This is a genomic window from Arthrobacter sp. JSM 101049, assembly GCF_041679245.1.
Classification (GTDB): domain Bacteria; phylum Actinomycetota; class Actinomycetes; order Actinomycetales; family Micrococcaceae; genus Arthrobacter_H.
In genome coordinates this window covers 1-106,021 of sequence record NZ_JBGFFC010000007.1, presented here as the reverse complement: position 1 = coordinate 106,021, position 106,021 = coordinate 1, and the positions used below count along the sequence as shown (strand labels likewise).

The window sequence follows — 106,021 nt, the reverse complement described above, 5'->3', positions numbered from 1 at the left end:
CTCCGGAACTTCTTCCATGACCCCACTCTTCCACCTGCCACCGACACTTTGGCCGTCCCGGGTTGGCCGGTGGACAGGACCGATGGGAATCGAACCTGTGAGGGGAAAGAAGCCGCGCGCGTCCGGGCCAGGGCAGTGACCCTGGTGCGGCTACTACCCTGTCACGGGATACCTGTCCGGGGAATGGAACCGCGGGTATGGGAGCAATAGTGCCTGCGGAAAGTGAACCTTGGGGCGGGCACAATAACCGGGCCCAGGGGGTCTCCCGCCGGAGGCTGTTTGCCCGGATATGGATAGGCGATCTGCGCTGTCCTCGGCAGGGGCGGTGACACCCGCGGGGCCTTCCAAGGATCCACATGGCCGGGATGGACGCCGGTACACGTTAGGGGTCTTGGTCGGCGTATTCCTGATTTTCATGGGCCTTGCTTTCCGTGGCTGGATGCCGTGAGCCGGCCTTTCGTGGTTCTGGTCGTCGGTGGGCTCGAAACCGCCGTCCCGGACGCTCCGGGCCGGTAAGGCATCGATGGCTTGGACCGCGGAGGCGACAGCGGAATCCACCATCGTTACCGCCGTCGGAAATTGACTGGAAATTGACTCGCCATCAGCTATGATGATCTGGATCACACCTACCGTCCGTTCGGTCGGTAATGCACCACGCGCGAAGGCGCCCAACACGGGAGTACACATGTCCCCATCCGCAGCAGCAATTCCCGCCGAAACGCGGCGTGAAGAGCGGAAGGTCCTCGCTGGGACCCTCGTCGGAACCACCATCGAGTGGTACGACTTCTTCATCTACGCCCAAGCCGCCGGTCTGGTCCTCGGCCCGCTGTTCTTTGCCCCGCTGGGTGAAACCGGCGCCCAGCTCGCGTCCTGGGCCTCGATCGGTATCTCCTTCCTGTTCCGCCCGCTCGGCGCCATCGTCGCCGGACACCTGGGCGACAAGCTGGGGCGCAAGAAAATGCTGGTCTTCACCCTCATCATGATGGGCCTGTCCACCTCGCTCATCGGCATCCTGCCTACCCACTCCCAGATCGGGGCGACCGCCGCGATCCTGCTGATCTTCCTGCGGGTGCTCCAGGGCTTCTCCGCCGGCGGCGAATGGGGCGGGGCGGCCCTGATGTCGGTCGAGCACGCGCCGGACAACCGCCGCGGCTTCTTCGGCGCCTACCCGCAGATCGGCGTGCCCTGTGGCATGATCCTGGCGACCTTCACCATCTGGATCCTCACCACGGTAATCGGCAACGAGGCGTTCCTGAACTGGGGCTGGCGGGTTCCGTTCCTGTTCTCCATCGTGCTGATCATCGTCGGCTACATGATCCGCCGCTCGGTCGAGGAGTCCCCGGTCTTCGCTGCCCTGCAGGAGCGCAAGAAGGAATCCTCCGCACCGCTGGGCCAGCTGTTCAAGCACAACACCCGCGAGGTCGTCCTCACCGCGCTGATCTTCATCGCCAACAATGCCGCCGGCTACCTGCTCATCGCCTTCTTCGCCACCTACGCCTCCAAGACGCTGGGCATGGAACGCGGCCCGGTCCTGCTGGCCACCACGCTGGCCTCCTTCGGCTGGCTGATCTTCACGATGTATGGCGGCGTCCTCTCCGACAAGATCGGCCGGGTGCGCACTTTCCAGATCGGCTATGCCCTGGTGGCCATCTGGTCGATTCCGATGTGGTTCCTCATCGACACGGCCAACATCTTCTGGTACTTCGTCGCCCTGTTCGGCCTGACCGTCGGCCTGGGTCTGTCCTACGGCCCGCAGTCGGCACTCTACGCCGAGATGTTCCCGGCCCGGGTGCGCTATTCCGGCGTCTCGATCGGCTACGCGCTCGGCGCGATCCTTGGTGGCGCCTTCGCCCCGCTGATCGCCGCGGTCCTGCTCTCGAACACCGGGCACTCCTGGAGCATCGGCATCTACGTCGTGGTCATCTCGATCATCTCGCTGGTCGCCGTGTCCTTGGTGAAGGAAACCCGCGGGGTCGACCTGCACGTCGAGCACCACGCCAACCACGTGGAGCCGTAACCCCGGCAGGAGCACTACAAAGAAGTACGACGGCGGCCGCCTCACCCTGGTTTCTGGGTGTGGCGGCCGCCGTGTGCCAAGCGCAGGAATCGGATGGCCACGCGCGGCTATCCGCCGAGGACCCGCAGGACGTCCTCGTCGGTGAGCTGTTCGTACCCCGCGTAGAAGGCGCCAACAGCACCGAACTGCTCCGGTTGCCGGGGGCAGACCACCTCGTCGGCGAGGCTGGCCAGTTCGGCGCAAACCTCCGGGGGGCCCACGGGGGCGGCGACGATGACGCGATCCGGGTAGTGCCCGCGCATCACCTGGACTGCGGCCTGCATGGAGGCGCCGGTCGCGAGGCCGTCGTCGCAGAGGATGACGGTCCGGTCGGCGACGTTGATGCCCCGACCCCGCAGGTAGGACTGTTGGCGGCGTCGGAGCTCCGCGGATTCGCGGTCGCGCACTTCGTTGAGGGCTTCTGGGTTTCGCTTCTCGGGCGGAAGGGAGGCGATGATCCCGTCCATGCGGACTTCGGTCTGCTGCGGTCCGTGGGCGGCCAACGCCCCGAAGGCCACTTCCTCGTGGCCGGGGACGCCGAGTTTGCGGACGATGAGCGCATCGAAGGGTGCCCCGATCGAGCGCGCCACGGCCGCGGCAATCGGGACGCCTCCCCGGGCGAGCCCGAGGACCACGACGTCGGAGCGGCCATGGTAGGCGGTGAAGTGCGTTGCCAGCTCGCGTCCTGCGTAATCCCTGTCGGTGAAGGGCCGTGGTGCCCCGGATACAGGTCCCATGCCTCCAGTGTGGACGGGATCCCCTGGGGAGACCACCCCCAAGCCACCGTGCCGGCTCGTGGAGATTCGGTGGGAAGGGCTGCGGCTGGGATGCTGTGGTGGTGACCGTCTACCTCGAATGCACCACGCGAACCGCGATGCCGCAAGCCCAGCTCTTTGACCTGGCCCGCAACATCGACGCGCATCGGGCCTCGATGGCGCGGTCCCGCGAGGAGGCAATCGCCGGGGTCACCTCGGGCCTTATCTCGCTGGGAGAGGAGGTGACGTGGCGGGCACGGCATTTCGGTGTCCCGTTGACGATGACGAGCCGGATCACCCAGATGGAGTGGCCTGACCGCTTCGTCGATGAACAGTCCAAGGGGCCCTTTCGGCGCTTCCGCCATGTCCATGAATTCAGCCACGACGCAGCAGGTACGGTCATGATCGATCGCATCGAGTTCGACGCGCCCTTCGGTCCTCTGGGGGTCCTCGTCGAGAAGCTGGTCCTGGCCCGCTACCTCCGGCAGCTCATCGAGTCCCGGAACCGCCACCTCGTCGGGCATCCCGTAGACGGGTGATCCGGCAGGGTGCTGGTTGCCCGGCCGGGTCACTGGACAGCGGTGCCAGCAGGGCTGGAAGATATCGAATGTAGCGGACGTCGGCGCACCGGTGACATAACCCGAGGAGACACATGCCAGCGTCCCCGCAATCCCCGTCCATCGAACCGCTCGCCCGCGCACTCGAGTGCGTAGGAGAGGTGATCTCCGGTATCGGCTCCGGGCAGTGGACCGCGCCGACCCCCTGCACCGAGTGGAGTGTCCGCGACGTGGTGGCGCACCTGGTCGGCATGAACCTGGTCTTTGCCGCGATGCTGGGTAATGAAGCGCCGCCTGATCGTGCGGTCGATCCCCTGGGGACCGATCCCGCCGCCGCCTACGCGTCGTCCGCGGCGAAGCTGCAGGGGACCTTCGGCGAACCAGGCGTCCTCGACCGTGTCTACAGCAGCCCGCTCGGCGATGCCACCGGTGCCGAGCGGATGCAGATCCGCCTCTACGACCTCATGGCCCATGGCTGGGATCTGGCCCAGGCAACCGGCCAGCCGTTCAACGTACCGGACGACCTGGCCGGCCCGTCGCTGGAGTTCGCCCGGAGCCAGCTGGCCTCCCAGCAACGGTCCGGCCGGTTCGCGCCCGTCCAGCCCGTTCCGGACGACGCCCCGGCCATCCTTCGCCTCGTTGCCTTCCTCGGGCGACCGGTTCGGGAACACGGGCCGGCATAGGGCACGTCCGCAGGGCGCTGCGGACCGGCAGCGCCGTCACGCGCCGCCTCCAGAAGGACGTTCGCCGAGGCAACAAACCACTGGGTCCAATGTTTGAATAGGCGGGTGACACCACATTCTTCCGCCCCCGATGCTGCCACCGAACCGGATCCCGGACGGTGGCGCATCCTGGCCGTCCTGCTGACGACCATGTTCATGTCCCTGGTGGGCGTGAGCATCGTGAACGTCGTGCTGCCCTCGATCCAAACCGGGCTGCACGCCGACGACACCGACATCCAATGGGTGCTCTCCGGATACGCGCTGACGTTCGGCGTCGTCCTGGTGGCGGCGGGCCGGGCCGGGGACATCGTCGGACGGGCGCCGATCTTCCTGGCCGGCGTCGTCATCTTCACCCTGTCCTCCGTCGGCGCCGGGCTGGCGCCTGATCCCCTGACGCTGAACATCGCCCGCTTCATCCAGGGGCTGGGCTCGGGATTGCTCAACCCGCAGGTGGTCGGGATGATCCAGCACCACTTCCGGGGACGTGAACGCGGGCGGGCCTACGGTGCATTGGGCAGTGTCGTGGGCGTGTCGGTGGCGATCGGACCACTCCTCGGCGGGGTGATCATCCAGCTCTTCGGAGCCGAGACCGGGTGGCGCTGGACGTTCCTTGTCAACGTCCCGGTCGGCGTCGTTGTCGTCGTCCTGGCCTTGCTGTGGTTCCCCCGGCCGTTGCTGACGCGGAGGACTGCGGCTGCGCCGTCCGGTGGGGTGGAGCCGATCGTGGATGCGACCGAGCCGGAGGTGGCCGCCCGGGGCCGGGCGCGGCGGGGCGGGCCGCGGGAGCGGGACCTGGATCCGATCGGCGCCCTGCTGCTGGGCTTGGCCGTGCTGGCGCTGCTGCTGCCGTTCGTGCAGGGCAAGTCGACGGTATGGACGTGGATGCTGCTGCCGATCGGACTGCTGCTCGTTGCCGGCTGGCTGGCCTGGGAGCGCCGCTACCGCGATCGCGGCCGCAGCCCGATGGTCGACCTGCACCTCTTCCGCACCGGCAGCTTCACCTTCGGCACGCTGATTGCCGGGCTGTACTTCCTCGGGGTGACCAGTGTGTGGGTGCTGGTGGCCCTCTACCTGCAGAACGGTCTGGACATGACTGCCCTGCAGACCGGCCTGATGGGGCTGCCGGCGGCGTTGACCTCCGCGGTGGTCTCCAACTGGGCGGGCAAGCGCGTGATGGACTACGGGCGGCGGATCGTCATCGCGGGGATCCTGTCCTCGCTGGCCGGTCTGGGCCTGAGCATCCTGGTGATCCAGCTGAACGCGCACGTCGGTTCCGGCATCTGGTGGCTGGCCGCGGCGCTGGTGTTCATCGGCATCGCCCAGGGGGCGGTCATCTCCCCGAACCAGACGCTGACCCTGGCCGAGGTGCCGTTGCGCTATTCGGGCAGTGCCGGGGGTGTGCTGCAGACGGGCCAGCGCATTGGCACCGCCGTTGGCCTGGCGCTGGTGACCGCCATTTTCTTCGCCGTGCTCGAATCCAGCGACTGGCAGGCGGCCTTCACCACCGGGTTCTCGGTGATTGCCGGCGTCGTGCTGGTGACCCTGGTGGTGGCCCTGGCAGACGAACGGCGGCGCAGCAGGCAGTGACCCTGTGGGCCATGACCTGCAACGCCGCCGTCGTCCCGAGTGGACCATCGTTGCCGGTGGGCCGGTTCCCGGGGGAGCCGGCGTCGTACCGGATTGCCGCTAGAGCTGGTGGCCCATCTTGAAGCCGACCTCTTCGGCCGGCTCGTTCTTCAGCGCATCGCCCGGGGCACGGGTGTAGGAGAAGCCGTCGGCGCCGACCGTGACGGCCATCTCCGACTTGTCCTCGCGGACCGTGACCTCCTGCGGGTTGCCGTCCAGGTCCAGGACCAGGGAGGCCTCGGTGTACCAGGAGGGCACGACCGGGTTGCCCCACCAGTCGCGGCGCTGGTTGTCGTGGACGTCCCAGGTGATCGTGGGGTTGTCCGGGTCGCCGGTGTAGTAGTCCTGCGTGTAGATCTCGATGCGGTGGTCGTCCGGGTCGAGGATGTAGAGGTAGAACGCGTTGGAGACGCCGTGGCGGCCGGGGCCGCGTTCGATCCGGTCGGAGATGCGCAGGGCGCCCATCTTGTCGCAGATCTGGATGATGTTGTGCTTCTCGTGCGTGGCGAACGCGACGTGGTGCATGCGCGGGCCGTCGCCACCGGTCAGGGCGGTGTCGTGCACGGTCTGCTTGCGGTGCATCCAGGCGGCGTAGGTGACGCCGTCGGAGTCCTGGATGTCCTCGGAGACGCGGAAGCCCAGTCCCTCGAGGTACTCGCGGCCGCGCGGCACGTCGGGGGTGACCTGGTTGAAGTGGTCCAGGCGGACCAGTTCGCCGGCCGAGTAGAGGTCGTAGCGCTGGTGCAGGCGCTCGACGTGCTCGACGTCGTAGAAGAACTCGTACGGGAAGCCCAGCGGGTCCTCCACGCGGACCGAGTCGCCGATGCCGCGCACGAACCCTTCCGTGCGGCGTTCGGTGCGGCAGCCTAGCTCCTTGAAGTACGCCTCGGCGGCGTCGACCTCGGCGGGGGACTTCACCCGGTAGGAGAACGCGGCGACGGCGGCGACCGGGCCCTTGCGCAGCACCAGGTTGTGGTGGATGAACTCCTCGAAGGAGCGCAGGTAGATGGCCGTCTCGTCCTCGTAGGTCACGTGCAGGCCGAGCAGGCCGACGTAGAACTCGCGGGACTTCGCCAGGTCGGTGACGACGATCTCCATGTAGGCGCAGCGGACGATGTCCGGCGCGGGGACCGAGGTGGTGGTGGTCTTGGTGGTCATGATGGTTCCTTAGCGTGCGGAGGGGAGGGGGAGGGGCTAGCCGTCGATGGTGGCGGCGTCGGCCTTGCCGAAGACGGGGTTGTGGACCTCGCCGAGGTTGATGTGCACGGCCTGCTGGTCCGTGTAGAAGTCGATGGAGCGGTAGCCGCCCTCGTGGCCCAGCCCGGAGGCCTTCACGCCGCCGAACGGGGTGCGCAGGTCGCGCACGTTGTTGGAGTTCAGCCACACCATGCCGGCCTCGACGTCCTGCGAGAAGTTGTGCGCCCGCTTCAGGTCGTTGGTCCAGATGTAGGCGGCCAGCCCGTACTTGGTGTTGTTCGCCAGCGCCAGGGCCTCCTCGTCGGAGTCGAACGGGGTGATCGCCACGACCGGACCGAAGATCTCCTCCTGGAAGATCCGCGCATCCGGGGACACGTCGGCGAAGACGGTCGGCTGGATGAAGTTGCCCTCGGGGAACTCCTCCGGGCGGCTGCCGCCGGCGACCAGGCGGGCCTCGGACTTGCCGATCTCCACGTAGGAGGCGACCTTCTCGTAGTGCTCCGGGTGGACCAGGGCGCCGACCTCGGTGGCCTTGTCGTGCGGCAGGCCGACCTTGACGCGCTGGGCCTGGGCGGCGTAGCGCTCGACGAACTCGTCGTAGATGGCCCGCTCGACCAGGATGCGCGAGCCGGCGGTGCAGCGTTCGCCGTTCAGCGAGAACACGCCGAAGATGGTGGCGTCGATCGCGGCGTCCAGGTCGGCGTCGGCGAAGACGACGGCGGGGGACTTGCCTCCCAGCTCCATGGACAGGCCCTTGAGGTACGGGGCGGCGTTGGCGAAGATGAGCTGGCCGGTGCGCGATTCACCGGTGAAGGAGATCAGCGGCACGTCGGGGTGCTTGACCAGCGAGTCGCCGGCGAAGCCCTCCTCGCCGAAGCCGTGGACGATGTTGAACACGCCCGCCGGCAGGCCGGCCTCCTCGAAGATGCCCGGCCACAGCGATGCCGACAGCGGGGTGAACTCGGCCGGCTTCAGGACCACGGTGTTGCCGGTGGCCAGCGCCGGGCCGAGCTTCCAGGACTCGAGCATGAACGGGGTGTTCCAGGGGGTGATGAGCCCGGCGACGCCGATCGGCTTGCGGTTGACGTAGTTGGCCTGGCGGCCCGGGACCTTGAAGGCGTCGTCGTGCTGGGCGACGATCAGGTCGGCGAAGAAGCGGAAGTTCTCCGCGGCGCGGCGGGCCTGGCCGAGCGCCTGCGTGATCGGCAGGCCGGTGTCGTAGCACTCCATTTCCGCGAGCTCCTGGCCGCGGGATTCGACGATGTCGGCGATCTTGTGCAGCACGCGGGAGCGTTCGCGTGGCAGCATGGACGGCCACGGGCCGTTCTCGAACGCGTCCTTGGCGGCGGCGACGGCGGCATCGACGTCGGCGACCTTTCCGGAGGCGGCCTTGATGTAGGACTCGTTGGTGACCGGGTCGAGGACGTCGAAGGTGTCGCCGTCGATGGAGTCGACGAGCTGGCCCCCGATGTAGTGCTGCAGGTGGGTGGGCAGGTTCTCCGGCACGAAGTGCTTGCTCATGGTGTGTCCTTTCGTGGTGGTCGAAACCGAGGATGAATGGTCCGGGTGGGTCAGATGGCCGAGGGCGGTTGGCCCGCGGCGGCGAGGTAGGCGTTCAGCGTGTTGGTGCGGTGCCGGCGGGCGGCCTGCTCGATCGCTGCGGCCGGTGCACCGGCGGCGATGAGGTCCAGCAGGCCGTCGTGCTCGGCGACCGAGTGGTGCGCCCGGCCCGGGACGTGGTCGAACGAGGAGGTGCGCATGGCGTTCAGCCGCGCCCAGCCGCGGTGGACCAGGTCCAGGATGTGCGGGTTCGGGCAGTTCTCGTACAGGGCGGCGTGGAACTGGTTGTTCAGCTCCGTGAACCGGCGCGGGTCGAAGTCGGTCAGCGTCTGGCGCAGCGACTCGTTCACCGCCCGGGCCCGGGCCAGGTCGGCCCCGCCCAGCAGGGGCGCCGCCAGGGCCGTGGCCGCCCCCTCGATCACCGCGAGCGTCTGCATGGTGTGCAGGTACAGCTCGGTGTCGATGGAGGCGACGGTGGCCCCGACGTTGCGTTCGAACAGGACCAGGCCCTCGGCTTCGAGCTTGCGGATCGCCTCGCGCACCGGGACCACGCTGCAGCCCAGTTCGGCCGCGATCGTCCCGAGCACCAGGCGGTACCCCGGGACCAGGGCCCCGGAGGAGATCCGTTCGCTGAGCAGGGTGTAGGCCTGCTCGGATTTGCTGATGGCCATGGTCGAGGGTCCTAGTCCTGCACGACGGCGGGGCTCTGGCCGACGGTCGAGTTCCCGGCGGCGAGCCACTCGGCGTACTTGGCCTTCCACGCGTCGTTCATCGGGAACAGGCCCTCGACCTGGTGGCCCTGGCGGACCTGCTCGAAGACGTACTCGTCCTTGCGCTCCTGCTCCAGGGCCTCCTCGGCGACCTGCTCGGCCATCGCCGGCGGGATCACCAGGATGCCGTCGTCGTCGGCGACGATGATGTCGCCGGGCTGGACGGTGGTCCCGCCGCAGGCGATCGTGATGTCGGTGTCCCACGGCACGTGCTTGCGTCCGAGCACCGCAGGGTGCGATCCGCTGTAGTAGGCCGGGATCTCCAGTTCGGTGACCGCGGTGAGGTCGCGCACGCCGCCGTCGGTGATGATCGCCGCGGCGCCGCGGACCTGGGCGCGCAGGCCCAGGATGTCGCCCAGGGTGCCGGAGCCCTTCTCGCCGCGGGCCTCCATGACCAGGATCTCGCCCTCGTTGATCGAGTCGATCGCCTGCTTCTGGGCGTTGAACCCGCCGCCGTGGGACTTGAAGAGGTCCTCGCGGTTGGGCACGAAGCGCAGCGTGCGGGCGGTGCCGATGACCTTGCGGCCGGTCTTGGTCGGCTGCAGCCCGTCGATGGAGACGTTGTTCAGCCCGTGCTTGCGCAGCGTCGCGGAGATGGTCGCGGTGGCCACCGCGTTCAGCTTCGCCTTGAGCTCGTCGGTGAGTACGACGGCGGAACCGGGCCGGGTGCCCCCGGCACCGGCCGTCCCGGTGCCGGCTCCGGGGGAGAGGGCACCGGCGGCGGCGGCCGCCTCCTCGGAACCGTAGGCGTCGATGAGGTCCGCGTCGGTGAGGCGGGGCTGGTTCCCGAAGGCTGCCATCGCCGTCGTGCCCTGGGTGACCGGGGTGGACAGGCGGCCGGTGGTCAGGCCGGAGGCGGTGTCGTCGACCTCGACCTCGACGGTGTCGCCGGGGACGATGACCGAGGAGCCGGCGGGGGTGCCGGTGAGGATGACGTCGCCGGGCTGCAGCGTCATCAGCTGGGAGAGGTCCGCGACGATGCGGGAGAAGTCGAAGATCAGCCCCGCGGTGGTGTCGTCCTGGACCAGCTCGCCGTTGACCCAGGTCCGCAGGCGCAGCCCTGCAGGGTCCACGGAGGCCGCAGGCAGCAGGGCAGGGCCCATCGGGGTGAAGCCGTCGCCTGACTTGGAGCGGATGTTCGAGCCCTTGTCGGCGTACTTCATGTCGTAGACGCCCAGGTCGTTGGAGGCGGTGACCCAGCCGACGTGGGACCAGGCGTCCTCGGGGGCGACGCGGCGGGCCGTGGTGCCGATGACCAGGGCGACCTCGCCCTCGAAGGCCAGGGCGCGGGTCTCGGCGGGGCGTTCGACGGCCGTGCCGGAGACCGAGAGCGAGGAGGCGGCCTTCATGAAGTAGGACGGGTGCTCCGGGGTGCGGCCGCGCTGGGCCGCCCGGGAGGCGTAGCTGAGGTGGACGGCCAGGACCTTTCCTGCGGCGTCCAGCACCGACTGGTCCACCGGTGTCGTGCTGGTTGCGTTGTTCGGCTCCATCGCCACGGTTCCTCCTGTGATGTACGAAATCGTATACGATTCATCATGCCGTGTGGAGCCGGTCACGTCAAGGGGGGCGAGGGGGAGGTGTTGCGGATGCCACCCCAGGGACCGGATCGGCCGGCCGCGGGCTCCCGGCCCGCAACGGCGTCCCGGGCTTTTCCGCGCGCTTGCACGCCTCGCTGGCAGTGCCGTGCCGGCCTTCGCCGGTTGACCCGCTTCGACTTTGCCCGTAAATTGCCTACGAGAGGCAACAATAAACTCTGCGGGTTTCGTAGATGGTTGAGCGCTCGAGTTGCCAACCGGGGGATGAGTCTGCCTATTCTTAGGGGTGGTTCAGCAGCGGGCCGATTGGTTCTCCAAAGGAGCAGCTTGAGCCCCCAGAATGCCGCACCCAGTTCGTCGAACTGCCACTTGCCCCACCCGGCGGGTCGCCTTTCATCCACTTCGACGTCTGCAGAGGTGGCCTGATCATGCCCATCGTCGTCGAAAACAACAGCAGGCTGTTCCAGTACCAGATCTTCAAGGCCGGGGAACTGGCCGGTTTCGTGCAGTATGACATGGACGGGGCCGACATGCGGATCCTGCATACGTCCATGAAGCGCTCCTTCAAATCGGCCTTGCTGACGGACATCCTCATCCACCACGTCCTGACGGAGGCGCACGCCAGCCGGCTGGCGGTCCTTCCCTATTGCCCGGCCGTGCGGACCTTCATCACCGAGCATCCGGAGTTCACCGACCTGGTCCCCTCTTCCTGGCAGGACCGCATCCCCTTGCCGGGCCACGAGATGTCCGGCGACGGCTCCAAGATCCCCCTCGACTTCGTCCGGTTGACGGGGTCGCGACGGGCCCGGCACCTGGCGACCACGCCGCAGTCGCGGGACGTCGCGCAGTACCTGCGCACCGAAACGGCGGCGATCCCGGTGGTCATGGAGCACCTGCAACCGCTGGCCGGTGAACCGGGAGACCCGGCGGAGGCGGGCGGCCAGGGAGACGTCGCCGCCCAGGAGGACGCCGGCGACCGGGCGGACGCCGGGGCCGATGTCCCGGAGCCCGCCCAGAGCTGAGCCCCGCCAGTGCTGATCCCCCAGGGATGAGCGCCGCCCACGGACGAGGGCCGGTGGTTGACCCGGGCCGTCCCGCAGTACGGGGCGGCCCGGGCAGCCATCGGCCGCATCGTCGGCCGCTGTCGCCTCCGGCTCAGCTGATGCCGAGCCGGAACCAGCCGGCCCACCCCCCAGCGCCGTTCCACCAGGTGCTGTAGACCTTGCCGTCGAACCCGACGGCAAACACGTCGAGCTGCTCCATGACCCGCGAGAGCGCGGTCACCGTGCTTCCCGGCGCTGCCACGCCGCCGGAGACGTTGAACCAGCCGGCCCAACCCGTGGTGTCGTGCCACCACGTGCTGTAGATCCGGTTGTCGGTGCCGACGGTGAACAGGTCGAGGTGGTTGCTGTAGCGGGCCACCGCCGTCACCTGCGATCCCGGCGAGGCCACCCCGCCGGAGACCTGGAACCAGCCGCCCCAGCCGCCGGTGGCGTTCCACCAGGTGCTGACGATCTTGCCGTCCTCCGCGGTGGTGAACAGGTCCAGCTGGTCACGATGCCGGGCGACGACATTGACGGTGGAATCACTGCGCGCCTTCTGCCCGCCGACCTGGAACCAGGAGGACCAGCCGCTGCGGTCATCCCACCAGCAGCTCCAGACCCGGTTGTCGGCGCCGACCACGAAGACGTCCAGGTGGAAGGGGTAGCGGGCGATGGCGGTGACCTGGGCCCCGTTGGCCGCGACGCCGCCGGAGACGTTGAACCAGCCGGACCAGCCGCCGTTGGCATCCCACCAGCAGGACATCACCTTGCCGTCGGAGCCGATGGTGAACACGTCCAGGTGGTCATTGGTGCGCGAGACGACGTTGACCGTCGAGCCCGCCCGGGCCACCAGGGTGCCCAGGGCGAACCATCCGGACCAGCCGCCGTTGCGGTCCCACCAGGCGCTGTAGACGCGGTGGTCCGTGCCCACCGTGAAGACATCGAGGTGGCCGGAATAGCGCGAGACGCTCGTGACCGGCGATCCGGCGGCGCCGCGGCCCCCGGCGGAGGCGATCCCGCCAGAGAGGTGGAACCAGCCGGCCCACCCGCTTGAGGCATCCCACCAGTCGGACATCGTGCGCCCGGAGGCATCCACGGCGAAGACGTCCAGGTGCTCCGGGTAGCGCGCCAGCACGCTGATCGGGGTCCGGGCACGAGCCTGGAGGTCGCCCAACGGTCCGATGCGGTTCCAGATCACCTGGCGGCAGACGCGGCAGAACGGCACCCCCAGGTTGCGCATCTTGCAGTCGTACTCGGGTCGGAAGGCCCCGCAATGGTAGTAGTGCGCCCCCTCGAACGCGCCGACCGTCCCGGCCGGGACGGTGCTGGCCCGCCCGTCGATCGCCGAGCAGTTCGGGTTGCTCATGGTCGGCAGGGCAGTGGCCGCGTGCACGGCCCACCCCCACTTCAGCGTGGCCCGGTTGGAGTTGACCGTGACGTTCGGTTCACCCGGTTCCCCGGCGGGATGGTGGTCGTGCCCGGTCTCGGCGCCGCCGGCGTAGTACGGGTACTCGTCGGCGAGGCCGAACGCGGTATGCCCGGATTCGTGGATGGCGATCTCCGAGGCCCCGGCGGCCAAGGAGAAGGTCCCGACCGAGCCGCCGGACCCGCCGTAGATCGTCGAGTTGACCACCACCAGGGCCAGCGTGAACTCCGGGACCTGGGCTGCCGCCGTCGTGAGGACGGTGGAGTTGTTGCAGACGAGCAGCCGGCGGATGCCGTTGCCGCCGAAACTGGAATCGAAGTAGGTGCGTGCCGTGGCTCCGGTGCCGCCGCCCGCGACGGGGTCGTCGGCTCCGGCGTCGGTGGAGGTGACGTTGGTCCGGAAGATGTTGATCGCCGGGGCCAGTTCATCGAACGGGGGCGTGGCGAGCAGGGCGGTGGCGAAGGCGGTGCAGGCGGAGTTGAAGGCCGCCTGCTGGCCGGCCTGGAAGCCGTCGCCGAGCAGGACGATGTTGAAGGCGCGGTTCCGCGGCGCCGAACCGGTGATCTGGGTGGTTCCCGTGACGGAGCCGTCGGCGGTGGTCATTGCCCTGCCTCCCCGGCTTCGAGGGGGAAGATACCCAGGACGTTTTCCCGCGGTTCCGGCGGGGGCGGGGGAGTGCCGCGTTCCCCGGAGGGAGGGGGCGGGGCGGCCACGTCCACGTCGAGTAGGGCGATGCGCCGGGCGGCCTCGGAGGCAGGCACGACGACGGTGAAGGCCCCCGTGGGGTGCTCGACATCGACGCGGGTGATGGGCTCCCCGGGCCGGTCCGGGAAGACCTCGCGGCTGGATGTGTCGTGGCGGACGGCCACCCGGGCCAGCGCCCGGTCGTCCGCGTCGCGGACCTCGGCGAAGCGTCCTGCCCGGATATCCGGGGCGGCGTCGAACCCGGGGACCAGGACGTCGACGGGCTGCTGGTGGATCAGGCGCACGTCGTCGCCGTCGTATTCGAAGATGAGCCGGACCGCTCTGGAGGGTTCGGCGGGCTGGTCGTTGTCGGGCATGTCAATCACGATCCTCGGGCGAGTAGAGGACCATCAGCGGCGGATTGCCGTCGGTGGGCACCAGTAGACGAGCCGCCGCCGGGCAAGTCAATGTCGGAACGGCAACAGGGGCCAGCGGGTGGTCAAGATTCGGCGATGCGCTTGAGGGCAGCGAGCGTCGTCGGGATGCCGTTGAGCGCCTCGTGGGTGCGGTGGGCGATCTGAAGGGGCGCCTGGTCACCGTATTTCTCAGTGAACATGGCGATCCCCTCCGGCAGGAAATCCCACGACTCCTCCAGCCGGGTGCCCTGGTCCGCGGGGGTCAGGCTGAATCCCCAGCGGACGTAGCGCCCGCCCACGACCCAGGCGAATTCGCGCCCGCGCTCGGCCACCACCACCTGCGACCTGGTCTCCAAGGTCCGCTGCTGGACCTCGTTCCGCCCGGTGAACCAGGCTCCGGGCTGGCCGGCGGCGGCAGCGTCATCCCACCAGCACGCCGTGCAGACGGGACTCCATTCGCCGGTCCGGGTGACGTCGGAGACCAGGTCGTAGAGCTCCTCGGCCGGGACCCGGACCACGATGGACTCCCGGTATCGGCGGATGCTGCCCCGGTTCAGGCGTTCCCCGTCACGCATCGCTCACTTCTTCTGCCGTCGGCTACCGCCGTGCCAGTCCTCCTGCGCACCGACCGTCTCCGCGTCGCCCCCGAGGGCCGCCAGCTGCGGCTGTTCGCGCAGGCTCCGCTTGAGCTCGGCGAACCCCGGGAAGCGCGCCAGCCCGACCACGTGGTCCCACAGCTCCCCGGCCGACTCCTCGCTGGGCAGCCGGCTGATCACCGGCCCGAAGAACGCCACCCCAGCCGGCGGTTCGAAGTGGATGATGGGAGTGCCCACGTCCTTGCCCGTCAGCGCCAGGGCCTCGTCGGTTTCCCGGCGGATTTCCGGGTCCCACGATTCATCCTCCAGGGCCTCGGCCAGCTCCACGGGCAGGCCGGCGTCGGCGAGGATCGGTTCCGCGAACGCCCGGGTTCCCCGCCGCTCGCGCACTTCACCCTCGGTGTCCTGGCCGGCGGGGTCGGGGGCGGTGTCGAAGATGTGCGCGCCGAAAGCCGCATACAGCCCCGCCATCGCCGCCCGGCCGTGTTCGGCGCGGGCCCGGGCCGCGACCCGCAGCAGCCGGAGTCCGGCCGTGTGTCCGGCCTCGTACTCCGGCGCGAACTGCGCGTCGTAGTCGACCCCGGAGTTCACCAGGCGCAGCGAGATGAACCGCCAGTCCACCGTGTAGTCGCGCTGTGCCTGCACCTGCCGGACCCATTTGCTCGTCATCCAGGCAAACGGGCAGACCGGGTCGAAATAGAAGTTGATGTCGGCATCCATGCCTCCACCTTTACACCGCCGGATGACCCACGACCAGCGAATGGCGCCGGGGCCTGCCGATGCCTTCGCCATCCCACCGGGCGCCGCCCTGCCGGTGCCATACTGAAGCCACGCCCGTCCACGCCGCCCACCCGTCCGCCCGACCACCCCGCCCACCCGTCCGCCCGACCACCCCGCCCGACAGGAGCCCCCGCATGAACGACATCCACCCCATCGAGCAGCCGGAACCCGGCGTCTGGACCCAGGTCGCCGACGCCGCCGAGGTCAGCGGGCAGCCACGGGCCGGCGAGCCGTTCGCACTCGCCGTCAAGGCCAACATCGCGGTGCGCGGCTTCCGCCGCTCGGCCGGATGCCGCGGCCTGGACTTCGGGCCGCAGGAGGCCGACGCCCCGGTGGTGGCCGCGCTGCGGGACGCCGGGGCCGTCGTCGTGGGCATCACGAACATGCACGAGCTCGCCTTTGGCATCACGTCCAACAATGCGGCCTTCGGCCCGGTCCGCCATCCCGCCGATCCCACCCGGGCGGCGGGTGGCTCCTCGGGCGGCAGCGCGGCGGCGGTCGCCCGCGGCGACGTGCCGGTGGCCGTGGGCACCGACACCGGGGGATCGGTGACGATCCCGGCCAGCCTGTGCGGGGTCGTCGGGTTCCGCCCGACGACCGGCCGCTGGCCCGGTGCCGGCCTGGTCGGCCTGTCCTGGACGCGGGACACCCCGGGCCTGTTCGCCCGCACCGTGGAGGAGATCCAACGCCTCGACGACGCCATCGCCCCCGGAATCGCTGGCGGGAACGATGCCAGTATCGATGCCGGGAACGACGGCGGTATCCCCGCCTCCGGTGCCCGGCTCGCGATCCCCGCCGAACTCGTCGAGGAGCTGGACCGGGCCACCGCCACGGCGTTCACCGCTGCCCTGGACATGTGGGGCAATGCCGTCGAGACCGTGGACCTGGAGCTGGGCCGCGTATTGGACCTGACGCGCACCGCCGAGATGCCGATCGTGCTCTGGGAGTCGCACCGGCTCCTGGCAGACGTCGCCGCCAGCGCACTGGGCCTCGCGCCCGAGGAGGCCTTCGCCCGCCTGGTCGAGTCCGTGGCCAGCCCCGATGTGCGCGCCGTGCTCGAGGCCGAACTGTCGCACCCCGTCACCGCCGAGGAATACGCCCGTGCCCAGGCGGAGGTGGCCCGGGCCCGCACGCTGTACACGGAATTGCTGGCCGAGGAGGGTGTGGACGGGCTGGTCTTCCCCGGCACGCCGGCCCCGGCACCGTTGCTCGGCCAGGACGAGCTGGTCGAGCACCTCGGCGAACAGGTCCCGACCTTTGGCCTCTACACGCGCAACACCGGGCAGGGCACTATGCTCGGGGCGCCCATGCTCACCCTGCCGGCGCCGGTTCCGGAGGGCGGACTCCCCGTCGGGATCACGCTGCAGGGAGCGCGCTTCGACGACCGCACCCTGCTGGCCCGGGGCCGCCGCCTCGAGGAGGCCTTGGCGCGATGACGCCGAAACCCTCGCAAGTGATGCGGCGTGATGCGCTGCACTCCGGCGTATCATGAGGGATATGGAAGCCAGGGGCAGAGACACCAGCATGGACGTCGTGCGGGAGCGCGTGTCGCGGGCGTTGGCGCATCGCCACTCCTCGATCTCGGCGGACGTCGTTCTCGACGTCCTGGACGAAGCAGTCGGGACCTCGGAGACGCTGACCGCTGGGGAACAGGAGTTCCTCCGGGAACACGCCGGGGCCACGGACGGTGACTTCACACCGGAGGCAGTGAACCTCACCAGGCTGGAGACCACCCAGCGTCAGGCAGAGGCGGCCCGGCAGATGCGGAGCAGGTCGCTGACGACCTCCGAGGTAGCCCATCTGCTCGGCCGAGCGCCATCGAATGTGCGCCGTTCCCTGTCGACGGGGAATCTCCAGAGCGTGGGATCCACGACGACGGGCCGGGAGCGGTTGTTCCCGGAATGGCAGTTCACGCAGGACGGACGCATCTTGCCGGGACTTCGGCAGGTCGTGGAGGCCCTCCCTGATGATTACCACCCACTCGACGTCGAGGAGTTCATGGTGACTCCCCACGAGGGCCTCCGGGGGCGTTCCCCGGTCGTGTGGTTGTCGGGAAATGGGGACGTGGAAACGGTAGCCAGGATCGCCGACGAGCTGGGCTGGGCGTGACGGCCAAGAACCCCCATCGACCGGACCGGCCCTTGACGTTGGAAGCGGCGGATATCCACCAGCACGCAGGACCACTCTGGCGCATCCACCGCTCGGCCGGAACCCACAAGATGACGTGGAACGGACTGCGCGACTTTGGCCCGCTCCCAAGGTTTCGTTGGGAACCACACCCCTTGCCAGTGCAAAACCACCCCGGAGTGGGCGTGTCCTACACGGCCGCCGGCGTCGTCACGGCTTTCGCCGAGGTGTTTCAAGAACGCCGCGCCATCACCCTGACCGGACAGCAGCTCTTGACTGCCTGGATGCCGTCGCGGACCTTGGAATTGCTCGATCTGAGCCGAAATCATTGGGCGCTGCATCACGGCGCCTCCGCTTCCTTGCCGGCGGCGCCGAAAAGCACCTGCCGAAACTGGGCGGCATCCATCTACGCCGAGTTGGGAACCCAGATCGACGGTCTGTATGTTCCGTCGACCGTGACCGGCGATCCAGTGGCCGTGTTGTTCTCACGGGCGGCCACCGCCTTTCCCATGGCTCCAGACTTCTCTCGGCCATTGACGCATGTCTCCGTGGAAAAATTGGCGCTCCAGGCTGCGGACACCTTGAGGTGGCCAATTCACTGAGCTGGTGGCCTGGACCAGGGGTTGCTTTGACTTAACGACAAAGGCCGTCCGGAATACCGGACGGCCTCTCGACGGCAGACAGCGGCCTCAGCCGTTGATGAACTCCACGGCGGCCTGCTTGAAGGCGCGCGAGGTCACCGCGTTGGCGTGTGTGCGGGCCGGAAGGATCAGCTCGCGCACGTGAGCGTCCGATCCCTGGTGCCCGCTGGCCAGCTCCATCAGCGTCGGCAGCGTCTCCGCCAGCTCGTCGCGCTCACCGGCGACCAGCAGCATGGGCATCGACGGGACCGCCTCCTCCGGGGCAAACGGCTCGGTCTTGATCGCCTCGACCAGCGACAGCAGCGAGAACATGTTGTTCGTCGGGACCAGCTGCGCCATGCGCACCAGTTCCGCGGTTGTCGGATCCCCGATGGCAGGACCACCGGAGAGCTGCGCCTGCGCTGCTTCCAGGTCGAAGGTGGCCAGCGGGTCGATGCTCGCTGGACCACCCATCACGACGCGGTGGACCAGCTGCGGCTGCGTGCCGGCGAACTCCCACGCCAGCCGCGCACCCAGCGAGTAGCCGAGCACGTCCACGCCGGAGGACGGATCGCCCTCGGCGAGCGGGTGCACGTGGTGGTCCTGCAGGATCTGCAGCAGTTCGGCGCGGATCCTGCTCGGCGTGTAGGCGTCCAGGTCCTCCGGCGCCGGGCTCAGCCCGTGGCCGGGGAGGTCGACGGCGATGACCGTGCGGCCGGCGTCGTTCAGCGCGGTAATCCACCCGGTGGACACCCAGTTCAGCTCCGTGGAGGAGGCGAACCCGTGGATGAGCAGCACCGGGCGGGCATCGCCATCGCTCCCGGTGGACCCGGTGGATCCGGTGGAAAACACCCGGACGGCCAGCGAGTTCGCGGTGCCCTCGACGCGGTGCTCGGCCGCGTGGTGCGCCGTCTCCACGGTCCCCTGGACCCCGCCCTCGAACCCGGCCACGGTTAGTCGTCGTCCAGGTTGGCGGAGAGGCGCACGCGGCGCTTCGGGGCGGTCTCCTGCGGCACGGTGCCGACGATCCCGGCGCTGTCATCGGCGACCTCGAAGACGATCAGCTCATCTCCCACGTTGATGGTCTCGCCCGGTTCGCCGTTGACGCGCAGGACCTTGCCGGCCTGCGGGGAGGGCAGGTCGAGCGAGCTCTTGGTGGTCTCGACCTCGACGAGCGGCTGGTTGCGCTCGACCTGGTCACCGGGGGCGACGAGCCATTCGAGCACGGTGGCGTCGATCAGGCCCTCACCGAGGTCCGGAAGGGGAAAGGACAGTTCAGCCACGGCGGTACTCCAATACTCGTTGAATCCCGAAGAGAATGCGGTCGATGTTCGGCAGGTACTCTGCCTCGAGGCTACCGGAGGGGAACGGCACATCGAAGCCCGTCACCCGCTCGACCGGTGCCTTCAGCGTACCGAAGCAGGCCTCGGTGATGGTCTGGGCGACCTCGGCGCCGAGGCCCGCGGACTTCGGGGCCTCATGCACGACGACGGCACGGCGCGTCTTGGACACGGACGCCGCCAAGCCTGCGGCATCGATGGGCTTGAGCCAGCGCAGGTCCAGCACCTCGACGTCGATGCCGTCCTCGGCGGCCAGCTCGGCCACCTGCAGGCAGCGGGCGACCATGCCGCCCCACGCCACCAGGGTCAGGTGCTTGCCGGGGCGCACGACGACGGAGCCCTCCAGGGTGCCCGGCTCATCGAAGTCGACGGTGTCCTTCTGCCAGTAGCGGGACTTCGGCTCCATGAAGACCACCGGGTCCGGCCGAGTCGCCGCGTGGCGCATCAGGTGGTACGCCTGGTGCGGGCTGGACGGGGAGACGACCTTGAGGCCCGCGACGTGGGCGAAGATGTACTCCAGCGACTCGGAGTGCAGCTCGGGGGATTGGATGCCGCCAAAGCTGGGGATGCGCAGGGTGATCGGCATCGGCAGGGCCCCGCGGGTGCGGAAGTTCATCCGGGCGATCTGGGTGACGATCTGGTTGATGGCCGGATAGGTGAACCCGTCGAACTGCACCTCGGGGATCGGGTGGTAGCCGGCCATGGCCAGGCCTGCAGACATGCCGAGGATGCCCGATTCGGCCAGCGGGGTGTCGAAGACGCGCTCGGCGCCGAATCGCTTCTGCAGGCCGTCGGTGATGCGGAAGACGCCGCCGAGCTGGCCGACGTCCTCGCCAAGCACCAGGGCGCGGGGGTTCTCGGCCAGCACGTCGGCCAGGGCCGCGTTGATGGCCTTGTTCATCGACAGCGTCTCGCTGCCGGTGCGGGTCACGGTGTCCATGGCGTCCTCGCTGGTCGGGGCGTTCCCCGTGGATTCGATCGTTGCGCTCAGGTTAGACATGCTCGGACTCCTCCCGCCACTGGGTGGCCTGCTGCTTCAGGGCAGCGGTCTGCTCCTGGTAGACGTACTCGAACATCTCGGCTCCCGGGCGCGGGCCCTGGGCCTGGACGGCCAGACGGGTGGCTTCCTCGAAGTCGGCGGCCTCGCCCTGGATGGACTCCACGGCTGCGGCATCCAGCGTGCCGTCGGCGAGCAGCCGGTCGCGCAGCGACTCGATCGGGTCGGCGCCGGCGTCGCGGCGTTCGTCCTCGAGCGTGCGGTAGCGGCCCGGATCGTCCGAGGTGGAGTGCGGTCCGCGACGGTAGGTCATCGCCTCGACGATCGCCGGGCCCTGGCCGGAGCGGGCGTGCTCCACGGCGGCTCGGGTCCCGCGGACCACCGCCTCGACGTCGTTGCCGTCCAGCTGGATGGCGGGGATGCCGTAGCCGGCCCCGCGGGCGGCGACGGAGCCGCCGGCCACCTGCTGCTCGGTCGGGACGGAGATGGCCCAGCCGTTGTTCTGCACGAAGAACACGACAGGAGTCTTGAAGATGCCGGCGAAGTTCATCGCCTCGTGGATGTCGCCCTGCGAAGAGGCTCCGTCGCCGAGGAAGATCAGTGCGGTCGGCAAATCGGTTTCCGGCCGGCCTTCGCGGATCGCGTCGAGCCGCTGGCCGTGGCCCCAGCCGACGGCGTGCAGCGCCGAGCCGGCGATCACTGTCTGGATCGGGGTGAACCGGTACTTCGTCGCGTCGTACAGGCCGCCGTTCCAGGTGGCCTTGTGGGTCGCCATGAATTCGGGCATGTCCACGCCGGCTGCCAGGGCGGCGCCCATTTCGCGGTAGGTCGGGAAGACGAAGTCACGGTCCATGTCCATGGCGCGGACGCTGCCGACCTGTGCTGCCTCCTGCCCCTGCATCGGCGCGTAGCCGGGCAGGATGCCCTGGCGCTGCCAGGCGATGGCCGAGGTGTCCAGGTGGCGGACCTTCGTCATCAGTCGGTACAGCTCAACCAGCTCGTCGGCGGACAACGCCTCCGGGTGTGGCTCAAGCCGGGGTGCTTCGGTCATGTTCGGCTCCCAGTAGTTCGGATGGATCGTCTAGGTGTGACGGTAGTTACCCGTCGGAATCTGCGCAATCTACCGCTGAAGGGTGCTGCAATCTGCACATTGTGTCTATGCTGAACGACATAGCACCATACAAACTGTTAGGCATTGAGGACGGCATGAAGATCGACGAACTGGACGCCAGGATCCTGGACGCGTTCTCCTCGGACCCGCGGATGTCGGTTTTGGAGGCATCACGCGTCCTCGGCGTCGCCCGGGCGACCGTGCAGTCACGGCTCGACAAGATGACCCGCGAGGGCGTGGTGACCGGCTGGGGGCCGCACCTCTCGGCCGAGGGGCTGGGTTACCCGGTGCGGGCGTATTGTTCGCTGGTCATCGACCAGGACGCCGGGCACGACGGCGTAGCCGCGGCGCTGTCGGAAGTACCCGAGGTTCTTGAACTCCATACGGTCTCGGGGGAGAGCGATCTGATGGCGTGCGTGGTGGCCGAGTCCAATGATGACTTGCAGCGCGTGCTGGACGCAATCATTGCCACACGGACGGTTCTCCGCAGCTCCTCGCTGGTGGTGCTGAACTCGCCGCTCCCGCTGCGGCTGCTGCCGTTGGCGCGGGCTGCGGCCAAGAGCGGCGAATGACGACCGGCAATACTAATCGACGAGCTTTCCATGACCCAGCTAGGCGCAGACAACTATAATCCCAGCCCGTACCAGTCATCTTGGACGCGCTTCGTGGGCTGGAGAGTGCTGGGGTGAGAGTTGTCAGCGGACGTCGGCATCAATGAGCTGGTCCGCAACTTCACGGCGTAGAGTAATCAAAAGCTCAGGACTTTCCGCGATCGCGACGGCTGCTGCTTTCTGATAGCGGTCGATGCGATCCACGCCAAGCGCCTTCGCCACTTTGTTGCGAAAGGCAGAGTCGCGAATTGAAGCAATACGGATCAGGCTCTCGTAATCATTTGCCGCGTGGAGTTCGTCTATCTTGTTCTTGATACGCGCGTACGGAGACGTCAATTTGATTTGAATCACGGAATCGGTCACCTCGGAAGTGGCAGCGGCAACGAGTGTGCGCGTGACTTCGTCCGTGGCCAGTTTCTTGGCGATGCGTTCCAAGCCGTTATTTTCGGCTAAAGCAGATAGTCCCGCTGCCTTGGCTGCGCACACGCGTTCTTCAGTATCTTCACCGTCAACAGCGGTAAGTTTGGCTGCCACTGTGGATAGAACTGCTGGTAGGTAGTAGAGGCTCTCAATCTCGCTCACTGCAAGCGGATGAACGCCCTTGGCTATCAGCGCTTCACGTTCTTCTACTGAGCGGCCATCGCCGTCAACTATTCCAGCCGCTTGCACCCAGTGATGGCCCTGTGTAGTTCTGACCCCTTCGACACTACGAATGACCCACTCGCAGCTACCACTAGCAGCGAGGGTCCAAGTGGGAAACAGGACGCTATAAAGGGCGCTGTCGAGACTCCCATTGGTTCCTTCGACGAACAGAACGCGCCTGCGTCCGCCAAGTATGCCTCGGCGGGCGGCTTCAGTGAGTGGTGCGTCTGTGGTGATCGCTTCAAGGTTCCATTGGGCGGGGTTGTTCCCCGTCCATTCCACACCCAATGTGGAAAACACCTTGCCTGGCCGAGCGCTCAGGCCTACTGCGAGATCGAGATCGTGCGTCAGGACAACGAACGAGCAGTCTGTTCGCGCGTCGATTAGTGCCTCGATTAGGCCTGCAGAAATAGAGCGATGAAGGTGCCGTTCGGGCTCGTCCAGCACAATTACGCAGCTATCTGATGCGACCAATACTTCTGCCGCGAGAAGTAGCGCGCTGCGCTCGCCGTCTGACATCTGAGCGATTGGGTACTCGTTACCAAGATCCCGGTGAACGGCGGCGAATGTCTGCCTATCGGTAGTCTTAACTTGGATGACGAGCCCTGCTCGCTCGAGCACAGAGTTAAGTACGGCAAACAGACGTGCGCCTACTATCGCGTCGATATCCTCCGGAGACCGGCGATCTGTCTGCGAAAGTTCAGCGATCCGGTGATCTTCGGCCGCAATTTTTCCTAGCAAGTCAAACAGCGCAATATCAGCACGCTGTCCGTCGGCATGATCTAGGAAACGAGATTCTGCGGAAGCGTCCCAATGGTCCATATTGCGTGTGAGATTTTCGCGTCCGGAAGCGCTGATATTTGGGCCTGAATATTGAAACCAAATTCTCCTCTGCGCAAGCACACGTCGGCGTTTATCACTTGGGATCTGTGCAGCCATCCAAGTTGCAAGCGCCGACTTTCCAGCCCCATTTGCTCCAACGATTGTGATGGCTTCACCCGAAACGGCGTCGATTTGAAGCGATTCTCCGCCCACAAGCGGCACTTGCCAAGATAGGATGGGGGATTCGGGTGACGCAAGGTGACTCATACGACCGATCTTAGTTGGTCAGGGAACGGTGTCATCGCGTGGTCGGTGTCGATCGAGCCGGACAGCGCCTTGAAGCTCTCTGGATCGTCATATGCGAACACCCCACGAGGGGGTGGCGAGCTAACCGAACCGTCCATACCGCTCAAGTCGGTCCCACTCGGAACCAACCCACCAAACTTCTGTCAGACCATTCACGAGAATCCTATTAGGGGCGTGGACCGGGCCTCAGCCGCGGAGGCCTTACAGAACATGCACGGACCGTTCAACGCGATGGGCGACTACGGTGGCGCGTAAAGCGTGCATCATCGACACCGTGGCGCTGGACTGGCTCCGTTTGCTCTGGTGGCTTGATGCGGACTCAGAGCGTTTCTCGACTTGCGCCCACAGTTTCCTAGAGCTCGGTACTGACCCGTCGATGACGTGGCGGCGGCTTCTATCACCGCAGGCGCGGCCCTTCCGCGACGGCGTCTAGCTGGCTCGACGGACTTGGACTTTTCGACAGAAACTCCTAGCCAGGGGCACAGACCCAATGACCGCGGAGCAGAGTTAGTGGCCTTTCGGGGCTTTTGGGAATGTACCCGTCGGGCCAGCTTGTATTCTCGTCGTAACAGGATCGTGAATCTATGTCTGCGGGCAAGCCTTTCGTACTGCTGAGATGCGCACCGAAGAGCGTCACAGCCCAGAGGTCCGCTCCAGATAGGTCAGTACTTCTAAGGTCCGCATCAGTCAGGTCCGCAAATCGAAAATCGGCGCCGACAAGATCCGCGTCTCGGAAATCGGCAGAGTCGAGTTGGGCTAGAAAAAATTTTGCTCCCGTCAGGTCCGCGTCCAAGAAATCCGCATCTGAGAGATCAGTTTTTTCTAAATTGGCTCCACTTAAATTCGCACCTTGAAAGTCGGCCTTATTCAACTTCAAACCAGGCATAAGTTGACCCTTCAAATCGATGGAACGAAAAGGGCGGTCCAAGACTTGTTCACTCGACCTGTCCCGAACGAACCGGACATTTTCGCGGCGGTCATCTTGGTCTGATCGCCGGTCATCTAATCCCGCCTGGATTTGAAGGGATAAGATGCCGACCAGCAGAGCTGCGATCAATGGGGCAATGAGGTCTTTCCAGAGAAGCCTACGCAGGTCGGTTCTTCCTTCGCCCTTGGCTGCTTCCGGCTCCGTGGCTGGGGAGGTTGGAGAGGATTCTTTATGGTTACAGTCAGAACCGCAACTTGGCGTATGGGTGGTCATGGTCGCGAGCCTATAGGCCGCTCGCAAAATTTAGGTACGGCGGGATTGCCCTGATGGAACTCGAGGGATTCTTGGTCGCGTCGAGGCCCCAAGATGCGCCATAAGCGGCTTCGATCCCGAACTTGATATCCGCTGAAACTTAAGGTCAGCCGGAAAGTAACATTCGGGAGTGGTGTCCAACCTGTTCGTAGTGCGTCATTCCAATACGCTTTATGCCATGGGAGCCACGCGTGCGGCCGGCGAACTGCGGCGCAATGTGCCCTTCGTCCGGTTCTGGGCGGCATCGACGGTTTCCGACTTCGGCACCTGCATCACCTCCGTCGCGCTCGCCGTCCTGGTTCTGGTCACCCTCAACGGGACCGCCCAGGACCAAGGCCTGGTTAGCGCCGCACGATGGGCGCCCTACCTGCTGTTCGGTTTGGTCGCCGGAATCTGGGTCGACCGGTTCAGCCGGCGCACCGTGTTGGTTGCCGCGGACCTGGGCCGCGGGGTGCTGCTCGCGGCGCTCTGCGTGGTGGCTGACGCTGCCCGGCGTGGTCGCCGTGATCTTCGCGTTCGGGATGCTCTCGATGCTCGGGGACGCCGCCTACCAGTCGTTCATCCCGCAGCTGGTTTCGCGCCCATTGCTGGTGCGGGCCAATGCCCGGCTGCAGCAGAGTGACACCGTTGCGCAGACCGTCGGCGGTGCCGTGGCCGGCGGGCTCGTGGCCCTGCTCACCGCGCCGTTCGCGCTGCTGCTCGACGCCGCGACCTTCCTGCTCTCCGGTGCCACCATCGCCAGCCTGCCCCGCCGTCGTACTCCGGAACAGGTGGGCGGACGGCGGAAGCTCTCCATTCGGATCGGTGAATCGCTGCGCTGGATTTACGGCCACCGGTATCTGGGCCCGCTGGCGTGGGGCACCCACGTCTGGTTCATCGGCTCGGCCATGCTGGGGACCGTGCTGCCGGTGCTGGTGTTGCACGACGCCGGCTTGGGCGCGGTCGCGCTCGGGGTCGTGCTCAGCTGCGCCGGCGTCGCAGCGGTGAACACCACGGGCGTGTCGGGCCAGCGCCATACCTTCCGGGCAGTCCCTCCAGAAACGACCAGCGGCGGCAACCAAAGGTGTGGGGATAGTGGAAATCCGATTCCCGTAGATCGGGAATGACTTGGGCCGGTACTCGCGACGACTTGGTGACCATGGCGGCGAGAACGCGACGTTGCCGTTCTGGAGTTGAGTGCCATGTGACGGGTCAACCCGGCCGTCGTGCTTCAACTGAGGTCGATGTGGGCAGCAGCCCCCGGGACCACCTTTTGGTCCGACCTAGCTGCCTCGATTCATGACCTCCAGAACCTGATCGGCGGCGACCTCTGCCCCGGGTGGTAGTGAGCGCAGGCGACGGCCCGTTGAGGCGGCACGCTCGTGCAGCCGGTGATCGTCGAGGATCGCAGTTGCCGCCTCCCGGATTGCGGCAGGGGTTGCGGACCGCGGCAAACATCGTCCCAACCCGGCACCCTGGAGGGCTTTTCCGATGAGGTGCTGGTCGGCCGTGGGATTGATCGGCAGGACCAGCAAGGGGACGCTGTGGGCCAGGACCTTGAGAGTCGTCGAGTGTCCACCATGTCCGATGACCAGATCGACGGCCGGTAGGAGCTCGTGGTGGGGGACGTAACCCCGGATCTCGACGTTCGGAGCCCCGATGAGCCGACCGCCGAAGTCCACGCCGCCCGTGGTGACGGTGGCATCAATTGGCAGGTCGGCCAGCGCCGCGACGATGCGTCGATAGATGGGCAGCATTCCTGGAAAGGCCGAGCTACTGAGGGCGACCAGTACACGGGGACGGTCGCTGCGGGCCGCGGGCTCGACTCCGATTTCGGTGGTTCCGGTCCAACTAAAGCCACCCAAGGCCGTGTGATTGCTGCCCGGGTCAAGATCCCGGTCGGTCAGCAGCAGGCGGGCCTTCGCCCGCGACCAGAGCCGGCTGGGCCGCAGGCCCACGAGCGTGGGGGCGCCATCGGGCTGCGATCGAACCGGCTCCAAAATTCCCCGAAAGTGTGGAAGAGAACCACAGAGGGGACACCGGCCGCCAACGCGCCGTGAAGTACCGCCGGGAGCATGCAGTCCACGACCACCACATCAGGATGCTGCCGTGCGATGAGTGCTCCAACAGCCCTGGAGGTGGAGCGACCTGCCATGAGCCGCGCCAGGGAGCCGAGCTCGTGGAGGCCACGGACGTGCTCCTTCGGGTTGATTGCCATCGCTGGACCGAACGGGAGTTGCCGCAGTGCAGTCCGGCCTGCGGGGAGTCCTGCGATCTCGACATCGCAGTCGCGTGGGGACAAGGCCGTGGCGACAGCCACCGTTGGTGGGACGTTCCCGCCGAGATCGGCCGTGAGAAAGAGCGCCTTCATATGCGTCTCCCATTGTGCGTGGAGCGATAGGGCCCGTCAGGAGGCGGGCTCGTAGCCGATGAGCCAGTGCAGACCATAACGGTCGACGACCTGGCCGTCGGAAGCGCCCCACGGTTTGGGGGCCAGGGGGTCGACGACCTCGCCGCCGTCGGCGAGCTGGTCGAACCATTGGTGGAGCACCGGCGGCTCGGCGGTTCCCAGCAGCGACAACATCAGGCCCTCGAACTTCACGCTCTTGTCGCCCGACGACATATCCGAGCCGGCGAGGGTCACGATGCCCTGGAGCTCGCCGTGGGCGATCGCCTCGGGTGGACCGTCGTCGTTCCCGAATTCCTTGTTCGTGAAGAGGGAGAGCTTCCCGCCAAAGATTTCCTCATAGAAACCGAGGGCTTCACGTGCGTTTCCGGGAAAGCTGACGTAGATCATCGGTGAGGCCATGGCAGGAGCATACAGAGCGGCCGGTGGGTTGCCTACGGTCCGCGGGTAGAAGTTCGCTTGGGCGCCCACGCCGGACCCGGTCCTGCAGTGCCGCCACCTCCCGGACATCGGCCTCGGAGTGCATGCAACCGGTGCACTACGCTCGAACCCATGGGTGCCAAGCGCGGGGCGGGCGAACTGCGGCACAACGCGACCTATGTGCGCTTCTGGGCCGCCTCCACGATCTCCGACTTCGGTACCTACATCACCTCCGTCGCGCTCGCCGTCCTCGTCCTGGTCGCCCTGGGTGGGACCGCACAGGACCAGGGCTGGGTGAGCGCCGCTCGCTGGGCGCCGTACCTGCTCTTCGGCCTGGTCGCCGGGATCTGGGTGGACCACTTCAGCCGCAAGACGGTCCTGGTCACCGCCGATCTCGGGCGCGGCATCCTGTTGGCGCTGCTCTGCGTCGGTGGCGTGGCCGGGTGGCTCACCGTGCCGCTGGTGGCTGCCGCGATCTTCGCGTTCGGGCTGCTCTCGATGCTTGGGGACGCGGCCTACCAATCGTTCGTCCCGCAGCTGGTTCCGCGCCCATTGCTGGTGCGGGCCAATGCGCGGCTGCAGCAGAGCGACACCGTGGCCCAAACCGTCGGCGGCGCCGTGGCCGGCGGGCTCGTGGCCCTGCTCACCGCGCCGTTCGCGCTGCTGCTCGACGCCGCGACCTTCCTGCTCTCCGGTGCCACCATCGCCAGCTTGCCCCGCCGTCGTGCTCCGGAACAGGTGGGCGGACGGCGGAAGCTCTCCATTCGGATCGGTGAATCGCTGCGCTGGATTTACGGCCACCGGTACCTGGGTCCGCTGGCGTGGGGCACCCACGTCTGGTTCATCGGCTCGGCCATGCTGGGGACCGTGCTGCCGGTGCTGGTGCTGCACGATGCCGGCTTGGGCGCGGTCGCGCTCGGGGTCGTGCTCAGCTGCGCCGGGGTGGGGGCCGTGGTGGGCACCAGCGTGTCGGATCGCTGCGGAGAGCGCTGGGGGACCGGCCGGGTCATCATCGTGGCCCGGGGCGCCGAAGCCGTGTCCGTGGCGCTGCTGGCCGGGGTTGCCGCGTTGCTGCCGTGGATGCACGACGCCGGGGCGGGGCCGGTGCTGCTCGTCGCGTGCCTCGGAGCGGCGCAACTGGTGTGGGGGATGGCGATGGGCGCCGAGAGCCCGCTGGAAATGGGCTTCTGGCAGGCCCTGACACCGGAGACGATGATCGCCCGGATGAGCTCCGTGCGGCGCTCGGCCAACCGCGGGATGATCGTGCTCGGCGCGCCGCTCGGTGGATGGATCGCGACCGGTGCCGGGGTCGCGGTCGCCCTGTGGGTGGCCGCCGCGTTCGTGGCGCTGGGGATGGTGCTGCTGGCTGCGTCCCCGTTCCGCGGCGTGCGGATCGAGGATGCGATGCTCGACGACGAGGCGGCCGCGGGATAAACGGATTTTCGAGACCTAGCGACTTCCTAACTGCTAACAGGTAACGTGCTGGTGTAGACGTTGAGGAGATTTCCATGACACCCGCGGAGCTCGGACCAGTGTTCACACTCCAAGGCGCGATCGAAGCAGGGGTGCGCAAAGACCAGGTGTATGGACGGGTGGCAGCGGGCGACATCGAGCGGATCGGCCGTGGAGTGTATGTCGAGCCCTTCCTGCTCGATCCCGCCTGGGAATCGTTGGCTGCGGCAACCCTCTTGCGGCCCGAGGCGACGATGTGCCTGACGAGCGCGCTGGTGCATCATGACCTCAGTGATGAGATCCCGAGGGGCAGCGATATTGCCCTTCCCCGAGGCGTGCGGCCACCTGCTGGCTTTGAGCACGTTTTTTGGCATGGCTTCAGCGCCACGACGTTCGATGTGGGAAAGGAACGAATAGAGGTCCATTCCGGTATCGAGGTGGCCGTCTATTCGGCCGAGCGGACGATCGTGGACGTCTTTCGCCTCATGCACCGGGAGGGAAGCGACGTGGCCTACGAAGCACTGCGCCGCTGGGTGCGCATACGCGGAAACTCTCCCGCGTCGTTGATGCGCGTGGCAGCTGAATTTCCAGTGACGCAGTCTCGCATCCGGACGGCGCTTGAAATCCTCTTGTAGTACTGCGCCGGTTCACTCATGACGGATCCTGTCCGACACATGCTTGGAATCGGACCGGGCACCGGAGTAGTATTAGTTCTTGTCGAAGTGACAATAACTAGTTCGTCCGGTCGGAAGGAGTCGCCATGGAGTTCGCCAACGTCTCCGAGCGCCAGGCCATGAGCCCCGAACTGGCCGTGTCCACCGTGATCTTCTCGCTGCGCGACGAGTTGGTCGGCGGGCAGCCGACCGGCCGCAAATCTTTGTGGCTGCCGCTGGTCCGGCGGACCCGCCAGCCGTTCCGCGGCCAGTGGGCGTTGCCCGGCGGCCCGCTGGCCGCCCGCCAGACGCTGCAGGACGCCGCAGCCGCCAACCTGCGGGCCACCACCGGCCTGGCGCCCAGCCATCTGGAACAGCTCTACGCCTTCGGCGGGCTCGACCGCTCGCCGTCCCAGCGCGTCGTCTCGATCGTCTATTGGGCGCTGGTCCGCGAGGAGCACCCGGAGGCCGCCCGGCTGATCGAGGACCCGAACGTCGCGTGGTTCCCGGCCCGCGACGAGGCGGTGCTCGACGCGCTGGCCTTCGACCACGCCGAGATCGTCAGCTACGCCCTGTGGCGGTTGGGCAACAAGGTCGAATACGGATCGATCGCCCATCGGTTCCTCGGCGAGCGCTTCACCCTGGCGCAGGTGCAGGAGGTCTACGAGGCCGTCCTGGACCGCCGGCTCGATGCCGCGAACTTCCGCCGCCACCTGCGCGGCACCGCCGACATCGAACCGACCGACGAGTACCTGCTCGGAGGCAAGCACCGCCCACCGCGCCTCTACCGGTACACGGGGGACACCGCCGTCGTACCGGATCCAGCCAGCACGGTTCCCGCCGACAGCACGTAGCCACACCCGAGCAGCATTGCCGCAGACCCCAACTCCCCCCACGGAAGAACAACGGAAGACATCATGACCAGTGTCAGCAACACCATCACCCGCCTCACCCTCGCCCCGGTCGGGGAAACGCCGGCCGGCGCGACCGCCGACGGGGTCTGCACCACCGACCTGGTGAAGTCCCCGTGGGACCTGGACACCGGGCTGCCGTCGTACGGGCCGGGGTCCTCGATGGACGACGTCGCCCCGGCCACGACTCCGCAACAGGGTGTGATCCCCGAGGAGTACCGGCTGGCCACGGATGCCGAGCTGGACGGGCGGATCCGCGCGGCGAAGGAGACGCTCGGCGAGCGCGTGGTGGTGCTCGGGCACTTCTACCAGCGCGACGAGGTGGTGCAGTACGCCGACTTCGTGGGCGACTCCTTCCAACTGGCCAACGCCGCCCAGAGCCGCGACGAGGCCGAATACATCGTCTTCTGCGGGGTGCACTTCATGGCCGAGACCGCCGACATCCTCTCGCAGGACAACCAGGCGGTCATCCTGCCCAACCTGGCCGCCGGCTGCTCGATGGCCGACATGGCCGATGAGTCCTCCGTCGAGGAGTGCTGGGAGCAGCTGGTCGAGCTGTACGGGGAGGGGGCCGACGCCGCGGGGCGCGTGCCGGTGATCCCGGTGACCTACATGAACTCGTCGGCCGCGCTGAAGTCCTTCGTGGGGCGCCACGGCGGGATCGTGTGCACGTCGTCCAATGCGGCGACCGTGCTTCAGTGGGCGTTCGAGCGCGGGCAGCGGGTGCTGTTCTTCCCCGACCAGCACCTGGGCCGCAACACCGCCAAGGCCATGGGCATCCCCCTGGAGCAGATGCCCATGTGGTCCCCGCGCAAGCCACTGGGCGGGAACACCGCCGAGGCGCTCGCCGACGCGAAGGTCATCCTCTGGCACGGGTTCTGCTCCGTGCACCGCCGGTTCACCACCGCGCAGATCGACAAGGCCCGCGCCGACTACCCGGGCGTGAACGTGATCGTGCACCCCGAATGCCCGATGGAGGTCGTCGACGCCGCCGACTCGGCCGGGTCGACCGACTTCATCCAGAAGGCCATCGCCGCCGCCACCGAGCCGACGACGTTCGCCATCGGCACCGAGATCAACATGGTCAACCGGCTTGCCGCCCAGTACCCGCAGCACACCATCTTCTGCCTGGACCCGGTGATCTGCCCCTGCTCGACGATGTACCGCATCCACCCCGGCTACCTCGCGTGGGTGCTGGAGGAACTGGTCGCCGGGCGCGTGGTCAACCAGATCTCCGTGCCCGAGCGCGACGCCGCCCCCGCGAAGGTGGCGCTGGAACGGATGCTGGCGGCCCGGCCGTGAGTGGCGTCGGCCTGCGCCCCGCCGCCCGTGAGCTGGCCGTCGTCGGGTCCGGGGTCGCCGGGCTGTATGCGGCGATCACCGCCGTCGAGCACGGACACCACGTCACCCTGCTGACCAAGGACGCGCTGGAGGACTCGAACAGCTGGTACGCCCAGGGCGGGATCTCCGGGGTCGGCCCCGCCGGCATCGCCGCCGGGGATTCGGTGGCCAGCCACATCGAGGACACGCTCGTCGCCGGGGCCCGGCTGAACCACGTGGCCGCGGTGCGCGACGTCTGCACCTCCGCCTGGGGGCACATCGAACGCCTCGCCGAGCTCGGGACCGCGTTCGACCAGGACACGACCAGCACCGCCGGCACCGCCGCCGGGGACAGCCCGGCCCTCGGGCTGGAGGCGGCCCACGCGCACGCGCGGATCGTCCACGCCGGCGGGGACGCCACCGGACGCGTCGTCGCCTCCGCGCTCATCGCCGTCGTCCGCCGGCTCGAAGCCACGGGGCGACTGGACATCCGCGAGCACGCCTTCGTCACCGACCTGGTGCAGGAGGGGGGCCACGACGGCGACCAAGAGCGTTGCCAGAACGGCCCGGGGGAAAGCCAGCAGGGCAACCGGCGGGCCGGACGCGTCACCGGGCTCGAGTACCTCAGCGGGGACAGCGGCCCGCGCACCCGCCTGCGTGCCGACGTCGTGCTCCTGGCTACCGGGGGCATTGGCTCCCTGTACACGTGGACCACCAACCCCGCCGGCGCCACCGCCGACGGGGCGGCGTTGGCCTGGCGCGCCGGGGCCGTGGTGGCCGACGCCGAGTTCGTGCAGTTCCACCCCACGCTCGTGCCGGCCGGGCGCTTCATGGTCTCCGAGGCCGTCCGCGGGGAAGGGGCGGTGCTCGTCGACGGGGACGGGCGGCGCTTCATGCCGGCCGTGCACCCGGACGCCGAACTGGCCCCGCGCGATGTCGTCGCCCGCGCCATCCACCGCCTCCGCGCCACCGGGGGTGGGGCCTACCTCGACGCCCGCGCCGTGGAGGCCGAACGCGGCGCCGGGTTCCTGGCCCGCCGCTTCCCTGCCATCACCGCACGACTGGCCCGCGACGGCATGGACCTGGCCACCGCGCCGGTCCCCGTCGCCCCGGCCCAGCACTACTGGATGGGCGGGGTGTCCGCCGACGCGTGCGGGCGCACCACCGTTCCCGGGCTGCGCGTCGCCGGGGAAACCGCGTGCACCGGCACCCACGGGGCCAACCGGCTCGCCTCGAACTCCCTGCTCGAGGCGCTCGTCCACGGCTTCCGCGCCGCCAGCACCCTGCACGACGACGATGCTCTCCTTGCCGGGGAGGCATCCCCGGGCGGAACACCAGCATTAGAACACGTATTCGAATTGATGGACCGGGCGCCTGCCGCGGGCGACCCGACCGGAGAGGTGCGGAACAACCGTCCCGGCGTCCCGCTGACGCTGGAGGCCGTACGTGAACTGGCCACCGCGCACCTGGGTGTCGAACGCACCGGGGAGGGGCTGGCCCTCGCCGCCTCCGCGCTCGCCGGGGCTCTGCAGGCCACCGCGGGGGAACAGCCGCTGACCCGCGCCGATGCCGAACTGCGCAACCTCACCACGGTCGGACGCCTCATCGCCGAGGCCGCGCTGGCCCGGGCCGGGTCGATCGGCGCGCACTACCGGCTGGACGCACCGGTGGACAGCACCGGGGAGCCGGGAGGCCGCGTCGGCTTCGTCCGTTCCGGTACCCGGACCGCCACGACTGAGACCGCTACGACCGACACTGCTGATACCGCCACTACTTCCGCGGCCCGGCCTGCCGACCTGCTCCTGACGGGGGGCACCCACCGATGAGGACCGAGATGACCACCCAGACCCTGTCCGATCACATGCCGGACGCCCATACCCAGGCGGCCGACCACGCCGCGCTCGCCGTCGACCCGCTGCCCGTCCCGCCCCGCGTCATCCGCGACATCGTCGAGGCAGCGCTCGCCGAGGACAACCCCACGGGCGACCTGACCGGCAACGTGCTGATCCCCGCCGACGCGACCGCCACGGCTGACGTGATCGCCCGCGAGCCGGGGATCCTGTGCGGGCTCGCCGTCTTCGAGGCGGCCATGGTGTTGACCGACCCGGCCGCAACCGTGACCTCCGCGCTCGCCGATGGCCAGGGCTTCGCCGCCGGCGACGTGCTCGCCACGGTGACCGGGCCCGCCCGGTCCGTGCTGGCCGGCGAGCGCGTCGGGCTGAACCTGCTCCAGCGCCTCTCCGGGATCGCCACGGCCACCCGCGCCTTCGTCGACGCCGCTGCGGGCACGGGTACCCGGATCGCCGACACCCGCAAGACCACCCCGGGCCTGCGCGCCCTGGAACGCTACGCCGTGCGCTGCGGCGGTGGGCACAACCACCGCGGCACGCTCTCCGAAGCCGTCATGGCCAAGGACAACCACCTGGCCCTGCTCGGCACCGGCGACGAGCTGACCCGCGCCCTGCGCGCCGCCCGCGCCCGGCTCGGCCACACCGTGCACTTCGAGGTGGAGATCGACTCGCTCGACCAGCTCGACGCCGTCCTGGCCGCCGGGGTCGACACCATCATGCTGGACAACTTCTCCCTGGCCGACCTGGCGGCGGGCGTGCGCCGCGTCGCCGGCGCCGCCCTGGTGGAGGCCTCGGGCAACGTCCGGCTGGACACCGTGGCCGACATCGCCGCCACCGGCGTGGACGTCATCTCCTCCGGATCCCTGACGCACTCGGTCCGCGCCCTGGACCTGGGGCTCGACGTGCGGATCACCGACGGCCGGACCCGCGTCGGCGGGCGCACCGGGACGGGTGGGCAGCGGTGATCTACCTCGACGCCGCCGCCACGACCCCGGTCAAGCAGGAGATCCTCGAACTGGTCTGGCCGCTCATGGCCCGCGACTTCGGCAACCCCTCCAGCCACCACGGGCCCGGGGAGACCGCTGCCCGCGCCCTGGACTACGCCCGCACCACCGCCGCTTCCACCTTGCGCGTGCGCACCGGCGACATCGTCTTCACCTCCGGCGGCACCGAGGCCAACAACCTCGCCCTCATCGGCCTGGCCCTGGCCAACCCCCGCGGCCGGCACCTGGTCCGCTCCGCCGTCGAGCACTCCTCCGTCCGCGAGGCCTGCGACTACCTCGCCCGCCACCACGGCTTCACCGTCGACGTCGTCCCCGTGGACCGCGGCGGCCGCGTCGACCCGGACGAGGTGGCCGCGCTGCTCCGCCCGGACACCACGCTGGTGTCGGTCATGGCGGTGAACAACGAGGTCGGCACCATCCAGCCGGTCGCCGGGATCGCCGCCGCGGCCCGCACCGTCGGCGCCCTGGTGCACACCGATGCCGTCCAGTCCGCCGGCTGGCTGGACGTGGCCGAGCTGGCCTCGCACGTCGACGCCCTGTCCATCTCCGGGCACAAGCTCGGCGGGATGAAGGGTGCCGGACTGGCCATGATCCGCGGCCGCCTGGCCCTGGAACCGCTGCTGCACGGCGGCGGGCAGGAACGCGGACGGCGCTCCGGCACCGAGAACGTCGCAGGCGCCGTCTCCACCGCCACAGCCCTGCGCCTGGCGGCCGGTGGCGCCCGGGACGTCGGGGCCGCCCGCCGCCGGTCCGACTACCTGATCGACACCGTATTGTCCGGCCTGAATCCTGCCCCGGGAAACCCTGATCCCGACAACCCCGCGCCAGGCAATCCCGCGGCAGGACAAGGCACGACGGCAGGACAAGGCACGACGGCGGCACTGTTGACCGGTGATCCGGTGCACCGGGTGCCGGGCATCGTTTCCTTCGCCTTCCCGGGAACCCACGGGGAGGCGGTGCTGCTTGAACTCGAACGCCGCGGGATCGTCTGCTCCTCGGGATCGGCCTGCGCCGCCGGCTCCACCGACCCCTCGCCCGTGCTGCTCGCCATGGGGTACGAACCCGACGTCGCGCTCACCGCAGTGCGGTTGAGCTTCACCACCGAGGCGACCGAGGTCCAGCTGACGACGGCGGCCCGGGCCGTGGTGGCCGCGGTGCAGGCCGTCGCCGTGCAGACCCGATCGGTTGAGGCGGTACGAGGGCCGGCCGACTGACGTCGAGGACTCTCCCGCGTCAGGAAGGAGGACCGTCTCCTGCCTCTGTGTGGGCAGCAGGCAGCAGGCAGCGGGCAGCACGCCGCAGGCCGCAGAGATGCGCATATGCGAAGCGTCCACCACGAGCCGCATCCCTGCATTCCGATGGGGCTACTTCTGGTCGTCGTCACCGCCCAGATGCAGTTTCCCCTTCACCCGTTCAACGGCCTCGGTGGCCACGGCCTTAGCGGTGTCTTTGATGACCCCCGCTTCGTCGGGATCACCCTTCAGTAGGGCCAGACCGGTTTTCTTGGCGATGTCGAGCGCGACCCGTGGGGGCAGCGGTGGGACGTTCTTGCTGGTGCGGGCGTCGATCAGGGTGACGCCGCGGTTGGCGAAGGCGGCGTCCCACGCGCCGGCCACGTCCTCGTCCTTCTCCACGCGGATGCCGGTGAATCCCAGGAGTTCGGCGTAGCCGGCGTAGTCGATCGACTCGACGTCCTGCGACTCGGTCCAGAGGGGGTTGCCATCCTCGGTCCGCATTTCCCAGGAGACCTGTGTGAGGTCGTCGTTGTGCTGGACCATGATGATCAGCTGCGGGTTCTCCCACTTCTGCATGTACTTCTTGACGGTGATGAGCTCGTTCATCCCCAGCATCTGGAAGGCGCCGTCACCGATGGTGCAGACCACCGTCCGGTCGGAGTGCGCGAATTTCGCGGCCGTGGCGTAGGGCATGGCCGCCAGCATCGTGGCCAGTCGTCCGGAGAGGTCTCCCAGCATGCCCTCGCGCAGGCGGATGTGGTGGCCGTACCAGTCAGCCGTCGAGCCGGCGTCCGCCGTCACGATGGCGCGCGGTGGAAGGCGCTTGTTCAGCTCGTGGTAGACCCGACGCGGGTTCACCCCGTCGTCGTAGGAGAGCATGGCCTCGGCCTCCATCTCCGACTCCCACTCCTTCATCGACTCGACGACCCCGTCCTGCCAGGACTTGTCCGCCTTGTCCTCCAGGAGCGGGATGAGGGCGGCCAGCGTCTCCTTGACATCGCCCCATAGGTTCAGCTCGGTGGGGTAGCGCAGACCCATCTGTTCGGGCTTGAGGTCCACCTGGATGGCGCGGGCCTGCCCGGTCTTGGGCAGGAACTGGGCGTAGGGGTAATTGGTCCCCAACATCACCAGCGTGTCGCAGCCATCCATCTGATCCACGCTGGGACGCGACCCCAGCAAGCCGAGTTGCTGCGTGTGGTACGGGACATCGGAGGAAACCACCTGCTTGGCCCGCAACGCGGTGATGACGCCGGCGCCGCACAGTTCGGCTGCCTTGATGACTTCCGCGGACGCCCCGTTGGCGCCGTGGCCGACCAGGAAGGTGACCTTGGAGCCGGCGTTGATGATTTCCGCGGCCTTGAGGATCTCACGGTGCGGAGGGACGACGCCGGTGGAGGGGGCCACGGCGCTGGAGCGAGAAACCCAGTTCTCCGGCGTCAATTCGGGCATCTCCATGTCCTGGACGTCATGCGGGAGGATGACCACGGCCGGACCCAGTCGGACCCGCGCGGTGCGGAACGCGGTGTCCACCACGGCCTGGGCCTGCTCGGGGGAGACCACCGTCTGAACGTAGACGGCGACGTCGGACAGGGTCCGTTCCAGGTTGTTCTCCTGCTGGACGAAGGTGCCGAACGCATTCAGCCCCTGCTGGCCGACGATGGCGACCACGGGCTGGTTGTCCATCTGGGCGTCGTAGAGCCCGTTGAGCATGTGGAAGGCCCCGGGGGACGACGTGGCCACGCAGACACCGGTCTCCCCGGTGAACTTGGCGTGCGCGGTGGCCATCAGGGCGCAGATCTCCTCGTGTGTCGGGCGGATGTATTCCAGCCCGTCCCCTTCCCGGTCGGCCTTGCCCAAGGCGCCGTCAAAGGCGCCGATCCCATCGCCAGGGAATCCGAACACGCGGCTGACGCCCCATTCCCTGATGCGCTGGATGACGAAGTCGCTGACTGTGGTTGCCATGGGATGTTCCTCCTAGTGGTTGCTGGACATGGTCTGTCGCCTGGGGACGCGTCGACGCGGCGAGGGGCAATGGCGACGATGTGCTGCTGCGGCGGGCACGGCCTTGCCTCGGGGACCCGGGGATCGCCTGCGTCCGGGGGTCACCCCGCACTCCGTGGGGGTGCCAGTCCGCGTGCCGTTGGTCGGCGGGAGGCTTCCCGCTCGGCCGGAACAACGCGACCGATCGGGCACCAGGCGGCAGTTTTGGCAGCGGTATGTGCGGCCCGGATCGGTTTCCGGTGCCTTACCGCGGCCGGTGAGGTCGTCATTCCCCTGCCTGCTCCGTTGGACGCTGGTGGTGTGGGCTGGTTCCCCACATCTTCCGACTATGCCCGCGCAGCAGATTCCATGCAAGGGTCCGGGCAGTCCGTCCTGGCCATCATCCGGGCAGCCCACCAGTCGGGCTCCGGGAGGGGGTGTTGAGCTGCACGTCGCCAGTGCCCACTGGCATAGACGAGCGGTTCTGGCTTGCAGGAGTGCCCGACCGTACGACCGCCTGCCCCTGCTGCCCAAGACGCCGGGAGGCATTCCGAACCATCGAAGGTCTGCGCTTGCGTTGTGATCGCTTCTTGTCAGGCGTAGGTTGAAGAAGACGGAGGTTGCCCCGGCAGGGCCGGGGCGCTACCCAGATGACTCCAGCGGGGACTGGTGGCCCCCAGCGCCGCCCGCCCCGACCGATTGAGAGGAGCAGATTATGGCACGCAAGGCCATCGCCGTGAGACCGCAGGTTCGCCGGGAGGCGCGGGATCCGCAGGAGCACAAGGACCACACCGGTGTCGGCTGGTTAACCCTCGGCATCGCCATCGCCGTGGTGTACGCGCTGTTCGCCCTGCTCGGCCATCACCCTATGCAGGGAGAAGCCCACACGCCGCTCTGGTTGGGCGTGATCGTGGGCCTGGTCATGGCTCTCTTCGGATTCATCGGGATGTCCAAGCGCCGCCACCCCGGCCACTACTGATCCGAAGGTGCCATGAACCGCGACGGCTGCCGTGGGCGGGCAGACTGACCTCGGCCGCTGGCTGCGTGCCTGTGCCGAGGTCGGCCGGCTGCTCGGGGACACCGAACCCGATGGTGAGGACTACGACAGCATCGCCAGTCACGCACTCGAAGCCGGCGGTGCGGCCCTCGCACTGGTCCTGTTGCCCGTGGGGGAGCAGCACCACCGCGTAGCCGGAGCCTCGGGAAGAGCTGCGTCCCTGCTGCGCGGCCAGGTGTTCGCCACGCCGCCCGCCCTCGGCACCGATCCCGCCGGAACAGGTGAACCCGCACCGGTGGGCGTCCGCGCCGGCCGCCCCATCGCCGAGGCCCTGGAAGCCGCCGGGGAAACGGTCCTGACCTCGCGTCCCGGGCTGGTGGACTGGTTGGCCCACGTCCAGCTTCTGGTCGCCGGACTCGGGCAGGATGCCGGGCGGGATCGCCTCCTGGTCCTGGCACGCCCCCCGGGCGACGGGGGCTTCGCCGACGCCGACCTCCAACTCGCCGGACTGCTCGCAGCCCAGGTGGAACAGGCGATCGGTCGTGCCCACATCCGGCAGCTGCACGAACAACTGGCCGTTTTTGCCGAACGCGACCGCATCGCCCGCGACCTGCACGACATCGTCATCCAGCGGCTCTTCGCCGCCGGGTTGGGAGTGCGGTCCCTGGCGGGCCACCTCGAGGACGCCGCCAGCCGCGCCCGGGCCGAGGAGATCACCGGCGAACTCGATGCCACCATCGGCGAGCTGCGCGACACGATCTACGCGCTGCGCCACAGCGTGGGCGAGCGCGAGCAACTGGGCACCGCCATCGTCCGGGCGGTCCGGGCTGCCTGCGAGCCCCTGCCGTTCACCCCGCGGCTGCGTCTGGGCGGACCGCTGGACGCCATCGAGGACGAACGCACCACCGCGAACCTGCTGGCCGTGATCACGGAGGCGCTGAGCAACGCGGTCCGCCACGCCCACGCCACCCGGATCAGCATCTCCGTCACCGTGGACGACGACGAATTGCGTTTGCGGGTCAAGGACAACGGACGCGGGTTCTCCGGGCCGACCCTGCGCAGCGGCCTGGCGAACATGGACCGGCGCGCTGCCGAACTAGGCGGAAGCTGCCATGTGGGCAGCAACCGGCGCGGCACGCGCGTGCAGTGGACTGTCCCCGCCCGGTGAGAAACCGGCGGGACTCAGGTTCCGCCGTCGTTCCCGGTTCCGGGGCGGGAGATGTAGACGGCTGCCTGGGTGCGGCGTTCGAAGCCGAGCTTGGCCAGCACCGAGGAGACGTAGTTCTTCACGGTCTTCTCGGCCAGGTGCAGCCGCGTGCCGATCTGCCGGTTGCTCAGGCCCTCGCCGAGCAGTGCGAGCACGCGGCGTTCCTGCACCGTCAGCGCCGAGAGCCGCGGGTCGGTGCGTTGCGGGTTTGCCAGGCCGTGCAGGATGCCGGCCTTCAGGCCCGGGGTGAACAGGGATTCGCCGCGGGCCGCCCGACGCAGCGCCTCGAGCAGTTCGGAGCCCTTGATCTGCTTGAGGACGTAGCCCAGCGCGCCGGCCAGGACCGCACCGCGCACGGCGGCCTCGTCGTCGTAGCTGGTGAGGATGAGGCAGTTCAGCGACGGGTCCACCTGGCGCACGTCGCGGCACACCTCGATCCCGGTCCCGTCGGGCAGGCGGGCATCGAGCACTGCGACGTCCGGGCGCAGCGCCGGGATCCGGCGGCGTGCCTCCCGGGCGGTGCCGGAGTCCCCGATGACGTCGAATCCCTCGCCCTCGAGCAGTTCGCGCAGCCCGCGCCGGACCAGTTCGTGGTCGTCGACGATGTACACGCTGATCGGCGCCTCCCGTGCGGCGTCCGCATCACCGGGCCCGGGCGTCGGGGCCTCCTGGGCCGGAGGGCCAATCGTGTTCATGCCCCCAGCATGGACCCGCTCCACCGGACCGGCAAGGGACCTTCGACCCGGTGTCCGGACCAGGGATTGCCGAGGCGCGACCCCGCACGGCGTCGACAGCGTGGACTATGCGGCGAGCCAAGCCAGCAGACCGAATGCGGAGTAGACGTCGCGGATCTCCTGGCGTCTGGCCAGTGTGCCGCGGGAGAGGCGCTCGAGGTACGCGATGTTCAAGGACTCGGCGTACGGCGACATGTCAACTGTGTCCAGGGTCGTCCTCAGGGCCTTCTGGGCAGCTGGAAGAGTCGACACCTGCCAGTAGTTGACGCCGATTCGGTTGGCGACTGTGACGAATTTCTCACGCTGAGCAGCAGTGACGCGTGGCTCGTCGACGTGCAGTCCTGCAAGGCTCTCCGGCAGCAGGTCGATCGCGCTGTGCGGTGCCGAGAAGGCCACCGGCTGGCGTGGATCTGGTGCCGGGGCGAGCTTCCGCTCGCGCGGAAGCCGCCGCATGGAGGCGTAGGCCGATGAGAACCTGTTCTTGTCGAACGGATACGACGTGAGCTTGCCGGCGAGTGAATCCATCAGGTCGAACCCCAGGACGTTGGTTTCCCGGCTTTCCAAGGGAAGCGACCGGGCTAGTTGGTAGGCGGTGACCGAGTACAGGGGGTCCAACCGGGAACCGACCCGACTCCAGAGCATGGAGTTCAGCCCGATGTGGTAGCGGTTTCGGATCTGGGAGTACAGGGCATCGCCCAGGAAATCGTCCGGCGTCCCTCGGGCTGACAACTTGCGCCACTCGACGTCGAGTTGCCGGCCGATGCCTTCGCGGACCAACGGTGTGTGGAGTCTTTCCCGGCCTTCGACCAAGGGGATCATATGGTTCATCAGGTCGCCACCGGTGAAGGTTTGATGGTCGAGGCCCTTGAACCGTGGGCTGTAGAAGGTCCGAAGGACCTCGCCGTACCCTCCGCCCGCGGCTACGACTGAGGTCTCGCGTTCGCGACCCGTCGGTCCGGTCGAGGTCATTCCACCACTGTGGAACACGGGTTCCAGCAGCCGTTCATGCACGTGGGACGTCGGGGCAGCGGAGAGGCCGCCACTCTGGGAGCGTTGCAGACCGAAGACCCCTGACAGGCCGTCCGCGACTTTCCGATCCGTCGTGCCGGGAGGCCCCGAACAGAAGAAGTTGAAGCGATCGGTGCAGTCGGCTTCGACCATGGCCGCGAGCACCAGTCGCGAGTCGAAGCCACCTGTCAAATGAGCCACGCGGAATTCGCTGGGCATCTCGGCGATAGCCGATACCGATTCCAAGACTTCTGTCCGTACGCGCTTCAAGGTGTCAACATACGGGACCTCCTCGGAACGGACCCGCTCGCCCAGATCGTATTCGCACACCCGCGTTCCGGATGCCGTTGCCTTCCAGAATTCAAAGACATCCAAACGTCGTACATCCTGGTAACTGGCCGGTGTCAGCCCGCCGTTGCCGACGATCAGGCGCTCCAGCTGGAAATCCACCGATTTCTGCGGGGAATGACCGGCCAGCTTCGCCGCGCTCACCAGTGAGACGATGTCGCTTGAGATGAAGTCGGTGCCACCAGCCGAGTAGAGGAAGACCAGCGAGCCACCCAACGCATCGGGAAGGCACGCGGCCTCGTTGGCTGCTTCGTCGAGGACGAATAGGCAGGACGGGTTCACCACGTGTTCGGCCCACCAGTTGGCCAAGGCATCGAGGCCGGAGGAAACCAAGGCTGCGGGAATGACGTCTGCGAGCGGGGAATTGCGCGTGAGAACCCGACCTGCACAAATGGCCGTGCCGTCCAGGACGACGTGCCGGGTTCCGAGCGTGATGGTCGGATGGGCGCTGAGCAACGCGAGTGATTCGCCTGCACGGGTCAGGAGGGGCAGGTCGGGGATCCTTCCCCGCAGCATGACAGGAGCCCTGAGACCGGTTGGGGGACCATTCCTGCCGCTGGCTTCCCGATCGGCGATCCCTTCGAGCGAACCTGCGGCTGGAGAAGTCATCCGTTCATGATAGCCCGTCGCTCCTGGCCTGCTGGCGGACGTGCTGGCCGCCAGCGAAGCTCCGGTGCCGCGACGGTGGGACCTTGGACCCTAGTGGTGCCGTGGCCGCTGGGGCACCCTGAAGTCAGGGTCATTCGCGGAGACACCGCGGAAACCCCAGAAGACAAGGAACAGGAGAAGTGCCATGAAGAAATGGACACGTTGGCAGGACTGGGTGACGGTAGCCGCCGGCCTGTATGTTGCCCTCTCCACCAGCTGGACCGAACCGGCGGGGGCGTCGATGTCGTTGATGATCGTCGGCGGCATCCTGCTGATCGTCGCGGGCCTGGTCAACCTGTCGATGCCGGGCATCCCGGCCGTCGAGTGGATCCAGGCGCTGATCGCGCTGCTGGTGATCGCCGCACCGTGGATGGGCAGCTACTACGACACCATGGGCGTGGCGTGGAGCAGCTGGATCCCGGGCATCGTGGCCCTGGTGGTCACGGCGCTGGCCATCAAGCCGAGCACCGAGGAGCGGCGCCACCACATCGTCGCGCACTGACCGGACCGAAAAACAACTGCACGACGCCGGGGCACCCCACTTTCGCAGGTGGTGCGCTCCGGCGTCGAGTTGTGTCCGGGCGGGTAATGGGAAATGAGACACTGAAGGCACCATCACCGGGCTCTTTCGGCCCCCACGACAGGAGCCGCCCATGGACGACGAGATCGAACTGATCAGCGATGGCGACGGGCTCGCCGTGATCGGGGACCCGGCCGCCGTTGACCGTTTCCTGACGTCGGAGGGGTTGCCCTCCAAGGACCTCGGATTGCAACGCCTCAAGCCGGTTCTGCGGACTGCTGCGGGAGCCGCCAACGCTGGCGCGGGAATCGCGGCCGCCTCGGGGCGGTGGGTGAAGCTGACCCAGAAGTCCGCCGAGCAGGTGAAGAAGTACGGGTTGATGAAGGGCTCGCACGCCGGAGTCGGTCGCGCCGTCGTGACGGAGAACGGCAAGATCAAGGGAATCCTCGAAATTGCCAAGGGACCGGGGTCATTCGCGGCCAACCCGGGGCTTCTGACTGGTGCGGCGGGGATCATGGCGCAGCTGGCAATGCAGCAGACCATGGATGAGATCACCGACTACCTCGCCACCATCGACGAGAAGGTCGACAGCATACTGCGGGCGCAGAAGGATGCGGTCCTGGCGGACATGATCGGCGTTGGCTCGGTCATCGACGAAGCCCTGGCCATCCGAGAGCACGTGGGATGGGTCTCCGAGGTCACCTGGTCTAAGGTGCAGGCAACGTCGATGACCGTGCATCAGACCCAGTCCTATGCATTGCGCCAACTCGAGGCGCTGGCGGAGAAGCTGGAACGCAATTCCAAGATGGGAGACCTGGCGAAGGCCACGATGGCAGCAGAGTCGGCGGTCCAGGAATGGCTGGCTGTCTTGGCGCGTTGCTTCCAACTCCAGGACGCGATCACCTTGCTTGAACTGGACCGCGTGCTGCGATCGGCTCCCGAGGAAGTGGAGAGTCATCGCGTTGCACTGCGATCGGCGCGGAGCAAACGGTTGGAGCTAATCGCACGCAGCACCGAGAGACTGCTGACCCGTCTGGATGAGGCAGCCGGGAGGGCAAACGACAGGGTACTGCTGCACCCGACGACGTCCCGATCGGTAGTGGACTCGAGCAATCAGGTCAGGATCGGGGTCCTGGAGTTCCATGGGCACCTTGGCATCGAACAGGACCGGCAGGCGGTGGAAGCCAAAGGCTGGATGGACGCGGCCATGGAAGTGAAGGACAAGGCCTTCGAGGCAGGGGCGGGGGGAATTGAAGCGGCGAGGCAATTGGGCAACGAGGCCTTTGGACGAGCCAAGACCGCGACCGACAAGCTCTCCAACAAAATTGCCGGAAAGACGTTCCGTCGACGCTCCGGAGACGACGAACGAGCGGAAGGCAGCTGACAGGCCGCTGCAGAGCGGGCCAGTTGGTAGAGCCAACTTGACCCGATGATGCCGCGCAGCATTTCTGCTAGCGGCCGTGAAGTGTCAGCGCTTCCTAGGGACGTTTGCGCGAACGTCGGCCGCTTCGGATTCGTCTAGCACCCAACGCTGGTGCTTGGGGTGGTCCGGGTATTTCTTGCGGAGGTAGGCACGGACGATGAGGCCCGGCCGTGCCTCATCGGTATAGCCAAGCTCCCGCGCAAGCTGGACTGGAGTATGTGTATTCATTAGTTCAAGTGTAGAGGTGTCCCGATAGCGCAGTTGTGCTGGGTTGCCACGAAAGCAGGGTCGTGTCTACCGCATGACGTCGACGGCGACCCGGCCGGCCTCGACGGCCCAGCGCTGGTCCAGCCGGACGTTGTCCAGCAGCCGTCGGTCGTGGGTGACCAGCAGCAGCGCGCCGGTGTAGGACTCCAGCGCCTCCTCGAGCTGTTCGATCGCCAGCAGGTCCAGGTGGTTCGTCGGCTCGTCGAGCACCAGCAGGTTCACCCCGCGGGCCTGCAGCAGCGCCAGCGACGCGCGGGTGCGCTCACCGGGGGAGAGGTCGGCGACCCGACTGGCGGTCTGGTCGGCCTTGAGCCCGAACTTGGCCAGCAGGGTCCGCACCTCCCCGGCGGCCATCTCCGGGACGACCGCCTCGAACGCGTCGCCCAGCGGCAGGTCCGGGTCCAGCTGCCCGCGGGCCTGGTCGATCTCGCCGATGGCCACGCTCGCCCCCAGCGAGGCCATCCCCGCATCCGGGGCGGTCCGCCCCAGCAGCAGCCGCAGCAGCGTGGTCTTCCCGGCACCGTTGGGCCCGGTGATGCCGATCCGGTCGCCGGCGTTGACCTGGACCGAGACCGGGCCGAGCGTGAACGATCCCTGCCGCAGCACCGCCTCGTTCAGCGTCGCCACCACCGAGGAGGAGCGCGGCGCCGCACCGATGCTGAACTGCAGCACCCATTCCTTGCGTGGCTCGGCGACCTCGTCCAGCCGGGCGATGCGCGATTCCATCTGCCGGACCTTCTGCGCCTGCTTCTCCGAGGACTCGGTGCTGGCCTTGCGGCGGATCTTGTCGTTGTCCGGGGCCTTGCGCATGGCGTTGCGCACCCCCTGCGAGGACCATTCGCGCTGCGTCCGGGCCCGCGCGACCAGGTCCGCCTTCTTCTCCGTGAACTCGTCGTACGTCTCGCGCGCATGCCGCCGGGCCACCTCGCGTTCGGCCAGGTAGGCGTCGTATCCGCCGTCGTACACCGCGACCTTCTGCTGCGGCAAGTCCAGCTCGACGATGCGGGTCACGCAGCGGGCCAGGAACTCGCGGTCGTGGGAGACCAGCACGACGCCGGTGCGCAGCCCGCGCACGAAGTCCTCCAGCCGCTCGAGCCCGGCCAGGTCCAGGTCGTTCGTCGGCTCGTCGAGCAGGACCAGGTCGAACCGGCTGAGCAGCAGCGCGGCCAGCGCCACGCGGGCGGCCTGCCCGCCGGAGAGCGCGGTCATCTCGGTGGTGGCGTCGAGGCCGAGGCCGAGCTCGGCCAGCGTGGGGCCGATGCGGTCCTCGAGGTCGGCGGCGCCGGAGGCCATCCAGTGCTCGAACGCGTCGGCGTAGGCATCGTCCGCGCCGGCGGCCCCGGAGCCCAGCGCCTCCGCGGTGGCCTCCATGGCGGAGGTCGCCGCGGCACAGCCGGTCCGCCGGGCCAAGTAGGCGGCGATCGTCTCGCCGGGGATGCGCTCGTGCTCCTGAGGCAGCCATCCGATGAACGCACCCTGTGGGGAGGCGGTAACCGTTCCGGCCTGCGGGGTGTCGAGGCCGGCCAGCAGGCGCAGCAGGGTGGACTTGCCGGCCCCGTTGACGCCGACCACCCCGACCACGTCGCCGGGGGCGACGGTGAAATCCAGGCCGGAAAACAGGGTGCGGTGGGCATGGCCTCCGGAGAGGTCCTTGGCCACGAGGTGGGCGCTCATCCTCCCATTCTATGGAGGCAGACGGCGGGCCCCGGACCGTCGATGACGATCAGGGGCACGCACGCCGCCGCGAACCGGGCAGTTGCCTGGCTCAGTTCCGGGACTGCACCGATTCGCTGAGCTTGCGGGTCAGCCGGGTCAGCTCGGCGAACTCCTCGACCTCCAGGCCGGGGCCGATGAGCTCGTGGATGTGGCGGACGTGCTCGCGGCCGATCTCGCGCTGGATCCGGCGTCCTTCGTCGGTGAGCGAGAGCAGCACGGCCCGCTGGTCCTGCGGGTCCCCGCAGCGGCTGATGTAGCCCTTGGCCTCCAGCCGGTCGACCATCCGGCTCAGGCTCGGCTGGCTCAGCAGCACGTTTTCGTTCAGCGTCCCGAGGCGGATGCCCCCGTTCGGGCACTTGCCCAGGGTAACCAACACGTCGTATTCGCGCATGGTCAACCGCTTGAAGGCCGGGTGGCGCTGGAGCCGGCGCATGATGGTGACCTGCGCGCTGAACAGGGCTTCCCAGGCCTGCGTGGTGTCCCTGACGGAGACGGGGCTAGGCATGGGATTCCTCCGGGGTGTCGACGGGGACCGGAACCTCGTTCCGGGCGGTGGCGGACTTGATGCCGGCCCGGTGGGCGGCGACCAGGTTGGCGTGCGTCGGCGGTTCCGGGTGGTCGGACGGCTTGCGCTTGGCGTACTCGGCGCGCAGCTCGGGCAGGACCAGTTCGCCGAACATGTCCAGCTGGTTCAGCACGGTCTTCAGCGGCAGGCCGGCATGGTCGACCAGGAACAGCTGGCGGTGGTAGTCGCCGAAGAACTCCTGGAAGGACAGCGTCTTCTCGATGACCTGCTGCGGACTGCCCACGGTCAGCGGCGTCTGGTCCGTGAAGTCCTCCATCGTCGGTCCGTGACCGTAGACCGGTGCGTTGTCGAAGTACGGGCGGAACTCGTTGACCGCGTCCTGCGAGTTCCTGGCCATGTAGAACTGCCCGCCGAGTCCGACGTAGGCCTGGTCGGCGCGGCCGTGCCCGTAGTGCTCGAAGCGCTGGCGGTAGAGATTGATCAGCTGCTGGTAGTGCTCCTTGGGCCAGAAGATGTTGTTCGCGAAGAACCCATCGCCGTAGTAGGCCGCGATCTCGGCGACCTGCGGGGTGCGGATCGAGCCGTGCCAGACGAAGGGGGCAACGTCGTCGAGCGGGCGCGGGGTGGAGGTGAAGTTCTGCAGCGGGGTGCGGTGCTTGCCCTGCCAGGTCACGGTGTCCTCGTCCCAGAGCCGGCGCAGCAGGTTGTAGTTCTCGATGGTCAGCTCCACCGAGTCCTGCGGGTTCTTGCCGAACCACGGGTAGACCGGGGCCGTGTTCCCGCGGCCGAGCACCAGGTCCGCGCGTCCGTCGGAGACGTGCTGGAGCATGGCGAAGTCCTCGGCGATCTTCACCGGGTCGTTGGTGGTGATCAGCGTGGTCGCCGTCGAGAGCGTGATGTGCTGCGTCTGGGCGGCGATGTAGGCCAGCGTGGTGGTGGGCGAGGAGGAGAAGAACGGCCGGTTGTGGTGCTCGCCGATGGCGAAGACATCCATGCCGATCTCCTCGACCTTCCGCGCGATCGCGATCTCGGCCTTGATGCGCTCGTTCTCGCTCGGGGTGTGCCCGGTGGTGGGGTCGGTGGTGATGTCACTGACCGAAAAGACGCCGATTTCCATGCTGTGCTCCTTCGTGTTCCTGGCTCCCAGTATGCCAGCATTTATATGCTTTTGCATATAAGAGCGCCGGGTGCGGGTGGATCATTCCCGGTCGGGCGGGTGAGGTCGCTCACGGCCGGAGTCGCTCCAGTGGTGCACCCGGGTGGGGCACCGGCGTCGTCCGGGACACGCAGCAGACGAAACGAGGGTGGCCCCGACCAGATCGGCCGGGAACCACCCTCGTTCCTGCGGTCGGCTTTTCCGGGCCGACCAGCGGGCTACTTCAGGTCGAGTGCCTTGTTGGTGGCCTCGGTGACCTCGGCCAGCAGCTCGGGGTTCTCGTTCAGCTTGGTGCCGAAGCTCGGGATGATCTCCGTGAGCTTGGACTCCCAGCCGGCGAAGTCCTGCGGGAAACAGCGGCGCAGGACCTCGATCATGATCGGGGCTGCGGTGGAGGCACCCGGGGAGGCACCGAGCAGGCCGGAGATCGACCCGTCGGCGCTGGTGATGACCTCGGTGCCGAACTGCAGCACGCCGCCGCGCTTCTTGTCCTTCTTGATGACCTGCACGCGCTGGCCGGCGGTGATGAGCTCGAAGTCGGCGCCGTTCGCGTTCGGGTAGTAGTCGCGCATGGCGGCGTTCTTGGCCTCGCGGCTCTTCAGGACCTCGGTGACCAGGTACTTGACCAGGCCGAGGTTGTCCTTGGCGACGGCAAGCATCGGGATGAGGTTGCCGGGGCGGACCGAGGCGACCAGATCCAGGTAGGAGCCGGACTTGAGGAACTTCGGCGAGAAGCCGCCGTAGGGGCCGAACATCAGGGAGCGCTTGCCGTTGACGAAGCGGGTATCCAGGTGCGGGACCGACATGGGCGGGGCACCCACGGACGCCTGGCCGTAGACCTTGGCGTGGTGGCGGGCGATGACGTCCTCGTTCGTGCTGCGCAGGAACTGACCCGAGACCGGGAAGCCGCCGAAGCCCTTGGCCTCCGGGATGCCCGAGGCCTGCAGCAGGTGCAGCGCGCCGCCGCCGGCGCCGACGAAGACGAACTTCGCGTTGACGGTGCGTTTCTCGCCGGTGGCGTTGTTCTTCACCGTGAGCGTCCAGCCGGTGCCGTTGCGGTCGAGGCCGGTGACCTTGTGGCCGAAGTTCAGCTCGACGCCGTCCTCGCCCAGGTTGGTGGTCAGCTGGCGGGTCAGCGAACCGAAGTCGACGTCGGTGCCCCCGACCACGCGGGAGGCGGCCACGTGCTGGTTCGGGTTGCGTCCCTCGGCGACCAGCGGGGCCCAGTCGGCGATGGTCGCCAGGTCCTCGGTGTACTCCATGGTCTCGAACAGCGGCTGGGCGCGCAGCGACTCGAAGCGGGTCTTGAGGTAGTGGGCGTGCTCGTCACCGAGCACGAAGCTCATGTGCGGCAGCGGGTTGATGAAGGAGCTGGGCGTTTGGATGCGGCCCTGGTTCACCTGGTACGAGTAGAACTGGCGGGAGACCTGCCACTGTTCGTTGATGCCCACGGCCTTGGTCGGATCGACCGTGCCGTCGGCGCCCATGGGGGAGTAGTTCAGCTCGCAGAGGGCCGAGTGGCCGGTGCCGGCGTTGTTCCAGGGGTCGGAGGACTCGGTGCCGGCCTGGTCGAGGTTCTCGAACAGGGCGATGCTCCAGCTGGGCTCCAGTTCCTTGAGGAGCGTGCCCAGCGTTGCACTCATGACCCCACCGCCGATCAATGCGATATCGACGTTCGTTGCGGGGGTTGGGCTGGGCACAGGATTCTCCATCCGACGACTCTGGTGGCTTAAGCCAAGGTTAGCGCGGCCGGTTCACCGCCAAGAAATCAGCGGGCCCTGGAGGGTCATTCCGTGGCGAGGCTCACGCGATCAAACGTCTCGTCGAGCGTGGGACTGGTCGGGTAGCGCAACACGGACTCGTTGGCCGCGACCGCGGAGATCGGGTAGGCCAGCGGCAGCGCCGGGATGTCCTGGGCCAGCTGCTCGCCGATCTCCTGGTAGGCGGTAGCCCGTGCGTCCCCGTTGGGCATCGAGCGGGCCGCGACGATCTTGGCCCGCAGGGCCGGGGCCTCGTAGTTGAACTCGTCCGAGGTGGTGCCGAACAGGGTGCCGATGAAGTTGTCCGGATCCCGGTAGCCGCCGTTCCAGCCCAGCAGGTGGAAGCCCGGCAGCTTGCCGCGGGTGACCGAATCCAGGTAGCCCTCTTCCCAGTCGATCGGGTGCGGTTCGATGGTGAATCCGACGGCGGTGAGCTGGGCACTGAGGGTGGCATAGATCCGCTCGGGCAACGGCAGGTAGGCCCGCGTGACGTTCAGCGGATACGAGAACGGGATGGCCTCGCCGTCGTACGTCGACTGCTTCAGCAATGTCTTGGCCTTGCCCGGGTCGAATCCGAAGTAGGTGCTCCCGTCGGGTACCCCGAGGCTCGGCGGCACGAAGCTGCGCGCCTCCTTGGTGCCGGCGATGAAGTACTTGTCGATCAGCTCCTGGCGGTCCACGGCGTGGGCCATGGCCTGGCGGATCTTGTCCTCCTTGAGCAGGGGGTTGGCCCGGTTGACCCCGAGGTAGAGGATCGAAAAGGGGTCGCGTTGCAGGACCTGCTGGCCTTGGCGGACGAGCTCGCGCAGTTCCTCGACGGTGACCATGTCGTAGGCGGCCACGTGGCCCCTGCGCAGGGCCAGCAGGCGTGAGGAGGGATCGCGCACCACCGTGAACGTTGCCTTGCCGACCTGGGTGCGGTGGCGCCAGTGGTCGGGCGCGGCCACCAGGGATGTGGTGTCGCCGTCGCCTGAACTGTAGGTGTAGGGGCCGGTGCCCACGGGGTGGCGGCCGAACTCGGTGACGAGGCGCCCGGCCTTATCGCGCGTGGCCTTGTTCGCGTGGTGCTTGCGCAGGGCCGAGGGGGAGGCGATCCCGAAGCCGGCCAGCGTCAGTGCCTCGATCAGCCCGGTGACCGGCTTCTTCAGCGTGAGCACGAAGGTCCGGCTGTCGGCGGCTCGGCAAGTGTCGTAGTAGCTGGCGGTGACGGTCTCGACCTTCTCGGGTGAGGCGGCGTCGTCCCCGGCGTCCGTCGTCGTGCCCTTGGCGGTGCCCGGTGCGCCGGCCTTCGTCTCGGTCGCCGACTTGCTGTCCGGCGGGACGTCGGTGTCCTGGGCGGGCTGGACCTCGTGGTGGTGGAAGACCGATTCGAAGGCCTGTCCCTGTTGTCCGCCCAAGTCGGCGGGCAGTTCGGCCCAGCGCCTGAAGTTGTAGACCACGGCCTGCGCGTTGAATTCGGTGCCGTCGTGGAAGGTCACGCCCTCACGCAGGGTGAAGGTGTAGGTGAGACCGTCGTCGCTGACCTTCCAGGCGGTGGCCAATCCGGGGGTAGCCGCCCCGGTGTTGGGGTCGACCCCAACCAGCGACTCGAAGATCTGCCGGGTGATGCGGAACGATTCGTTGTCGCTGGCCAACGCCGGGTCCAGGGTGGCCGGGGAGGCCGGGGTGCCGAAGGCGAATTCGAGGTCCTTCTCGATCGTGGCCGTCGGCGAGGCACTGGTCGGGACATCCTCCGGGGTGGTGGCCTTCGTGCACCCGGCGAGTCCTGCCGCGGCGAGCGTTCCCAGGCCCAAGACCGTTCGGCGTGAGGGACGCGGGGAGCGGGCGGCGCCCCGGCGGTTCGTCGTGCCCCGTCCGGGGCGGTCGCCGGGACGGTCGGTGGACTCCACGCTTGCTTGCTCCTTGCCTGTGGGCTTCCGCCGGATCCTGTGGGGTCGGCCCTGGTCGTGGGACGCGCAGACAGGTGTGCAGCGTCTGCGGGTCCCATCACATCGTGCGAGCGGGGGGACTTGAACCCCCACGTCCGAAGACACTGGAACCTAAATCCAGCGCGTCTACCAATTCCGCCACGCTCGCTCGCGCCTGCCGCGCACGGAAGGCCTCACCCAGTGTACCGGAACGGGGTGCACGGCCCGCGGAACCGGACCGGCGTCTTTCAGGCGGCGTCGAGGCCCAGATCGCGGCGCAATTTGGCAACGTGGCCGGTGGCGCGGACGTTGTACTGGGCCAGCTGAACTGTGCCGTCCTCGCCGACGACGATCGTCGAGCGGATCAGCCCTTCATAGGTGCGCCCGTAGTTCTTCTTCTCGCCCCAGGCACCGTAGGCGGCGGCGACGGAGTGGTCCTCGTCGGCCAGGAGCGGGAAGGTCAACGTCTCCTTCTCGGTGAACTTGGCCAGCTTGGCGGGGGAGTCCGGCGAGAGGCCGAGCACCTGGTATCCGGCGGCGGCGAGCGAACCGAGCGAATCGCGGAAGTCGCAGGCCTGCTTGGTGCAGCCGGGCGTCATGGCCGCCGGGTAGAAGTAGACGACGACCTTGCGGCCGGCATAGTCGGAGAGCGAGACGCTGCTGCCGTCGGCGGCGGTCAACGTGAAGGCGGGTGCGGTATCGCCGACGGCGAGGCGCTGGGCAGTGCTGGTCATGGCTTCCTCCAGGGTGTCCGGATATACAGAAGGAGGCCAGCCTCACGGCCGGCCTCCTTCTTCTGGGGTGCACCCCCCGGGACTTGAACCCGGAACCTACTGATTAAGAGTCAGTTGCTCTGCCAATTGAGCTAGAGGTGCATTGTTGTTTCCGTTCGTTCCCTTGTCGGGACCGTGCTTTGCAACGACATGAAACATTACCAGCAGTTTTCCGACCGCGCAAAACCGGATTCGAGAATGGGATTGATGTCACAACGGTGTCGTTTTGCGCGCCCGATTCTGCGCCTGACCGGGGCCAAAACCTAAGCTGTTGCCATGGAACCCATCACCGCCTTCACCGTCCCGGACCAGACCCTGCTCGATGCCTGCTCGCCCCTGCCCGAGGGCGTGCGGTGCGGCATCTGGAACCTGGAAGGCGACCCGCAGGGGATCGGCCTGGATGAGATCGAGGCGGTCGTGTTGCCGTACGCCATGCATTCGCAGCAGCTGCTGCCCGCTGTGCGCCGGGCGCCGAATCTCCGCCTGGTGCACACCCAGTCCACCGGGTACGACGGCGTACGCGAACGTGTGGGGGATGACATCGCCATTGCCTCGGCGCATGGCGTGCACGCCGCGGCGACCGCCGAACTCGCCGTCGGGCTCGCGCTGGGGGCCCTGCGCGGGATGGGGCAGGCTGCGCAGAACCAGTTGACCGGCACCTGGGATTCGAAGCGCTGGCCGGGGTTGGCCGACCGCCGGGTCGGACTGCTGGGGGTCGGCGGCATCGGCGAGGAGATCCGTCGCCGGCTGGAGCCGTTCGAGATCGACCTGGTGCGCATCGGCACCCGTGCCCGGACCGATGAGCACGGACAGGTGCATGGGCTGGATGAGCTCATGGACTTGGCGCCGACGCTCGAAGTGGTCATCGCCATCGTTCCGCTGAACGATTCGACACGCCACATCATCGGCAAGGAGTTCCTGGCCGCCCTCCCGGACGGAGCCGTCGTCGTCAACGTCGCCCGCGGTGCTGTGGTCGATACCGAGGCCCTGACGGCCGAGGTCGAGACGGGGCGGCTGTTCTGCGCCCTGGACGTCACGGACCCGGAGCCGCTGCCCAGCGACCACCCGTTGTGGAAGCTGCCCAACGCCCTGATCACCCCACATGTTGGCGGCAATACCGGGGCCTTCCCGCCGCGCATCGCCAAGCTCATCCGCGAGCAGTTCGCGGCCATGGCAGCGGGGGAGAAGCCCACGAACCTGGTCCACGAAGGTGAGAGGCTCCTGTAGCCAGCCGGCCACCACGGGAGAGCGGGCGACTCCGACTTGTAGAGCGCGTCAGGACGCCTATTTAGCGGACGAGTCTTCCTTCAGGAAGGGCGAGTCGCAGGCCGGCCCGTTGGGGTCCTCTGAACACGTCTGGTCGACGAGGAGCTTCTTGGTCCTCCAGACGCTCATTGGCATCGGGTCGCTGGGGACATTCGCCGTGCCCGGGATCGGCGTCCATGGGCCGTTGCTGACTGAAAATTCCCCTCTATATGCGGTGCTCAATTCGATTTCGTAGTCACCCGTCTCCTTATAGACGTGACTCGTTTCCGTCGGCTCATCAAAAGTATGGCCTGGCATGGCCTTGCCCGATTTCTGGGTCCGCCGGCTCTTTCCGTCGCCGTATTCCCAAAAATATGAGGTTGGAATGGCGCGAACACGAACGGGTTGCTCGAAAATTTCGACGTTGAAAGTTTGGGGATTCGGAATGGCGTACATGTGTGTGTGCCCGTTTCGGAGCGAAAAGCTCTTCGGCTGGCTGATCACCTTTGATGCGAGAATCGGAAAACTCTGAAATCTGTCCGGAGTGACTTCAACTACACGCTGCTTCTGGACTGCGGCCCTGATCTCGTCGATTTCGCCTTCTGCACCGGAAGGCAATGCCGGTTCAGGTTCACGTGTGCAGTATGAATCTTGAGCAACTACACGACCAGCAGCCGTGGTGATCGTTCGGGTGATCAGAGGATCTCCATCTGGGCAGGCTTCTTCGTCAAAGGTGATGCAACTACCGCCGCCTACCCCCACTATGTCGCACATTGTCTCGTATCGGACCTTGTATACCGGCCCCGCTTTCTTTGCTGTCCCCTGCCTCGGTGGAGAGGCTTCTTTCGTGGCGTCTTCTTCGTCGGTATGCGTTCCAGCGTCGGCATTCGTCTGCGCTTCAGCGGGGGTGGCCGGCGAATCAACAACCTTGGAATCGCCGTCGGCTTTTGAATAGATCTCGTCTTGTTGGTTGATTCCGGATCCTTCACCGGGGCCAGGCTTTTCGGCTAAGGCACCTGTCGGGGAAAACAGAAAGGTGAAAAACACGAACGACGAGAGCAGGACTGCGGTTGCTCTCATGCCCAGTCGACAAGATGGCTTCTCTTCAACTCGCATTTTTCCAGCTACGATTCGACGATATTGATGGACTGAACTTTCCAGCCGTTGTCCCAATTCAGTGCGAAGGTCCCAAAGATTGGACTTTTCGTTTTTGCGTAGATTGTTTCTACTTCGCCGCCTGCGTTGTACACGTAGCGCTTATCTTGATCGTATTTGAACGAGACAAGCGCGCCGCCTCGGTCGGGAAATTTTGCCGCCGTGATCGTCGGGTGGTACTCGCCGCCGGCGTTCCAGGCATGATTCTTCTTGTTGCGATCGGACGGACCGATTACATCGTGCTGACACACCTCACAAGATTTCTCGGAATACTTCTTGATTGGCTTCGTATCATTGGTGGTCGACGTGAACTCGATTAATGAGAAATAGAAGTCTGAGAAGGCGGCAGCGCCTTCCAAGGTCTTCTTCTTGGCTTCTGCCGGCATCTTTGGAACGGGCCAATTCTTTGCAGGGCCCTTCGAGCTCGCCGCGATCGGTGTCGGCGACGCGCTCTTCGAGGTTTGCGCTGCGGCCTTGGTGCTGCTGCCGCTGGCACTGGGGGATTCCGCCTGCGCCGACGACCCCGACGGGCTTTCGTCGCTTCCGTTCGAAGGGGAACATGCACTCAGGGCGAGGGCTACGGCCGCCGCGATGGCCAGATTGCTGCGGGTCCTGCGAGTGATCGTGACCGGCATGAGGCCTCCGGGTTCGACAGTGAATTGCGGGCGTTGAAACACCCTAACCCGAAAATCAACCCGGTTGAATAGTTATCCACAGCCGGATTGCGAACCTGACCGCAGTGGCGAACTTCTATTCCGCGGCGGTCGCTTCCGGTTCGCCGAATCCGTCCAGGAGAGTCAAGAACTCGTCGAAAAACGCGCAGAAGTCGGCAGCGTCGTCGTGCTGGTTGAGACGGATGCGTTCCTCGGGGTGGCTCGTGGCCGACGGGGGAGCGTCGATGGTGGTTTCGGGCGCCACCTCGAACCGGAAGACGCGCCCCATGGTGGTTCCCACCTCGTGGCCACCGCCGCGGTCCTCGGCCAGGTGGCCGAGGTTCGTGAGGTTGATGGAGGTCGCGGGTTCCAGCGCGGCGAGTGTGCCGGCATGCAGCGGGGCAACGATCAGTTCCATGGGCACGCGGCGGTAGCCCACGACGTACTTGCCGCCCTCGCCGGCCCGACCGGTCGCGTACACGAGGTTGTAGCTGCCGAAGTTGGGGATCTGCTCGTCGAAGGCGCGGTGGAGGTGGGCCTTGAGGATGGAATCTTCCCCGCCGGGCACGCTGCTGCCGCTGTCTGCTCTCCCCATGGGCTCCAGTCTACGGGGAGGGCACCGATAGTTCGCGACAAATGTTTCACATCGAGGTCACGGGTTCGTTGCGTTCGGCACGTGGTTCTAGACTCTCGTCTATGAGCCAGGACAGCACCATTGACATCAAGCCACGCAGCCGCGCCGTCACCGACGGCATCCACGCGGCCCCAGCCCGCGGCATGTTCCGCGCGGTCGGCATGGGGGACGAGGACTTCGCCAAGCCGCAGATCGGCGTGGCCAGCTCGTGGAACGAAATCACCCCCTGCAACCTTTCCCTGAACCGCCTGGCGCAGGCCTCCAAGGAGGGCGTGCACGCCGGAGGCGGGTTCCCCATGCAGTTCGGCACGATCTCCGTCTCCGACGGCATCTCCATGGGCCACGAGGGCATGCACTTCTCCCTGGTCTCCCGCGAGGTCATCGCCGACTCGGTCGAGACCGTCATGATGGCCGAGCGCATCGACGGCTCCGTCCTGCTGGCCGGCTGCGACAAGTCGCTGCCGGGCATGCTGATGGCCGCAGCCCGCCTGGACCTGGCCAGCGTCTTCGTCTACGCCGGCTCGATCATGCCCGGCGTGGCCAAGCTCGAGGACGGCACGGAGAAGGAAGTCACCCTGATCGACGCCTTCGAGGCCGTTGGTGCCTGCGCCGCCGGCAAGATGAGCGAGAAGGACCTGGACACCATCGAGCGGGCCATCTGCCCGGGCGAAGGCGCCTGTGGCGGCATGTACACCGCCAACACGATGGCCTGCATCGGCGAGGCCCTGGGCATGTCCCTGCCCGGCTCGGCCGCCCCACCCTCGGCCGACCGCCGCCGCGACATGTATGCCCGCCAGTCCGGCGAGGCCGTGGTGAACATGCTGCGCAAGGGCATCACCGCCCGCGACATCATGACCCGAAAGGCCTTCGAGAACGCCATCGCCGTGACGATGGCCTTCGGTGGTTCCACCAACGCCGTGCTCCACCTGCTGGCCATCGCCCGCGAGGCAAACGTCGACCTCAAGCTCGAGGACTTCAACCGCATTGGCGACAAGATCCCGCACCTGGGCGACCTGAAGCCCTTCGGCGACTACGTCATGTACGACGTCGACAAGATCGGTGGCGTCCCCGTGGTCATGAAGGCACTGCTCGACGCCGGCCTCATCCACGGCGACTGCCTCACCGTCACCGGCAACACCGTGGCGGAGAACCTGGCCGACATCAACCCGCCGGCACTGGATGGCAAGGTCGTCCGCCAGCTGGACAACCCGATCCACGCCACCGGCGGCATCACCGTGCTCACCGGTTCGCTGGCACCCGAGGGCGCCGTCGTGAAGAGCGCCGGCTTCGACGCCGACGTCTTCGAGGGCAGCGCACGTGTTTTCGAACGCGAACAGGGCGCCCTGGATGCACTGGACAACGGCGAGATCAAGGCCGGGGACGTCGTCGTCATCCGCTATGAGGGCCCCAAGGGCGGCCCGGGCATGCGCGAGATGCTCGCCATCACCGGTGCCATCAAGGGCGCCGGGCTGGGCAAGGACGTCCTGCTGCTCACCGACGGCCGCTTCTCCGGTGGCACCACCGGCCTGTGCATCGGCCACGTCGCCCCCGAGGCGGTCGACGGCGGCCCCATCGCCTTCGTCAAGGACGGCGACCGGATCCGCGTGGACATCGCTGCCCGCTCCTTCGATCTGCTGGTCGACGAGGCCGAGCTGGCCACCCGCCGCGAGGGCTGGGCGCCGCTGCCGGCGAAGTTCACCACCGGCGTGCTGGGCAAGTACGCCAAGCTCGTCAACTCGGCGAGCACCGGAGCCTACTGTGGCTAGCTGAAGCCATGGCGCGGCGTCCGATGGAGGGATGAATGTCCAGAAATCGGACGCCGTGTCCATATAATGAGATGGCCAATGGGTTCCGTTGACAGTCCCCGCACCGCCGGGGAAACTGAATGCATGCAGATCCGAACCGATGTCCTACTAGTTACCAAGCGCGGAGCCTAGCCCTCGTTTGTAGGACACGGTGACGCGCGAACCCCACTGAAGCCACATGGCCAGCGGGGTATTTTTATGCGCAGAACTAGAGAAGAGAAGGAAAATCCGATGAGTAACGGAACACCCATCAGCCCGTCGCTGGTGGCCCAGGCCGCCGGCCGTGCCAAGGATCATGCTCCTGTCTCTTCCACCGTGGATGCCTCGAACCCCGTCCAGGGTCCGAACAACACCGTGGCACCCACTGGGATGACCGGCTCACAAGCCATCGTCCGCTCACTGGAAGAACTGGGCGTCAAAGACGTCTTCGGGTTGCCGGGAGGGGCTATCCTGCCCACCTACGACCCACTGATGGACTCGACCAAGATCAACCACGTCCTGGTCCGCCACGAACAGGGGTCCGGCCACGCCGCCCAGGGCTACGCCATGGTCACCGGAGAGGTCGGAGTATGCATCGCCACCTCGGGCCCCGGTGCCACCAACCTCGTCACCGCCATCGCCGACGCCCACATGGACTCGGTGCCGCTGGTGGCCATCACCGGCCAGGTCCACTCGGCGTTCATCGGCACGGACGCCTTCCAGGAAGCGGACATCGTCGGCATCACCATGCCGATCACCAAGCACTCCTTCCTGGTCACCGACCCGGACGACATCCCGCGCGTGATGGCCGAGGCCTTCCACATCGCCAGCACCGGCAGGCCCGGCCCCGTCCTGGTGGACATCACCAAGGACGCTCAGCAGGGCAAGATGGCGTTCTCCTGGCCGCCGAAGATCGACCTGCCCGGCTACCGCACCGTGATGCGCGGCCACGCCAAGCAGGTCCGCGAGGCGGCCAAGCTCATCGCCACCGCCCAGCGCCCCGTCTTCTACGTCGGCGGCGGCGTCATCAAGGGCCACGCCTCGGCCGAGCTCATGGAACTGGCGGAACTGGTCGGCGCGCCCGTCACCACCACGTTGCAGGCCCGCGGCGCGTTCCCGGACTCGCACGAGCAGCACGTCGGGATGCCCGGCATGCACGGTGCCGTCTCCGCGGTCACCGCGCTGCAGCAGTCCGACCTGCTGATCACCCTCGGGGCCCGCTTCGATGACCGCGTCACGGGCGTGCTCTCCACCTTCGCCCCGAACGCGAAAGTCATCCACGCCGACATCGACCCGGCCGAGATCTCCAAGAACCGCACCGCGGACGTCCCGATCGTCGGCTCGGTCAAGGAGATCCTGCCGGAGCTCACCGAGGCCTGCAGGACCCGCTTCACCGAGGACGGCCGCCCTGACCTGAAGCCCTGGTGGTCCACCCTGAACCGGCTGCGCGAGACCTACCCAATCGGCTTCACCGAAACCGAGGACGGGCTCACCGCCCCGCAGCGCGTCATCGAACGCATCGGGGCGCTGACCGGGCCCGAGGGCGTCTACGTCGCCGGCGTCGGGCAGCACCAGATGTGGGCGGCACAGTTCGTGAAGTACGAACGTCCCCACCAGTGGCTGAACTCCGGCGGCCTGGGCACCATGGGCTACTCCGTCCCGGCGGCCATGGGCGCGAAGGTCGGCAACCCCGACCGCGTCGTCTGGGCCATCGACGGCGACGGCTGCTTCCAGATGACCAACCAGGAACTGGCGACCTGCGTGATCAACAACATCCCGATCAAGGTCGCGGTCATCAACAACTCCTCGCTGGGCATGGTCCGCCAATGGCAGACCCTGTTCTACGACTCCCGCTACTCCAACACCGACCTGAACACCGGCCACGGAACCGCGCGGGTGCCGGACTTCGTCAAGCTCGCCGACGCCTACGGCTGCGTCGGACTGCGCTGCGAACGCGACGAGGACATCGACGCCACCATCCAGAAGGCACTCGAAATCAACGACCGCCCGGTCGTGATCGACTTCGTCGTCAGCCGCGACGCCATGGTGTGGCCGATGGTCCCCTCCGGCGTGAGCAACGACGCCATCCAGATCGCCCGCGGCATGACCCCCGAATGGGAAGAGGAGGACTAGGACCATGGCACGCCATACCCTTTCCGTGCTCGTGGAGGACGTCCCCGGCGTCCTGACCCGCGTGGCCGGCCTGTTCGCCCGCCGGGCGTTCAACATCAATTCACTGGCCGTCGGCCCCACCGAGGTCCCCGGGATGTCACGGGTGACCGTCGTGGTCGACGCCGAAGGAGACTTGCTGGAACAGGTGACCAAACAGCTCAACAAGCTGATCAACGTCATCAAGATCGTGGAACTGACCTCCGATTCGTCCGTGCAGCGCGACCACATCCTGGTTAAGGTCCGCGCGGACGCAGCAACCCGACTGCAGGTCACGCAGGCAGCCGACCTCTTCCGCGCCTCGGTGGTGGACGTGTCTACCGATTCACTGATCATCGAGGCCACCGGCACCGCCGACAAGCTGGACGCCCTGCTGGCCGTCCTCGAACCGTTCGGCGTCCGGGAGATCGTCCAATCAGGCACCCTGGCCGTCGGCCGCGGCTCCAAGTCGATGTCGGACCGTGCCCTGCGCACCGTCTCGGCCTGACCTGCACCCTGCACCACCAGACCAACCACACCTCATCCGCGCAACACCACAAGGAGTTATCACCGTGACCGAAATGTACTACGACGACGACGCAGACCTCTCGATCATCCAGGGCCGCAAGGTGGCCGTCATCGGCTACGGATCCCAAGGCCACGCCCACTCGCTGAGCCTGCGCGACTCCGGCGTCGACGTCCGCGTCGGCCTCAAGGAGGGCTCGAAGTCCCGCGCCAAGGCCGAGGCCGAGGGCCTGCGCGTCCTCTCCGTGGCCGAGGCCGCCGAGGAAGCCGACGTCATCATGATCCTGACCCCGGACCAGATCCAGGCCAAGGTCTACCAGGACGAGATCGCCCCGCACCTGAAGGCCGGCGACGCGCTCTTCTTCGGGCACGGCTTCAACATCCGCTTCGGCTACATCCAGCCGCCGGCCGATGTCGACGTCGCCATGGTCGCCCCCAAGGGCCCGGGCCACATCGTCCGCCGCGAATTCGAGGCCGGCCGCGGCGTGCCCGACCTGATCGCCGTGGAGCAGAACCCCTCCGGCAAGGCCAAGGAGCTCGCACTGTCCTACGCCAAGGGCATCGGCGGCACCCGCGCCGGCGTCATCGAGACCACCTTCACCGAGGAGACCGAAACCGACCTCTTCGGCGAGCAGGCAGTGCTCTGCGGTGGCGCCTCGCAGCTGGTCCAGTACGGCTTCGAGACCCTGACCGAGGCCGGCTACAAGCCGGAGATCGCCTACTTCGAGGTCCTGCACGAGCTCAAGCTCATCGTCGACCTCATGGTCGAGGGCGGCATCGCCAAGCAGCGCTGGTCCGTCTCCGACACCGCCGAGTACGGCGACTACGTCTCCGGCCCGCGCGTCATCACCCCGGACGTCAAGGAGAACATGAAGGCCGTTCTCGCCGACATCCAGTCCGGCGCGTTCGCCAAGCGCTTCATGGACGACCAGGCCAACGGCGCCCAGGAGTTCCTCGAGCTGCGCAAGAAGGGCGAGGACCACCCGATCGAGTCGACCGGCCGCGAACTGCGCAAGCTGTTCTCCTGGATCGAGAACAACGACGACTACACCGAGGGCGTCACCGCGCGCTAACCCGCGCCCGCGTCTTCCGGGGGCAACCCCAAAAAGTACGACGGCGATGGCCGGCACTGTTTCGACAGTGCCGGCCATCGCCGCGTCCAGGGCCGGTGTTCGGTCGCTGAATCAGTGTCAGATGCGCCTGGCTCCGGCTGTGGACAAAAAATGGCGGTTGACCGTCCGGAGACAGCATGGAGCGATGAAGGTCCTTGAACCATTCCCGATGGGTGGAGACGCACCCGATACGGACTTGATCTTCTGGTCTCCGGTGAGATGAGCAGGTTTCTGCTGGGAGCCGACCTGATCGGACACCTCGGTCATGAAAACGAACGGCCGGTGCTGATTTTGGGGCGGGACCGGCTCGCGGACAAGGACGACATTGGGCTCTTCGACGCCGTGACTGCCCGCCTACTGCGCGTACCAGCCAAAGCGACTAACCTTGAGCCAAGGAGAGAAGGCCATGGCGCATTACAACCCCGACGTGTACGAAGAACCCGAAGTACGCCAGGCGCTGGCCAAACTCTTCGTCGATCTCAACAACCAGCTGTCGAAGAACGACCGGTGGGAGATCCCGAAGGAAATCCAGGAACTGTCGAACCGGGAACGTCGCGTACTCACCGGACGGACAAAGCGACGGAAGCAAGCCATCTAGGTTCATTCTTGGTGTGCCTGGGTTTGGGGATCGCCCCGGGGGCCTCGGCCGTTCGCAGAACCCATCGCTGACGGAATCCGGCATATCGTGGCCAGTGGGCTCTTGCATTGAGACGACGCGGGTCTTACCCGCCCGTAATATCTACTCGCGGACAGTGGGCCACGCGGCGGTGGCCGATATTCTGGCACCGGGGCAGCAGGGAATCCCCGGCCCCGAACCAGCATCCGTCGATCGCAAAGGTGCCACCTCCGTGTCAGAAACCAAGCCCGTCGTCCTCCTGGCTGAGGAACTCTCGCCCGCCACCATCCAGGCCCTGGGCCCGGACTTCGAGATCCGCAGCACCGACGGTTCCGATCGCTCCCAGCTGCTCGCGGCCATCGCCGACGTCGAGGCGATCCTGGTCCGCTCGGCCACCAAGGTCGACGCCGAGGCCATCGCCGCGGCCAAGAACCTCAAGGTCATCGCCCGCGCCGGCGTCGGGCTGGACAACGTCGACATCAAGGCCGCCACCCAGGCCGGCGTCATGGTCGTGAACGCACCGACCTCGAACATCATCTCCGCCGCCGAGCTGACCGTCGGGCACATCGTCTCGCTGGCCCGCCGCATCCCCGCCGCCAATGCCTCCCTCAAGGGTGGTGCCTGGAAGCGCTCGGCCTACACCGGCGTCGAACTCTACGAAAAGACCGCCGGCATCATTGGCCTGGGCCGCATCGGCGCCCTGGTGGCGGCCCGCCTGCAGGGCTTCGGCATGGACGTCGTCGCCTACGACCCGTACGTCACCAGCGCCCGCGCTCAGCAGATGGGGGTGCGCCTGCTCGAGCTCGACGAGTTGCTGGCGACCTCGGACTTCATCACCATCCACATGCCCAAGACGCCCGAGACCGTCGGAATGCTCGGTACCGAGGCCTTCGCGAAGATGAAGGACAGCGCCTACGTCATCAACGTCGCCCGCGGCGGCCTGGTGGACGAGGAGGCCCTCTACACCGCGCTGAAGGACAAGCAGATCGCCGGCGCCGGCATCGACGTGTACGTCACCGAACCGAGCACCGACCTGCCGTTCTTCGAATTCGAGAACGTCACCGTCACCCCGCACCTGGGCGCCTCCACCGACGAGGCTCAGGAGAAGGCTGGCGTGTCCGTGGCCAAGTCCGTGCGCCTGGCCCTGTCCGGCGAACTGGTCCCCGACGCCGTGAACGTCGCCGGTGGCGTCATCGACGAGTCAGTCCGCCCGGGCATCCCGCTGATCGAGAAGCTCGGCCGCATCTTCACCGCGCTGACCGTCGATTCGCTGACCTCGCTGGACGTGGAGATCGCCGGCGAGATCGCCGCACTGGACGTGAAGGTCCTCGAGCTCTCCGCGCTCAAGGGCGTCTTCCAGGACATCGTCTCCGACCAGGTCTCCTACGTGAACGCCCCCGTGCTCGCCGAACAGCGCGGCATCACCACGCGGCTGGTGACCACCGCCGAGTCTCCGGAGTATCGCAACGCACTGACGCTGAAGGGTGCGCTGTCCGACGGGCAGCAGATCTCCGTCACCGGCACGCTCACCGGTCCGAAGCAGATCGAGAAGCTCGTCGGCATCGGCGGGTACGAGCTCGAGATTCCGATCGCCGAGCACATGATCGTCCTGGTCTACCAGGACCGCGCCGGCGTCATCGGCACCCTCGGCAGCACGCTGGGTGAGCACGACGTCAACATCGCCGCCATGCAGGTCGCCCGCAACGAGGAAGGCGGACCGGCACTGGCCGTGCTCGCCGTCGACACTGCGTTGCCGGCAGGCGTCCTGGACGCGGTGCGCGATTCCATCGGCGCCACCACGGCACGTGAGGTCAACCTGGCGGAGTAGGACCCACGCCACCCTCCACGTCGAAGGGCGTGTGCCGATCCGCAGAAACGGATCGGCACACGCCCTTCGTGCTGCATGGTCCTCGGTATTGCCGGCCGCGGGACGTTGCTGCGCACGTCCGCTGCCGAGCCCCGTGGGCAACCGTAGCGGATGGGCTTCCTTCTGCCCGGGTACGGTAGATTTCTATGGTGACTTCATCCCAGGACCAGACCCCGTTTTACATCACCACGGCCATCTCGTACCCCAATGGCCTGCCGCATATCGGCCATGCCTACGAGTTCATCGCCACGGATGCGATGGCGCGCTTCAAGCGCCTCGACGGCGGTGACGTCTTCTTCCTGACCGGTACGGATGAGCACGGACAGAAGATGTTGCAGACCGCCGAGAAGGAGGGCATCACGCCCCGCCAGCTGGCCCAGCGCAACTCGGATGTCTTCCAGGAAGCCCAGGATGAACTCGGCGTCAGCTACGACCGCTTCATCCGCACCACCGACGCCGACCACCATGATGCCGCGCAGGCCATCTGGCAGCGGATGGAATCCAACGGGGACATCTACCTCGACAAGTACGCCGGCTGGTACTCCGTGCGCGACGAGGCCTTCTACGGCGAGGACGAGACCGAGGTCCGCGAGGACGGCGTGCGCTACTCCACCGAGTCCGACACCGAGGTGACGTGGACCGAGGAGGAGTCGTACTTCTTCCGCCTCTCCAACTACCAGGACAAGCTCCTGGAGCTCTACCGCAGCCAGCCCGAATTCGGCGCACCGCAATACCGCTTCAACGAGGTCATCCGCTTCGTCGAGGGCGGCCTGAACGACCTGTCGATCTCCCGGACCACCTTCGACTGGGGCATCCCGGTGCCCGGCAACCCGAAGCACGTGATGTACGTGTGGGTCGACGCGCTGACCAACTACCTCACCGGCGTCGGCTTCCCCGACACCGCCTCCGCCTCGTTCCGCAAGTACTGGCCCGCCGACGTGCACGTGATCGGCAAGGACATCTCGCGCTTCCACGCCATCTACTGGCCGGCCTTCCTGATGTCCGCCGGACTGGAGTTGCCGCGACGCATCATGATCCACGGCCACCTGCACAACAACGGCGTCAAGATGTCCAAGTCGTTGGGCAACACCGTCAGCCCCGCCGACTGGGTGGAAACGTACGGCCTGGACCAGACCCGCTACTTCCTGCTCCGCGAGGTTCCCTTCGGTGCGGACGGCAACTACAGCCACGATGCGATCGTCGGGCGCATGAACGCCGACCTGGCGAACAACTTGGGCAACCTCGCCCAGCGCTCGTTGTCCATGGTGGCCAAGAACTGCGAGGGCAAGGTCCCCACTCCGGGCGACTTCACCGAGGCCGACCGGGAACTGCTCGACGCCGCGGCGGCCCTGTTGGACCAGTCCCGCGACGCCTACTCGCGGCAGGAGTTCAGCAAGGCGCTCGAGGCGACGTGGCACGTCCTGGGCGACACGAACGCCTACTTCGCCGAACAAGCGCCCTGGGTGCTGCGCAAGACGGACACCGCGCGGATGGAGACCGTGCTGTATGTGACCCTCGAGGTGCTGCGCCGGGTCGCCCTGCTGGTTCAGCCGATCATGCCCACTTCTGCCGGACAGCTGCTGGACGTGCTGGGCCAAGATGGGGGAGCGGCGCGTACCTTTGCCGCCTTCGATTCGGCCATGGAACCCGGCCACGAGCTGCCGGCGCCGACGCCGATCTTCCCGAAGTACGAGGAACCTGCCGAGTAACCCGTCGTGGCCGGAAGGCCGTCGCATGGCTGTCGAGGTGGTTCCCCATTCGCCCGAGTGGCCGCGGCAGCTCAACCGCCTCGCCGCACAAGTGCGCGAGTGCCTGAACGGCCTTCCTGCCGCCGTCGAACATGTCGACTCGACGGCGGTGCCAGGCTTGGCAGCCAAGCCCGTCCTTGATATGCATGTGATCGTGGACCGCAGGCTGCTTGGCGGGCCCAGCAATTCCCTGGAGTTGGCGGGCTACCGGCACCGTGGCGACCTCGGCCCATTGGACCGCGAGACTTTCCTGGCTCCCAACGATCGCTCCCGGCGCAATGTCTACGTCTGCGTTGCCGGCACCCTGCACGTGCGGAACCACCTGGCGGCCCGGGATGTGCTGCGCATCCATCCCGGGCTCCGCGAACGCTTTTCCGCCGTGAAGCTGGCGTTGGCGGAGGAACCCGAAATGGGCATCGACCGGTACACCGCCGGGAAGTCCGCCATCCTGCAGGAGTTCCTGGCCGCATCCGATCTGACGGCCGCCGAGAGCTGCCGGATCCTCGAGCTCGATTCCGGTACCTGAGCAGGAGGCAAAAAGCCCGGGCCGGATCCAGTGGATCCGGCCCGGGCTTTCCGCGATGGGTACTGGCTACACCTTGGGGGAGTTCTCGTCCCCCTCGGCATCGACGATGTCGTTCTCGCTCGTGGTGGGGACCGCGAACGGGACCATCGTGGGGACCTCGACGGCTCCACGGACCGGGCCCTGCCGGCGTTTGCGCAGCGGGTCACGGCGCAGGTCGGCGTAGAGGGCGACGCAGAGGCCGATGATGATCAGCACGAACGGGCTGGCGGCCAGGATGGTGAACGTCTGCAGGGCGTCCAGCCCGCCGACGAACAGCAGCACGGCTGCCACGGCACCGGTGAGGATGGCCCACAGGATGACTAGGGGCTTCCACGGTTCCTTACGACCCCGTGAGGACAGGGTGCCGAGGACCAGGGCGCCGGCGTCGGCGCCACTGACGAAGAAGATCGCCGTCAGGACCATCACCACGATCGCCGCGGCGGTGAAGAGCGGGTAGTTCTGCAGCGCTGCGAAGAAGCCTGCGGCTTCGTTGCCGGCGCCGGCGATGTCCACGCCGTTGAGCTGCAGGTGGATGCCTGCGCCGCCGAAGATCGCGAACCAGATGACGCTGACCGCGGTGGGGACCAGGAGCACGCCGAGGACGAATTCCTTGATCGTGCGGCCCTTGGAGATCTTGGCGATGAAGGTGCCGACGAACGGCGTCCAGGAGATCCACCAGGCCCAGTAGAAGATGGTCCAGGAGGCCAGCCATTCCGAGCCGCCGAACACGGCCGAGTGGAAGCTCATCGGGATGAGCTGGTCCAGGTAGGAACCGATGGCATCGGGGACGAGGTCCAGGATGAAGACCGTGGGGCCGACGACGAACACGAAGACCAGCAGCAGGGCAGCCAGGATCATGTTGGCGTTCGAGAGCCATTTGATGCCCTTGGACACTCCGCTGGCGGCGGAGAAGATGACGCCGACGGTGAGCACGCAGATGATGATGATCGGTGCCGCGGCGGAGGGGTCGTCCTCGAACTTGCCGGTCTTCAGGAGCGCCAGTCCGGAGGCCACCTGCAGGGCGCCGAGGCCCAGGGAGGTGGCTGAACCGAACTTGGTGCAGATGATCGCCAGGATGTCGATGGGCTTTCCCCAGCCCTTGTTTTCGATCCGGTCCTTGCCGAAGAGGGCCTGGAAGGGGGCGCTCATCAGGTTGCCGCGGCCCATGCGGTACGTCGAGTAGGCCAGGGCCAGGCCGACCACGGAGTAGATGGCCCACGGGTGCAGGCCCCAGTGGAAGAGGGTGTAGGCCATGGCGGCGCTTGCCGCCTCCTGGGACCCTGGTGCGGCGTCGATGAACGGCGGTGGGGAGGCCAGGTGGGACACCGGCTCGTAGACGCCGAAGAACATCAGGCCGATGCCCATGCCGGCGCTGAACATCATGGCGATCCACGACAGCGTGGAGAAGTCGGGCTTCTCACCGTGCTGCGACAACGGGATGCTGCCGTACCGGCCGAAGGCCAGGACCAGGGAGAAGGCCACGAAGCCGGTTGCCGCCAGGATGAAGAGCCAGCCCAGATTCGTGGTGACCCAGCTGAGCGCGGCGGTCGCGCCGTCGCCCATGGCCGTGGTGAAGATCCCACCGAAGATGCACAGGGCGGCAATGATGCCGAAGGAGACGCCGAAAACGGTTTTATCGACACTCGCCCATCCGGCTTTCGCGGACGTTAATTCCTCTTCGTCGTCCGGGGGCGCACTGACCACGGACTCGTTCGATTGTGTACTCATCAAGATCCTCGCTACGCGTGTTGGAGGCATTCTCGGGGGCGGTCTTCGCCCCCGACGTCGTTCGTCTTTCGTCTGCGTAATTGTGCAGTCAGTATAGTTGCACCCATGACTGCGAATGGCGAATCCGCAAACAATGAAATTTCCTACGACCAGCACGGCGGCGACAATGGCCGCACAGTGTTCGGCGGGCATGGAGAGCTAGCCAAGACGGATGCGATGGTCATCGCATACAGCGAGTGCGATGCCGCCAACGCATCTCTCGCCCTGGCCATGGCCGTCGGCGGTATCCCGCCTGAAGTCAGCGCGACGTTGATCAGCGCGCAGAACGACCTCTACGACTTGATGTCCGACCTGCTCGAACCCTACAACTCTGATCACCCTGCCGCCGCCCGGATGATCCCGGCCCACTCGGAGCGCATCGACCGGGCCATCGAGCACTTCCGCAGCAAGGCGCGGGACCTCAGCGGGAAGATCCTGCCCGGCGGGACCATGACCTCGGCCGTGCTCTACCAGGCCCGCGCCGCGGTCCGCCGTGCCGAACTGGCCGTCTGGAAGGCGAACGAAACCTACCCGGAGCTGGTGAACGACGAAACGGCCCGGTACCTGAACCACCTCTCGACGTTGCTGTTCGTCCTCGCCCGCGTCGCCAACGTCGAACACGGCGACGTCGAATGGGTGCCGGAGGCTTCGGTCCAGGCGTTCGTCGAGGACTCCGAGTAACACCCACCCGTCACGGTGCCGGCCGACGGGCACGATCCATGGGAGGCTCCGCTGCGTGCGGGGCCTTTCCTGCGTGAATCCTGGGCGGATGTTGTGCAAAACACGATGCGTGGGTACATCCGTCGGGGTTTAATTGTCTAGGTGGCCGGTAGACGGAATCGGCCACCGGTGGCCGATCGTCTACGCGCTTTGGGGGGCGGAGCGCGGCAACCACACCTCACGACGGATCGGAAAACACCATGTCTTCGAGCACCCCTGCCCTGAGCCGGCGTTCGCTTCTGGGGATTGCCTTGAGCTGCGGCACCCTGGCCGCGTTGGACGTCCCGGCAGCGGCCGCCAACCCGCTGCCGTCGGCAGTGCCGGCCGCGTCGCTGGACCGCGTCCAAGGGGCCAAGGCACCGATGCGCATCATCGGTGTCGAACCGGCCAAGGTGCTACGTCGCCACGCGTCGGTCTTCACGTCCGAGCCCCGGCTCACTGCATCGTTCCTCCGGGACGCCTCGGGGCGGCTGCGGATCGTCGCCGCCTGCGCGGCCCTGGACGACCAAGTGCAGGTTGTCGACGCCGCCACCGGAAAGCTCGTGGTCACCTCCACGCCGTTCCCCGGTTCCGGCGGCGGGGTGACCGCGGTCCTGCAGGAGAAGAGCGGGGGCGATCTGCTGGCCTTCGGCGGGAGCCCCTCCGTCATGCGCGTCTCCGCGACGGGGGCCGTGTCCAAGGCCTTCACAGCGGCGACGGGAACCACGACGGCGGCCTACCAACCGGCCCGCGACTCGCGTGGCAGGATCTGGGTGGGAACCTACCCCCAGGGACAAGCGACCCGGTTCGACCCTGCGACAGGGCAGAGGGCGCAGACGGACCGCCTTGCACCCACCGCACAATACGTGAGGGCCCTGGCCATCGATGAAAAAGACAACGTCTACGCCGGAACCGGCGCGCAGAACCCGTCCTTGTTCACCTGGCATACGGACAGCCCCGGCAGGGTCACGGAAATCCCGCTCCCGAACGCCGCGGAGACGGGATTTGTCTCGCGCATCGAGGCCCACGGCGACTTCGTTTTCGTGTACTACAGCGGCTCAACGGGCAGACTGACCTTCGACGTCTGGCACCCCGCGACGAATTCCTGGGTGGACAGGTCCTGGAATTGGGCGCCGTCCTCCCAGCAGATGGCTTCACTGCCCGGCAGCGGCACGGCCTATGCGGTCTGGGACACCACTGTGCTGGGCGTCAAGACGCACAAGCTGATGGCGATCGACACGCACACCCTGACAGCGTCGTTCGTCTGCAACGTGCCCGAACCGATCGAGGCGATCCATGTTGAAGGCTCGACGGTACATCTGTTAGGACCGGGATCGCGGCCTACCTATACGCGCGTGGCCTTGGCACGTCGTGCAGTCACGGCCGGAGCCAGGCCGCAGTTTTCCCGCCTGACCCGCCAAGTACAGGCCCTCACATCCCACGGTGGGAAGCTCTATTTCGGCGCGTTCCTGGGCGATGGCATCGGTTCCCTGGACCCAGACACCGGAAAAACGTGGAGGTCGGCTCCGGGGACCGGCATTGGCCAGATCGAGGGAATGCACAGCTACGGCGGCGACCTCTATGTGGGTTCCTACACCGGGGCCGAGGTCTACAGGTTCACTGCCTCCTCGGGAAGCGTCAAGCGCATCACCGACATGGAAAGCCAGAACCAGTCCCGCCCCCTGGCCTGGGCCACGGCTGCTGGACGCGTGGTGGCCGGAACAGCAGCCAAGAACGGGCTCAACACCGGCGCCTTGGCGATCCTGAACCCGGCGAACAACGCCGACGTCCGCGTCGTCGACTCCCCGGTCTCCGGGCAGTCCATCGTGGGGCTCGTCGGTGAAGGGGACCTGGTCTACGGCACGACCTCCCGCATGGGCGGCCATGGTGCCAGGCTGGACGCCAAATCCGCCCACGTCTTCGCCTACAACGTGCGCACGCGCCGCCGCGTGTGGGCCCGGGAATTCCCGAACGAGAACGAGATCAATTCCCCCATTCTGGTGCGTGGTGTGTTGTATGTGTCCACCAACAACGGCATCATCCGGCTGAACAAGACGTCTGGTTCGGCGGTCAAGACCTGGAAGGTCATGAACCGGACGGCTGCGGCCGGCTACCGGACCAGCACCATCGCCCATCACCAGGCGGCAGATAAGATCCTGCATGTCGCCGGCGGGGTCACCACCGTGATCGACGTCGTCAGGAACACCCAAAAGACCATGCTCAACGGCGACTACAAGTACCCAGTCCTCACGCCGACCGGCCGCTTGTTCTACGTCGCCAACGGACGCGACATCGTCGAGGTCGACCCCACCCAGCGGGCGACGATCCGCAGTTCCGCCGATCTGGTGACCGTGGGAGCCAACGGTTGGCTCTACGTCAGCCGGTCAAATCGCCGCGGCACGTATGTGGCCCCCCTACGGGCGGATTCCGGGTTCGGCGGCTACGTGCGCACCGCGAACATCGTCGACTGGAACAATGACGGCAGCTTGGACGTCCTGACGACTCATTCGGACGGACGCCTGGTGCTCCACCGTGCGGTCAAGACCGGAGGGTTCGAGGCCCCGCAGGTCATCGGCAAAAGCGGATGGTCGAAGCTCAACGTTGCCGCTGGCCGGCGGGGAAGCAAGAGGTCCATCTTCTACCTGGACCGGGCAACGGGCCTCCTGCGGGTCCGGGACCTGCTGTCCAACGGCACCCTCTCGTCATCGCGGAAGGTGGCCAGTGGGTGGAAGGGCCGGAGCATCGCACTGGTTGTGCCCTCGCGGACCTCGTCCCCGGTTTTGGTTGCCAAGGTGGGCAGCTCCCTGTATCGCTACGCACTGGGGTCCACCGGGAAGCCAGCGAGGGCCGGTAAGCGGATTGCCAGCGGCTTCGGAAGCCTGGCGTCGATGAGTCCGGTTATGGGCCACAAACCCCAGCTGAACGGGATTGCCTGGATCGACACCCTCGGCCGTCTGCGGTACAACGATGTCGCCTATAGTTCCGTGGGACGGACCGCCAATTCGACGTCGGTTCTCAAGTACCACAAGCTGGCCAGTAACTAACTCCGCTCCGGGACTCGGTCACGTACGCTCCGTCCGAAGCGATGGCGGTGGGCATGGTGCTTGTGCACACCATGCCCACCGTCCAGCCGGTTACTCGGTGGCCAGTCCCTCCACGGGGGAGAGGCGGGCGGCGCGTCGTGCCGGCAGGACCGAGGCGGCCAGTGCGGCCAGGGCGGCGATGCCGAGCACCAGGGCCAGCTGTGCCCAGGGCAGCGACAGGGACACCGCGGCGAACGAGCCGATCGCCGACTGCGCCCCGAGCACCCCGTACGTGGTGCCCAGCACGATGCCCAGCAGGGCGGCGACCCCGGCGATGAGCACCGCCTCGAGGGCCAGCATGCCGCGCAGCTGGCCGCGGGTCAGGCCGAGCGCCCGCAGCAGGGCCGATTCCCGGGTGCGTTCGAGCACCGAGAGGCTCAGCGTGTTCGCCACACCGATCAGGGCGATGAACACCGCGACCGCGAGCAGGCCGGAGACGACCAGCAGCAGCGTGTCGATCACCTGGGTGAACAGGGCCTTCTCCATCGCCCCACCGGTGACCAGGTAGTCGGAGACGTCCAGGTCCGCGGCCAGCGAGCGCCCGACCTGCTGCAGCGCGGCGGTGTCCAGACCGGCGTCGGCCTTGATCCAGAGGGCCGGGTAGGCCGCCATCGTCCACTCGCCGTCGGCCGAAGTGGAGCTGGACACCGCGCCGCCGGGGGCGTAGCCGGGCAGCTGCTGTGCCGTGGCCGTGGTCATCAGCGCCAGCGAGAAGTCCGATTGCGAGCGCTTCACCTCCAGCGTGCGGGTCTCGGTGCCCTCCAGGGCGTGGACGGTGAGCTGCTTGGCCTCCACGTTCTGGCCGGCCAGCACCTCGCCGTTGGCGGGCACCAGGTCCGGGTCGTTGAGCACTGCGGCCAGCACGCCGGCGTCCGCGGCGTAGAGCGTGTTCCCGTCCGCGTCGCGGGCCACCGGCTCGAGCAGGGCGACGGCGGAGACCCCGTCGATCGCCGAGGCCGCCTTGGCCTGGGCCTCGCCGACGCGGCCCCGAGTGGACGGCGTGGCTTCCTCCGGGGTGGCCTCCGGGCCGGATGCGTCCTGTCCGGCGCCGGGCAGTGCCGCGCCGCCGAAGTCCTCGCCGTAGGCGGCGGGGGAGTCCACCACGAAGTCGACCAGGTAGTTCCGGCCCAGTTCGGCGCCGAAGGACTGCTTGGTGGTCTGCGCGCCGACCATCATCATCGAGACCAGCGTGACGCCGATGAGCAGCGCGGTGGCGGTCGCCGTCGTGCGGCCCGGGTTGCGCACCGCGTTCAGCGAGGCGAGCTTGGCCGGGACGCCGGAGCCGCCCACGGCCCGTCCGACGGCACGGACGGCGCCGGGCAGGAAGAGCGAGGCGAGCATCAGGATGCCGATGAAGGAGAGCAGTCCGCCGGCGAAACCGACGAGCAGCTGATGCGCCACCGCGCCGACGGCCAGCAGTGCTCCGCCTCCGGCGGCCAGCACCAGGCCGAACACCAGGCGCACCTTGCCGATGCGGTTGTGCACGTTGGCGTCGTCCGCCGGGCGCAGTGCGGCCAACGGGGCCACCGACATCGCGCGGCGGGCCGGGGCCCACGCGGCGAGCAGGGTCATGATGGTGCCGACGGCCAGCCCGGCGATCACGGAAACCGGGGAGACGGACAGCACCGCGAACGAGGCCTCCGGCAGCGTGGAGACGTATCCCACCAGGGCGGCCATCACGCCGATGGCCAGGGCCACGCCGAGCGCGGAGGAGACCACGCCGATGACCAGCGCCTCGATGAGCACCGAGCGGCGCAGCTGGGCACGCATCGCGCCCAGGGTGCGCAGCAGGGCCAGTTCGCGGGTGCGCTGGGCGACCAGCACGGCGAACGTGTTCATGACGACCAGTCCGGTCACCACCAGGGCGATGAGCGCGAAGACCAGCAGGATGACGGTGAACTGGTCCTGCCCGCCGGTGAAGGAGGCAAGCTCCTCGACAGTGCGCTCCTGGCCGGTCATGACGGACGGGGTGGAGATGCCGTGGGCGCGCAACGCGTCCGCGATGGCGGTCGTCGCCGCCGCGGGGTCGGTGCCGTCGTCGAGGCGGACCATGATCGACTGGTACATCGGCTCGTCCCCGGTGAACGTGGCGTAGCGCTCGGGGGAGACGGCGACCTGCAGGTTCGAGCCCAGGAACGGGCTGTTGGACGAGGCCGTGATCCCGGTGATCGTTGCGGGGTAGTCGATGGGGTCCCCGTTCGGCGTGGTGCCGGTCAGGTCCACCGTGTTGCCCGCGGACAGGCCGTACTGCTCGGCGTGCTTCTGGTCCACGGTGATCTGGCCGGTGCCACTGGGGGCCCGGCCGGAGACCAGTTCGGTGGCGCGCAGCTGTGCGTCGGCGGCGAAGGGCTGCACGACGGCGTTGTAGTCACCCGAGTCGGCGGCGATGCGTGCCCCGGAGGTGGTCTGCGGTTCGGCGGCCCCGACGCCCGGCACCTCGCGGACGGCGGCGAGCTGCTCGGCGCCCAGGATCTGCTCGGCTGCATCGGAGGAGTCGGCGGAGGCCGTGGCTGCTGCGTCGTCGTCGATGCCGGCGACCAGGTCGGCGTGCTCGTAGGCCTCGCCGATGCTGCGCTGAAGCGATGCAGTGGCCGAGGAGTTGACCATCAGGGTGGCCGAGAGGAAGGCGGTGCCGATCATCACGGCCAGGGTGACGGCGATGAAGCGGCGCGCATAGGTGCGGATGTTGGCCAGGGCGAGTGTGAGCACCTCAGGCCCCCAGGGAGGCCAGGGCCGCGGTGACGGCTTCCGGCGTCGGGTCGGAGAGGTTGCCCACGAGTTCGCCGTCGCGCATCAGCAGCACTTCGTCGGCATAGCTGGCGGCGACCGGGTCGTGGGTGACCATGATGATCGTCTGGCCCATCTCCTTGACCGAGGAGCGCAGCAGCGACAGCACCTCGGCGCCGGTGCGCGAATCGAGGTTGCCGGTGGGCTCGTCCCCGAAGACGACGGCGGGGCGGGTTAGCAGGGCGCGGGCGACGGCGACGCGCTGCTGCTGGCCGCCGGAGAGCTCGTGCGGCTTGTGTCCCAGCCGGTCCCCGAGGCCGAGGGTGGAGACCACCTGGGCCAGCCAGCCGGCGTCGTGCTTGGTTCCGGCGAGTTGCAGCGGCAGCAGGATGTTCTGTTCGGCGGTGAGGGTGGGGACCAGGTTGAAGGACTGGAATACGAAGCCGATCTGTTCGCGGCGCAAGCGGGTCAGTGCGTTGTCGTCCAGGGTGGTGATGTCCTGCCCGGCGATCGTGATGGAGCCGGAGGTGGCCGAGTCCAGGCCGGCCAGGCAGTGCATCAGGGTGGACTTGCCCGAGCCCGAGGGGCCCATGATGGCGGTGAAGCGGCCGGCCTCGAAGGACAGGTCGACCCCGGCGAGGGCGTGTACCGCGGTGGGGCCGCTGCCGTAGACCTTGGTCAGGCCGCGCGCGGAGACGGCCTGGGTGGTGGAGTGGGTGTTGGTGATCGTCATGGTGACCAATCTATGGCGGCGGTGCCCCCGGGCGGATCAACCCGGCGGACGGTATTCGGTGACGGTGCCGTCATACCGGGGTATGACGGCGGTCAACCTATATCTGGCCACATCTCGTTGCTGACGGTGAAACCGAGGCCTCGACAGACGGAGACAAAGTTGTCATCTTCAGGGAGAAGCATATCGAGGTATGCTTTGCCTTCCGATCTCTTGAGAACTTGGTAATTCGTCACTTTAGCGCCAGTTTCATTGACTTTCTCCAATCGGACCACCGCGACGGAATGAAGTCTCAGCAAGCGCTTAAAATTGGCTTCGGTAAACGCGATGTTGACGAAACGGTTGTCTTGAAGAGAAGGATAGATCCACCCGGATGTAAGAGCTGGTGGATAAGTGTAGTAGTCGTCGACGATGGCGTGTGAAATCGAATAGTTGTACTCGTTTTCAGGCCCAGCATCTCGGTTGAACTGTCGTTGAATAAAGCCTGTTATGAGATTAATCTTGGCCACCAATTCAGGTTCCTGAGACTCAAAATCAGCCGGACAAGCGATGGCTGTAACGTTCGTCTGCGCAGCCAATTCGAAACGGGCGCACAGAAGTACATCTCCAGGTTTGGCTCGTACTTCATAGAATCCATGAAGCGGTGTTCCGAGCGTTCCGTAAAAAGTCGGTTTACGTTCTAGATTCAGTCGTCCTGCTTTGACATGCTGTTTGGGCGCCAGATCGAAGGAGCGCGGATCCTCCGCCTTTGCCCTTGCCACAGAAAGCTCGGTGGGTCCTAAGTTCCTCAAACGGAAGACTGGGGTGTCTTTGAGTACCGGTCTGATGTCCGTCGGAAAGGCGAAGCGTTTTCCTAGAGGATCAGAAAGCACCTTCATGAATTCCGTTTTGATTTCGGGGACACTCATTCTCCTGAGCGGGAGCCTAGCGAACTGTCGTTCCCTAGAAATGAAGTCAGCGATCGAATAGTCCTTGAGCATCCGGAACTGATTCGCATCAAGCTGGATCTGTGGAACTTCACTGAGCATTCCGGCTTTTCTTTCATCTCACCTTTTCTCCGCTCAATCTATCCGGGGACACCGACAGCTTGGCGCTGTCGCTGCCCCGGGGGGAGACTATCCCGGCGGACGGTCTTCGGCGACGGTGCCGTCATACCGCGGTATGACTTGGGCCGAGGGGCGGCCGGCCTCCCGGCTCCGGGAACCGGGGGACCGCGGGAGCACGGTGCCCGGAGCGCGCAGGCGTGGCGTTCGCGGCGGTGTGGGACGCGGCACGCGAGAATGGACGCATGACATTGAGCTCCCGTACCGCCGCCGCCGTGCTGGCCCCCGTGATGACCCTGGCCCTGCTCACCGGCTGTAGTAAGCCGGCCGAACCCGCCCCGAGCCCGGCGCCGTCGACCCCGGCATCGTCCTCGGCCGCGCCAAAGCCGGCCGTGGAGACCTCCGGATTGTCGAAGCAGCTCACCGCCTTTGCCACGAAGCTCTACACGGGCAAGACCGTGCCCACCAGCGGCCCCGCCACCGCCGCCCTGAAGAAGGCGGAGAAGCCGAAGGACACCCCGAAAGTCACCGGCACCGCGGGCACTTGGAACAAGGAGGACTTCGCCGTGCTGACCAGCGGCAAGGACGTCACCCTGGTGGTCAAGAAGAAGGGCGAGTGGATGGCCGTGGGCGGCTGGTGGCCCTCGCTCGGCATCAAGGACGCGGCGCTGGGTGGCAAGCGGCATGTGCTGATCATGGGCTCGGACGCCCGCGAAAGGCAGGGGCAGAAGGTGGCGGGCCAGCGCGCCGACGGCCTGCAGGTCATCGGCGTCGACGGCGAGGGCGGCGGCGGCGTCATGGGCATCCCGCGCGACCTCTGGGTCACCCAACCCGGCGGCGGCAAGGCCAAGATCAACAACGCCATGGCCACCCACGGGCCGGAAGCGGAGGCGAAGCTCGTGGCCAACGTCACCGACTTGGACATCGAGGGCTACGTGCTGACCGGCTTCACCGGATTCCAGAAGATGATCGACGAGCTCGGCGGGATCACCGTCGACGCGCCCATGAAGGTCCGCGATGTGCCGAAGGGCAAGCACCACGTCGACGGGTACGACGCCTTCTGGTTCTCCCGCGAACGCAAGACCCTGCCCAACGGCGACTTCGACCGTTCCTTCAACCAGGGCCTGACGCTGGCCGGTATCGCCGGTGCCACGATTGCCGACGGGCCCCAGGGCCTGGCCACGGTGCTGGACACCGCCAACAAGTACGTGCAAACCGACCTGACCGCGGAGCAGGCGTTGACCCTGGGAGCTTGGGCCTACCAGGTGGACCTGAAGAAGATGGGACACCAGGTTCCCGAGGCCGCCTACGGGTGGAGCGCCGACCGCCAGTCCATTCTGAGGATCACCGACGCCACCGAGTCGGTCTTCAAGGACTTCAAGGACGGCAACCTCTCCCGGTAGTACGACCAGAAGCACGACGCCGGTGCCCTCCATTCTGGGACTGATCTCGCGGATCGTAACTCTTTCGTTACAATGGAGAGGTGTCGTCCGGCACCAACGATTCCGAGGAGGCAGATGCGCCACGCACTACCGCGGTTCCCGCAGCGCCTCGCCCTGCCCTCGGCCGCCCGGGTAGCGGCCCTGCTCGGCACGATCGTGCTGGCCGGCTCGATCGGGCTGCTCGGCCCATCGGCCGCCTCCGCCTCGGTCGACAAGGACCCGGGGCTGCGCCTGCGGGACGTCCAAGTTGACCGGGTCGACCAGCTGGTCGGAACAGTCGCCGGCTCGGACCGGGACGCTTCGCCTATCGACGCCTCATCTGTCGACGCGTCGCCTCGCGAAACAGCGTCTTCCGAGGAGTTGGGCCTGCAGGGTCCCGCAGCCGTGCCAGGCCAGAGCGGAACGACCGGCGCTTCCGGCAGCTCGGATGCCTCGGGCCCCGGCCCCTCGACACCTGCCCCCGGCGAGACGACCGATCCGCCGGAACCGAGTGAAACGCCGCCGGATTCCCCTTCGCCGACCCCAGAACCCACGCAGTTCCCCTCGGAGTCCTCGGAGCCGAGGCCCACGTCCGAACCCAGCACGCCTCCCACCGAGACCCGACCAACTCCGCCATCGACCCATCGCCCCAGCAGCAGTACCCCGCAGCAGGGAAGCAGCCGACCATCGTCGACCGGCACCTCGAGCAGCTGGAATTCCGGCAATCACAGCGGCGTCTGGACCAACGCCGGCGGCGGGAAGCAATACAGCAACAATGGCCCGCGCCCGCTCCAGCAGAATGAAAGCCGGCACGCTCGCACGGGTTTCCGCGTCGATCCAGCGACCGGCTACGCGGTCCACCCGCACACCGGCCTGCTGATCGAGCCCTCGAGCGGGCGGATGCTCACCCGCGGCTCGCTGGAGCCGTGCGACTTCGTCTACGACTTCTCAACCGGGCAGATCCGGCTGGCCACATCGGAAGACAGCGAGGGCCCTGACGCACCGGAGCCCGCATCCACCGCAGGGGCCGGTCCGTCGGGGACATGGGTCGGTGTCACCGCGACCGGGCAGCACGCATCTGGCCGCGGCGGAACGACCGCTGCTCCGCCCCCGGCTGCGTCCATCGGGATGTCGCCGTCCGCGATGGCCGTGGTTCTCGGTTCGCTGCTGGCGGTGGGCGGACTCTGGTACTTCTTCGTGTTCGTCCGGCGCCCGGTTCCGAAACGACAACGCACGCACTGATCGATCGATCGATGCTGCGTTCGAGGGGCCGGGTCCATTGGGTAGACTGATTTGGGCGGCGTCCGGCTGCCGGACCAGGTTGGGGAGGGAAGGCACGTTGACGCCACGTTTGCACGCCGTGAAGACGCTGCGCTCGGTGGCAGTGCTAGGTGTGTCCGCAGCGGTGGCCGTCGCGGGAAGTGCAGCTGCAACCGCAGCACTACCGGTACCGAACCGATCTGCGATCTCCGCCGTCTATATGACTACGGTGCTCCCATCGACTGAGGCAGCGGAAGTCGCCACGAATCCGACCACGGTAGACGACCCAGTCGGAGCTCCTTCCCGAGGAACGCCCGACGACGAGGAGTCTTCGTCCCCACCGTCATCCACGGAGCCACCGAAAGCCACTGCGCCAGCGGCGTCGAAGCCGGCTACGGAACAGCGGCCGTCCACGAGCGATCGCCAAGAAACCGGTGGAATCGGCGAGACTTCGCATCAAGGGCGGCAGCCGACATCGCCTCAAAACGCTGCTCCCTTGATCAAGTACGATCCGCGCACGGGCTTCCCCCTGGATCCCTCGACCGGTTATGCCGTCCATCCTCGGACAGGCTTGCTGATCCTCCCCTCGACAGGCGTCATGGTCGTGCGCGGGTCCTTGGCCCCCAGCAATTTTGTGTATGACTTCGACGCAAGGCTGGTCAAGCTGGCTCCGAAGGAAACTCCGGCATCTCCGAGCACGCCGGAGGTTTCGGCCGCACCCACCTCCGCCGCCGCCAGTTCTAGGGCGAAAGACCGTTCCGCCAATTCGCCAAGCTCCTCGCCAACGTCGAAGAGTTCGGAGGCAGCAGCAATTTCACCGTCGTCGATGGATGGAAGCCCACAGGTCGCCGAAGCGGCCGACCGGAGCGTAATTTCGCAGCCGGTCATCAACGGCGGCGTCGGTGTCCTCGTTGTGGCGCTGGGTTTGTGGTACTTCTTCGCCGTCTTCCGTCGCCCTAAGCGTAGCCGTAGTTCATAGCAGACCTGTTTCATCGCGCCCTGCCTTCCGTGGCCTCTTGGCATCGAAAAAAGAAAGTTCACCATCATCGTGCTAGACGACCTCCAACGCCGATTGCGCCATCGGGCGGCCAGCTTGTCACCCGCGACGCAGCGGCTCTTAGCAATGCGGCACACGGTTCGACGGAACTGGCGGGAAGACCCCATCATGTTCATGCTCAACGTGCAGCGTCGTCGAGGTAATCGAGTCACGACAGCCTTGTGGGAAGGACTAAGCCGCCAACACGCACTGCCGTCCAGCCGCATATCGAGTCTCAGCGCGTTGCTGAGCGGCGACCAGGTGACGTTGAAGAAGCGCCTCGTAGCCGAAGCTGAGAACGGGGTTTCGTCGCGTTCGGCGAAGACGTTCGCCGACATTGCCTTGGCAGGGGACCTGCCGGATCTCGCCTCCCGGTTTGCGGCGACCATGCCAATCTCCGAGCCGGGTGCAGCTATCACGCGTGCAAAACTACTCTGGTACGCAGGGGAGATGACCGCGGCGATCGAAGCTCTCGGCGCTGGGGGAGACCGGGCAGGACGTCTCCGCGAACGATATCGAGCCGAGGCCAAAGTCTTCGACGATTGGGCACCTACGATCCCGTCGCAATCAGATTACTCGCCGAAACCTGGCGTTGTACTGCACCTGGTGACCAATTCGCTGCCGTATACGGAATCCGGTTACGCACAGCGGACCCACTCCCTTCTGCGCGAACAGGTTGCAGCCGGATGGGAAGTCCATGCGGCCACTAGGCTTGGCTACCCGCAGAGCGTTGGAGCTGTCGGAGCCTCGGATCATGATCTCATCGAGGGAGTGAACTACCACCGGCTCTCTGCCGCTGGGCCCCAAGGAAACCTGCGCGAAAGACAACAGCAGGAGGCGGAACAGCTCCTGCGGCTGGTACTCCAACTGCGTCCGTCGGTCCTCCATACAACGACTCACTTCGTGAATGCACTGGCCGTCCGGGCGGTGGCTTCGGCCGTCGGAATCCCCTGGATCTACGAAGTCCGCGGCCAACTGGCCGACACGTGGGCATCGAAACGTGGCCCAGAGGCCGTGACTAGCGAGCGCTACATTTCGTTTCAAAACCGTGAAGCCGAAGTAACGTCCACCGCGGATGGTGTCATCACACTGGGCGAGGAAATGCTGCGTGGCCTAGTCCGGGCCGGGGTGGACCCGGAGAAGATCGCACTCGCACCGAACGGTGTCGGCGAGGAGTTCCTGGAAGAGCCGGCGGACCCGCGGGCCGCACGCGCAGAACTCGGTTTGCCGATAGAGGACGTGCATATCGGAACGGTCAGCAGCCTTGTTCCCTATGAGGGCCTTGATGTGCTGATTGACGCCTTTGCCCTCGTGGCACAAAAACACAAAAACGTAAGACTATTGATCGTCGGCGGCGGCGAGTCGGCTCCCGGCCTTCGCCGTCGAGCAGCCGCCATTGGATTGGCCCCAGAGTCTGTCCTGCCCGGACGGGTACCGCGAAAAGACGCGCACAAATACCACCAGGCCCTGGACATCTTTGTGCTACCTCGACACGACCACCAGGTGACCCGCTCGGTCACGCCACTGAAGCCATTCGAGGCCATGGCCTGCGCACGACCGGTCGTGGCCACGGATCTTCCCGCCCTCAGGGAAATCGTCACTGACGAAGAAACAGGGATCATCGTCCCCCCAGCACATACCGCAGACTTGGCGTCGGCATTGGAGCGTTTGGTGGTTGATGCAGAGCTCAGAGATCGGCTCGGTGCGTCGGGGAGACGGCTGGTTTTGGCCGACCGTACGTGGGGAGCCAGCGCAGCGGCCAGTCTGGCCCAGTATGCGAAAGTCGCCGGTCGGAAGCGGACAGCTCATGAGTGAACCTCCAGTTCAGGAAACGCAGACGCCCGTCGTCTTTGTAGACATTTCAGGCATGCGCAAGCCCGGAACGAAAGGCGGCATCGCCGAATACCTGGTCCGGCTGTGGGACGCGCGCACGTTGGCCTTCCACGAGGCACGAACTAGCGTGTTGAGTGGCCACAAGCGCAATCGACTCGGAAGCCTCTGGCTAATCCTCAACCCCGTGTTTAACGGTCTCATCTACTACGTCATCTTCGGATTCGTCTTCCAGGTGAGCAAGGGCATCGACAACTTCATCGGGTACCTGCTCATCGGAATCTTCATGTTCCAGATGACGTCGGGCGCGATAACGTCCAGTTCTGATTCCGTTTTCACCGGGCGCAAGCTGTTGGCATCGAACAATCTGCCAGTCGCGATCCTCCCCCTGATCAGCAATGTTCAGAACTGGCTGTCGGGGATCCCCTCCTATCTCGTGATGATGTTGATCATCATTGTGGCGCCACCGCTCGAGGACCTTAGCTGGCTATCCCTTCTTTTCCTGCCGCTGATGGCGCTCCAAGCCGTCCTGATGGCTGGCCTCTCCATGATCGCAGCGCATGTCGTTGCCCACGTCCACGATTTGAAGAACCTGCTGGCCGTTGCCGTCCGCGGATGGATGTACGCGTCCGGCGTGATGTTTTCCGTAGATCGGTTGACGGACGCGCATCCGGTCTTCAAACCGCTGGTCGATTGGAATCCGATGTATCACGTTCTCACCATCGCCCGCGACGTCCTGCTTTACAGCGTCGTCCCGGACGCAAGGTCGTGGCTCATCGTTGCTCTCTGGTCGATGGTCCTGGTCTTTGCCGGACTATTGCTGATGTGGAGGGGAGAGGGGCAATATGAGCTCACCGACGGCTGAAAATGAGGCGCGAACTGCAGCGCTGGTCTTCGACGATGTCTCCGCGAAGGATCAAGGTAAGACTCGGGCCAAGAGAGGTCCTCGACATGAAATCGCAGGGTTGTCCTTCTACGTGAACGAAGGCCAGGCCGTAGGGCTCCTGGGCGGGCCGGCCGACGGCACCTCCGTCTTGCTACATACTGCGGCGGGAAGAATCACGCCTGAAACCGGCAACGTCTACATCCGCCCACGTGTAGCCGTGATGGATGCGGGGACGTCCTTCGATCTGGACGAAACATTGCGAGCCAACGTCGAGCGGGTGGCCATGTCACTCGAATTCAATGGTTCAAAGCTCAAGGCAGCGGTGACGAGGATCCTGGCGCAAACGGCCATGGAGGACGAAGCCGAATCCCCTTGTGTCGAAATCGATCCCCTGGACGTCGAAAAGGTGCGTTTGGCAGCGACACTATACGCCGGGCCGTCGCTTGTGCTGGTTGATGAGCCGCTGGCCCGGGGGCGGGCCTTCTTGGACGAGGCAGGACGCGAGCGCGTGGAACGGCATCTTAGGCTCGGAGGGTCGATGGTGCTGGCAGGACGGGAGCCGAGAGTCATGCGTCGGCTGTGCAGTCGGATCATCTGGATGAACAAGGGAAACATCATCATGGACGCGCCGAGCGACGAAGTCGCCCGCAACTTTGGCCGGATCGAGAAGGTTCGCGATGACAAGGCCAAGGTCGAACAGATCTACCGGCGCTATGCACGGCACTATCCGGGCTTGAAAATCGTTACACAGTCCCCCTGACGAACAGAGCACAGCATAGTGGTGCTTGGACTTGGAATTCTGCTTTAGGAAAGGACAAATAGTGGCGTCGAGATATTCGGATGAAAGCCCAGAGGTCCCAGCGCTTGAGCGCGCAATCCGCCAGCGGGCATTGCGATCCGGGCGCTATTCTGGGCGCTCCACCGACGACCTGGCGCAAGCCCTGTACCGATCGGAACTGCTTGTTGAAAAGCAGGTTGCCGAGCTCAAGGAATTGCGGCAGGGCATCCGCCAGGAGTCACAACGTGCTGCGCAGGCGGAACGCGGCTTGCAAGCTCAATCCAGTCTGTACGAGCGTCAGACAGCGCGCGTCGAGAAGTTCAAATCAGCCTACGAAGCGCTGAAATCCTCGCCCGAATACCGTCTGGCCAGAGCCGCATCAGCGCCCGCGCGGCGGGCCAAACGCCTTGCTCGGAGAAGAACACGCAAACCGCTGCCCCAAGGTCATGACGGGCAGCAACCCACGACTGTGAGTACTCTGTCGATTGCAGTGGAGAGCAGCGACCTGCCGAGAACCGAGCGAATAGCAAAAGCGAAAAGACTCTACTTCCAAGACGGGCTCATTACTGAGCCCGCGCGCCTCGTTGCGAATATTGGAGAATGCCCCGACAGAGGCGATCAAGTATTCGTGAACCAAGTATGCGGCGCGGCACGTCTGTTCCTTGGAGCACTCCCGGATGTCCCCGAACGTCAGCCCAATCCCGGATACCAAACCGAACGGGGACGGGTTCTCTATTGCGCCCATAGCACAGGCGAATTCAATTCCAACGGCTACTCCACGAGAACAGCCGGCCTGACGAAGGCAATGTCCCAAACCGGCGACGTGGTGGTAGTGGCACGCCCCGGATATCCGTGGGACGCCAAGACGACAGTCGCGCCCGATTCCGAATCCCGCTTCGAACGGGAAATCAACGGGTTGATTCACGTCTTCAACCCGGGCCCGTCAATCAAGGACCAGCCGTTGGATCTCTACTTCCAACATGCGGCCGACGTGATAGTCCGTGAGGCCATCGTCCAGCGGGCATCAATCATCCACGCAGCTTCAAACCACCTAACTGCTCTCCCAGCTCTCATCGCGGCACGCCGATTGGGCTTGCCGTTCGCATACGAAGTCCGTGGCCTCTGGGAGGTCACCGAAGCATCAACGAAGCCGGACTGGGAGGACTCGGAACGCTTTGCCTTGGCCGTCGCCCTGGAAACGCTTGTGGCCCGGAGCGCAGATCAGGTCCTTGCCATCACGGAACAAGTCAGAATGGAACTCATACGACGGGGCGTCGAAGGCGAGCGAATTGGTCTCCTTCCCAATGCCTCTGACCCTTTCGAATTCGTGCCATTACCGGTGGAACGGGAGATCAGCCGACGATTGGGGCTAGAGGACACGGACATCGTTGTCGGATACGCCGGGAGCATCCTCGAATACGAGGGGCTCGAACTATTGGTTGAGGCCTTCTCAGCGGCATTGACGCTACGACCAAAGTTGCGTCTGGTCATAGTTGGCGACGGCCCGGCCTTGCCGGGACTGAGAAATCTCGCGCATGAGCTTGGCACGGCTCACCGCATTACGTTTGTCGGACGTATCGCTGCTGCCGATGTGCCCCGGTATCTCTCGGCCATGGACATCGTCGCCTGTCCCCGCCTTTCCACGCCTGTTACTGAAATGGTTTCTCCGCTGAAACCGTTGGAAGCGATGTCGGCTGGCCGGACGGTTCTTGTCTCCGACGTCGCACCACTTGTGGACCTGGTAGGCACCTCGGGTGACCGCGGACGCATCTTCCCAGCAGGCGACAGGGGAGCATTCTCGGAGCAAATCATCGACCTTGCGGATGCGCCTGAACTCAGGGCGAACCTGGGTCGTGCCGCGCGCCAATGGGTCCTGGATAACCGCAGTTGGGCCGCGATGGCTGGGTTCGTGCAGGCCTGTCATGAGCGGTTAGCCGAACCGGTAGAAGCCGGCAGGGTTGTGAATCGGCAGCTTAGCGAGGTGACCGTCGCTCTTGTCTCCGACGAATTCACGCGCAGTTCCTTGGAACCCGAATGCCGCATGGTGTTTCCATACCCGGACACGTGGCGTCGGCAGTTCGACGAGCTCTCCATCGATGCCCTCATTGTCGAGTCTGCCTGGGAAGGCAACGAAGGGACGTGGCGCGGCAAGATCGGCTACTACGATGAGGAGTCCTTTGCCGACTTGAGAGCCATGGTTGACTATTGCCGGGGCAAAGGAATTCCGACGTTCTTCTGGAACAAGGAAGATCCCATTCACTTTAATAGGTATCGCCAGACTGCAGCGATCTTTGACCATGTGTTCACGACTGACGCCGACATGATCCCCGACTACTTCGAGCATCGGGGCAAGCACAACATCTCCATCGGAAGCCTGCCGTTTTGGGCACAGCCGCGCACCCACAATCCATTGCCGGGTACGCGCGCAGCGATTCATACGGCCGCCTACGGAGGCACATACTATGGAGCACGATACCCAGAGCGGTCGCGGGTTCTCGCCGCGCTCCTGCGCTCCGTAACGCCCCATGGAATTACGATCTACGACCGACAAGCCAATCTGCCTGAGACCCCGTACCATTTTCCCGAGGAATTGGCTCAGTATGTTCAAGGAGGCCTCTCCTATCCGGAGATGGTGCAGGCCTACAAGGCACATCCGCTTCACCTCAACGTGAATTCCGTGACGAAGTCGCCCACGATGTTCTCACGCCGAGTGGTCGAGCTCGCGGCGACCGGAACACCTGTCATCTCCGGCCCCGGTAATGGAGTCGACACTATTTTCGGAGGGCTGGTGCCCACGCCCGAGAGTGAAACCGATGCGGGACTCATTGCTGAACTGTGGATGGACGACGAAACCGAACGAAACGCGGACGCCTGGATCCTCCACCGGTACTCGTTCCGGGCCCATTTGGCCGGACACCGACTTGCATACATGTTGCGGAGCGCGGGGATCAAGGTCGCTGCCCCCGAACTTCCCGATTACTGCCTCCAGGTTTCCGGACTTGATGCAAAAACCGCCGACGCCATTCTCGAACAGACCCACCGGCCGAAAAGCGTCCTGGCCCCTGATCTGCAGGAAGTAGGTCCTCAAGACGCCGCCCGTCACCTTGTAGCAGCTGGAATTAGTGTCGTATGGGGCGACGTTCCGCCCGAAGAAGCCACGGTAGTGGGTTGGCTCGGCGATGGCGTTTATGATCGCACTACTGGGGAGGATTTGTGCCGGGCGCTGGAATTCCACCAGGGAACCGTCCAAATCGACGAGAGCGACGTGGCATCGCCCGGGAAGACGCTTTGGGGGTGGTCCGAGCCAGTAGCGGACGCGCCAAGAATGACTTGGGTGGGAACGCAACGCAAGAATCGCCCATGCCTCTCATTGCGGCGAAATATTCAAGTCCGGCCCGCCAAGACCGTAGGACAGCCACCTGCTGCCACAGTGTCCGTTGGACACGAACCCAGACGAGTACTCGTCGCCGGTCATGACCTCAAGTTCGCCGGCGGCGTCATGGAATGGCTACGTGGGCAAGGCCATACCGTAGATGTCGATGTATGGACCGATCACTCGCATCACGATGCAGTGCGTAGTGGCCAGCTCCTGTCGGCCGCAGACACGGTCTTCTGTGAGTGGTCATTGGGCAATATCGAGTGGTATGCGCAACACCGACGCGCAAATCAACGCTTGACGAGCCGATTCCATTCGCAGGAGCTTTTCACCCCGCATCTTCATCGTCTTGATGTCGCGCTCGTCGACCACACGATCTTCGTTGGGGAGCTGGTTCGCCAAGTAGCGATCCGCCGCTTTGGATACGATGAAGCCAAAACCAGCGTACTGCCCAACGCGTTGGGCATCAGCCCCGACCGAACGGAGATTGATGCCACCCGGCGGTTTACGATGGGCCTTGTTGGCATGGTGCCGCGCCAGAAACACCTGGACCGGGCCTTGGACCTGCTCGCGCAGCTGCGTACAGTGGATCGACGCTATACCTTACGGGTGAAAGGACGGCGGCCAGAGGATTATCCGTGGATGATCGCCCGTGAGCATGAAATGGACTACTACCGCGAACTGAGCGCCCGCATCAAGCACGATCCCCTCCTCGAAGGTGCCGTCTTCTTCGATCCCCATGGAGATGACATGTCGTCATGGTACGAAGGCATCGGGATGGCTCTATCGGTCAGCGATTTCGAATCCTTCCACTTGACACTGGCCGACGGAGCAGCATCCGGTGCACTCCCGTTCTCCTTGGCCTGGCCCGGAGCGGAGTACATCTACCCCAGGGACTGGCTCTTTCGGGACATCGGATCGATGGGCAGGGCCTCCCTGCGTTACGCGAGCGACCCGGATGCCTTCGTCAGAGCTGTGGCGGATGCGCAGGAGTTCGCCCGGCGAAAGTTCGGCGCCGAGCGCGTCTTTCCCACCCTCGGGGCATTGATTCTAGGTCCTAGCTGATGCTAATTAGGCCCGCGACGGTGGCGAGGAGCGCGAGGACCGCACAAATGATGATGATGCGTGCTCCACGAAGCTTTCTATGCCGCGCGTCTGTTGCGGGGAGTCGAGGGGGCTCTGTTGCCGTCGAGGACGGCATCCGTTGAGGGAGGCGCCCCGGCTGCCTGCTCGACCGTTGATGCCGTGCACCTGATATCTCCCGATGAGCCATCTGAACCCGCTTTCTGTCGGCATACCCGGAAAGGGCACGGCACTGAGTCTACAAGGTCTACGTCCCGCGCAGCGGAAGCGGGGGAGTGCTCGCGGACTCTGCTGCTTCGTGGCCTTCCAGAGGAAAACAAAATGAGGGACAGCTGTGATGAATGATCGACGACACCGACTAACGCGTTCGCTTCGTGGCGCCCTCATCGCTTGCATGGCCGTCATACTTCTCGCGGTCGTCTCCGGCTGCGATCGCGGACCCGAAATCCCGGATACGAATACGACATCGGGGACTCCGAAGCCATCTTCGGCTCCGGGAAAGCCTGCAAAATCGCTCACGCCGGGAGAACACAAGGTCGGGCAACCAATCCAAGCGAGCAATACAGCGAAGGGAGCTTTCACGAGTACGGCAACCGGGGAACCGTTAGCGGCATATGTGGCATCGGGCGTTCCAGCTACCCTCAACGTCATTAGCACGCGAAGCGGAGAGCTCGTTAGTTCAGCGACCCTCAAGGGAGGGGCGAACCAGATGGTCAGCTCACGTGCCCTGACCTCTGGTGTTGCCGATCGCCGGATCTATATCGGTCTAACCGATGGCAGAGCGTTTTCTTACGACGTCGATAGTCAAGGGCTCACTCGTCTACCGCAAGCTCCTGGCATGGATCGATCTTCGTTCTGGAACTCAGCATCCTTGGACGATGGGCGAGTTCTCTTTTCGACTTATCCGGACGCCAGGTTGCTGGCCTTCGACCCGTCCCGGGAAAAATGGCAAGACTTCGGCGCCCTAGGCGAGGGGAATGACTATGCGATGGGGATCAGCACGGTACGGGGGATGGCCTATGTCGGAACTGGGACCAATTCCCCCGCGCTATGGCAGGTCAACACGAACACGGGCAGCAAGCGCAAGATTGACCTCCCAGCTCCGGAAGCAGGAGCACGCAGGGACTTTATCTACGACACTGCCGTCATCGGCACCAAAGTCTTTGCCCGGGTCGATTCCGAACAAACCATTTATGGCTACGACGCGAAGAACCGCACTTGGTCGAAAGTGGCTTCCGGGGCCGTCAGGGGTTTGGCCACGTCACCACCTGACGAACCGGGGAGGCTGTATTGGACGGATCAGAAAGGCCATCTGCATGCGCTTGATCCAGCCTCCGGCAAAGATCTCGTAGTCGCTGGCGGCGAATCTTTCGGAGAGATCCGGGGATACTCATGGCAGGATGCAGATGCGAACGGCAGCAACGAATCCCTGGTTTCCATCAACGCCAGCGGAGAAGTCGTTCGATGGAACGCGGAATCGGACCGGCGTACCTTGTTGCCGAATCATGGCCTTCCGGCCCCGCTGAGAATCCGGTCATTGGGAACTGACCTGGCGGGCAACGTCTTGGCAGGAGCGATGGGAACCGCTCCATTTTTTGCCCGATACCCGCTTGACGGTGGCGAGGCTGAGCAGTACCCGATCCGAGGCCAAATCGAGTCGTTCGGACGGGTTGGTGGTGACCTCGCAGTTGGCACATATCCCGGCGCCGAGATTGAACTAGTTCCCGGCGACCTTCGCCAACCCGCACGGGCGCCGAGACGCTGGGAGATAGGTCATGGCCAAGACCGTCCGCTCGCAATCGAAGGGCTGGGAAAAGGACGCTTTGCCGTTGCCACAATGCCCGTCTACGGGAAAACAGGCGGTGCCGTCGCATTCCTCGAGGCTGACGGGGGCATCGAGAAAGTCTTGACGGATGTGACGCCTGGACGCACGCCCTTGGCGTTGGCCTATAGCCACGGGAAATTGTACGTGGGGACGGGGAACACAGGTGGCCTGGGTAGTGAACTAGACCCGGGCGATGGGACAGTGGTGGTCCTCGACGCTCGGACAGGTAGCGTGCTTCAGATTGGGACACCGCTTCCTGGAGATGCGACGGTCTCCTCCCTGCTTTTCGATGAGTCGGGGAGATTATGGGGGTGGGGGGTCGATTCGGTCTTTGAGCTGGATCCACGAACTTTGAAAGTCGTGCAGAAGGCACGGTTTTCAGCGGCCAAGGATGCGGAGCCGTACGCGAGGGGACGAAATCTAGTCGATCTGGGAAGCCGGCTTGCCGGCAGCAGCAAGGGCAAGATCTTCCTCATCGACAAGGAGTCATTGAAGCGCCAAAACATCGCCAAGGGCAGCAACCTCGTGTTGGGCGGAGACGGCGAACTTTACTACTCGCGCGGGTCGACGGTCTTCCGCTGGTCATTTGGACCGAAGTTCAACGAGTAGTATTACTAAGCCTTCGATGACCCGAAAGGACGGCATGAGGGGAATATTTGCCTATGGAGGGTGCGTCACCCGGGATAGTTTTGAAGCGATTGAGGCCGACTACAGCCTGGTGGGTTACGTGGCCCGCCAATCGCTGATTAGTGCAGCCCATCAGCCGATTAGTGTCCCGAACCACGCCTTTCAACTCAACTCTCGTTTCCAGCAGAGGCAACTTCGCGGTGACATAGAGTCCTCCCTGTTTCCTTCACTACGCGATGCGTTGCCACAATGCGACGCAGTCATTCTCGACTTGGTCGTTGAACGTTTCGGCGTGCGGAAGTATCAAGACGGTTTCCTGACCCGTACTAACGAGTTGGCACGGAGCCAACTTGGAGGCTCGCTGACTTCAGCGCATCCCGCTATCCGCTTTGCAACAGATCGCCATTTCAAATTGTGGAGTTACGGTGCCCGACAGCTATTCAACGTGTTGGAGGGCGAGGACGCTTTAGGTCGAACGGTTGTCTTCGAGACACCATGGGCAAGCAGGACAAGAAACGGTGTCGAGCTGGCTGGATTCCGCAACCACACATCCGACGAAATGAATGTCCTGTATCGCCCTTACTACGAGTATCTGCGTGAACTGGGAATACGTGTCGAACGCTTCCCCGACGCCGTTGTGCTGTCAGATGACAACCACCAATGGGGTCCCGCCCCGTACCACTACATCCCGGAAGCGTACGAATGGATGGCAGGAATAGTGAGGGACATACCGCCGCGGGAGACGAGGCCGATACACAGCCCTGGCAGCGAAAATCATTCGCAGTCCCATTGAAGTGCAGGCAACTTACGAAAGTGGCCATTTTCCTTGTTCGTCGTAAAGTTGGCTAGGCATGCTGATCGAATTGCCGACATCAACATAGAGCGGCAGAAACCACCACCGCAGGAAATTTTGGGGGAACATTCTGGTGAGGATCATGTTGGTCTCACATTCCTATTGGCCAGAGAGCACGCCACCTCAACGCCGGTGGACCGCTTTTGCCCGTGTCTTTCGGGAGTATGGATGGGACATCGACGTTGTCGCGCCCCATCCGGTGGCCGTCGACGCTCCCGCAAACAGTCGCCGAAAGCGGCATCTGCTCGATTTCGCCTCCGAAGTCGGTCCCTCTGGAGAAGTCATCCGGCGGTTCCCCGCCCTTCTGGAACCCCATTCGCGGAGCGGTCGCTTGACGCGACACTGCATCACGGCAGTTCTGAGTGTCCCGCGGGCACTACTTGCGCCCAGCCCGGATCTCGTGGTCGTGACGATCCCCAGCCTTCCCCACGTCGTAGCAGGGTGGATGATCGCGCATTTGCGCAGGAAGCCCCTGGTAGTGGAAATGCGGGATGCTTGGCCGGATCTGGCGCATGATTCTCGCGTGGCCGCCAGCGCTGCTACCTCGATCCTGGACGCAGTCATGACCCGCATCCAGCGGAATGCCGAAATGGTGGTGACGGTCACCGACGGGTTTCGCCGCCAATTGGTTACACGGGGGGTACGCAAAGCTGTCACTGTTCCCAACGGGATCAGTAGCGAGCGTTTGCCCACCGTGCCACCTCGGCGGATTCATGGCGGCCCTCTCAGGGTGCTCTATATGGGGAACCATGGGGAAAGCCAAGGGCTCGATGTTGTTGTCCGCGCGGCTGCCATCTCCGGCTCCGCCGTAGACGTCCGCTTTGTTGGTTCGGGCACTGCCAAGGCACGATTGGAGGAGATCTCCAGAAAGACCGGTGCCAATGTCGACTTTTGGACTGTGGTCCATGGGGAAAGCATCGCGCGGCACTATGAATGGGCGGATACTTGCGTGGTATCGCTGAGGGCAGATTGGCCTAGCTTCACCTGGACCGTGCCATCGAAGACCTTCGAAATCCTTGCCTCCGGTCGTCACATAACAGCGATACTTCGTGGGGAAGCAGCAAAAATCATCGAAGAGACTGGCAGCGGCGACGTCGTTGAGGCAGAACCCGAAGCTATCGCAGCCTTGTGGGCGGAACTTGTTGCCGTACCTGATCGATTGTCGGTCAATGTCCGAGGCCGCGATTGGGTGTTGGACCATGCCGACATGCGGTCGCTGGCCGAGCAGTATATGAAATCACTCGTCGAAGCCGCGACGACAACGACTTCCTAAACCCGCTCAAGCAATGCTCTTGAGATTGTCGACTTTGCAGGGCCGACTGCCTTCTGCTGCTGAAACCTCCGGTTTTCGGTGCCGTGAGAAACGCCCGATATGTACACCTTATGGGTGAATGGTAGGCTCACTGCGGAGAGTTTCAGCAGTGATAGGCACCTACAGGGGCACGTAGTCCCTCACACTCGCACAGTGAACGCTTACTCCTGAAAAGCATCAAGTTGAATGAGGGACTATGGCGGAAATCAATAAGGTAGCAGTCATTGGATTGGGCTACATTGGGCTGCCGACTGCAGCAATTCTGGCGGCGAACGGGCTGACCATCAAAGGGGTTGATGTTAGCCAAAGGACCGTGGACGCCGTCAATGCCGGACGGGTGCCTTTTGTCGAGCCGGACTTGGGCGCTTTTGTCGCTGGTGCAGTCGCTCAAGGTACGCTCTCGGCTTCCCTTGAAACGCCTGAGGCCGACGCCTACATTGTTGCTGTTCCCACCCCGTTCAACGCTGACCATTCGGCAGACCTTTCCTACATAGAGGCTGCCGCCGACAAGATCGCCCCGCAGCTCAAGGGCGATGAGCTCGTGATCCTCGAGTCCACTTCTCCTCCCGGCGCCACCGAGCACATGGCGAACCGCATCCTGGCAGCACGCCCGGACCTTAGCCTTGATACCCTCAAGGTGGCACATTGCCCCGAGCGCGTCTTGCCCGGTCGTGTCATGGTCGAGCTGGTCACTAACGACCGCATTGTTGGTGGTCTGACGCCGGAAGCTGCCGAGGCGGCCCGTGGCCTTTACTCGAATTTCTGCGATGCGGACATTCTGCTCACTGACGCCAAGACCGCTGAAATGGCCAAGCTGGTGGAAAACTCCTACCGGGATGTCAACATCGCGTTTGCCAACGAGCTCTCGATTATTTCCGACAAGCTCGGCATCAACGTCTGGGAACTGATCGAACTGGCGAACCGCCATCCCCGCGTCAACATCCTGCAGCCCGGACCGGGGGTCGGCGGCCATTGCATCGCCGTCGATCCGTGGTTCATTGTCGCGGCTGCACCCGAAGACGCCAAACTCATCAAACAGGCACGTGATTCCAACGACGGCAAACCGAACTGGGTGGTTAGCAAGGTCGAGAAGGCCCTCGAGGACACCGGTTCCCCAGCAACCGTGGCTGTATTAGGCCTCGCGTTCAAGGCCAACATTGACGACATGAGGGAGTCGCCTGCCATTGGCATCGCTTCGCGAATAGCCGAGGAATTCGCCTCGGCGCGCATCCTTGCCGTCGAGCCGCACATCGAGGAACTTCCGAAGGCGCTGCAGGACCGGGTCAACATCGAGCTGACCGAGTTGGATGCCGCGCTGGAGCTTGCGGACGTTGTGCTGCTCCTCGTCGACCATGACCAGTTCAAAATGGTTCCGGCAAACTCATTGGCCGGTAAGCGTGTGATCGATACCCGCGGTATCTGGGACCGTCCTGGCAGCGCCGCAGGCGATGTCGCTGCAATCAATGGCATGCCGGAAGAGGCTGTGCACGCGATCGTGGCGCACTAACCTGTAGGTCGTGCCAAACGTGTCCTCACCCACTGAAAGCAGCCACATGCTGAAGATCATGCCCATTTATGGCACTCGTCCTGAAGCCATCAAAATGGCCCCCATCGTGAAGGCTCTCGAAGCGTCGGAGAAGTTTGAATGCATCGTGACCGTCACCGGACAGCACCGCGAAATGTTGGACCAGGTCAATGAGCTGTTTGGGATTATCCCAAAGCACGACCTGAACATCATCAAACCTCGCCAAACGCTGAACAGTGTTCTGACGAAAACCATCGAGGGTTTGGACGCTCTCTTCGCCAAGGACCAGCCGGACGCCGTCATCGTCCAGGGGGATACCACGACGGTGACCGCCGGCGCCTTGGCCGCCTTCAACCGGGGCATTCCGGTGATCCACGTTGAGGCTGGTCTTCGCAGCTTCAATATCTTTTCCCCCTTTCCGGAGGAGGCAAACCGGAAGATCACGTCGCAGGTGTCAAGCCTCCATCTCGCGCCGACGTCAACCAGCCGGGACAACCTCATGCGGGAGGCCATCGACCCCGCGACCATCGTGGTCACCGGGAACACCGTCATCGACGCTCTACTGGAAGTCGTCGAGCGCAAGGTTCCATTCAAGGATGAAACCCTCGAGTACCTGACGGAAGAGGGCAAGCGTTTGGTCCTGGTCACCAGCCACCGCCGGGAAAACCAGGGCGACGCCATGCGCGGCATCGGCCGTGCCCTGGCCCGATTGGCTGATGCCGAACCGGAAGTGCACTTCATCCTGCCGGCGCACAAGAATCCAGCCGTCCGTGAAGCGCTGCTTCCGGCGATCCAGGACAAGTCCAATGTCGCTGTCACGGAGCCGCTCGCGTATGGGGAGTTCACCCGCATGCTTGCTGCCGCGGAGGTGGTTCTGACGGACTCCGGGGGAGTCCAGGAGGAGGCGCCGGGACTCGGCAAGCCCGTCCTGGTCATGCGCGATAATACCGAGCGCCCGGAGGCCGTCGACGCCGGGACCGTCAAGCTCATAGGCACCAATGAGGATCGGATCTTTGACGAGGTCAGTATCCTCCTGAACGACCGCGCAGCTTACGACGAGATGGCCAACGCGGTGAATCCCTATGGTGACGGCCATGCGGCCGAGCGTACTGTGGCAGCGATTGCCGAACTGCTTGGCGTAGGCACGAGAATGCCCGACTTCGATGTCGAGGAGCTGGCCTCCAACCCCGTCTAAATGCAGGGACACCCGCCCTGGCACGCTGCTAAGGAGAGACAACCCTCGTCGCGTAGGCGATGACGACGGCCTGGACGCGGTCCCGCGCCTGCAGCTTGGCCAGGATGCGTCCCACATGCGTCTTGACCGTGGCCTCGGAGAGGAAGAGCCCGGCGGCGATCTCGGGGTTGGACTTGCCCAAGGCGATGAGCTCGAAAACCTCCCGTTCGCGGGCAGTCAACGATGCAACCGCTGCCTCGTGCCCGGACGTGCCTGCCGCCGGTCGGCGCAGCATGGGCGCCACGTGGTCCAGCAGACGGCGGGTCGTGGAAGGGGCGATCACAGCGTCGCCCCGGTACACGGTCCGGATGGCCTCGAGCAGTTCCTCGGGCGGGGCGTCCTTGAGCAGGAAGCCGCTCGCTCCTGCCTGGATGGCGGCCAGCGCATACTCGTCCAGGTCGAAGGTCGTTAGGACGATGACGCGCGGCCCGCCAGAACCCCCGTCGAGCAGTCTTTCCGTCGTTTCGATGCCGTCCATTTCCGGCATGCGCACGTCCATGAGGACAACGTCCGCATGGGCCAGCGCGGGGGAGGCGATGGCCTCGCGACCATTGGCCGCCTCGGCGACGACCTCGAGATCCGGTTGCGAGTTGATCAGCATGCGGAATCCGCTGCGGACCAGGAGCTGGTCGTCGACCAGGGCGACGGTGATGGTGCTGGTGCTCTCGTTGTCCACTTAGTCCTCGGTGTAGGGGATGAAGATGTTGGCGGAGAAGCCGCCGGAAGGCCGCGGCCCGGTGCTGATACGTCCATCGTAGAGCGCGACGCGTTCGGCCATCCCGACTAGGCCTTGTTGCGCACCCACGTTGTCCTGAGTGGCCGCCGCACCGCGTCCGTTGTCGGTGATCTCCAGTTGCAGGCCAGCCGACGTCCATCCGAGCAGGACGTCAGCCCGGGCGGCTGGACCTGCATGCTTGATCGTGTTCGTCAGAGCCTCCTGTACGGCGCGGTAGGCCGTCAACTCGGCACCGGGCGGAAGCTCGCGGCGCGGGGTGGCGGTGACCTCGTAGCCGACCTCGAGCCCCGCGGTCCGGGTGGCCTCCAGCAGCTCGGGGAGGTCGTCCAGGGTCGGCAGCGGCCGGGTGGAGGCCTGCTCGTCACCCCGCAGCACGCCCAGCAGGCGACGCATCTCGCGCAGGGACTTGCGCCCGGTTTCGGAAATGGTGCCGAGCGTCTGTCGGGCCACCTCCGGATCCTTCTCGCTGGCATACCGGGCTCCATCGGCCTGGGTGATGATGACCGACAAGGAGTGGGCGACGATGTCGTGCATCTCGCGGGCGATGCGGCCGCGTTCGTCCGACGCCGCGAGTTCGCGTTCCTGCTGCCGTTCCACCTCGAGCCGGGTCGCCCGGTCCTCCAGCGCTCGGAAGGCCAACCGGCGGGTGCGCGCCAGGTCGCCAAACGTCCATGACACCAGGACGATCAGGGACAGGCCGACGAAGTTGACCAGAGCCATCTGAATGGTCAGCTCGGCAATGGGGGACGTATAGCGCAGCGTGGCTAGCACGGCGCCGGCAAACCCAGCCGCCAGGCCGGCCAGCGATTGCCAGCGTTTGCCGTACTTCGCCAGCCCGTAGACCGTGATGATGACCGCAACCTGCGACCCCAGGAAGGTCGTCACGAACACCACCTGGAGCAGGCATCCGAAAACGACGACGGCGGCGCTGCGGGCAGGATGCGTCCGTCGCCAGATCAGCGGCAACAGCTGGAGGCTGACGCAGGCAACGGGCATGATGCCGTGGGAAGTGCCGGCCAGGATGGTGGACCCCAGGCCGAAGAACAGCCACGCTGCGAGACCGGTGATGGCATCGACCTTGCGGGGGTTCTCCCGAAGCCAACGGTCAACGGCGCGGTGCGGGGTCGTCATGGTCCAAGCGTATGTGCCAGCTGGGTGCCACTGCGTCATACCGCGGTAGAGGATTGCGAACGATCATCTCGAATGCTGAGACGGCTTGTCCGGGATGCGGACGGTGTCTTAATCTGGTCAGCATGAACAAAGTGATCGACATGGCGGTAATCCCCGGCGACGGCATCGGCCCGGAGGTCATTGCCGAGGCCATCAAGGTGTTGAAGACGGCGACGGATGGCGAAGAGCATTCGCTGCGCATCACCGATTACCAATTGGGTGCCCAACACTGGCTCACAACAGGGGAAACGCTCACTGACGAGACCCTGGAAGCGCTGCGCGCCCACGACGTCATCCTTTTTGGTGCCGTGGGTGCCGCGCCCGGGGACACCCGCATCCCGTCGGGACTAATAGAACGTGAACTGTTGCTGAAGCTGCGCTTCAGCCTCGACCACTATGTGAACCTGCGCCCGGCGCGGCTTTACCCCGGGGTCCCGAGCCCGCTGGCTGCGCCCGGCGACATCGACTTCGTCGTCGTGCGTGAAGGCACCGAAGGCCCCTACGTCGGCAATGGTGGGGCCCTGCGCGTAGGCTCCGAGCATGAGATCGCCACCGAGGTCTCGGTCAATACCGCCTATGGCGTGGAGCGCGTCGTCCGCGAGGCCTTCCGCCGTGCCACCGAACGGCCACGCCGACACGTCACGCTGGTCCACAAGCACAATGTCCTGGTGCATGCCGGGCACCTGTGGCGCCGTACTGTCGAAGCGGTCGCGGGGGAGTACCCGGACGTCACGCATGACTACATGCACGTCGATGCCGCCACGATCTTCATGACGACCGACCCCTCGCGGTTCGATGTGATCGTCACCGACAATCTCTTCGGCGACATCCTGACCGATCTGGCGGGCGCCGTCACCGGTGGTATCGGGCTGGCTGCTTCGGGCAACATCAACATGGCGGGCACTGGACCCTCCATGTTCGAACCCGTCCACGGGTCAGCGCCGGACATCGCAGGACAGCAGAAGGCCGATCCCACGGCAGCCATCCTGTCCGCTGCACTGTTGCTCGAGCACGTCGGCCTCGTTGACGCCGCGCGCCGCGTCGAGGCAGCCGTCGAAAAGGACATTGATTCCCGCTCGGAGATGACCGACCCGAGAACCACTGCCGAAGTCGGCGATGCGATCACGCTGGCCCTGTCATAAGCTGGGCCTGATACGACGCCGCAACTGTATGGCGGCACGGAAACATTGCAGAGGAAGTGCGTAGGCACCATGGAATTCTCCCAACAGCTCTCGACCACCCCCAAGAGCGCCGAAGAACGCGCCAAAGTCCTGGCAGATCCCGGGTTTGGCGACTACTTCACCGACCACACCGCCGTCGTCGACTGGACCCAGGACGCGTCCGGCAGAGGCACCTGGCACGATGCCCGGATCGAGCCCTATGGGCCGATCATGATGGATCCCGCATCGGCGGTCCTGCACTACGGACAGGAGATCTTCGAGGGACTGAAGGCCTACCGCCATGCCGACGGCAGCGTCTGGACCTTCCGACCCGAGGCCAACGCCGCCCGTTTCAACACCTCCGCCCGTCGACTTGCCCTCCCCGAACTCCCAACGGACGTGTTCATCGATTCGCTGAGGCGCCTGGTTTCCGTCGACGAGGCCTGGGTGCCTTCCGGTGCCGGCGAAGCGCTCTACCTGCGCCCGTTCATGATCGCCACCGAGGCCTTCCTCGGCGTACGCCCTTCGCACGAGGTCTCCTACCGCGTTATCGCGTCGCCTGCCGGAAACTACTTCGGCGGCGAACTCAAGCCCGTTTCCATCTGGCTGTCAACCAACTACGCCCGGGCCGGACACGGGGGCACCGGCGAAGCCAAATGCGGCGGCAACTATGCGGCATCGCTCGCCGCCCAGCTGGAAGCTGAAGCCAACGGATGCAAGCAGGTCCTGTTCCTCGACCCGACGAACGACAACGCCGTCGACGAACTCGGTGGGATGAACGTCTTCTTTGTCTTTGCCGATGGAAGGCTGGTCACGCCCGAACTCAACGGCAACATCCTGCATGGGGTCACGCGATCCTCCGTGCTCGAACTGGCGCGCGAACGTGGGTTGACCGTTCAGGAACGTAAGATCACCATTGATGAATGGCGTCAGGCTGCGGCCGACGGGTCGTTGACCGAGGTCTTCGCCTGCGGTACGGCCGCCGTGATCACCCCCATCGGCGAGCTCAAGACCGCCGATGAGTCAATTACCATCCCGGACGCGGCGGCTGAGTCCGTGGCCATGAGTATTCGGGAGGAGCTCCTCGGGATCCAGACTGGCGCGGTCCAGGATTCCCGCGGCTGGTTGACCCGCCTGGTCTAGAGACGACCTCCCAGGTCTTGGTCGGCGCGGTAGGACGGTTCGCCGGCCAGGACCATGCCGCGGCGTGTTCACGTTGATTTCATCCGTACAACAGTCCTGCACCTCTTAGACTGGACGCTATGCGTATTCTTGTCACCGGCGGTGCCGGCTACATCGGATCCCACACCGTGCTGTTGCTCCTGGAGGAGGGGCACGAGGTCCATGTATTGGACAATTTCGCCAACTCGTCCCCGGAATCCCTGCGACGCGTGGCCGAGCTCACCGGACGACGAGCACGGATCCACACCGGCGATCTCCTCGATATCGTGGCACTGGAAACGGTGATGACGGCGAGCGAGCCGGAGGCGGTCATCCACTTTGCCGGATTGAAGGCCGTGGGGGAGTCGGTGTCGAATCCGCTCTGGTACTACCGCAACAACGTGGTCGGAACACTGAACCTGCTGGACGCCATGGACGCCCACGATGTACGGACTCTGGTCTTCAGCTCGTCGGCGACTGTATATGGGGACACTGAAACCCTCCCCATCACTGAGGGCCAGCCTCTCACGGCGACCAACCCCTACGGACAAACCAAGCTGCAGATTGAGCGCATCCTCGATGACCTCGCTGCGTCGGATACGCGCTGGAACATCGCCAAGTTGAGGTACTTTAACCCTGTCGGAGCCCATGAGTCCGGACGCATCGGCGAAGATCCGCAGGGGATCCCCAACAACCTCATGCCCTTCGTCGCCCAGGTCGCCGTGGGTCGCCGGGAACGAGTCAACGTCTTCGGTAGTGACTACGAGACACCGGATGGGACCGGCATCCGCGATTACATCCACGTTATCGACCTCGGAGCCGGCCACCTCGCAGCCCTGGAGTATGTGCTCGATCACGGGGGGCTGCACGCCTGGAACCTCGGGACCGGGCACGGGTCGTCGGTTCTCGAGGTGATCGCGGCCTTCGAGCGGGCCGCCGACCGGCCGGTTCCTTACAAAATCGTTGATCGACGGTCCGGAGACGTCGCCGCCTCTTTTGCGGATCCGACTTTGGCCAGGGAACAGATCGGTTGGAAGGCCGAACGTGGGCTTGAAGAGATGGTGACCGATATGTGGCGGTGGCAATCCAACAATCCCGAAGGCTTCCCGGAACCGTCGCCTGAATCGAGCGACGCGGGTGATCGGACGCCGGCGCTTGAAACCGGCGAGGCCGGGGACGGACAGGCCCACGAGGGAGCCGGCCACGACGAGGCCGATCCGTCTACTAAGCTGTAGCCCATGCGTATTGCTCGGTTTGTTCTAGACGATGACCCCATGTACGGCGTAATCGAGGGGGACGAGGTGGTCGTCATTGCCGGTGACCCCTTCTTCCAAGGAGTGCAGCCTACCGGTGCCCGGCACCGGTTGGATGACGTGCGGCTACTGGCCCCGATTATCCCAAGATCCAAGGTCGTCTGCTTTGGCCGCACCTACGCCGAACACGCGCAGGAGCTGGGCAACGAGGTGCCGGTATCACCCCTGATGTTCCTGAAACCCAATACATCCGTCGTCGGCCCGGGAGACCCCATCACCTTGCCGACGTTCTCCGAGGAAATCTCCTATGAGGCCGAACTCGCCGTTGTCATTGGCAGAATCTGCAAGGACGTCCCCGCCGAAAAGGCCGCAGACGTGATTTTCGGCTACACCTGTGCCAACGACCTCACGGCTCGCGATGTCCAAAAAACCGACAACCAGTGGGCCCGGGCCAAGGGTTGGGACGGCTCTTGCCCCATCGGCCCATGGATCGAAACGGAACTCGAAGTCGAGGACCTTCGCATCCGGGGTCGGCTGGACGGTGAAACCGTCCAGGATGGTGACACCTCCCAGATGATCTGGAGCGTCGCCGAGCTGGTCGCCTATGCCTCCCAGGCTTTTACCCTGCTGCCGGGCGACATCCTGCTCACCGGAACTCCGTCCGGTGTCGGGCTCCTGCGGGAAGGACAGCGGTACGACGTTGAAATCGACGGTATTGGGACGCTGACCAATACGTTCCGCCGGTAGGGGACCATGTACGGCAGACGTCAGGTCGGCCGAGCCCTCCGTATGTCCATGACGGAGACCCAGCGTAGCCGCGCGGCACGCCCAGTCTGGCAGAAGCGGCTGACGAAACTTTGGGCCGCAACAGCCGTATTGGCGGTCCTTTCGCGGATCTCCTACCGTGCGAGCTGGCCGATGCCGGTCACCGCCACGCTGCTCGTGCTAGCCATCATCCTCGCCCTCGCCCTGTTGGTGCGGCGCATCGTCGCCGCCGTCAGGGAACGCGGACGCTCCTAGGGCCCGTACTAGGATGGGGTTACCATGACTGAGCCATCCCAGATCCCAACTGTCACAGCCGAAACCCCCGTTCGCGTCAGGTTCTGCCCCTCGCCGACGGGTACCCCGCACGTCGGGCTGATCCGCACCGCACTTTTCAACTGGGCCTACGCGCGCCACACCGGCGGCAAGATGGTCTTCCGCATCGAAGACACTGACGCTAAGCGCGACTCCGAGGAAAGCTACGAGCAACTTCTCGATGCATTGGCGTGGCTCGGCATCACGTGGGACGAGGGAGTTGTGGTCGGCGGCCCCCATGAACCGTACCGGCAATCGCAGCGAGCCGACATCTACCAGGACGCCATAGCCAAATTGCGCGAGGCCGGGCACCTCTATGAGTCGTTCTCGACTCCAGAAGAAGTCGAAGCCCGCCATCGTGCTGCCGGGCAGGATCCCAAACTCGGATACGACAACTACGACAGGACCCTCACCGAGGAGCAGATCGCGGCTTTCCGCGCCGAAGGGCGGGAACCCGTGCTGCGCCTGCGCATGCCCGAGTACGATCTGACATTTATCGACCTCGTCCGCGGGGAAATCACCTTCAAAGCCGGGTCGGTTCCCGATTTCGCGGTCGTCCGGGCCAACGGCAAGCCGCTCTACACGCTCGTGAACCCGGTTGATGACGCCATCATGGGCATCACGCATGTTCTCCGCGGTGAGGACCTCCTCTCCTCGACACCCCGGCAGATCGCCCTGTACCGGGCGCTGATCGATGTGGGCATCGCCGAGTACATGCCACTGTTCGGCCACCTTCCCTATGTCATGGGAGCCGGCAACAAGAAGCTCTCGAAACGCGATCCCGAATCGAGCCTCTTCCTACACCGGGATCGCGGCTTCGTTCCCGAGGGCCTTCTCAACTACCTGGCCCTGCTGGGGTGGAGCCTGTCGGCCGACGAGGACATCTTCAGCCGCGAGCAGTTGGTTGAGGCCTTTGACATCCACGATGTGCTGTCCAACCCCGCACGCTTTGACCTGAAGAAGGCGGAGGCCATCAACGGGACGCACGTGCGCATGCTGGAGGCGGACGATTTCCGAGATCGCCTGGTCCCATACCTGCACCGCGCCGGGCTGACGGGGGAAATGCTGACGGAAACCGAGGGAGCCATCCTTGACGAGGCGGCACCGCTGGTGCAGGAACGCATCACGCTGCTGGGGGAGGCCCCCGACATGCTCGAGTTCCTGTTCCTCGACGACGAGGAGATCGTGGTGCAGCCGGATGCGCTCAAGGGCCTTCCAGGCAATGTGGACGAGGTGCTGGACGTCGCAGCGGCGGCCCTGACGGCACTGAACGTGTGGGACGCCGAGTCCATCCAAAGCGTGCTCCGAGCGGAACTGATCGAAGGGATGGGCATCAAGCCGCGGCTGGCATTTGGCCCGTTGCGGACTGCTGTCTCCGGCAAACGGGTGTCGCCTCCGTTGTTCGAATCCATGGTGATCCTAGGCAAGGAATCCTCGCTTCAGCGCCTGAGGAACTTCAGGTCATCGCTGGCGTAGAGACCTGTCGGCGCGGTAGCGGATGCGGATTCGCAGTGCCTCACTTCAATATGCTCGAACATGCTCCCGAAATCTCAACGCGTGCCTTATCTAAAGTGCTCGTGAAATGATCGTGCCGCGTGGGAGTAGGTCTTGGTGGTGGCCAGGCGGATGAGTTCTTCTTGGATGTGGTGGATGAGCCTGGTCAGCTCGGCCAAGTCCACGCTTCGGTAGAGATCCTCCTGGGCCAGGAGCTCGGGGGGTGGGGGAGATGAGGATCCCGGCGTCTTTGACCCTGTCTGCCGGGGTGCGGGGGATGTCGTATGCGCGCATGTGGCGATCGGTCTTCGTCACCCGGTAGCTGATGGCCTCCTTGGTGGTCCGGAACAGGTTCTTGCGCAGGTTCACCAGCGGCCAGAGTTCACGCAGCAGGGCCAGATCGGTGTCGGTGTCGTGTCGGTAGGTGAATGTCGTCCGGCGTAGGATGTCCCCGTTTTTCTGTTCGGCGAAGGGGCTGTCGTTTGAGTGGCACAGCCGGGAACGTGTCATCGTGAAGTCCTGGGTATCGGCCCATGCGGTGACCGGTTCGCTTAGGAAGTCCGAGCCGTTGTCGCAGCGGACGTGGTGGATCGGGTAGGTGAATTGCCCGGTGATCTCGGCCATGGCCTCGGCGACCCAGCGTGCGGCCTCGTTCTTAATGGCCCTGTTCACGGTCCAGCCGGCGAACACGTCGGTGGCGATCAGCGTGAACGCGTACTGGCCCCGGGTGGTGTTCCCGCAGTGGGCCACCGTGTTGACGGCCACCCGGCCCAACTGGCTGTCGATGGCCGGCACGCGGGTCATGATCCGGTTCGTTTCGCGGTACTGGTTCTTGACCGAACAGGTCGGGGACTTGCCTTCGCCTCGGGCCCGTAGCGCGGTGTTTCCTTGCCGAAGGGCCTGGTCTCAGGCTGGGCTTCCATGTTCTTCAAGGTGGCGGGCATGGCGGGGGCCAGGTGTTAGGCGTCTTGTTGTTTGACCGCGGGGACGTCATCATCGGCGGCGAGCGGTCTTTTTTCGGGGAAGTCTTGATCTAGTGCCGTCGGCGGCGTCAGGCTGACGATGACTGGTAAAGACGAACGG

Annotated in this window: 87 protein-coding genes and 2 tRNA genes; 50 read left to right on the top strand and 39 right to left on the bottom strand. The window is 65.9% G+C overall.

Annotated elements, in window-relative coordinates; genetic code table 11:
• Positions 1 to 685: 685 nt before the first annotated feature.
• The gene (locus AB8M85_RS15585) at positions 686 to 2,017 is read left to right on the top strand and encodes an MFS transporter (RefSeq protein ID WP_372699752.1); all 1,332 of its coding nucleotides are present in this window, start codon (positions 686 to 688) and stop codon (positions 2,015 to 2,017) included.
• A 107-nt stretch (positions 2,018 to 2,124) separates the two neighbouring features.
• Here AB8M85_RS15585 and AB8M85_RS15580 read toward each other — a convergent pair whose 3' ends face one another.
• Positions 2,125 to 2,793, bottom strand: a complete 669-nt coding sequence (locus AB8M85_RS15580) for a phosphoribosyltransferase (protein ID WP_372699751.1) — start codon at positions 2,791 to 2,793, stop codon at positions 2,125 to 2,127.
• Between the two features lie 101 nt (positions 2,794 to 2,894).
• On the opposite strand from AB8M85_RS15580, the gene AB8M85_RS15575 reads away from it, so the two are divergent.
• From AB8M85_RS15575 to AB8M85_RS15565, 3 genes are all read left to right on the top strand, one after another.
• A complete protein-coding gene (locus AB8M85_RS15575; protein ID WP_372699750.1) occupies positions 2,895 to 3,350 on the top strand; it encodes an SRPBCC family protein in 456 nt (151 codons plus the stop codon).
• A 113-nt stretch (positions 3,351 to 3,463) separates the two neighbouring features.
• Entirely contained in the window at positions 3,464 to 4,051 is a 588-nt protein-coding gene (locus tag AB8M85_RS15570; RefSeq protein WP_372699749.1) for a TIGR03086 family metal-binding protein, read from the top strand.
• 105 nt (positions 4,052 to 4,156) lie between these two features.
• The gene (locus AB8M85_RS15565; protein ID WP_372699748.1) at positions 4,157 to 5,677 is read left to right on the top strand and encodes an MFS transporter; all 1,521 of its coding nucleotides are present in this window, start codon (positions 4,157 to 4,159) and stop codon (positions 5,675 to 5,677) included.
• Positions 5,678 to 5,776: 99 nt separating this feature from the next.
• Here AB8M85_RS15565 and hpaD read toward each other — a convergent pair whose 3' ends face one another.
• From hpaD to AB8M85_RS15545, 4 genes are read right to left on the bottom strand one after another with little or no spacing between them, the layout of a single operon-like run.
• Positions 5,777 to 6,874, bottom strand: coding sequence for a 3,4-dihydroxyphenylacetate 2,3-dioxygenase (gene hpaD / locus AB8M85_RS15560; protein ID WP_372699747.1), 1,098 nt, complete (start codon positions 6,872 to 6,874; stop codon positions 5,777 to 5,779).
• Positions 6,875 to 6,910: 36 nt separating this feature from the next.
• The gene (hpaE, locus tag AB8M85_RS15555) at positions 6,911 to 8,434 is read right to left on the bottom strand and encodes a 5-carboxymethyl-2-hydroxymuconate semialdehyde dehydrogenase (RefSeq protein ID WP_372699746.1); all 1,524 of its coding nucleotides are present in this window, start codon (positions 8,432 to 8,434) and stop codon (positions 6,911 to 6,913) included.
• 50 nt (positions 8,435 to 8,484) lie between these two features.
• Entirely contained in the window at positions 8,485 to 9,144 is a 660-nt protein-coding gene (locus AB8M85_RS15550; protein WP_372699745.1) for a GntR family transcriptional regulator, read from the bottom strand.
• Between the two features lie 11 nt (positions 9,145 to 9,155).
• Positions 9,156 to 10,733, bottom strand: a complete 1,578-nt coding sequence (locus tag AB8M85_RS15545; protein WP_372699757.1) for a fumarylacetoacetate hydrolase family protein — start codon at positions 10,731 to 10,733, stop codon at positions 9,156 to 9,158.
• A gap of 473 nt (positions 10,734 to 11,206) precedes the next feature.
• Here AB8M85_RS15545 and AB8M85_RS15540 point away from each other — a divergent pair, with 473 nt between their 5' ends.
• Entirely contained in the window at positions 11,207 to 11,800 is a 594-nt protein-coding gene (locus AB8M85_RS15540; protein ID WP_372699744.1) for a GNAT family N-acetyltransferase, read from the top strand.
• Between the two features lie 133 nt (positions 11,801 to 11,933).
• Here the strand turns inward: AB8M85_RS15540 and AB8M85_RS15535 are convergent, their stop codons facing one another.
• The 4 genes from AB8M85_RS15535 to AB8M85_RS15520 form a co-directional block, all read right to left on the bottom strand.
• Positions 11,934 to 13,850 carry a M64 family metallopeptidase gene (locus AB8M85_RS15535; protein ID WP_372699743.1) on the bottom strand — a complete coding sequence of 639 codons (1,917 nt, stop codon included), beginning with the start codon at positions 13,848 to 13,850 and terminating at the stop codon, positions 11,934 to 11,936.
• Positions 13,847 to 14,308 (bottom strand): hypothetical protein, encoded by a 462-nt coding sequence (locus AB8M85_RS15530; protein ID WP_372699742.1) that lies wholly within the window; start codon positions 14,306 to 14,308, stop codon positions 13,847 to 13,849. The genes AB8M85_RS15535 and AB8M85_RS15530 overlap by 4 nt, the downstream gene beginning before the upstream one ends.
• A 122-nt stretch (positions 14,309 to 14,430) precedes the next feature.
• Positions 14,431 to 14,922 (bottom strand): SRPBCC family protein, encoded by a 492-nt coding sequence (locus tag AB8M85_RS15525; protein WP_372699741.1) that lies wholly within the window; start codon positions 14,920 to 14,922, stop codon positions 14,431 to 14,433.
• A gap of 3 nt (positions 14,923 to 14,925) precedes the next feature.
• Positions 14,926 to 15,663 carry a hypothetical protein gene (locus AB8M85_RS15520; RefSeq protein ID WP_372699740.1) on the bottom strand — a complete coding sequence of 246 codons (738 nt, stop codon included), beginning with the start codon at positions 15,661 to 15,663 and terminating at the stop codon, positions 14,926 to 14,928.
• A 194-nt stretch (positions 15,664 to 15,857) separates the two neighbouring features.
• Here AB8M85_RS15520 and AB8M85_RS15515 point away from each other — a divergent pair, with 194 nt between their 5' ends.
• The 3 genes from AB8M85_RS15515 to AB8M85_RS15505 all read left to right on the top strand — a co-directional run bounded on the left by AB8M85_RS15515 (position 15,858) and on the right by AB8M85_RS15505 (position 18,452).
• A complete protein-coding gene (locus AB8M85_RS15515) occupies positions 15,858 to 17,159 on the top strand; it encodes an amidase family protein (protein ID WP_372699739.1) in 1,302 nt (433 codons plus the stop codon).
• A 61-nt stretch (positions 17,160 to 17,220) separates the two neighbouring features.
• Positions 17,221 to 17,832, top strand: coding sequence for a hypothetical protein (locus AB8M85_RS15510; protein ID WP_372699738.1), 612 nt, complete (start codon positions 17,221 to 17,223; stop codon positions 17,830 to 17,832).
• A complete protein-coding gene (locus AB8M85_RS15505; RefSeq protein WP_372699737.1) occupies positions 17,766 to 18,452 on the top strand; it encodes an RES family NAD+ phosphorylase in 687 nt (228 codons plus the stop codon). Before AB8M85_RS15510 ends, AB8M85_RS15505 begins: the two co-directional genes overlap by 67 nt.
• Before the next feature lie 87 nt (positions 18,453 to 18,539).
• Here AB8M85_RS15505 and AB8M85_RS15500 read toward each other — a convergent pair whose 3' ends face one another.
• The 4 genes from AB8M85_RS15500 to AB8M85_RS15485 are packed head-to-tail and all read right to left on the bottom strand — an operon-like array spanning position 18,540 to position 21,858.
• Positions 18,540 to 19,421, bottom strand: coding sequence for an alpha/beta fold hydrolase (locus tag AB8M85_RS15500; RefSeq protein WP_372699736.1), 882 nt, complete (start codon positions 19,419 to 19,421; stop codon positions 18,540 to 18,542).
• 2 nt (positions 19,422 to 19,423) lie between these two features.
• Positions 19,424 to 19,753, bottom strand: a complete 330-nt coding sequence (locus tag AB8M85_RS15495) for a biotin/lipoyl-containing protein (RefSeq protein ID WP_372699735.1) — start codon at positions 19,751 to 19,753, stop codon at positions 19,424 to 19,426.
• Positions 19,746 to 20,750, bottom strand: a complete 1,005-nt coding sequence (locus AB8M85_RS15490) for an alpha-ketoacid dehydrogenase subunit beta (RefSeq protein WP_372699756.1) — start codon at positions 20,748 to 20,750, stop codon at positions 19,746 to 19,748. Before AB8M85_RS15490 ends, AB8M85_RS15495 begins: the two co-directional genes overlap by 8 nt.
• Before the next feature lie 52 nt (positions 20,751 to 20,802).
• Positions 20,803 to 21,858, bottom strand: a complete 1,056-nt coding sequence (locus AB8M85_RS15485; RefSeq protein ID WP_372699734.1) for a thiamine pyrophosphate-dependent enzyme — start codon at positions 21,856 to 21,858, stop codon at positions 20,803 to 20,805.
• Positions 21,859 to 22,013: 155 nt separating this feature from the next.
• Between AB8M85_RS15485 and AB8M85_RS15480 the strand changes: the two genes are divergently transcribed.
• Positions 22,014 to 22,490, top strand: coding sequence for an Lrp/AsnC family transcriptional regulator (locus tag AB8M85_RS15480; protein ID WP_372699733.1), 477 nt, complete (start codon positions 22,014 to 22,016; stop codon positions 22,488 to 22,490).
• Between the two features lie 123 nt (positions 22,491 to 22,613).
• Here the strand turns inward: AB8M85_RS15480 and AB8M85_RS15475 are convergent, their stop codons facing one another.
• Positions 22,614 to 24,260, bottom strand: coding sequence for an AAA family ATPase (locus AB8M85_RS15475; RefSeq protein WP_372699732.1), 1,647 nt, complete (start codon positions 24,258 to 24,260; stop codon positions 22,614 to 22,616).
• Between the two features lie 508 nt (positions 24,261 to 24,768).
• The gene (locus tag AB8M85_RS15470; RefSeq protein ID WP_372699731.1) at positions 24,769 to 25,500 is read right to left on the bottom strand and encodes a pentapeptide repeat-containing protein; all 732 of its coding nucleotides are present in this window, start codon (positions 25,498 to 25,500) and stop codon (positions 24,769 to 24,771) included.
• 169 nt (positions 25,501 to 25,669) lie between these two features.
• Between AB8M85_RS15470 and AB8M85_RS15465 the strand changes: the two genes are divergently transcribed.
• Both AB8M85_RS15465 and AB8M85_RS15460 read left to right on the top strand, forming a co-directional pair.
• Positions 25,670 to 26,161: an MFS transporter gene (locus AB8M85_RS15465; protein WP_372699730.1), complete on the top strand. Its 492-nt coding sequence runs from the start codon at positions 25,670 to 25,672 to the stop codon at positions 26,159 to 26,161.
• On the top strand, positions 26,043 to 26,645 hold the full coding sequence (locus AB8M85_RS15460) for an MFS transporter (protein ID WP_372699755.1): 603 nt from the start codon (positions 26,043 to 26,045) through the stop codon (positions 26,643 to 26,645). The genes AB8M85_RS15465 and AB8M85_RS15460 overlap by 119 nt, the downstream gene beginning before the upstream one ends.
• A gap of 156 nt (positions 26,646 to 26,801) precedes the next feature.
• Here the strand turns inward: AB8M85_RS15460 and AB8M85_RS15455 are convergent, their stop codons facing one another.
• Entirely contained in the window at positions 26,802 to 27,476 is a 675-nt protein-coding gene (locus AB8M85_RS15455; RefSeq protein WP_372699729.1) for a glycosyltransferase, read from the bottom strand.
• Positions 27,477 to 27,925: 449 nt separating this feature from the next.
• The gene (locus AB8M85_RS15450) at positions 27,926 to 28,327 is read right to left on the bottom strand and encodes a VOC family protein (RefSeq protein ID WP_372699728.1); all 402 of its coding nucleotides are present in this window, start codon (positions 28,325 to 28,327) and stop codon (positions 27,926 to 27,928) included.
• Between the two features lie 150 nt (positions 28,328 to 28,477).
• Between AB8M85_RS15450 and AB8M85_RS15445 the strand changes: the two genes are divergently transcribed.
• The 7 genes from AB8M85_RS15445 (at position 28,478) to AB8M85_RS15415 (ending at position 36,749) form a co-directional block, all read left to right on the top strand.
• Positions 28,478 to 29,779: an MFS transporter gene (locus tag AB8M85_RS15445; protein WP_372699727.1), complete on the top strand. Its 1,302-nt coding sequence runs from the start codon at positions 28,478 to 28,480 to the stop codon at positions 29,777 to 29,779.
• A gap of 74 nt (positions 29,780 to 29,853) precedes the next feature.
• Positions 29,854 to 30,432 (top strand): hypothetical protein, encoded by a 579-nt coding sequence (locus tag AB8M85_RS15440; protein WP_372699726.1) that lies wholly within the window; start codon positions 29,854 to 29,856, stop codon positions 30,430 to 30,432.
• Positions 30,433 to 30,557: 125 nt separating this feature from the next.
• Positions 30,558 to 31,304, top strand: coding sequence for an NUDIX domain-containing protein (locus AB8M85_RS15435; protein ID WP_372699725.1), 747 nt, complete (start codon positions 30,558 to 30,560; stop codon positions 31,302 to 31,304).
• A 63-nt stretch (positions 31,305 to 31,367) separates the two neighbouring features.
• The gene (gene nadA / locus AB8M85_RS15430; RefSeq protein WP_372699724.1) at positions 31,368 to 32,663 is read left to right on the top strand and encodes a quinolinate synthase NadA; all 1,296 of its coding nucleotides are present in this window, start codon (positions 31,368 to 31,370) and stop codon (positions 32,661 to 32,663) included.
• The gene (locus AB8M85_RS15425) at positions 32,660 to 34,507 is read left to right on the top strand and encodes an L-aspartate oxidase (protein WP_372699723.1); all 1,848 of its coding nucleotides are present in this window, start codon (positions 32,660 to 32,662) and stop codon (positions 34,505 to 34,507) included. The genes nadA and AB8M85_RS15425 overlap by 4 nt, the downstream gene beginning before the upstream one ends.
• Positions 34,508 to 34,542: 35 nt before the next feature.
• Positions 34,543 to 35,496, top strand: coding sequence for a carboxylating nicotinate-nucleotide diphosphorylase (gene nadC, locus AB8M85_RS15420; RefSeq protein ID WP_372699754.1), 954 nt, complete (start codon positions 34,543 to 34,545; stop codon positions 35,494 to 35,496).
• Entirely contained in the window at positions 35,493 to 36,749 is a 1,257-nt protein-coding gene (locus tag AB8M85_RS15415) for a cysteine desulfurase family protein (RefSeq protein ID WP_372699722.1), read from the top strand. The genes nadC and AB8M85_RS15415 overlap by 4 nt, the downstream gene beginning before the upstream one ends.
• 150 nt (positions 36,750 to 36,899) lie before the next feature.
• On the opposite strand, the gene AB8M85_RS15410 is transcribed toward AB8M85_RS15415, so the two are convergent.
• Entirely contained in the window at positions 36,900 to 38,732 is a 1,833-nt protein-coding gene (locus AB8M85_RS15410) for a thiamine pyrophosphate-requiring protein (RefSeq protein ID WP_372699721.1), read from the bottom strand.
• A 733-nt stretch (positions 38,733 to 39,465) separates the two neighbouring features.
• On the opposite strand from AB8M85_RS15410, the gene AB8M85_RS15405 reads away from it, so the two are divergent.
• Positions 39,466 to 39,729: a hypothetical protein gene (locus AB8M85_RS15405; RefSeq protein ID WP_372699720.1), complete on the top strand. Its 264-nt coding sequence runs from the start codon at positions 39,466 to 39,468 to the stop codon at positions 39,727 to 39,729.
• Positions 39,730 to 39,760: 31 nt separating this feature from the next.
• Positions 39,761 to 40,915 (top strand): sensor histidine kinase, encoded by a 1,155-nt coding sequence (locus AB8M85_RS15400; RefSeq protein WP_372699719.1) that lies wholly within the window; start codon positions 39,761 to 39,763, stop codon positions 40,913 to 40,915.
• A 14-nt stretch (positions 40,916 to 40,929) separates the two neighbouring features.
• Here AB8M85_RS15400 and AB8M85_RS15395 read toward each other — a convergent pair whose 3' ends face one another.
• Positions 40,930 to 41,649, bottom strand: a complete 720-nt coding sequence (locus tag AB8M85_RS15395; RefSeq protein ID WP_372699718.1) for a response regulator — start codon at positions 41,647 to 41,649, stop codon at positions 40,930 to 40,932.
• A gap of 105 nt (positions 41,650 to 41,754) precedes the next feature.
• Entirely contained in the window at positions 41,755 to 43,653 is a 1,899-nt protein-coding gene (locus AB8M85_RS15390) for a hypothetical protein (protein WP_372699717.1), read from the bottom strand.
• A gap of 184 nt (positions 43,654 to 43,837) precedes the next feature.
• On the opposite strand from AB8M85_RS15390, the gene AB8M85_RS15385 reads away from it, so the two are divergent.
• Positions 43,838 to 44,194, top strand: a complete 357-nt coding sequence (locus tag AB8M85_RS15385; RefSeq protein ID WP_372699716.1) for an SPW repeat protein — start codon at positions 43,838 to 43,840, stop codon at positions 44,192 to 44,194.
• Between the two features lie 151 nt (positions 44,195 to 44,345).
• Complete coding sequence (locus tag AB8M85_RS15380) at positions 44,346 to 45,596, top strand: hypothetical protein (protein ID WP_372699715.1); 1,251 nt, start codon at positions 44,346 to 44,348, stop codon at positions 45,594 to 45,596.
• A gap of 333 nt (positions 45,597 to 45,929) precedes the next feature.
• On the opposite strand, the gene abc-f is transcribed toward AB8M85_RS15380, so the two are convergent.
• The 8 genes from abc-f to AB8M85_RS15340 form a co-directional block, all read right to left on the bottom strand.
• A complete protein-coding gene (abc-f, locus tag AB8M85_RS15375) occupies positions 45,930 to 47,576 on the bottom strand; it encodes a ribosomal protection-like ABC-F family protein (protein WP_372699714.1) in 1,647 nt (548 codons plus the stop codon).
• Between the two features lie 91 nt (positions 47,577 to 47,667).
• Positions 47,668 to 48,123 carry a MarR family winged helix-turn-helix transcriptional regulator gene (locus tag AB8M85_RS15370; protein ID WP_372699713.1) on the bottom strand — a complete coding sequence of 152 codons (456 nt, stop codon included), beginning with the start codon at positions 48,121 to 48,123 and terminating at the stop codon, positions 47,668 to 47,670.
• Positions 48,116 to 49,261, bottom strand: coding sequence for an LLM class flavin-dependent oxidoreductase (locus tag AB8M85_RS15365; protein ID WP_372699712.1), 1,146 nt, complete (start codon positions 49,259 to 49,261; stop codon positions 48,116 to 48,118). The genes AB8M85_RS15370 and AB8M85_RS15365 overlap by 8 nt, the downstream gene beginning before the upstream one ends.
• A gap of 257 nt (positions 49,262 to 49,518) precedes the next feature.
• Positions 49,519 to 51,012: a malate:quinone oxidoreductase gene (locus tag AB8M85_RS15360; protein WP_372699711.1), complete on the bottom strand. Its 1,494-nt coding sequence runs from the start codon at positions 51,010 to 51,012 to the stop codon at positions 49,519 to 49,521.
• Positions 51,013 to 51,086: 74 nt separating this feature from the next.
• Entirely contained in the window at positions 51,087 to 52,949 is a 1,863-nt protein-coding gene (locus AB8M85_RS15355) for an ABC transporter substrate-binding protein (protein ID WP_372699710.1), read from the bottom strand.
• 105 nt (positions 52,950 to 53,054) lie between these two features.
• Positions 53,055 to 53,136, bottom strand: a tRNA-Leu gene (locus tag AB8M85_RS15350).
• Positions 53,137 to 53,215: 79 nt separating this feature from the next.
• The gene (bcp, locus tag AB8M85_RS15345) at positions 53,216 to 53,701 is read right to left on the bottom strand and encodes a thioredoxin-dependent thiol peroxidase (protein ID WP_372699709.1); all 486 of its coding nucleotides are present in this window, start codon (positions 53,699 to 53,701) and stop codon (positions 53,216 to 53,218) included.
• A 68-nt stretch (positions 53,702 to 53,769) separates the two neighbouring features.
• Positions 53,770 to 53,842 (bottom strand) — tRNA-Lys (locus tag AB8M85_RS15340).
• Between the two features lie 174 nt (positions 53,843 to 54,016).
• Between AB8M85_RS15340 and AB8M85_RS15335 the strand changes: the two genes are divergently transcribed.
• Complete coding sequence (locus AB8M85_RS15335) at positions 54,017 to 54,967, top strand: 2-hydroxyacid dehydrogenase (protein ID WP_372699708.1); 951 nt, start codon at positions 54,017 to 54,019, stop codon at positions 54,965 to 54,967.
• A 57-nt stretch (positions 54,968 to 55,024) separates the two neighbouring features.
• Here AB8M85_RS15335 and AB8M85_RS15330 read toward each other — a convergent pair whose 3' ends face one another.
• The 3 genes from AB8M85_RS15330 to AB8M85_RS15320 all read right to left on the bottom strand — a co-directional run bounded on the left by AB8M85_RS15330 (position 55,025) and on the right by AB8M85_RS15320 (position 57,388).
• Complete coding sequence (locus AB8M85_RS15330; RefSeq protein WP_372699707.1) at positions 55,025 to 56,065, bottom strand: hypothetical protein; 1,041 nt, start codon at positions 56,063 to 56,065, stop codon at positions 55,025 to 55,027.
• A gap of 44 nt (positions 56,066 to 56,109) precedes the next feature.
• Positions 56,110 to 56,775, bottom strand: a complete 666-nt coding sequence (locus tag AB8M85_RS15325) for a DUF6318 family protein (protein WP_372699706.1) — start codon at positions 56,773 to 56,775, stop codon at positions 56,110 to 56,112.
• Between the two features lie 115 nt (positions 56,776 to 56,890).
• A complete protein-coding gene (locus tag AB8M85_RS15320; protein WP_372699705.1) occupies positions 56,891 to 57,388 on the bottom strand; it encodes a hypothetical protein in 498 nt (165 codons plus the stop codon).
• A gap of 101 nt (positions 57,389 to 57,489) precedes the next feature.
• Between AB8M85_RS15320 and ilvD the strand changes: the two genes are divergently transcribed.
• The 8 genes from ilvD to AB8M85_RS15280 all read left to right on the top strand — a co-directional run bounded on the left by ilvD (position 57,490) and on the right by AB8M85_RS15280 (position 67,753).
• A complete protein-coding gene (ilvD, locus tag AB8M85_RS15315) occupies positions 57,490 to 59,193 on the top strand; it encodes a dihydroxy-acid dehydratase (protein WP_372699704.1) in 1,704 nt (567 codons plus the stop codon).
• A 270-nt stretch (positions 59,194 to 59,463) separates the two neighbouring features.
• The gene (locus AB8M85_RS15310; protein ID WP_372699703.1) at positions 59,464 to 61,344 is read left to right on the top strand and encodes an acetolactate synthase large subunit; all 1,881 of its coding nucleotides are present in this window, start codon (positions 59,464 to 59,466) and stop codon (positions 61,342 to 61,344) included.
• Positions 61,345 to 61,348: 4 nt separating this feature from the next.
• Positions 61,349 to 61,867, top strand: coding sequence for an acetolactate synthase small subunit (gene ilvN, locus AB8M85_RS15305; protein WP_372699702.1), 519 nt, complete (start codon positions 61,349 to 61,351; stop codon positions 61,865 to 61,867).
• A 64-nt stretch (positions 61,868 to 61,931) separates the two neighbouring features.
• The gene (ilvC, locus tag AB8M85_RS15300) at positions 61,932 to 62,957 is read left to right on the top strand and encodes a ketol-acid reductoisomerase (RefSeq protein WP_372699701.1); all 1,026 of its coding nucleotides are present in this window, start codon (positions 61,932 to 61,934) and stop codon (positions 62,955 to 62,957) included.
• A gap of 445 nt (positions 62,958 to 63,402) precedes the next feature.
• Positions 63,403 to 63,594 carry a hypothetical protein gene (locus AB8M85_RS15295; RefSeq protein WP_372699700.1) on the top strand — a complete coding sequence of 64 codons (192 nt, stop codon included), beginning with the start codon at positions 63,403 to 63,405 and terminating at the stop codon, positions 63,592 to 63,594.
• A gap of 250 nt (positions 63,595 to 63,844) precedes the next feature.
• A complete protein-coding gene (gene serA, locus AB8M85_RS15290; protein WP_372699699.1) occupies positions 63,845 to 65,440 on the top strand; it encodes a phosphoglycerate dehydrogenase in 1,596 nt (531 codons plus the stop codon).
• Between the two features lie 185 nt (positions 65,441 to 65,625).
• Complete coding sequence (metG, locus tag AB8M85_RS15285) at positions 65,626 to 67,188, top strand: methionine--tRNA ligase (RefSeq protein WP_372699698.1); 1,563 nt, start codon at positions 65,626 to 65,628, stop codon at positions 67,186 to 67,188.
• Between the two features lie 25 nt (positions 67,189 to 67,213).
• Positions 67,214 to 67,753, top strand: a complete 540-nt coding sequence (locus AB8M85_RS15280) for a GrpB family protein (protein ID WP_372699697.1) — start codon at positions 67,214 to 67,216, stop codon at positions 67,751 to 67,753.
• A 66-nt stretch (positions 67,754 to 67,819) separates the two neighbouring features.
• Here AB8M85_RS15280 and AB8M85_RS15275 read toward each other — a convergent pair whose 3' ends face one another.
• Positions 67,820 to 69,520 carry a BCCT family transporter gene (locus AB8M85_RS15275; RefSeq protein ID WP_372699696.1) on the bottom strand — a complete coding sequence of 567 codons (1,701 nt, stop codon included), beginning with the start codon at positions 69,518 to 69,520 and terminating at the stop codon, positions 67,820 to 67,822.
• Positions 69,521 to 69,625: 105 nt separating this feature from the next.
• Here AB8M85_RS15275 and AB8M85_RS15270 point away from each other — a divergent pair, with 105 nt between their 5' ends.
• Positions 69,626 to 70,240: an ATP:cob(I)alamin adenosyltransferase gene (locus AB8M85_RS15270; protein WP_372699695.1), complete on the top strand. Its 615-nt coding sequence runs from the start codon at positions 69,626 to 69,628 to the stop codon at positions 70,238 to 70,240.
• Between the two features lie 239 nt (positions 70,241 to 70,479).
• Positions 70,480 to 73,302, top strand: coding sequence for a hypothetical protein (locus tag AB8M85_RS15265; RefSeq protein ID WP_372699694.1), 2,823 nt, complete (start codon positions 70,480 to 70,482; stop codon positions 73,300 to 73,302).
• A gap of 90 nt (positions 73,303 to 73,392) precedes the next feature.
• On the opposite strand, the gene AB8M85_RS15260 is transcribed toward AB8M85_RS15265, so the two are convergent.
• The 3 genes from AB8M85_RS15260 to AB8M85_RS15250 form a co-directional block, all read right to left on the bottom strand.
• Positions 73,393 to 76,050: an FtsX-like permease family protein gene (locus AB8M85_RS15260; RefSeq protein WP_372699693.1), complete on the bottom strand. Its 2,658-nt coding sequence runs from the start codon at positions 76,048 to 76,050 to the stop codon at positions 73,393 to 73,395.
• Between the two features lies 1 nt (position 76,051).
• Positions 76,052 to 76,801 carry an ABC transporter ATP-binding protein gene (locus AB8M85_RS15255; RefSeq protein WP_372699692.1) on the bottom strand — a complete coding sequence of 250 codons (750 nt, stop codon included), beginning with the start codon at positions 76,799 to 76,801 and terminating at the stop codon, positions 76,052 to 76,054.
• Between the two features lie 92 nt (positions 76,802 to 76,893).
• Complete coding sequence (locus tag AB8M85_RS15250) at positions 76,894 to 77,826, bottom strand: hypothetical protein (protein WP_372699691.1); 933 nt, start codon at positions 77,824 to 77,826, stop codon at positions 76,894 to 76,896.
• Positions 77,827 to 78,086: 260 nt separating this feature from the next.
• On the opposite strand from AB8M85_RS15250, the gene AB8M85_RS15245 reads away from it, so the two are divergent.
• Both AB8M85_RS15245 and AB8M85_RS15240 read left to right on the top strand, forming a co-directional pair.
• Positions 78,087 to 79,244, top strand: a complete 1,158-nt coding sequence (locus AB8M85_RS15245; RefSeq protein WP_372699690.1) for an LCP family protein — start codon at positions 78,087 to 78,089, stop codon at positions 79,242 to 79,244.
• 114 nt (positions 79,245 to 79,358) lie between these two features.
• Positions 79,359 to 80,504: a hypothetical protein gene (locus AB8M85_RS15240; protein ID WP_372699689.1), complete on the top strand. Its 1,146-nt coding sequence runs from the start codon at positions 79,359 to 79,361 to the stop codon at positions 80,502 to 80,504.
• A gap of 564 nt (positions 80,505 to 81,068) precedes the next feature.
• Here AB8M85_RS15240 and AB8M85_RS15235 read toward each other — a convergent pair.
• A complete protein-coding gene (locus AB8M85_RS15235; protein ID WP_372699688.1) occupies positions 81,069 to 81,569 on the bottom strand; it encodes a hypothetical protein in 501 nt (166 codons plus the stop codon).
• A gap of 118 nt (positions 81,570 to 81,687) precedes the next feature.
• On the opposite strand from AB8M85_RS15235, the gene AB8M85_RS15230 reads away from it, so the two are divergent.
• From AB8M85_RS15230 to wecB, 9 genes are all read left to right on the top strand, one after another.
• Positions 81,688 to 83,373 (top strand): glycosyltransferase family 4 protein, encoded by a 1,686-nt coding sequence (locus tag AB8M85_RS15230; protein ID WP_372699687.1) that lies wholly within the window; start codon positions 81,688 to 81,690, stop codon positions 83,371 to 83,373.
• Entirely contained in the window at positions 83,366 to 84,253 is an 888-nt protein-coding gene (locus AB8M85_RS15225) for an ABC transporter permease (protein ID WP_372699686.1), read from the top strand. The genes AB8M85_RS15230 and AB8M85_RS15225 overlap by 8 nt, the downstream gene beginning before the upstream one ends.
• The gene (locus tag AB8M85_RS15220; RefSeq protein WP_372699685.1) at positions 84,234 to 85,034 is read left to right on the top strand and encodes an ATP-binding cassette domain-containing protein; all 801 of its coding nucleotides are present in this window, start codon (positions 84,234 to 84,236) and stop codon (positions 85,032 to 85,034) included. Before AB8M85_RS15225 ends, AB8M85_RS15220 begins: the two co-directional genes overlap by 20 nt.
• Before the next feature lie 61 nt (positions 85,035 to 85,095).
• Positions 85,096 to 89,493, top strand: coding sequence for a glycosyltransferase (locus AB8M85_RS15215; RefSeq protein ID WP_372699684.1), 4,398 nt, complete (start codon positions 85,096 to 85,098; stop codon positions 89,491 to 89,493).
• Between the two features lie 727 nt (positions 89,494 to 90,220).
• On the top strand, positions 90,221 to 91,945 hold the full coding sequence (locus AB8M85_RS15210) for a hypothetical protein (protein WP_372699683.1): 1,725 nt from the start codon (positions 90,221 to 90,223) through the stop codon (positions 91,943 to 91,945).
• Between the two features lie 16 nt (positions 91,946 to 91,961).
• Positions 91,962 to 92,756, top strand: coding sequence for a DUF6270 domain-containing protein (locus AB8M85_RS15205; protein ID WP_372699682.1), 795 nt, complete (start codon positions 91,962 to 91,964; stop codon positions 92,754 to 92,756).
• Between the two features lie 142 nt (positions 92,757 to 92,898).
• Positions 92,899 to 94,089: a glycosyltransferase family 4 protein gene (locus tag AB8M85_RS15200; RefSeq protein ID WP_372699753.1), complete on the top strand. Its 1,191-nt coding sequence runs from the start codon at positions 92,899 to 92,901 to the stop codon at positions 94,087 to 94,089.
• A 235-nt stretch (positions 94,090 to 94,324) separates the two neighbouring features.
• Complete coding sequence (wecC, locus tag AB8M85_RS15195) at positions 94,325 to 95,635, top strand: UDP-N-acetyl-D-mannosamine dehydrogenase (RefSeq protein WP_372699681.1); 1,311 nt, start codon at positions 94,325 to 94,327, stop codon at positions 95,633 to 95,635.
• Between the two features lie 46 nt (positions 95,636 to 95,681).
• Positions 95,682 to 96,848: a non-hydrolyzing UDP-N-acetylglucosamine 2-epimerase gene (wecB, locus tag AB8M85_RS15190; protein ID WP_372699680.1), complete on the top strand. Its 1,167-nt coding sequence runs from the start codon at positions 95,682 to 95,684 to the stop codon at positions 96,846 to 96,848.
• Positions 96,849 to 96,876: 28 nt separating this feature from the next.
• Here the strand turns inward: wecB and AB8M85_RS15185 are convergent, their stop codons facing one another.
• The gene (locus AB8M85_RS15185; RefSeq protein ID WP_372699679.1) at positions 96,877 to 97,563 is read right to left on the bottom strand and encodes a response regulator; all 687 of its coding nucleotides are present in this window, start codon (positions 97,561 to 97,563) and stop codon (positions 96,877 to 96,879) included.
• Positions 97,564 to 98,754 carry a sensor histidine kinase gene (locus AB8M85_RS15180; RefSeq protein WP_372699678.1) on the bottom strand — a complete coding sequence of 397 codons (1,191 nt, stop codon included), beginning with the start codon at positions 98,752 to 98,754 and terminating at the stop codon, positions 97,564 to 97,566.
• 122 nt (positions 98,755 to 98,876) lie between these two features.
• Here AB8M85_RS15180 and AB8M85_RS15175 point away from each other — a divergent pair, with 122 nt between their 5' ends.
• The 6 genes from AB8M85_RS15175 (at position 98,877) to gltX (ending at position 104,920) form a co-directional block, all read left to right on the top strand.
• Positions 98,877 to 99,935, top strand: a complete 1,059-nt coding sequence (locus AB8M85_RS15175; protein WP_372699677.1) for a 3-isopropylmalate dehydrogenase — start codon at positions 98,877 to 98,879, stop codon at positions 99,933 to 99,935.
• 69 nt (positions 99,936 to 100,004) lie between these two features.
• Complete coding sequence (locus tag AB8M85_RS15170; protein WP_372699676.1) at positions 100,005 to 101,096, top strand: branched-chain amino acid aminotransferase; 1,092 nt, start codon at positions 100,005 to 100,007, stop codon at positions 101,094 to 101,096.
• A gap of 119 nt (positions 101,097 to 101,215) precedes the next feature.
• Complete coding sequence (gene galE / locus AB8M85_RS15165; RefSeq protein ID WP_372699675.1) at positions 101,216 to 102,349, top strand: UDP-glucose 4-epimerase GalE; 1,134 nt, start codon at positions 101,216 to 101,218, stop codon at positions 102,347 to 102,349.
• Between the two features lie 3 nt (positions 102,350 to 102,352).
• Positions 102,353 to 103,114: a fumarylacetoacetate hydrolase family protein gene (locus tag AB8M85_RS15160; protein ID WP_372699674.1), complete on the top strand. Its 762-nt coding sequence runs from the start codon at positions 102,353 to 102,355 to the stop codon at positions 103,112 to 103,114.
• A 48-nt stretch (positions 103,115 to 103,162) separates the two neighbouring features.
• Entirely contained in the window at positions 103,163 to 103,387 is a 225-nt protein-coding gene (locus AB8M85_RS15155) for a hypothetical protein (protein WP_372699673.1), read from the top strand.
• A 24-nt stretch (positions 103,388 to 103,411) separates the two neighbouring features.
• Positions 103,412 to 104,920 (top strand): glutamate--tRNA ligase, encoded by a 1,509-nt coding sequence (gltX, locus tag AB8M85_RS15150; RefSeq protein WP_372699672.1) that lies wholly within the window; start codon positions 103,412 to 103,414, stop codon positions 104,918 to 104,920.
• A gap of 90 nt (positions 104,921 to 105,010) precedes the next feature.
• Here gltX and AB8M85_RS15145 read toward each other — a convergent pair whose 3' ends face one another.
• Positions 105,011 to 105,742: a hypothetical protein gene (locus tag AB8M85_RS15145; protein WP_372699671.1), complete on the bottom strand. Its 732-nt coding sequence runs from the start codon at positions 105,740 to 105,742 to the stop codon at positions 105,011 to 105,013.
• Positions 105,743 to 106,021: the final 279 nt, after the last annotated feature.

Coding starts and splice junctions, on each gene's coding strand:
- hpaE (WP_372699746.1), bottom strand. CDS start 8,434: ATGAGCAAGCACTTCGTGCCGGAGAACCTGCCCACCCACCTGCAGCAC.
- AB8M85_RS15515 (WP_372699739.1), top strand. CDS start 15,858: ATGAACGACATCCACCCCATCGAGCAGCCGGAACCCGGCGTCTGGACC.
- ilvD (WP_372699704.1), top strand. CDS start 57,490: ATGAGCCAGGACAGCACCATTGACATCAAGCCACGCAGCCGCGCCGTC.
- AB8M85_RS15410 (WP_372699721.1), bottom strand. CDS start 38,732: ATGGCAACCACAGTCAGCGACTTCGTCATCCAGCGCATCAGGGAATGG.
- AB8M85_RS15440 (WP_372699726.1), top strand. CDS start 29,854: ATGACACCCGCGGAGCTCGGACCAGTGTTCACACTCCAAGGCGCGATC.
- AB8M85_RS15145 (WP_372699671.1), bottom strand. CDS start 105,742: ATGACCCGCGTGCCGGCCATCGACAGCCAGTTGGGCCGGGTGGCCGTC.
- AB8M85_RS15180 (WP_372699678.1), bottom strand. CDS start 98,754: ATGACGACCCCGCACCGCGCCGTTGACCGTTGGCTTCGGGAGAACCCC.
- AB8M85_RS15335 (WP_372699708.1), top strand. CDS start 54,017: ATGGAACCCATCACCGCCTTCACCGTCCCGGACCAGACCCTGCTCGAT.
- AB8M85_RS15490 (WP_372699756.1), bottom strand. CDS start 20,750: ATGGACACCGTGACCCGCACCGGCAGCGAGACGCTGTCGATGAACAAG.
- AB8M85_RS15220 (WP_372699685.1), top strand. CDS start 84,234: ATGAGCTCACCGACGGCTGAAAATGAGGCGCGAACTGCAGCGCTGGTC.
- AB8M85_RS15570 (WP_372699749.1), top strand. CDS start 3,464: ATGCCAGCGTCCCCGCAATCCCCGTCCATCGAACCGCTCGCCCGCGCA.
- AB8M85_RS15385 (WP_372699716.1), top strand. CDS start 43,838: ATGAAGAAATGGACACGTTGGCAGGACTGGGTGACGGTAGCCGCCGGC.
- AB8M85_RS15580 (WP_372699751.1), bottom strand. CDS start 2,793: ATGGGACCTGTATCCGGGGCACCACGGCCCTTCACCGACAGGGATTAC.
- AB8M85_RS15330 (WP_372699707.1), bottom strand. CDS start 56,065: ATGAGAGCAACCGCAGTCCTGCTCTCGTCGTTCGTGTTTTTCACCTTT.
- abc-f (WP_372699714.1), bottom strand. CDS start 47,576: ATGAGCGCCCACCTCGTGGCCAAGGACCTCTCCGGAGGCCATGCCCAC.
- AB8M85_RS15230 (WP_372699687.1), top strand. CDS start 81,688: ATGTTCATGCTCAACGTGCAGCGTCGTCGAGGTAATCGAGTCACGACA.
- AB8M85_RS15240 (WP_372699689.1), top strand. CDS start 79,359: ATGCGCCACGCACTACCGCGGTTCCCGCAGCGCCTCGCCCTGCCCTCG.
- AB8M85_RS15520 (WP_372699740.1), bottom strand. CDS start 15,663: ATGGATGCCGACATCAACTTCTATTTCGACCCGGTCTGCCCGTTTGCC.
- AB8M85_RS15325 (WP_372699706.1), bottom strand. CDS start 56,775: ATGCCGGTCACGATCACTCGCAGGACCCGCAGCAATCTGGCCATCGCG.
- AB8M85_RS15275 (WP_372699696.1), bottom strand. CDS start 69,520: ATGAGTACACAATCGAACGAGTCCGTGGTCAGTGCGCCCCCGGACGAC.
- nadC (WP_372699754.1), top strand. CDS start 34,543: ATGCCGGACGCCCATACCCAGGCGGCCGACCACGCCGCGCTCGCCGTC.
- AB8M85_RS15320 (WP_372699705.1), bottom strand. CDS start 57,388: ATGGGGAGAGCAGACAGCGGCAGCAGCGTGCCCGGCGGGGAAGATTCC.
- wecB (WP_372699680.1), top strand. CDS start 95,682: ATGCTGAAGATCATGCCCATTTATGGCACTCGTCCTGAAGCCATCAAA.
- AB8M85_RS15210 (WP_372699683.1), top strand. CDS start 90,221: ATGGTCAGCTCACGTGCCCTGACCTCTGGTGTTGCCGATCGCCGGATC.
- AB8M85_RS15545 (WP_372699757.1), bottom strand. CDS start 10,733: ATGGAGCCGAACAACGCAACCAGCACGACACCGGTGGACCAGTCGGTG.
- AB8M85_RS15480 (WP_372699733.1), top strand. CDS start 22,014: ATGAAGATCGACGAACTGGACGCCAGGATCCTGGACGCGTTCTCCTCG.
- AB8M85_RS15160 (WP_372699674.1), top strand. CDS start 102,353: ATGCGTATTGCTCGGTTTGTTCTAGACGATGACCCCATGTACGGCGTA.
- AB8M85_RS15390 (WP_372699717.1), bottom strand. CDS start 43,653: ATGACTTCTCCAGCCGCAGGTTCGCTCGAAGGGATCGCCGATCGGGAA.
- AB8M85_RS15445 (WP_372699727.1), top strand. CDS start 28,478: ATGGGTGCCAAGCGCGGGGCGGGCGAACTGCGGCACAACGCGACCTAT.
- AB8M85_RS15470 (WP_372699731.1), bottom strand. CDS start 25,500: ATGACCACCCATACGCCAAGTTGCGGTTCTGACTGTAACCATAAAGAA.
- AB8M85_RS15535 (WP_372699743.1), bottom strand. CDS start 13,850: ATGACCACCGCCGACGGCTCCGTCACGGGAACCACCCAGATCACCGGT.
- AB8M85_RS15280 (WP_372699697.1), top strand. CDS start 67,214: ATGGCTGTCGAGGTGGTTCCCCATTCGCCCGAGTGGCCGCGGCAGCTC.
- AB8M85_RS15255 (WP_372699692.1), bottom strand. CDS start 76,801: ATGACGATCACCAACACCCACTCCACCACCCAGGCCGTCTCCGCGCGC.
- AB8M85_RS15450 (WP_372699728.1), bottom strand. CDS start 28,327: ATGGCCTCACCGATGATCTACGTCAGCTTTCCCGGAAACGCACGTGAA.
- gltX (WP_372699672.1), top strand. CDS start 103,412: ATGACTGAGCCATCCCAGATCCCAACTGTCACAGCCGAAACCCCCGTT.
- AB8M85_RS15265 (WP_372699694.1), top strand. CDS start 70,480: ATGTCTTCGAGCACCCCTGCCCTGAGCCGGCGTTCGCTTCTGGGGATT.
- hpaD (WP_372699747.1), bottom strand. CDS start 6,874: ATGACCACCAAGACCACCACCACCTCGGTCCCCGCGCCGGACATCGTC.
- AB8M85_RS15485 (WP_372699734.1), bottom strand. CDS start 21,858: ATGACCGAAGCACCCCGGCTTGAGCCACACCCGGAGGCGTTGTCCGCC.
- AB8M85_RS15550 (WP_372699745.1), bottom strand. CDS start 9,144: ATGGCCATCAGCAAATCCGAGCAGGCCTACACCCTGCTCAGCGAACGG.
- nadA (WP_372699724.1), top strand. CDS start 31,368: ATGACCAGTGTCAGCAACACCATCACCCGCCTCACCCTCGCCCCGGTC.
- AB8M85_RS15175 (WP_372699677.1), top strand. CDS start 98,877: ATGAACAAAGTGATCGACATGGCGGTAATCCCCGGCGACGGCATCGGC.
- ilvN (WP_372699702.1), top strand. CDS start 61,349: ATGGCACGCCATACCCTTTCCGTGCTCGTGGAGGACGTCCCCGGCGTC.
- AB8M85_RS15510 (WP_372699738.1), top strand. CDS start 17,221: ATGGAAGCCAGGGGCAGAGACACCAGCATGGACGTCGTGCGGGAGCGC.
- AB8M85_RS15365 (WP_372699712.1), bottom strand. CDS start 49,261: ATGGAAATCGGCGTCTTTTCGGTCAGTGACATCACCACCGACCCCACC.
- AB8M85_RS15475 (WP_372699732.1), bottom strand. CDS start 24,260: ATGAGTCACCTTGCGTCACCCGAATCCCCCATCCTATCTTGGCAAGTG.
- AB8M85_RS15370 (WP_372699713.1), bottom strand. CDS start 48,123: ATGCCTAGCCCCGTCTCCGTCAGGGACACCACGCAGGCCTGGGAAGCC.
- metG (WP_372699698.1), top strand. CDS start 65,626: ATGGTGACTTCATCCCAGGACCAGACCCCGTTTTACATCACCACGGCC.
- AB8M85_RS15360 (WP_372699711.1), bottom strand. CDS start 51,012: ATGGAGAATCCTGTGCCCAGCCCAACCCCCGCAACGAACGTCGATATC.
- AB8M85_RS15270 (WP_372699695.1), top strand. CDS start 69,626: ATGACTGCGAATGGCGAATCCGCAAACAATGAAATTTCCTACGACCAG.
- AB8M85_RS15250 (WP_372699691.1), bottom strand. CDS start 77,826: ATGCTCAGTGAAGTTCCACAGATCCAGCTTGATGCGAATCAGTTCCGG.
- galE (WP_372699675.1), top strand. CDS start 101,216: ATGCGTATTCTTGTCACCGGCGGTGCCGGCTACATCGGATCCCACACC.
- AB8M85_RS15155 (WP_372699673.1), top strand. CDS start 103,163: ATGACGGAGACCCAGCGTAGCCGCGCGGCACGCCCAGTCTGGCAGAAG.
- AB8M85_RS15205 (WP_372699682.1), top strand. CDS start 91,962: ATGACCCGAAAGGACGGCATGAGGGGAATATTTGCCTATGGAGGGTGC.
- AB8M85_RS15530 (WP_372699742.1), bottom strand. CDS start 14,308: ATGCCCGACAACGACCAGCCCGCCGAACCCTCCAGAGCGGTCCGGCTC.
- AB8M85_RS15525 (WP_372699741.1), bottom strand. CDS start 14,922: ATGCGTGACGGGGAACGCCTGAACCGGGGCAGCATCCGCCGATACCGG.
- AB8M85_RS15295 (WP_372699700.1), top strand. CDS start 63,403: ATGGCGCATTACAACCCCGACGTGTACGAAGAACCCGAAGTACGCCAG.
- AB8M85_RS15395 (WP_372699718.1), bottom strand. CDS start 41,649: ATGAACACGATTGGCCCTCCGGCCCAGGAGGCCCCGACGCCCGGGCCC.
- AB8M85_RS15380 (WP_372699715.1), top strand. CDS start 44,346: ATGGACGACGAGATCGAACTGATCAGCGATGGCGACGGGCTCGCCGTG.
- AB8M85_RS15235 (WP_372699688.1), bottom strand. CDS start 81,569: ATGATGGTGAACTTTCTTTTTTCGATGCCAAGAGGCCACGGAAGGCAG.
- bcp (WP_372699709.1), bottom strand. CDS start 53,701: ATGACCAGCACTGCCCAGCGCCTCGCCGTCGGCGATACCGCACCCGCC.
- AB8M85_RS15200 (WP_372699753.1), top strand. CDS start 92,899: ATGTTGGTCTCACATTCCTATTGGCCAGAGAGCACGCCACCTCAACGC.
- AB8M85_RS15225 (WP_372699686.1), top strand. CDS start 83,366: ATGAGTGAACCTCCAGTTCAGGAAACGCAGACGCCCGTCGTCTTTGTA.
- AB8M85_RS15170 (WP_372699676.1), top strand. CDS start 100,005: ATGGAATTCTCCCAACAGCTCTCGACCACCCCCAAGAGCGCCGAAGAA.
- AB8M85_RS15435 (WP_372699725.1), top strand. CDS start 30,558: ATGGAGTTCGCCAACGTCTCCGAGCGCCAGGCCATGAGCCCCGAACTG.
- AB8M85_RS15540 (WP_372699744.1), top strand. CDS start 11,207: ATGCCCATCGTCGTCGAAAACAACAGCAGGCTGTTCCAGTACCAGATC.
- AB8M85_RS15245 (WP_372699690.1), top strand. CDS start 78,087: ATGACATTGAGCTCCCGTACCGCCGCCGCCGTGCTGGCCCCCGTGATG.
- AB8M85_RS15310 (WP_372699703.1), top strand. CDS start 59,464: ATGAGTAACGGAACACCCATCAGCCCGTCGCTGGTGGCCCAGGCCGCC.
- AB8M85_RS15405 (WP_372699720.1), top strand. CDS start 39,466: ATGGCACGCAAGGCCATCGCCGTGAGACCGCAGGTTCGCCGGGAGGCG.
- AB8M85_RS15585 (WP_372699752.1), top strand. CDS start 686: ATGTCCCCATCCGCAGCAGCAATTCCCGCCGAAACGCGGCGTGAAGAG.
- wecC (WP_372699681.1), top strand. CDS start 94,325: ATGGCGGAAATCAATAAGGTAGCAGTCATTGGATTGGGCTACATTGGG.